Raw genomic sequence first — 111697 nt, 5'->3', positions numbered from 1 at the left:
AAGTCCACCCTGCTCGCCAGCATGCAGGGCTACAACCCGGCCACGGCCATTGAGTTTGGCCGCAAGGTGCTGTTCTCCAACGTCCGCCCCAGCTTCTCGGAGCTGGAAGGGCATGTGAAGGGCAAGAAGTAGACGCCGCGGATGCAGTAGCCGCGCTACAACGCCCCCATTGCCATGGCAGAAAAGAAGCTCCAGCCCATCATCATCAAGCGCGTCAAGAAAGGCGGGCACGCGGTGCATGGGGGCGCCTGGAAGATCGCTTATGCCGACTTTGTGACGGCGATGATGGCGTTCTTCCTGCTGATGTGGCTGCTCGGCTCCACGGCCAAAGGGGAGCTGCAGGGCATTGCGGCGTATTTCGCGTCGCCGCTCAAAGTGGCGATGACCGGTGGCGACGGCGCGGGCAATAGCTCCAGCGTTATCCCCGGTGGCGGCAACGATTTGTCCAAGGTGCATGGCCAGGTGCGCCGCTCCGATGTGGAAGAAGCCAAGCAGCGCCGCATGAGCATCGATGCCGCGCGGGCGGAACGCGCCAAGCAGGACCAGGAGCGTCTCAAGGCCCTGGAGGCCAAGATTGATGCGCTGATCACGGAAAACCCGCGCCTGAACGAGTACAAGTCGCAGATCCGCATCGACATCACGCCCGACGGGCTGCAGATCCAGATCATTGACGACCAAAACCGCCCCATGTTCGACAGCGGCAGCGCGTTGGTAAAACCCTACATGCGCGATATCCTGCGCGAAATTGGCGCGGCCCTCGGCGGCGTTGAAAACCGCATCAGCCTGGCTGGCCACACCGACGCCGTGCCCTATGGCAACAGCGAAAAGGGGTACAGCAACTGGGAGCTGTCGGCAGACCGGGCCAACGCCTCGCGCCGAGAGCTGGTCTCTGCCGGCATGCCAGACGCTAAACTGGGCCGCGTGGTGGGCTTGGCCGCCAGTGATCTGCTGGACCCCAAGAACCCACGCTCCCCCTCCAACCGGCGCATCACCATCACGGTGTTGACCCGGGAGGCCGAAGAACGGCTCATGGGCAAAGGGATTCCCGAAATCACGTCCACAGAACTGTTGACTGAAAAGCGGGAAAATCCCCCCCCAAGCAGGTAACAGTTACGACTTGTCACCAAACCTGCCGCCCATGACAATGCTTACAGTAAATCTCGACTGAAAGGGTCCCAAGTGACCACAGCCCTTCGTTTTTTGATCGTTGACGACTTCTCCACCATGCGACGCATCGTTCGCAACCTGCTCAAGGAGAGCGGGTTTGCAGACGCTGACGAGGCCGAGGATGGTGTCGCCGCACTCAACAAGCTGCGCAACAGCAAGTTTGATTTTGTGGTGACCGACATCAACATGCCCAACATGAACGGCTTCCAGCTGCTGGCCGAGATCAAGAAGGACGACAAGCTCAAGCACCTGCCCGTCCTGATGGTGACCGCCGAAGCGCGCAAGGAAGACATCGTTGCGGCCGCTCAGGGCGGTGCTGCGGGTTACATCGTCAAACCCTTCACCAAGGCAACTCTGGAAGAGAAAGTGACCTTGATTCTGAAGAAGATGGGGCTATGACACCATGGACGACACACCGGACAACAGCCAGCCGGCCGCCGAAGCCGATGTTCACAACAAGATTGGCCTGCTGACCCGCCAGCTTCACGATTCACTGAATGAACTGGGGTATGCCGACAAGCTGCGCGGCTCCATGGGCGAACTGCCCGACGCCCAGAGCCGACTGTCGTACATCGCCCGGCTGACGGGCGAGGCGGCCGAGAAGGTGCTCAACCGCGTGGAGCAAGCCAAGGCGCAGCACGACTACATTGCAGCGGAAACACGCAGGGTCGTCAATTCGCTGGTCGCCGACCCGGTGGCTGCCGTGGCCAAGGGCGAGATCTTCAACTTCCTGACCGACGTGGAGCGTGTGACCAAAGAGGCCGACACACACCTCACGGAAATCATGATGGCCCAGGATTTTCACGACCTCACCGGCCAGGTGATTGCGCGCGTGGTGAATCTGGCAGCCACCATTGAAGAGCAACTGGTGCAACTGCTCATCCAGACGGCCCCGCCCAACGCCCAGGTACCCGCCGAGCCCGCCCGCCCGGCCCACCTGCAAGGCCCGGTGGTGGACCCGGACAACACGCCCGACGTGGTCACCGACCAGTCCCAGGTGGACGATCTGCTGGCCAGTCTGGGCTTCTGACACGCTGTTTTCAGCCCAATGTGCTTCAAGCGCTAGTGCAATATGCCCTAGCCGCTATCATTTTTGAAAATGCTGATGACCATCGGCCGTAGCGGGCAGACGCCCGCCAGCGACTGAAAACACCCCGGGCCTCACCGAAAAGAGGGGGCGGCAGCCCCCTTATCCACCTTTAGATTTCCAGGTCGCTCACGACAATGGCATGACCCCAGCCGTCATGCCATCATGGAATCCAGCCAAGAAAAAAGCCTCCCCGCGTCAGAGCGCAAGCTGCAAAAAGCGCGCGAAGACGGCCAAGGGGCACGCTCGCGCGACCTGTCGCACTTGGCCATTCTGGGCGCGGGCGCCGCATGCATGCTGCTGCTGGCCCCACAGCTGATGGACCGCATGCAGTGGGCCATGAGCCAGCAGCTGGCGTTCAATGCGGCCACGGTGATGGCGCCGGGCACCATGCTGTCGCGGCTGCAGGACATGGTCATCGTGGGCGTGATCGCCAGCACGGTGTTCGCCACGCTGACCAGCGCGGCGGCCCTGATCAGCGCCATCGGAGCGGGCGGCTGGATCCTCAGCGCCAAGCCCATCACCCCCCAGTTCAGCCGCCTCAACCCGATCTCGGGGCTGGCCAACCTGTTTTCCAAGCAGCAGATGGCCAACGTGGCCAAGATGGTGCTGATGACGGCCATCCTGACCTATGTGGCCTGGAAGTTCCTGGGCAACAGCATCGAAACCGTCGCCATGCTGGTGCTGCAGCCCTCGCCCATGGCCCTTCGCCAGATTGCCGACTGGCTGACTTCGGGCATGAGCCTGTTGTTGCTGGTCGTGTTTCTGGCCGCTTTAGTGGACGTGCCTTTGCAGGCGTTCTTCTTCAAAGAGCGGCTGAAGATGTCGCACGAGGAAGTCAAGCAGGAGCACAAGGAGTCGGACGGCAACCCCCACATCAAGGGCCGCATCCGCCAGAAGCAGCGCGAAATCGCCGACCGCGCCAGCGTGAGCGCCGTGCCCAAGGCCGATTTTGTGGTGATGAACCCGACCCACTATGCGGTGGCCCTCAAGTACGACGAGAAGACCATGAGTGCGCCCCAGGTGATCTCGCGCGGCACCGACCTCATCGCCATGAAGATCCGCGACGTGGCCCGGGAGCACAACGTGCCCGTGCTGCAGTCGCCCATGCTGGCCCGCGCGCTGTATGCCCATGCCGAGCTGGACCAGGCCATCCCCGCCACGCTCTACACCGCCGTGGCCCAGGTGCTGGCGTATGTGTACCGCCTCAAGGCCGCGCTGCGTGGCGAAGGCCGCATGCCCGACAGCCTGGTGGAGCCATTTGTGCCGCCTGAACTCGATCCGCTGAACCGCACCACGGTGCAAGGTGCTGCCGTATGAACACCTCCGTAAAGTCTTTGCAGCAATGGGCGGGCACCAACGCCAGCGCCTTGCAGGGCCTGTCGGCCCCCCTGCTGGTGGTGGCGATTCTGGCGTTGATGGTGCTGCCCATCCCGCCGTGGCTGCTGGATGCCTTCTTCACGCTCAACATCGCCGTTGCGCTGATGGTGATGATGGTTGCGGCCTACATGCTGCGCCCCCTGGACTTCGCAGCCTTCCCTTCGGTGCTGCTGCTGACCACCCTGATGCGCCTGTCGCTGAACGTGGCCTCCACACGCGTGGTGCTGCTGGAAGGCCACCAGGGCCCGGGCGCAGCCGGTGCGGTGATCGAGGCCTTCGGCCACTTCCTGATTGGCGGCAACTTCGCAGTCGGTCTGATCGTGTTTGCCATCCTCGTGGTGATCAACTTCGTGGTGATCACCAAGGGGGCCGAGCGCATTGCCGAAGTGTCGGCCCGCTTCACCCTGGACGCCATGCCCGGCAAACAGATGGCGGTGGATGCCGACCTGAACGCCGGCCTGATCGACGAGAAGGAAGCCAAGCGCCGCCGCGCCGAAGTGGCGGAAGAAGCCAACTTCTTCGGTTCCATGGACGGTGCCTCCAAGTTCGTGCGCGGCGACGCCGTCGCGGGCATTCTGATTCTGCTCATCAACATCATTGGCGGCTTTACGATTGGCGTGCTGCAGCACGACCTGTCGGCCAAGCAGGCGGCCGACAGCTACATCCTGCTGGCCATTGGTGATGCGCTGGTGGCGCAGATTCCCGGCCTGCTGATCTCGGTGGCCGCCGCCATGGTGATCTCCCGCGTGGGCAAGGACCACGACATGGGCCGCCAGATCGTGCAGCAGCTGTTCATGTCGCCCCGCGTGCTGGGTGTCACAGCCGGCATCCTGATCCTGCTGGGCCTGATTCCTGGCATGCCACATGTGGTGTTCCTGACCATGGGCGGCCTGCTGGGATATGGCGCCTGGATGATGTACGAGCGCCAGAAGGTACCGCCCGTCGTCGAGGCCCCACCGCCACCGGTCACCGACGGCGAAGCCACCTGGGACGACCTGCAGCCCGTGGACCTGCTGGGCCTGGAGCTGGGCTACCGCCTGATCAGTCTGGTGGACAAGAGCCGCCAGGGCGACCTGCTCACCCGCATCAAGGGCGTGCGCCGCAAGTTTGCGCAGGAAGTGGGCTTCCTCCCCCCTGCCGTGCATGTGCGCGACAACCTCGAACTCAAGCCCAGCGGCTACCGCATCACGCTGCGCGGCGTGGTGGTGGGCGAAGGCGAAGCCTTCCCCGGCATGTTCCTGGCCATCAACCCAGGCGGCATCACCACCCCACTGATCGGCACAGCCACCACCGACCCCGCCTTTGGCCTGCCAGCACACTGGATCGACGATCGGCAGAAGGAAGCCGCACAAATGGCGGGTTTTACCGTCGTTGATTCCGAAACCGTGATGGCCACCCATTTGTCACACTTGATGCAAGTGCAAGCCGCCAAGCTCCTCAGCCGCACCGAAACGCAGCAGTTGGTGGAGCACGTGGCCAAGCTGGCCCCCAAGCTCATCGAAGAAGTGGTCCCGAAAATGGTCTCCATCGCAACGTTCCAGAAGGTCCTCCAGCTGCTGCTGGAAGAGTCTGTGCACATCCGCGATATCCGCACCATCATCGAGACGCTGGCCGAGCACGCCGGTGCGGTCTCCGACCCCGTCGAGCTGGCCCGCCGCGTGCGCATTGCGCTCTCGCCTGCCATCGTCCAGCAGATCTACGGCCCCACCCGCGAGCTCAACGTCATCGCCATCGAACCCGGCCTGGAGCGCCTTTTGGTGCAGGCCCTGGGCAACACGGCAGGCCCTGCGCTCGACCCCGGTGTGGCCGACATCCTCACACAGAAGGCCGCCGAAGTGGCCCTCAAGCAGGAAGAGATGGGCCTGCCCGCCTGCCTGCTGGTTCCCGACCAGATCCGCAATGCCATCTCCCGTCTGGTGCGCCGCGTGGCGCCCCGCCTGCAGGTGCTGGCACACAGTGAAATTCCAGAGACCCACACCATCCGTATTGGGCCGATCCTTAAAGGTGCATCAGCATGAACATCAAACGCTTTACCGCCCCCACCTCCCGGGAGGCTCTGGCCAAGGCGCGCATGGCCTTTGGCGACGGCACGCTGATCCTGTCCAACCGCCCCACGGCCAACGGCGTGGAAGTGGTGGCCACGGCCGAGGACACGCTGTCGGCCTTGGATGGTGGTGCCCCCGCCTCTTCGTCCAATGCGCCCCTGCTGGCGCCCGGCACCCCGCGCAGCACCGCACAGCGCGCCAGCCAGCAGGCGGCAGCGTCGGGCCTGGGCCGCAACCCGGTCGAGGAAGACACCGAACAGCTGGCCATGAGCACGCTGTCGTTCCAGGACTATGTGCGCGAGCGTATGCTACGCCGCCGCCACGAGGCCCTGAACGGCCCGTCGGAACCCCAGACGCTGTCTGAACGCAGCCGCGACCAGGAACCCGAACGCGAGCGCATGTCCGCCCCCTCCGTGGCGCGCCACAACCCGCTGCGCACCATCCCGATGGACATCCCGCCCGAGCCACCGCGCCGCCGGCAGGAGGTTCCCAGCGCTCATCTGATCCAGTCGAACAACCAGAGCGTGATGAACGAACTGCATGCGATGAAGGAACTGATTGAGGACCGCTTCAACACGCTGGCCTGGTTGGGGCAGGCGCGCCAGAACCCGATCCAGTCCAACCTGATGCTCAAGATGATCCGTGCTGGTTACTCCCCCTCGCTGGCCCGTGCTGTGCTCGAACGCATGCCCGAGGATCTGTCGGCGGGCGAATCGGTACGGTGGCTGATGGAGGTGCTGGAGCGCAACCTCAAGACCGACCAGACCGATCCCCCCCTGTATGAACAGGGCGGCATCTTCGCCATGGTGGGCTCTACCGGCGTGGGCAAAACCACCACCACGGCCAAGCTGGCAGCGATGTGTGCACGCATCCACGGCCCCGGCAGCGTGGGCCTGATCACACTCGACACCTACCGTGTGGGTGCCCACGAGCAGCTGCGCACCTATGGCCGCATGCTGGGCATCGTGGCGCATCTGGCACACGACCGTGCCGCGCTGCAAGACCTGCTGGGCCTGCTCAGCGGCAAGAAGATGGTGCTCATCGACACCACCGGCGTGGCCCCCCGCGACCCGCGCAAGCGCGACATGCTGGACGTGCTGGACCTGCCCCATGTCAACCGCCTGCTGGTGCTCAACGCCGGTTGCCATGGCGACACGCTGGATGATGTGCTCACCGCTTTCAAGACCGACGGCTCGCAGCAAGCCATCCTGTCCAAGGTGGACGAAGCCGTGAAGCTGGGCCCCGCGATTGACGCGCTGATCCGCCACCAGATGGTGCTGCGCGGCGTGACCAACGGCCAGCGGGTGCCCGAGGACTGGGAGCGTGCCAACGCCCACCAGCTCATCAGCGCATCCATGCGGTCGCCCGCCAAGTCGGCCTTCGACCCCAAGGCGACGGACCTGAACTTCTTTTTCTCGCACTCTCCCGACACCGTGACGGAGGGGGGGCTGGTCGATGCTTGATCTGGGTTTTCATCAGGCGGCCAGCCTGCACAGCCTCACCCCGCAGGCCGAGCTGCGGCTGCTGGCCGTCGCCAGCCAGGGCAACACGGCGAATGGCCTCGAAACGCTGTGGCAAATCTGCGCCAGCCTGCAGCGGCTGGGCTACCCGGTGGTGGTGCTCGACGGTACAGCGCAGGAGTCCGACGACAGCCCCGGGCTGCTGCACCTGCTGCAACACGCGACATGGAATGACGGTGCCAGCCTGAACCTGGGCGCCACGGCGTCTTCGCTCGCCGTGATTCCGGCGGCCAAGGGGCTGCAGCACCTGAGCCGCAAGGCCGGTGACACCGCCCGATCACCCATGGAAAGCCTGTTGCCCTACTTCAGGACCTACGGCCTGATGGTGATTCACGCACCGGCGTCCACACTGGGGCCCCTGCTCACCCACACGGCCACGGTGCCGCTGGTGGTCATGGGCAGCGGCGCAGCGGGGGTGATGACGAGCTACAAAAGCCTCAAGCAGATCGCGCTGCACACGGGCTTGCCCTGTATGGTGGCTGCCTTGCTGCACAGCAACACGGCCTCCGAACGCCGCAAGGCCCAGTCCCAGTTGATGACCCTGCAGGCCTGCGCCGAACGCCATCTGGGCGGCCCCATTCGCACCACCACCATTGCCACGCAGAACCCCCAGGATCTTCAGCGTCTGGCCTTGCAACTGCTGGAAAATGCGGGCACCATGAACGGAGCGCTGGCTGCGCTGACACCCAGCAACTTGACAGGCATGCCTGCGCATTTTGTCCGGAGCCACTGACCAGAGCCTGTGATGCATCTCTACGTACCCACGTTGACCCGCACTGCCCCCAACGGTCTGGCCAGTCGCCAGCCCCGCGAGGCGGATGAAGTTCGGGCGATGGCACCCCCAAGCGGCTCCAGAACAAGATCGCATACCCGCCCTACCAGTGCATAACACCCTCTCTATGTACACCGCCAAAGGCCAGCTTGATCGCGATGCCATGATCCGCCAGCATGTACCGCTGGTGCGGAGGATTGCGCACCACATGATCGCCAAGCTGCCTCCCAATGTCGAACTGGATGACTTGATCCAGGTCGGCATGATGGGGCTGGCCGAAGCCCTGTCGCGCTACGAAGTGGCACAGGGCGTGCAGTTTGAAACCTTTGCCACCCAGCGCATCCGGGGCGCCATGCTCGACGAGCTGCGTGAGGGTGACTGGATGAGCCGCAGCTCGCGCAAGAGCCAGAAAGACATCGAGCACGCCGTGCACCGGCTGGAACAAAAGCTGGGCCGCAGCCCGCTGGAGTCTGAAATAGCCGGCGAAATGGGCATGAGCCTGGCGGACTACCAGAACCTGCTGGGCAAGGTGCGCGGTACCCAGCTGGTGTACCTGGAAGACATGACGCATGGCAACGACGACGAGGACGGGTTTCTGGACCGCCACGTCGCCGACAGCGCGGCCGACCCGGTGGAATTGCTGCGCGATCAGCGGCTCAAGACATCACTGGTCAACGCCATCAAGACCCTGCCGGAGCGCGAGCAGCACATCATGGGCATGTACTACGAACATGACATGAACCTCAAGGAAATTGCAGCCGTGCTGGGTGTGACCGAGTCTCGGGTGTGCCAGTTGCACAGCCAGTCGATTGCCCGCCTGCGTGCCAAGATGCGCGCACACTGAGCCCGCGCGTCAGGCCACGAGCCGGGCAACACAAGGCATTGCGGGGCCAACAGTTTGGATGGCTGCGCGGGCGGGCACCTCTTGCACCCCGGCCCGACCCTCCCTCAGAAAAGTCTTTGGTGCTCAGCCCGCAGAGCGGTAAATGCGCGCCACGCCTGGCGCAGCTCCGCGCGCGCCCAGGCCATCCCCGTAGGTAGAAGCTGCATTGGACGGAGGCAACAAGCCCGCGGCCTGGCGGTCGGTGACGGCGGCCAACCGGGCCAGGCTGTCACGGTGCAAAGTCAGCATGGTGCGGATGGCATCCGCACGCTTCTGCAGCGAAGCCGGTAGCGGCATGCCACGCGCGGCGGCTTGTTCGAGCGCACGCGAAAAGTCGGCCGCTGCATCGCGCAAGGCCGTACTGTGTTTTTCCAGGGAGGTAGGATCTGCCGCGAGAAGTGCGGCGGAGACTTGTTCGATCCGCTGTTCAACAGCTGAGAGAGATTCTTCCAGAGTCATGGCGCATTGTGCGACGGATTGCGCCCTCTAACAAAACGCCGATCAGCCCCGCGAGCGGGACAGGATCTCCTGGGCGTTGGACAACAATTTGTCGGCAATGGCTTCCGCGTCGACCGAAAATTCACCCTTCTCGATGGCAGCGCGCACAGCCTTGACCTTCCCTGCGTCAAAATCTGCCGTGCTGCGGGTGGTAGGGCTGAGCGCACGGGCTGCGGTGGACACAGTGACGGGCACACCGGCGGATGACGCAACCAGTGCGTCTTTCGTGGCTCCTTCCGCAGCGCTGGCGGGAGCCTTGGCTTGCTTGGCAAGCCCCGTCGGCGGCAACCCGCCCGGCAGTTCCGGTGTTTGACCTATCTTCATCGCTCTCTCCACCACCCCGTTGGATGTGGGGCATCAGTAGCAATGTTTTCGACCCATTTGGCCCGGACTTTAGCCATTTATTACCGGTGCGTCATCACAGAGTGACGTCCACCGTCCCAGAATCGTTCACAGTTCCGCTCACGATACGCCCATTCTCCATGCGTACGCGCACAGTCTGTCCAGCCGAGCCCGCCGTCAACGCCTGTCCCGCCGAGCTGACTGCATAGCCGGGCCCCTGGGCCACCACCTTGACCTGCGCACCCGCCTTGAACAGCAGCGGGGCCCGCACCATGGCCTGGCGCACCGCCTGACCCGCCACGAGCTGGCGAGCGGCGGTCTGACCCACCCAGAGATCGGGGTTGGCCAGAACGGGGGAGGCATCGGCCGCCCAATCCACCTCGGCCTCGGTGGCGTCGTTGGCAGTCAATACTGCGCCCGGCGCCACATTGTTCGTCAGCACCCAGGCGGGCCCAAACGCTTTGATGGTGACGGGTAAAAACACATTCCATGCGGTCGCGCCTTCCACACAGCGCAGCCCCAGGCGTGTACGGCCCCACAGGCGGGCACCCACAGGGAGATAAGGTTCAACGCGCGCGCAGGGCGCCAGCCGCAGGCGCGAATCCAGTGAGCCAACACTCACTTCCATGCGCAGCGGCAGTGCGGAGGACTGGTTGCGAGCCAAAGCATCGTCCAGCCAGCGCTGGGTGAGCGGGCCCAGGTCTGCCGCAGGGTCCGCCGCCGACTGGGCATGAGCGACACCGGCAGTACCCAGCAGAACCCCGGCCACACTCCCAAGCAAGCACAGCATGCGCAGCACAGCGCGGGCACGGGCCACCAGGGGCGAACGGGTCGCGCCGCGCAGTACAGCGCCGTGGCGGGCATGCATCAAAAGGGAATGGGTGGACATGGGGGCCTCCTTGGACATCGACGGGCCAGACTGCCCGCGCACAGTGCGCAGAGGAAGGCAGAGGCCATCTCACCCCTAGAACTATAGGCACGCGCCTTGAACGCAAAACCCGGAACTGCGCATCCATTTGCCACTTCTTCGCGCTTTAGAAAAAAGGCGCGGTTTCCATAATCAAGCAACGCCAAAAAGGCCCCTCGGGCTGGCGACTTTGCAACCGACGGTGTGAGGCACACATGCTTGACAAGATGACCAACCAGCTGAATTTTCACGGCAACGCCCTGGTGCTGCGCGGTGAACGCCAGCGCGCCATCGCCAGCAATATCGCCAACGCCGACACGCCGGGCTATGTGGCTCGGGACTTCAAGTTTGGCGATGCGCTGCGCGAGGCCACGGGCGTGACATCTTCGGCCACCGGCACGCCCGGCGCGGCCATCACGCGGCTGGCCACCAGCGGCTCGTACGGAACCGCGGGCACCACCGATCCGCACCACATTCCGCTGCCCACCGTGAATTCCAGCACCAGCATCGACCGGCAAGGCGCTCTCGGCTACGCCGTGCAGACGCAGCCCAGCCTGGACAACAACTCGGTGGACCTGGACCGCGAGCGCGCCAACTTCGTGGACAACGCCGTGCGCTACGAAGCCACGCTGCGGTTCATCAACGGCAACGCCAAAACCATGCTCAGCGCCATTCAGGGCCAATAACCACGCAGCCCAGCAGCGCAGAAAGCGAGCCACCCTATGTCCATGTTCTCGATCTTCAATGTGTCCGGCAGCGCCATCAGCGCGCAGTCGCAGCGGCTCAACGTGGTGGCCAGCAACCTGGCCAACGTGGATGCAGTGGCCGGTCCCGACGGTCAGGCCTACAAGGCACGCCAGGTGGTGTTCCAGACAGCGCCGATGGGCGCCGACAGCTCTGCGGGCGTCAAGGTCAGCGGCATCAGCGAAAGCAATGTGCCGGGCCGCCGCGTGCACGATCCCAGCCACCCCTCGGCGGACGCCGAGGGCTACGTGACCCACTCCAACGTCAATGCCGTGGAGGAGATGGTCAACATGATCTCCGCCTCGCGCTCGTACCAGAACAACGTCGAGGTCATGAACACGGCCAAGTCGCTGCTCCTCAAGACCCTGCAGATGGGCCAGTAATTCCCGGGAGACCCCACCATGATTCTCAGTGCCACCAACGCCGTCACGACCACCACAGACGCGTCCACCAAAGCCAACGCGGCCAGCGACCCGTCGGCCGCGCAGGACCGCTTCCTGAAGCTGCTGGTGGCGCAGTTGAACAACCAGGACCCGATGAACCCCCTGGACAACGCCCAGATGACTTCGCAGATCGCGCAGATCAATACGGTGACCGGCATCCAGCAACTGAACCAGACCATGCAGAGCATGGCGTCGCAGTTCAACTCGCTGCAAGTCATGCAGGGCACGGCCCTGGTGGGCCGCAGTGTGCTGACCGAAGGCTCCAGCCTCGCGGTGGCGGACAAGACGGGCAAGGGCGGCTTCGAGCTGGGCTCGGCGGCCACCAACGTGAAGATCGAGGTCACGACTGCAGGCGGCCAGGTGGTGGACACCATCGATCTGGGCGCCAAGGCCGCAGGCCGCCATGCCTTTGACTGGGATGCCAGCAAGTACACCGGCTCCACCGATGCACTGCAGTTCCGCGTGACGGCCGTCAACGGCTCCACCAAGCTGGACTCCACCCCGTTGAGCCTGTCCAAAGTCACCGCCGCAGGTGCCGAAGACGGACAGCTAGTGCTGAGCCTGTCCAACGGCAAAACCATCAACTACAGCCAGATCAAGGCCTTGGTGTAACACCAGCCCGCTTCGTATCGCGTCAACAGGAGAACACCATGAGTTTTCAGCAAGGCCTGTCCGGCCTGAACGCCGCCAGCAAGAACCTCGATGTCATCGGGCACAACATTGCCAACTCCAACACCGTCGGGTTCAAGGCCTCGCGGGCCGAGTTTGCCGAGATGGTGGCTTCCGCCATTGGCTCTGCGGGCGGCTCCAACGCAGGTATCGGCGTGGAAGTGGCGGCCGTAGCGCAGCAGTTCACGCAGGGCAACCTGACCATCACCGGCAACAGCCTGGACGTGGCCATCAACGGCAACGGGTTCTTCACCCTCACGCTGCCCGACGGCACCGCCGCCTACACCCGCTCCGGCAACTTCAAGCTGGACAAGGAAGGCAACATGATCACCAACGACAACGCCAAGGTGATGGGCTTCCCGGTGGACCCGGTCACGGGCCTGCGCACGGGCACCGACCCCATTCCCATGGTGTTCCCGACGGCTGAGCCGATCCCCGCCAAGCAGACCACCAAGATCACGGCGGCCTTCAACCTGGACGCCCGCGCCACCGACGCGGCTGGCGACCCCACGGCCACGCCCCCCATCCCGGCCACGCCACGCGCCACGTATGGCACCTCGATCAACGTGTTCGACAGCCAAGGTGTGGCCAAGCCAGTGAGCCTGTACTTCCAGAAGACCGCCACCGACAACACCTGGGACGTGTACGACGCGCTGGACGACCCCACGGCCGTTCCGCCCGTGGTGGCCACGCCCATCGGCCAGATCACGTTTGACAACAACGGCGCCATCACCGGCCCGGTGGCCACACCACCCGCCACCGGCTTTTCGCTGCCGCTCACCGTCAACCCCACGCCGCCCAACCCCAACAACCTGCCTGCGTACACCGTGGAAGTGAGCCTGGACAAAGTGACCCAGTTCGGCACCAAGTTCGCGGTGTCCAACCTGAGCCAGGACGGCTACACCTCGGGCGAGCTGACCGGCATCAACATCGAGAACAACGGGATGATCATGACCCGTTACTCGAACGGCGTGACGCGTGCCGAGGGCCAGCTCGCACTGTCCAGCTTCCGCAACACGCAGGGCCTGGCCTCGGTGGGCAGCAACAACTGGGTGGCCACGTTCGAGTCGGGCCAGCCCGTGGTCGGCACGGCCACCGACGGCAGCTTTGGTTCGCTGCGCTCGGGCGCCCTGGAGGACTCCAACGTGGACCTCACCGCCGAGCTGGTGAACATGATGACCGCCCAGCGCGCCTACCAGGCCAACGCACAGACCATCAAGACGCAAGACCAGGTGATGTCCACCCTGGTCAACCTGCGCTGATCGACTGAGCCCCTACTGAACCTGTACAGGACCCCGGAGAGCCCTCATGGACCGCATCATCTACACCTCGATGACAGGCGCCAACGCCGCTGCCCACCGGCAGGCGGTGCTGTCCAACAACCTCGCCAATGTGTCCACCGGCGGGTTCCGCGCCGAGATGTCCACCTTCCGCTCGGTGCCGCTGCAGGGCGACGGCGCCAAGACGCGCGTGTTTGCGCTGGAGGCCACCTCGGGCTACGTCAATACCCCCGGCCCCGTGCAGCGCACCGGCCGCAATCTCGACGCGATGGCCGCAGGCAACGCCTGGTTTGCCGTGCAGGGCCTGGATGGCACCGAGGCCTACACCCGCGCCGGCAGCTTTGAAGTGTCGGCCACGGGCCAGCTGCTCACCCCCACCGGACTGCCTGTGCTGTCGGATGGCGGCGCGCCCATCGACGTGCCGCCCGGAGCCGATGTGTCGCTCGGGTCGGACGGCACCGTGACCTCCAAGATTCCGGGCCAGCCCGCCCAGGCCATTGGCCGCCTCAAGCTGGCCACGCCCACGCCCGAAGATCCGCTCAAACGCGGCGACGACGGGCTGTTCCGCACCACCTCGGGCGACCCCATGCCCAACGACGCCAACGCCCGCATGCTGTCGGGCGCGCTGGAGGGATCGAACGTGAACCCGGTCGAATGCATGGTTGGAATGATCGCTGCATCACGCCAGTTCGAGCAGCAGATGAAGCTGCTGCAGACCGCCGAAACCAACGACAAGACCGCCAGCCAGTTGCTGAGCATGAACGGCTGATGCCGCTGCCCCACCCTGCACGCACCCGCCAAAAGGAAGCACCATGATCAACTCCCTCTGGATCGCCAAGACCGGCATGTCTGCCCAGCAGACCCAGCTCGACGTCATCTCGCACAACCTGGCCAACGTCTCCACCACCGGCTACAAGCGCAACAACGCGGTGTTCGAAGACCTGATCTACCAAAACCTGCGCCAGGTGGGCGCCAACACCACCGAGCAGAACCAGCTGCCCACCGGCCTGCACCTGGGCCTGGGCGTGCGCACGGTGGCAACCAGCCGCAACTTCATGCAGGGCAGCCTTCAGGAGTCCAAGAACAACCTGGATGTCGCCATCAACGGCAACGGCTTCTTTGAAGTGACCATGCCCGATGGCACCGCGGGCTACACCCGCGATGGCTCGTTCCAGGTCGATGCCCAGGGCCGCATGGTCACATCCAGCGGGCTGCCCGTGGTCAATGGCATCACCATTCCGGCCAACGCCACCAGCATCACCATCAGCGCCGAAGGTGCCGTGGCAGTCACGGTGCCGGGCAACACACAGCCGCAGACCGTGGGCAACCTGGCCATGGCCAGCTTCATCAACCCGGCCGGCCTGGAGCCCATCGGGCAGAACCTTTTCAAGGAATCCGCTGCGTCGGGCCAGCCCCAGCAAGGCACCCCCGGCACGAACGGCCTGGGCATCATCAAGCAGGGCTTTCTGGAAGCCTCCAACGTCAACGTGGTGGAAGAGCTGGTCACCATGATCCAGACCCAACGCGCCTACGAGATGAATTCCAAGGCCATCCAGACCTCGGACCAGATGCTGGCCAAGCTGGCCCAGCTGTGACCTCCCTTGTGACCTCTCTTTCGCCCGCGCTTTCGCCCAGGACCTTCGCCATGCGCACTTTCACACGCTCCCTTCGCCTGCTGCAGGCACTTGGCTCGCTGCGCGCGGGCGTTCCCGCCCTGGGCGCAGCACTGCTGTGCGCTGGTTGCGCCACCCTGTCGCCACCCCCTCCGGTGGACATCCTGCCCACCACCCCGCCCCCGCTGGCCGCTGCACCGCGCACCCCGCCCCCGGTGACGGGCGGACTGTTCCACAACGCCAGCTACCGCCCCGCGTTTGAAGACCGGCGCGCGCGCCTGGTGGGCGACAACGTGACCATCCAGATCGTGGAGAACGTGACGGCCAGCCAGAAGTCGTCGTCCACGGTGGATCGCACCTCCGAAGTCTCGGCTGGCGTGACGGCCCTGCCCTTCACCAGCAAGACCTTCACCGACAAGCTAGGCGTGGGCGCCAATTCGGGCAATGCGTTCTCCGGCAAGGGCGGCACCGAAAGCGCCAACACCTTCACCGGCTCCATCACCGCCACGGTGGTGGATGTGTTGCCCAACGGCCATCTGGTCATCACCGGCGAAAAGCAGATCGGCGTGAACCAGAACGTGGATGTGCTGCGCTTTTCGGGCACGGTGGACCCCCGCGCGCTACAACCCGGCAGCATCGTGAACTCGACCCAGGTGGCCAACGTGCGCGTCGAATCGCGCGGACGCGGCGCACAGAACGAAGCCCAGGCCATGGGCTGGATGGGCCGGTTCTTCAACACCGTCACGCCGTTCTGACCAGCCCGGGCGCCCTGAGTGCGCCATCACGCCCAGTACGCCCCTCCCCCTCCTCCCGGTATCTGGCGGGAGGTTGGGTGCTGCTCTATTCACTACGAATTTGATAGCTATTGGCGCATATTGCACTGGCGCCTCCGGCCGTTTTTGCTCAAAAATGGCCCGCCAGACCGCTCACAGGCCGCGTCTGCGCACCCTTTGCCAACGCGGCTTCAGACCCAGCCAATAAGCCGGTGAACCCGCTTCTTTTTGGGTTTTAGTTCTGGCCATGGCCCACCACAATGGATGCCATGAAAGCCTCGTCCCACTCCCCCCTGACCCGCACGGCGCGCGCGCTGTGGCTGCTGCTGGCCCTGGCGGCCGCAGGTCTGGCAACGCCTGCACAGGCCTTGCGCATCAAGGAAGTGGCGGCGGTGCAGGGCGTGCGTAGCAACCAGCTGACGGGCTACGGCCTGGTCGTGGGGCTGGACGGCACGGGCGACCAGACCACGCAGATGCCCTACACCACGCAGGCCATGTCCAACTACCTGCAGCAGATGGGCATCAGCCTGCCCCCCGGCACGGCGTCGCAGCTGCAGCTCAAGAACGTGGCGGCGGTGATCGTCACGGCGCAGTTGCCCGCCTTTGCCCAGCCAGGCCAGCAAATCGACGTGAACGTTTCGTCCATGGGCAACGCCAAGTCGCTCAAGGGCGGCACACTCATCGTCACACCGCTGCGCGGCGCTGACGGCGAAATTTATGCGCTGGCCCAAGGCAACATGGTGGTGGGCGGTGCAGGTGCATCGGCCGGCGGCAGCAAGGTGCAGATCAACCACCTGAGCGCAGGCCGCATTCCGCTGGGCGCGCAGGTGGAACGGGCCGTGCCCACCCCCCTGAACGAAGGCGACACCATCAACCTGGGCCTGAATGCCTCGGACTTCCAGACCGCCCGCCGCGTGGCGCAGGTGATCAACGCCAAGCTAGGCAACGGCCTGGCCACCGCGCTGGACGGCCGCACGGTGCAGGTGCGCGCGCCCATCGACCCCGGCGCCCGCGTCGGCTTCATTGCCGACCTGGAAGAGCTGCCGCTCGAAACCTCCACCCCCTCGGCCAAGGTCGTCATCAATGCCCGCACGGGCTCGGTGGTGCTCAACCAGGCGGTCACGCTGGGGCCATGCGCCATCGCCCACGGCAACCTGTCGATCACCATCAGCAGCACACCTGTCATCAGCCAGCCCAACCCGCTCTCGCAAGGGCAGACGGTGGTCACGCAAAAGAGCGACATCACCATCAACCAGGAGCCGGGCAACGTGATCCAGATGCCTGCGTCGCCACAGCTGGCCGACGTGGTCAAGGCCCTCAACACGCTGGGCGCCACGCCCGGAGACCTGCTGGCCATCCTGCAGGCCATCAAGGCCGCCGGCGCGCTCAACGCCGAGCTGGAGGTGATCTGACATGGCCCGCCCTGCTGCCGCTGCGCGCGCCATCCACCGGGAGCGACCATGGCCCTGACCCTGCCCTCGTCCAGCACCACCAGCCCGTCGAACGCACTGGCCGTCGATATCCGCTCGCTCAACTCCCTCAAGTACGAAGCGGGCACCGCCAACAGCGCACAGGTCACGCGCGAGGCGGCCAAGCAGTTTGAATCGCTGTTCATGCGCGAACTCATCAAGAGCATGCGCGACGCCACGATGAAGTCCGGCCTCATGGAAGGCGAGCAGGCCAACCTGGGCCAGGACATGCTGGACCAGCAGCTATCGGTCAACATGTCGGGCCTGCAGGGCGGTCTATCAGAAGCCATCGCCCGCCAGCTTTCGCGCCAGATGGGCGGTGCAGACACCAACTTCTCGGTGCCGTCCACGCTCAGCCTGCCGCAGGCACAGAACCGGTCGGCGGCTTCCGCCACCACTTCGTCCGTCGATACCACCCTGCCAGTGCCCAAGGGCCGGGAAGGCTTTGTGCAGCACCTCAGCGGCACCGCCGAGCGCGTGGCGCAGGAAAGCGGCATTCCCGCCAGCTTCATGCTGGGCCAGGCAGGGCATGAAACCGGCTGGGGCAAGAGCGAGATCAAGACTGCCAACGGCGGCAACTCGTTCAACCTGTTCGGCATCAAAGCCGGCAAGGGCTGGACCGGCAAGGTGGCCGAGATCACGACCACCGAATACATCAACGGCACTCCGCGCAAGGTGGTGGCCAAGTTCCGCGCGTATGACTCGTACGAGGACTCGTTCCGCGACTACGCCAAGCTCATCACCGACAACCCGCGCTACGAAAAAGCCCAGGCCACCGCCAAGACGGGTTCTGCCGTGGCCTATGCGGCCGAGCTGCAAAAGGCCGGATACGCCACCGACCCCGAGTACGCCAAGAAGCTCAGCGGCGCCATCAACAGCGCGCTGCGTGTACAGCGCGCCCAGGCGTGATGGACGAGAAGAACCGAGGTAAGCCATGAGTCTGCTCAACGTCGGCGCCCGCGCCCTGCTGGCCAACCAGGTGGCCTTGCAGACGGCAGGCCACAACATTGCCAACGTCAATACACCCGGCTATTCGCGCCAGACCGTGGTGCTGCAAACCGTCCAGGGCCAGTTCACGGGTGGCGGCTACATCGGCCAGGGCGTGGATGTGCAGACCATTCTGCGCAACCAGAGCGAGCTGCTCACGCGCCAGTCGGCCGCCGCTGGATCGACCCAGGCTGCGGACGCCATCCGCGCGCAGCGCCTGAGCCAGTTGCAGGAAGTATTCAGCGGCGGCACCCAGGGCCTGGGCGCCGCCATCAACGACATGATGAACGCGTTCTCGGACGTGGTCAGCAGCCCCAATGACATCACGGCTCGTACCGTTGTGCTCACGCGGCTGGACGAAACGGCCGCACGCATGCGCACCGCCAGCGACCGGATCAACGAGATCGAATACACCGTCAAGGAACAGCTGCAGAGCAGCGTGACCGCCATCAACAGCCTGGCAACGCAGATGGCGGCGATCAATGAGCAGATTGCCCGTGCCACCGGCAACGGCCAGAGCCCCAACGACTTGCTGGACCAGCGCGACCAGATCATCCGCGACATCAACCAGTATGTGCAGACCACCCAGATCCCGGCGGATGACGGCACCGTGGGCCTGTTCGTGGCGGGCAGCCAGCCCCTGGTGCTGGGCAGCACGGCCACCAGCCTGTCGATCGATGATGCAACGACCTTCCCGGGCAGCGGACAGTCCAAGCTGTTTTTCAACCGCCCTGGAGCCACGCCCATCGAGCTGGATGAGAACGTGCTGGGCGGTGGCAGTGTCTCGGGCCTGCTGCGCTTTCAGAACACGGACCTGAGCGAAGGGCGCAATCTGCTGGGCCGCATGGCGCTGGCCATCGGCATGACGATGAACGACCAGCAGAACCTGGGCCTGACGCTGGACGGTGTGCCAGGCAAGGACCTGTTCGCCTTGCCCACCAGCATGCCGGGCTATACCAACGGCGCAGGCGTGGGCACGGTGTCGTTCACTGGTCCCACGCAGTTTGAAGCCTCAGACTACGAGATCCGCTATACCACCGGCACGGCCGGCCAGGTGGTGCGCCTGTCCGACGGCAAATCGACCCCGTTCACCGACGCCGCCAACCTGGCCACGCTGCAGATCGACGGGCTTAACTTCAACCTGACCACGCCCGGCAACCCCGGCGAGCGCATGCTGTTCAAGCCGTTCAGCACGGCTGCCAACAACATCCAGGCGCTGGTGTATTCGCCGCGCGACCTGGCAGCAGCCAACCCCATCAACGCAGCCATGGGCACGGCCAACGGCGGCACCATGCAGTTGGGCAGCCTCAAGGCTACGGGGAACCCTGCGCTGATTCTTCCCCCAGTTACCGGAGTCCAACTAAGCTTTGCAGCGGGGCCACCGGTAACGTATACCGTCAATGGCTCCTCCAATCCGCCGTCAGGTACCTCGGGGTTACCTTATGTGTCCGGCCAAGCTATCTCCATTGATGGCTGGGAAATCACCCTGCAAGGCACACCAAAGTCTGGCGATACGGTCACTGTAGGCAACGCCACAGACCCGCAATACGGCGACTTTTACACCCGAGACGCCGGTAACGCCAAAGCCCTCATGGGTCTGCGCGACGTGAAAATGTTTGATGAGTCCACCCTCTCCGACGGGTACGCTGGCGCTATTGCCCAAGTGGGCACGCGCACCCAGAGCGCCAAGTTTGCAGAACAGCTGTCCTCCACCATCGCCGCCAACCTGGAGCGCGACCGCACGGCGGTCTCGGGCGTGAATCTGGACGAAGAGGCCGCGAAGCTGATCCAATACCAGCAAGCCTACCAGGCCTCGGCCAAGATGATCCAGATTGCGCAGAACATTTTTGATTCGCTGATCCAGGGCCTGGGCCGATGAACGGAGCCCCTAGCGTGAGGAGTTCGACATGAGCACAAACATCTACCGCGTCGGCACGGCCAACATGTATGACAACGCGCTGCGCAACCTGGGCGCGCGCCAGACCAGCCTCACCACGCTGCAGGAAAACCTGACCTCGGGCAAACGCGTGGTGCGCGCCAGTGACGACCCGGTGTCGGCCGCGCAGGCCGAACGAGCGCTCAACCGCCTGTCGCGCATCCAGACCGAGCAGCGCGCACTGGAAACCCAGCGCAATGCGATTGCGCAGGCCGAATCGTCGCTGGGCGATGCGGTGGGCCTAGTACAGAACTTCCGCGAGCTGGTGGTGAACGCAGGCAGCGCCACCCTCACCCCCAACGACCGCGCCACCATTGCCAACCAGCTGCAGGGCCTGCGTGAGCAACTGGTGGAAGTGGCCAATCGCAAGGACACCAACGGCATCCCGCTGCTGGGCGCGCTGGGCAGTGCCCTGGCACCGTTCCTGGGCCCGCTGAGCAGCAGCCCCGACTACGTTTTTGCCGGCTTGCCGGGCCAGACCTCCAGCAATGGCGTCACCATCCCCGGCACCGTGGACGGCGACGCCGCCTTCATGTTCGACCCCAACCGCGATGGCGTGTACACCGCCAGTGTCAGCGCCATCCCCAACGCCCGCCAGCTCACCACTACCCCCGTCACGCCTGTGGACAAGAGTCTGATCACTGGTGACAACTACGCCATCACCTTCAGCGCGGTGGGTCCGGGCGCCACGACCGGCACCAGCACCGCCACCTACACGCTGACCAACACTACAACTGGCATCTCGTCCCCAGCGGTCACAGTGCCAGACTACCCCACCGACAAGCCGGTCACTATTTCCGTCACCGGCATTCCGGGGCTGACCTTCGACATCAAGGGCAACCCCGACAACGGCGACATCGTCACGCTGCAACCCAGCCCCAGCATGTTCAGCACGCTGGACAGCGCCATCAACGGCATCCGCAGCGCACCCAACAGCAACGCAGCGATCCAGGCCGTGGGGCAAGCGCTGGCAAACATGGATGTCGGTCTGGAGCGGCTACACAACATCCGCGGGTTTGCCGGCGAGCTGCTCAACCGCGCAGACCGCATCACCGGCGACCAGGACAAGCGCTCCATCCAGCTGGAAGGTGACCGTTCGCGGGCAGAGGATCTCGATATGATCAAGGGCATTTCCGACTTCCAGAACCAGCAGGTGGGATATGAGGCTGCACTCAAGTCCTATGCGCAGGTTCAGAAGTTGTCGCTGTTCAACTTTATTGGCTAGCAGCCTGCGCGGCAGGGGTGTTCGGGCGTGGCGTCCGGCGCACCCGGTGCCTCCAGGCGGCAGCACCGGCTGGTGTACGCGGCGACTCCCATCCCGCGCGTGTCGGCTGGCCCCGTTTTTTGCCTGAGAGCACATGGTCCAATCCGTACTAGGTAGCCTGATCCTGGGCTACCGCCCTCTGTGGAACCGAGCCCGCAAACTCGCAGGCATCCAGCTGTACGCCCACAACGAGGCCTCGGCCACCGTCGATGGCGGCCATCTGCTGCGAACGCTGCAGGAGCTGTGGTCGGCCAGCTCGCCGCCGCTGCTGATCTCGGCACAGACCCGCCAGCTGCTGTGCGACCTGCTCGAAAACGCCCCGCGTGCTGCGCCATGGATCGAGGTGCGCGGCGAGTGGCTGTCGGACTCGGCCATCTATGACCGCGTGAAGGCCGCGCACCAGCGAGGTCTGCGCCTGGTGTGGCGTGGCGACATGGACAAGTTGCCCGAACCCGAGATAGCCCGCTGCTTTGACAACAGCCTGCTGACACTGCGCCCCGAAGACGCCGTGGCTGCATTGCAGACCACACCGCCCCGCCCGGGCAGCGCCGCAGCCGCTGCGCCCCCACCGGCGGCCAAGCGCGCACCCAGCCCGGTGCTGGCTGGCCAGATGTACGAAAACATCGCCAGCCGGGCCCTCATGGAACACTGCCTGGACCACGGCAACGCGATGGCCCTGGCCGGCTGGCCGACCGAGGACGTGCTCTACAGCCTGCGCCACCACCCGCAGCAGCCGTCACACGCAGTGATCTTCAAGCTCATGAAGGCCATCGACGACGAGCAGTCGCTGGAGACGTTCGAAGACATCATGGGCGAGGACCCGCTGCTCGCCTACCGCTTCATGGTGTACACCAACTCGGCCGCCCTGGGCCTGCGCACGGGTATCGATTCGCTGCGCCGGGGCCTGGTGATGATGGGCTACAGCTCCATCAAGCGCTGGCTGTCCGATCAGCAGCCCCATGCCAGCACCGAGGCCAACATGCAGCCCGTGCGCGAAGCCATGGTGATGCGCGCCCAGCTCACGGCACGGCTGCTGGATGCAGGAATCGAGAACGACCTGCGCCGCGAGATCTACCTGTGCGGTCTGCTCTCCCAGCTCGACGAGCTGCTGGGCGAGCCCCTCGGCACCATCCTCAAGCGCCTGCCCCTGTCCGAACGCATCTACGACGCCACCGTGCTGCGCACCGGCCCCTACACCGGCGGCCTGCAGATGGCCTGTGCGCTGGAGACCGACGATGCCAGCGCCATTCGCCAGCTGTGCGAGACCTTCGAGATGGACCTCGAAGAGGTCAATCGCGCGCTGCTGCGGGTGTTGTCTGATCTGGAAGTGGAAAGAAAATAAGCCCTGCCGAGCGTCTGCGCTTGTCCTCCCCAAAGGCTGCCTCCCATTGACCCAGTGAGGCGCCTGCTTCGCCCGACGGGGCAGCGCTCAGCGACTCACCGGGCCTGCTCGTCGCGCACCCGCGCAAAGGTCTTCCAGAACGCCGCCTCCTGCGTCGTCGCGAAGTTGATACGCATGAGGGTGCTGGGTTTGCGCTCCGCATGGAACAGCGCACCGGGCGCCAGCAGGTAGCCTTCGTCCAGCATGCGCTGGGACAGCGCATCGGTATCCACTCCCGTCTCCACCCAGCCAAACAGGCCCACCGGCTCGGCCGCAAAGGTGCAACCCGCCCCCAGGGCGAGCTTCACGCTGCGCGCGCGTGCGGCATCCAGCCGGGTGCGGATGCGTTCGGCGTGGCGGCGCAGCTGGCCCTGCTCGATGCACAAGGCCAGGGCTTTTTCCAGCAGCGCGGGTGTGGTCAACGTGGCCAGCAGCTTGGTGTCGAGCAACTGCTCCACCAGCGCGGGCGGCGCGGCCATGAAGCCGATGCGCCAGTTGGGCGCGAGGATCTTGGCAAAGCCGCTCACGTAGATGGTGCGCTGCAGGCCATCCAGCGCCGTGAGGCGGGTGGCGTGCTCGGGCGCAATATGGCTGTAGGTGTCGTCTTCCACCACATGGAAGTTGTGCTGGTTGGCCAGCTGCAGCACACGGTGGGCGCTGCCCGGCGTGAGGCAATAGCCTGTGGGGTTGTGGAACACGCTCACGCTCACGTAGAGCTTGGGCTTGTGCACCTCGCAGTAACGCGCCATCACCTCCAGGTCCGGGCCATCGGCGCGGCGCGGCACGGGCAGGATGTGCATGCCAAGCGCCGCCAGGCGCGCAAACTCCACCGCCCAGCCGGGCTCCTCCACCATCACCGGGTCGCCTGGGCGCAGCAGGGTGCGGCTCACGATGTCGAGCGCATGGGTGGCCCCCACGGTGGTGATGATGTTCTCGGGCACCGTGTGCACGTTGAGCGTGGACAGTTTCTTGGCCAGCACACGCCGCAGGCCTGCATCGCCCAGCGGCTCGCCGTATTGCAGAGAGAAGTCCTGCAGGGCCCGTGAGTTGGTGACCTTGCGCACGGCCGCAGGCATGAAGGTGGACTCCAGCCAGTCAGGCGGAAAGACCCCCATGCCGGGCTGGGGCTTGTCGCTGATCTTGTGGAACATGCCCCGGATCAGCGCCGTGGCGTTGACGGGCGACACGCCCGGGCCCGCGCGCCCCGCCGCACGCGCCGCAAACCAGTGCGCCGTGCTCCAGTTGGCGGCCGCACTCTCCAGTCCGGGGTCCACGGGGCGGGCGTCTTCGTCGTCGGCAGCATGGGCCGCGCGGCCACTTTCGCGCACAAAAAATCCCCGGTTCTTGCGCGCCTCCACCAGCCCCTGCGCCAACAGCTGGTCATAAGCCGCCACCACGGTAGACGGGCTCACCCCGTTTTGCTGCGCGCACTGGCGCACCGACGGCAGGCGCGCGCCGGGCGCCAGCAGGCGGTTGCGGATTCGCTCCGAGATCCGGGCCGACAACTGCTCGGTGAGCGACTGGGTGGAGGATTTCATCAGCATGGCAAGGCCCCGGGTGGTGTACTGTCTTCGCAACCAATACAGATTCAATACTGCGCTGAATGACTGTACTGGTCATGTATTGGTTTGCAAGATTACATTGAACCCACACATCCGACAAGAACCCCTCTGCAATTCCCCATGAGCGTCGCCGAACTCACCGCCCTGCTGCTGTTTTGCACCGCCATGAGCTTTTCGCCGGGGCCCAACACCACCCTGTCCACTGCGCTCGCGGCCAACCTGGGCCTCAAACGCGCGCTGCGCTTCTGCCTCGCCGTCCCAGCGGGCTGGACGCTGCTCATGCTGGGCAGCGGCCTGGGCCTGGGAGCCCTGATCACCGGCGTGCCAGCCTTGCGCTGGGCTGTGACGTTGCTGGGCGTGGCCTACATGCTGTGGCTGGCTTTCAAGCTCAGCCGCGCCGGCCAGATGACGGCCATCGACACCTCGCGCCTGAACGTGACCTTCTGGCAGGGTGTGGGCCTGCAGTTCGTCAACATCAAGGCCTGGATGCTGGCCCTCACACTCAGCGCAGGCTGGGTGGTCAACGCCGCCGGGCAGCCTGCCTCCAACCCCGGGGAGCGCCTGGCCATCATCTGCGGCGTGATGATGGTGTTTGCCTTCACCAGCAACTTTGTCTATGCGCTGGTGGGCTCGCTGCTGCGCCAGTGGCTGGCGCAGGGCACCCGGCTGCTGTGGTTCAACCGCACGCTGGCACTCGTGCTGGTGCTGACGGCGTACTGGATGCTCACCCTATGAACCGCACACAGGAAAAAGAAGCCCTGCTCTGGGGCCTGGTCGGCGTCACGCTGTTCGCGGCCACCTTGCCCATGACGCGGCTGGCCGTGGGCTCCACCGATGCGCCCCAGTTGTCCCCCTGGTTCGTCACGTTCGGGCGTGCCGCCGTGGCGGGGCTGCTGTCCATCGGCTACCTGCTGTGGCAACGCGCACAGGGGCGCCTGAACCTGCCGGTGCGCGCCGAGTGGCCGCTGCTGGGCATCACAGCGTTCGGCGTGATCGTGGGCTTCCCGTTGTTTCTGGCGCTGGCGCTGCGCCACGTGCCCAGCACCCATGGCGCGGTGGTCACCGCGCTGCTACCACTGTCCACCGCCCTGCTGGGTGCGCTGTGGTACCGGCAGCGGCCATCGGCAGGCTTCTGGGCCTGCGCGGTGCTGGGCAGCGGGCTGGTGCTGGGCTTCATGGTGTGGCGTGCGGGCGGCCTGTACCTGGGCGCGGCCAACGTCTACCTGCTGATTGCCATGACCACCGGCGCCCTGGGCTACATCGGGGGGGCCCGCCTCACGCCCCGGCTGGGGGCCGAGCAGGTCATCTGCTGGGTGCTGCTGTGTAGCCTGCCACTCACGCTGCCCGTAGCCTGGTGGTTTGCGCCCGCCATGCCCTCCAGCATTGGCGCGATGAGCTGGGCGGGCTTCCTGTACGTGGCGCTGTTCTCGATGTGGATCGGCTTCTTTGCGTGGTACCGCGCACTGGCGCTGGGGGCCGTGCGGGTCAGCCAGATCCAGCTCATCCAGCCCTTTTTGAGCCTGCTGTTTGCCGTGCCGCTGCTGGGTGAACACCTTGATACCGTCACCCTGGTGTTTGCCGTGGCCGTGATCGCCACCGTCTTCATGGGCAAACGGATGCCCATTCAACAACAAGGAGCCCCCGCATGAGTGCCATCACCCCAGAACAACGACTGCAACAGTTGGGTCTGGTGCTGCCCACCGTGTCCGCCCCGCGCGGCAACTTCGATGCCTATGTGCTGGACGGCCACACGCTGTACCTGTCGGGCAAGGGATCGCCCCTGCGCAACGACATGGCGGTGGTACCCAAGGTGGGCCGCGAGATCAGCACGGACGAGGCTCGCCAGCACGCCCGCGACGTAGGCCTGCACCTGATTGCCACGATGCAGGCAGCCCTCGGAGACTTGTCGCGCGTGCGCCGCGTGGTCAAGCTGCTGGGCATGGTGAATGCGGTGCCCGACTTCATGCAGCACACCGAGGTCATCAACGGCTGCTCCGACCTGCTGGTGGAGGTGTTTGGTGATGTGGGGCGGCACGCGCGCTCGGCCGTGGGTGTCGGCTCTCTGCCGCGCGGCTTCGCGGTCGAGATCGAGGCCGTGGTGTCGATCAAGGACTGAAACCATGCATTTGCAGAACATTCCCTTTGCCACCACCGACTGGGCCAGCATTCCGCGCGAAGAAAAAAGCGCCGAAGCAGGCCAGGCCTTCTGGCGCACCCAGACATTTGGCGAGGTGCGCGTGCGCATGGTCGAGTACACACCAGGCTATGTGTCCGACCACTGGTGCACCAAAGGCCATGTGCTGCTGTGCCTGAGCGGCGAGCTGCACACCGAGCTGGCCGACGGCCGGCAGTACACCCTGACACCGGGTATGAGCTACCAGGTGGCGGACAATGCAGAACCTCACCGGTCCACCTCCCCACAGGGCGCCACCCTGTTCATCGTGGACTAAGAGCCTGTTCAAAGTCTTTTTGGAGATCGCATTGAAGTGCAATCGGGATGAGTGGATGCTTCGGATGCGCCGCATGGGCCCATGCCCATGCAAGCAACCGGGGCGTCCAATCGCCCGATTTCACTCCAACCCTGCGGGCAAGCATCTTGCCGGGCGGTCTGCGGCGTTGCGGCGCTTGCCAATAGCACAGGCTATTGGCAGCGCACCGCGCCTTGCATCCCATCCCGGCAAGGGACTTGTGCGACTCCAAAAAGACTTTGAACAGGCTCTAAGAAGATGTGAACGCACCCGCCAGGGTTGCTGCCCCCCATTTTTTGACAACAACTTTGCAACCGTAGCGGCCCAGGCGGCCACCCGCAGGAGACGAGAGTGAAACTGAACGACCTTCCCACCACCAGCACGTGGACCCTGGCACGCCGTGCCGAGCGCATGAACCCCTCAGTCATCCGCGAAATCCTGAAGGTCACCGAAAAGCCCGGCATCATCAGCCTGGCGGGCGGCCTGCCGTCGCCCAAGACCTTCCCGGTCTCCGCGTTTGCCGCCGCGTCCGCTGCGGTGCTGGCCAATGACGGCCCCGGCGCCCTGCAATATGCCGCCAGCGAAGGCTACGGCCCGCTGCGCCAGGCGATTGCCGACTTCCTGCCCTGGGACGTGAATCCCGACCAGATCCTGATCACCACCGGCTCGCAGCAGGCGCTGGACCTGATCGCCAAGATCCTCATCGACGAAAACAGCCGCGTGCTGGTGGAAACCCCCACCTACCTGGGCGCGCTGCAGGCCTTCACGCCCATGGAGCCCAACGTGGTGTCCGTGGCCAGCGACGACCAGGGCGTGCTGATGGACGACCTGCGCGCCAAGGTGGGCACGGGTGCGGACAAGGCACGTTTCCTGTACGTGCTGCCCAACTTCCAGAACCCCACGGGCCGCACCATGAGCGACGCACGACGCGCCGAGCTGGTGGCCGCCGCCGCCGAGCTGAACCTGCCCCTGGTGGAAGACAACCCCTACGGCGACCTGTGGTTTGACGCCCCGCCGCCCGCCCCGCTCACGGCCCGCAACCCCGAGGGCTGCATCTACATGGGCTCGTTCTCCAAGGTGCTGGCCCCCGGCCTGCGCCTGGGCTACATCGTGGCGCCCAAGGCCGTGTACCCCAAGCTGCTGCAAGCCAAGCAGGCGGCCGACCTGCACACCCCCGGCTACAACCAGCGCCTGGTGGCCGAGGTGATGAAGGACGGCTTCCTGGACCGCCACGTGCCCACCATCCGCGCGCTGTACAAGCAGCAGTGCGAGGCCATGCTGGCTGCGCTCGAAAAGGAAATGCAAGGCCTGGGCGTGCACTGGAACCGCCCCGACGGCGGCATGTTCCTGTGGGTGCGCCTGCCCGAAGGCATGAGCGCCATCGAGCTGCTGCCCAAGGCCGTGGAGCGCAATGTGGCCTTTGTGCCAGGGGCGGCCTTCTATGCCGACAACGCCGACCACCGCACCCTGCGCCTGTCGTTCGTGACCTCCACCGTGGAGCAGATCGCCACCGGCATCGCCGCCCTGGCTGCGGCGATCCGCGAGAGCAAGGGCTGATTCACCATGCTGAGGCTCTGGGGGCGCCTGTCGTCCATCAACGTGCGCAAGGTCGTGTGGGCCGTGCAGGAGCTGGGCCTGCCCTCGGTGCAGCGCACCGACGCGGGCGGCCAGTTCGGCATCGTGCGCGAGGCACGCTACCTGGGCCTCAACCCCAACGGCCTGGTGCCGCTGATTGAGGACGAAGACACGGGCGTCACGCTGTGGGAGTCCAACGCCATCGTGCGCTATCTGTGCGCCCGGCATTCGCTGGGCAACCTGTACCCCGAAGACCTGCCCACGCGCTTTGTGGCCGAACAGTGGATGGACTGGCAACAGACCACGCTGAACCCCGCAGGGCGTGATGCGTTCCTCCAGTGGATTCGCACCCCCGCAGCACAGCGCAACGAGGCGCTCATCGCCGCATCGGTCGCACTGACCGAGCCGCTGATGGCGTTGCTCGATGCCCACCTGGCGCGCCAGCCCTTCATGGCGGGTGAACGGTTCACCATGGCCGACATCCCGGTGGGCTGCGAGATCCACCGCTGGTGGGGCCTGCCGCAAGATCGCCCTGCACACCCCCACCTGGAGCGGTGGTACAACACGGTCAGCACCCGCCCCGGCGCCCGGGGCGTGTTGGATCAGCCTCTCGCGTGAGCCTCTCCATGCACCAGCGCTCCTTCAAGCAGATCGACGTGTTCAGCGACCGCCCCGGCTACGGCAACCCCGTGGCCGTGGTGCTGGATGCCGACGGCCTGAGCGACAGTGACATGCGCCGCTTTGCGGCCTGGACCAACCTGTCGGAAACCACCTTTCTGATGCCGCCCACCGACGCCGGGCGCGCGGCCGGGGCCGACTACCGCCTGCGCATCTTCAGCCCCAATGGCGAGCTGCCTTTTGCGGGCCATCCCACACTGGGCACCTGCCACGCCTGGCTGCAGGCAGGCCACCGCCCGCAGCAGGACGGCATGGTGATCCAGGAATGTGCGCTGGGCCTGGTCCGCATCGCACTGAGCGGCGACACCCTGGCGTTTGCCGCCCCCCCGCTCAAGCGCAGCGCCCCCAGCCCCGCGCTGGTGCCGCTGATTGCGAGCGCCCTGGGCCTGCGCCCGCAGCAGATTCTGGGTGCGCAGATGCTGGACAACGGCCCCGTGTGGCTGGGCCTGCTGCTCGACAGCGCCGACACGGTGCTGGGCCTGCACCCCGACCACGCCCGCCTGAAGGACCTGGGCCAGGACGTGGGCGTGATCCATGTGGGCCCTGCCGCCAGCAACACCGCCCAGCCCGGCGTGGTGGTGCGCGCGTTTGCCGCCCCCATGGGCAACCCTGAAGACCCGGTGACGGGCACCCTCAACGCGAGCCTGGCCGAATGGCTGATTGCCGATGGCCTCGCCCCCCGCAGCTACCTGGTGGCCCAGGGCGAATGCCTGGGCCGCGCGGGCCGCGTACACATCCGCCAGGACGATGACCACCAGCTGTGGGTGGGCGGCCGCGCGGTCACCTGCATTGAAGGCACGGTGCTGCTATGACCCCGCACCGCCCTGCCCCGCACCCCAGCGGCTGATTGCCCCCTCGGCCCCGCCAGGGCGCCGAGCCACAACCACCTGTTTGCACACCGGGCCACACCCCGGTGAGCCCCCGGCGTGCCCGGCCCACCCCGCTTTACTGCCCGCTTGATTGACCAAGGACCTGACCACCATGCACCAACGCCCCTTCCAGCAAGTCGATGTATTCACCGCCACGCCCTACCGAGGCAACCCCCTGGCCGTGGTGCTGGACGGTTCCGGCCTCAGCACCGAAGCCATGCAGGACTTCACCAACTGGACCAACCTGTCCGAAGCCACCTTCCTGCTGCCCCCCACCCCGGAAGGGCGCGCCGCCGGTGCCGACTACCGCGTGCGCATCTTCTGCCCCGGGCGCGAACTGCCTTTTGCAGGCCACCCCACGCTGGGCAGCTGCCACGCTTGGCTCCAAGCCGGCGGACGGCCCCAGGTCGCGGGCCAGGTGGTGCAGGAATGTGGCGTGGGCCTGGTCACGCTGCGCCAGGACGGCGAGCGCCTGGCCTTCGCCGCGCCGCCCCTCATCCAAAGCGGCCCGCTGGCCGAAGATGACGTGGCGCTGATTGCCCGGGGCCTGGGCGTGGCGCGCAGCGACATCCTGCACCACGCCTGGTGCGACAACGGCCCCAACTGGCGGGGTGTGATGCTGCGCAGCAGCGAGCAGGTGCTGGCGCTGAAGCCTGACGCCAGCATCCTTGGCCAGCTGGACGTGGGCGTGGTCGGCCCGCGTGGCAAGGTGGGTGTCATTGGCAGCACCGACGCCGAGGGCATCGCCTTTGAAGTGCGCGCCTTCTTCCCCGGCAACAACGGCCTGGCCGAAGACCCCGTGACCGGCAGCCTGAACGCAGCGCTGGCGCAATGGCTCATCGGCGCCGGGCTGGCCCCCGCCCAATATGTGGCCACCCAAGGCACCTGCCTGGGGCGCGCCGGGCGGGTGTACGTGCAACAGGACGGCGACACCATCTGGGTCGGCGGCAACTCGGTCACCTGCATGACCGGTGAGGTGCTGCTGTGACCGCCACCTCCACCCAGCAACCCGCCTGCGTGGACCACCTGGTCGTGCTGGCGGCCGACCTGGCCAGTGGTGTGGCCTGGTGCCAACGCACGCTGGGCATCACCCCCACGGCGGGCGGCGAACACCCGCTGATGGGCACGCACAACCGCATCTTCAACGTCTCCAGCCCGGCGCATCGGCGCGCCTACCTGGAGATCATTGCTATCAACCCAGGAGCGCCCAAGGCAATATCCACTATCGCAAGACGCTGGTTTGACATGGATGACGCCAATCTGCAGGCCCAGGTGGCACAACACGGCCCCCAGCTCATCCACTGGGTGGCGAGCGTGCCCGACGTGGCGGCCGCGTGCACCGCGCTGTCGGCGCTGGACATGGATCGCGGCGCCGTCATCACCGCCAGCCGCCCCACGCCCCATGGCCTGCTGCAGTGGCAGATCACCGTGCGGGACGACGGCCTGCGCCTGATGGACGGCTGCCTGCCCACGCTCATTCAGTGGGGCGCGGTGCACCCCTGCGACAGCCTGCCTGCCAGCGGCGTGCAGCTGGAACAACTCGCGCTGCAGCACCCGCAGGTCTCCACGCTGCAGGCGGCATGTGACGCCATCGGTGTCGGCCCCCAGGTCGCCGTCGCCGCAGGCAACGCGCCTGGCCTCACGGCACACCTCTCCACGCCGCTGGGCCCCGTCACCCTGTGGTCCTCTACCGAAAAGAAAGCCGCCGCATGAACACCCGCCTCGACCCCACCGCCCTGCTGCCCACCCTGGCCGACATCGAAGCCGCTGCCGAGGTGGTGTACCGCGACTTCGCCGCCACGCCCCAGTACCGCTGGGGCCTGCTCAGCCAGCGCCTGGGCACCGACTGCTGGCTCAAGCACGAGAACCACACGCCCGTGGGCGCGTTCAAGATCCGGGGCGGCCTGACCTACTTCGACCAGCTCGCCCAGCGCGGCGCGCTGCCCTCTGAGGTCATCAGCGCCACACGCGGCAACCACGGCCAAAGCATGGGCTGGGCCGCGCGCCGCCACGGCGTGGCCTGCACCATCGTCGTGCCGCGCGGCAACTCAGTGGAGAAGAACGCTGCCATGCGCGCGCTGGGCGTCACGCTCATCGAACACGGCGACGACTTTCAGGAAGCGCGCGAACACGCCATTCAATTGGCGGCACAGCGCGGCGCCCACATGGTGCCCAGCTTCCACCCCGACCTGCTGCGCGGCGTGAGCACCTACTGGTGGGAGTTCCTGCGCGCCGTGCCGCAGCTCGATGTGGTGTACGTGCCCATCGGCCAGGGCTCGGGCGCGTGCTCGGCCATCGCCGCCAAGCTGGCGCTGCAGCACCCCGTGCGCGTGGTCGGCGTGGTCAGCAGCCACGCCACCACCTATGCCGATTCGCTGGCCGCTGGCCATGTGGTCGAAGCACCGGTGACCACCCAGCTCGCCGACGGCATGGCCTGCCGCGTGGCCGACGCCGAGGCCCTGGCCGTGATGGCGCCCCACATCGACCACATCGTGCAGGTGAGCGACGCCGAGGTGGCCGCTGCCATGCGCGCCTTGTTCACCGACACGCACAACGTGGCCGAAGGCGCAGGTGCGGCGGCACTGGCGGCAGCGCTGCAGGAACGCGACCAGCTACAGGGTTTGCACGTGGGCCTGGCGTTGACGGGCGGCAACGTGGATGCGCCCATGTTCGGCAACGTTCTGGCGGACTGAAGCCCTCGCGGATTCAACCGAAAAAGCTACACATTTAATAGCATCGGTCGCTTTTGCGACAAGCGCCTGCAGCGGGTTCTGATCACAATCCGCCGCATGGGAACCCTCTACCTCGTGCGCCACGGCCAGGCCTCGTTTGGCGCGGAAGACTACGACCAGCTCAGCGCGCTGGGCCGCCAGCAGGCGGTGCGACTGGGCGAACACTGGCGCGCACGCGGCTTGGGGTTTGACGCCGTCATCACCGGCACGCTGCGCCGCCACACACAGACGCTGGAAGGCATTGCCGAGGGCCTGCAGACCACGCCCGATGCGCTGCAGTTGCCAGGCCTCAACGAATACGACAGCCACGCACTGATCGCCGCCATCCACCCCCAACCCCTGGGCCCGGCCGACACGCCCGAGCGCTACCGCGCGCACTTCCGCATCTTGTGCGACGCGCTGGCGCAGTGGATGGCAGGCGTCATCAGCCCCCAGGGCATGCCCAGCTGGAACGAATTTTCAGCCGGCGTGCGCAGCGCACTGGACCATGTGCGCCACCACCACGCAGGCCAGAACGTGCTGCTGGTGAGCAGCGGCGGCCCCATCTCCACCGCCGTGGGCGAGGTGCTGGGCACGGCGCCCGAGGTGACGATTGCGCTGAACATGCGCATCCGCAACAGCGCAGTGACGGAGTTCTCCATCTCGCCCAAGCGGCTGATGCTGCAGACTTTCAACACGCTGCCGCACCTCAATGAGCTTGAGCATGCGCAGTGGGTCACGCACGCCTAAGCACCGAGATTTCGGCTTTTTGAGCCTTTCAGACTGCTTGCGCTAGTGGATCATGCGCCGACAGCTATCAATAACATAGCAAATCGATTCAACCCAGGTCAGGCCCGCTCGCCAGGGTAGATAGCGGCAGCGCCTGCAGCTCCTGCAGCAGCGCCACCAGTTGCCGCGCTGCAGCGTCCACCACCGCTTGTCCCTTGTCGGCCGCGGCTGCGGCCGCGTCACCCACGGCGCCCGCCGGGTGGTAGTCCTGCATCTGCCAGCCCAGCTTGGCGCTTTTGCCGTTGCCCAGGATGGCGTAGCGCTCCGACCGGTCCTGCGAGGTGGAACGGAAATTTTTCGCGTGCTCCATCCGCACCGTGGCGGGCGCCAGGTGCAACATCATCGATGTCTCGATCTCGCCCGCATGGATGCCAAAGCGGTGCTCCTGGGCGCTGAACTGGCCCGCCACCGCGTCGGGCAGCGGCAGGCTGAACCAGCTGGCGCTGTAGACAAGGAGGTCGCAGCGCGTGCGCAGCTCGCGCGCCACGATGTCCATCACGCTCACCTGGCCGCCGTGGCCGTTGAACAGCAGCAGCTTTTGGATGCCCGCGCGGGCTACGCACTCGCCGATCTCGGTCCACAGCGCAATCACCGTGGCGGGCGACAAGGTGAGCGTGCCCGGAAAGCGGATGTGCTCCGGGCTCAGGCCCACATTCTGTGGCGGCAAAAAGAGTACGGGCAAGTCGGCGGGCAGCTGCGGCAGCGCGGCATCGATCACCCCCTGCAGCAGCGTCGCATCCACCGACAGCGGCAGGTGCGGCCCATGCTGCTCGATGGCCGCCACGGGCAGCACAGCCACCACCTGTTCAGCCTGCCCGCTGGCCTTTAGCGCCGCGAAATCACGGGTGGACAAGTCGGCCCAGAAGCGGGAAGGCAAGGGAGTCAATGCGGCAGAAGTCATGTGTGCATGGTAGCGGCGCTGTCGACGCCTGGGAAACGGCCAGCGCCGCCGCTAACATGCCACCATGACCCAAGACCTTTTCCGCCAAGACGCCTACCTGCGCGAATGCAGCGCCCACATCACCGCAGTCACCGATGCTGGCATCGTGCTGGACCAGACCGTGTTCTACCCCCTGGGCGGCGGCCAAGCCGGCGACAGCGGCGTGCTGATGCTGGCAGACGGTACGCAGATCACCATTGCCGACACCCGCAAGGGCAGAGACGCCGAAGGCAACCCCACCAGCGACATCGTCCACATCCCAGCCCCAGCGCAGGAAGACCGCGTGGCGCAATTCAAGCCCGGTACGGCTGTCACAGCTCGCATCGACTGGGAGCGCCGCCACCGCATGATGCGGCTGCACACCACCAGCCACCTGCTGTGCCACGTGGTGCCGCAGCTGGTCAACGGCTGCTCGATCACGCCCGACTACGCGCGGCTGGACTTTGCGATGACAGACCCGCTGGACAAGGAGCAACTGACGGCCGCCATCGCCACCCTGGTGGCCGCTGCGCACCCACTCACCGTGGCTTCGATCAGCGACGAAGAACTGGACGCCAACCCCGCCCTGGTCAAGAGCATGAGCGTGCAGCCGCCCCGGGGCACGGGGCGCATCCGCACCATCCGCATCGGGGGCGAAGGCGGCGCGCCGCTGATCGACCTGCAGCCCTGTGGGGGCACTCATGTGGCCAATACGTCGGAGATCGGCGGGATCGTGGTGACCAAAATCGAGAAAAAGAGTGCAACGACCCGGCGGGTGGTACTAGGCTTTGCCCAGTGATAAGCGCCCGGCCCCACTGTCAACAATCTTGAGCCACCGCAGCCCCCGGTTGCATTGGCTTACGCAGGCAGGCGGACAACGGGGACAATAGCGCCCGCGCGCAGCAGCCGCCCGGCATCCGGGTAGCGATGACCGGGCCTCCCCCGGGGCTGCGGCGCCTACCCTTGTCTGCCGCCATGCCGATCTCCCTGCGCTCCGTCTCGTTTGCCACCCTGCGCCAGCACCGCTGGTTCCGCCCCGCCGTTCGCGCGCTGGCGGGCTTGATCGCTCTTTGGCTGGTCACTTGGCTCGCCATCCCGCCGCTGGTCAAGGGCCCGCTGGAGCGCATTGCGTCCGAGCAACTGGGCCGCGCCGTGACCATTGGCGGCATCGACTTTCAGCCCTGGAGCCTCGAATTTGCGCTGCGTGACGTGGCCGTGGCGGGTGCCAATGGGGCGCCCCCGCAGCTGACCATTGGCCGCATCTATGCCGATGGCGAGCTTCAATCGCTGTTTCGCCTGGCGCCCGTGGTGGACGCCTTCACCATCGACAACCCGGTGCTGCGCATCACCCACCTGGGCGACGGCCGCTACGACGTGGACGACATCATCGCCAAGGTCACCGCGCCCAAGAACGACCCCGAGCCCGACCAAGGCCCCGCGCGCCTGGCGCTGTACAACCTGGCGCTCACTGGCGGCAGCATCGACTTCATCGACAACACCATCAGCGAGACCCACGAGGTGCGCGCGCTGACGCTGAAAGTGCCGTTCATCAGCACCCTGCCCTCGCAGCGCGAGGTGAAGGTGGAGCCCCACCTGGCCTTCACGCTGGACGGCAGCCGGTTTGACTCGTCCGCCGAGGGCACGCCGTTTGCGCAGACCGGCAAAGCCGACGCACAGATCCGGCTGGATGGGCTGAACCTTGCGTCCTACCTGGGCTACCTGCCGGCCAACCTGCCCGTGAAGGTGCAAGGCGCCACGCTGGATGCAGATGTGAAGGTGGCCTTTGAGCAGCACCCGCGCATGGCCGTGAAGCTGAGCGGCACCGTGCAAGCCAGCGGTGTGCGCATGGCCGACCGCCAAGGGGCCGACCTGCTGAGCTACGAGCGCCTGAAGATCGACATGGCCGATGTGCGCCCGCTGGAGCAGATCGTGCGCCTGCAGCATGTGGAGCTGACGGCGCCGGTGGTCACGGCCACGCGCGATGCGGCGGGCCAGATCAACCTGGCACAACTGGCGGCGCCTGCACAGCCTGCAACGCCCGCCAAGGACAAGACCACCGCATCTGCAGTGCCCGCATCTGCCGACGCTGCATCTGCTCCACTGGCCAGCGCCAGCACAGCCTCCGCCTCTGTGGGTGAAGGCAAAGGCAAAGCCAAGGCCAAAACAGCCGCCCCCGCCTGGGTGGTCGAAGTCGCCACGGCCGCCGTGCGCGGCGGCACCCTGCGCTGGGCCGACGCCACCACGCGCCCCGCCGCGGCCCTGCAGGCCACCGAATTTGCGCTGGAGGCCGCCGACATCGCCCTGCCCTTTGCCAAAGACAACGCCAAGCCCTTCACCTTCAAGGGCGGGCTCAACCTGCAGGGCAGCACGCTCAGCTTCACCGGCGAAGCCACGGACCAGAAGGCCCAGGTCAACACCACCCTGAACGCCCTGGCCCTGCAACTGGCCGCGCCCTACTTGGCCCAGGCGCTGGAGCCCACGGTGACCGGCCAGCTCAGCGGTGATGTGGGTGTGACCTGGCAAGCCCCCACGGGCGCAGCCGCACAGGCAGGTGCCACGGGTGTCACCCTCAAGGCGGGCCCCCTGGCGCTGGAGCAACTGGCCGTCAAGCAAGGCAAGACCACCTTGGCCAGCCTGGGCAAGCTGGAGATTGCGGGCGCCGAAGTGCCCCTGGACGCACGCACCGCCACGCTGGAGCGCCTGGCCATCACCCAGCCGCAACTGGCGGTGGAGCGCGGTGCAGATGGCCGCTGGATGTTTGAACGCTGGCTGAAATCGGAGAAGGCCGCCCCCGCCGCACAAGGCAGCGCCACCGCAGCCGCTGACCCAGCACCCGCCAGCAACGCCGCGCCCTGGAAGCTGCGCGTAGCCGATTTCTCGCTGCAGGGCGGCACGGTCACCCTGGCCGACAACGCCCAGCCGCGCCCGGTGGCGCTGGACGTGACCGCCCTGGGCATCACCGCCCGCAACCTGGCCAGCGACGGCAGCAAGCCCGAGGCCTTCACACTCACGGCCCGCGCCGCCGCGCCGGGCAAGGGCAGCAACAAGGCCGCGCCCGGCACGATCGACTACCAGGGCACGCTGGCCCTGCAACCCCTGACCACCCAGGGCAAGCTGGACGCCACCCGCCTGCCGGTGCACGCACTGGACGGCTACCTGGCCAGCCAGCTGTCGGTGGAGCTGCTGCGCGCCGACGTGGGCTACCGGGGCCAGGTGGCGCTGGCGCAGACGGACAAGGGAGTCAGCCTGCGCCTGAGCGGCGATGCGGTGGTCGAAGACCTGCGGGCCAACAGCACGGCCGCCTTCACCCCCAAGACCGAGGCCCAGGTGGGTGAAGAACTGCTGGCCTGGAAGAGCCTGAACCTGCGCGGCCTGGCCGTGGCCACCGCCCCCGGCACCGCGCCGCGCGTGGAGGTGAAGGAAACCAGCCTGGTTGACTTCTTTGCTCGCATCACAATCAACGAGGCCGGCCGCATCAACCTGAGCGACATTGCCAAAACCCCGGCCGAGGCCCAAGCGGCCAACGCAGCCAGCGCTGCTGCCAGCACAGCGGGACCCACCGCACCAGCTCCCGCCACAACCGCATCGGCTGCGCCAGCTGCCCCCCCCACGGCCGCCGTGGCCCAGGCCGACCCGCTGGCTCCCGTGGTCGTGTTTGGCCCGGTGAGCCTGGTCAACGGCAAGGTGCTGTTCTCGGACTTTTTCATCAAGCCCAACTACTCGGCCGACCTGTCGGAGCTGACCGGCAAGCTCAGCGCGTTCTCGTCCGAAGCGCCCGGCGGTGATCCCGCGCTGGCCGACCTGGAGCTGCGCGGCCGCGCCGAGGGCTCGGCGTCGCTGGAAGTCACCGGCAAGCTCAACCCGCTGGCCAAACCGCTGGCGCTCGACATCGTGGGCAAGGTGCGCGATCTGGAGCTGCCCCCGCTCACGCCGTATTCCGTCAAGTACGCGGGCCACGGCATCGAGCGCGGCAAGCTCAGCATGGACGTGAACTACAAGGTGCTGCCCAGTGGCCAGCTCACCGCCAGCAACCGGCTGGTGCTGAACCAGCTGACCTTTGGCGAACCCGTGGAGGGCGCGCCCAACAGCCTGCCCGTGAAGCTGGCCGTGGCCCTGCTGGCCGACCGCCAGGGCGTGATCGACCTGGACCTGCCCATCAGCGGCTCACTCAACGACCCGCAGTTCCGCATCGGCCCGGTGATCTTCAAGATCATCGTCAACCTCATCGGCAAGGCGCTGACCTCGCCCTTCAGCCTGCTGGCCAGCGCCTTTGGTGGTGGCGAGGAGATGAACCATGTGCCCTTTGCCCCCGGCAGCGCCACCCTCACGCCCGAGGCGCAGCAGAGCCTGGACAAGGTGGCGAAGGCCCTGGCCGACCGCCCCGCGCTCAAGATCACCGTGACCGGCACGGCCAGCCTGCCGGACGAACGCGAAGGCCTGCAGCGCGAGCACCTGCAGCAGCTGGTGCTGGCCGAAAAACGCCGCGCCAACCCGGCGGACACCGCCCCGGTGTCCGCCGCCGAGTACCCTGCCCTGCTCAAGGAGGTGTACCGCCGCGCTGACATCCCCAAGCCGCGCAATCTGGTCGGCCTGGCCAAGGACCTCACGGTGCCCGAGATGGAAGCCCTGCTGCTGGCCCACCAACCTGCCACCGAGGCCATGGCCGCCGAGCTGGCCACGCAGCGCGGCCAGGCGATCCGCGCGTACCTGGTGGCGCAAAAGCTGCCGGTGGAACGGCTGTTCGTGGCCGCGCCCAAATCGGGCAAGCAGCCCGAAAAGTGGACCCCGCGTGCGGATTTGAGCCTGGCGACACAATAAGCGGCTGGCTGGCGGGAGGTTCTGGGCGAATCTCCCACCAGCCAGTCCCATCGCCCCGCAGGCAGAGCGCAGGGCGCCGGAACCAATCCCGCCCCGCCCGCTCCCACACTGCACCATGCCTTCACGCCTGTTCCGCCGCCTTGCAGCCACTCTCTTTTTTATAGCTGCCAGCGCTTTATGGACTAGCGCTATCGCCCAATTGGGCACCAAAACAACCGGCCAGGGCACCAGCGTGGTCACCACGCCCTATGTGCGGGCCGAGTTGCTGGCCCATGCGCCCCAGGGCGTGGCACCCGGCCAGCCGCTGTGGCTGGGCCTGCAAATCACCCACCAGCCAGAGTGGCACACCTACTGGAAGAACCCCGGCGACTCCGGCCTGCCCACCGACTTGGCCTGGACGCTGCCCGCCGGGCTGGACGCGGGCGAGATCGCCTGGCCCCTGCCCAAGAAGATCCCTATCGGCACGCTGGCCAACTATGGCTACGAAGGCACGGTGCTGCTGCCCGTGCCCGTGACGGTGGCCAGCACCTTCGCCCCCGGCCCGCTGGCCAAGGACGCCACCATCAAACTGCGCGCCTCGTGGCTGGTGTGCCGCAAGGAGTGCATTCCTGAAGAGGGCGAGTTCACGCTGCAACTGCCCATCCAGAGCACCACGGCGCTCAACGGCGCGGCTTTCGAGGCCGCAGCCAAGGCCCAACCCCAGCCCGTGCTGGCGGGCACCAACGGCGTCGTTCCCGACAGCCAAGCGCAGATTGCGGACGACAATGTGCTCAACGTCAGCGTGCAGGGCCTGCCCGTGGCGCTGCGCGGCAAGACGCTGGACCTGTTCCCCGAAACTGCCGAGGTCATCGACAACGCCGCGCAGTGGAAGCAGGCCTGGAACGGTAGCGTGTGGACCGCGCAGATCCCCCTGTCGGCCCAGCGCAGCGCCAGCCCCAGCCTGATGCCCGTGGTGCTGGCCGAGCAGGCGGCCCCAGGCCATGGCACCGGCCCCGACGCCCGCACCGGCTACCGCGCCGAACTGAAGGTGCTGGGCACCTGGCCGCAGGGCGCGTCAGTCGCTGCGGTGTCACCCGCCCTGGAAGCCGCACTCAAGGCGAATGCAGCGCAGGCAGGCGGCGCGGCAACGTCGGCCGCAGGCTCTGGCGCTTCGTCCCTCACCCTCACAGCCGCGTTGCTGGGCGCCTTGCTTGGCGGGCTCATCCTCAACCTGATGCCCTGCGTGTTCCCGGTGCTGGCGATCAAGGTGGTGGGCTTCACCCAGCATGCGCAGGACCGGCGCGCGCACCGCATCAGCGGAATCGCCTACACGGCAGGCGTGGTGCTGTCGTTCATTGCCCTCGGCGCGCTCATGCTGGGCCTGCGTGCGGCGGGCGAGGCCGTGGGCTGGGGCTTTCAGCTCCAGTCGCCCGCCGTGGTTGCATCGCTGGCGGCGCTGTTCACGCTGATCGCGCTCAACCTGGCAGGCGTGTTCGAGTTCGGGCATTTCCTGCCGTCCTCCGTGGCCAGCCTGCAGGCGCGCCACCCGGTGGCCGACAGTTTTCTGACCGGCGTGCTGGCCGTGGCCGTGGCGTCGCCATGCACGGCGCCGTTCATGGGTGCATCCATGGGGCTGACGGCCACGCTGCCCGCTCCCCAGGCGCTCGCCGTGTTTGCGGCGCTGGGGCTGGGACTGGCGCTGCCGTATCTGGCGGCCAGCTTTGTGCCCGCCGTGGCGCGCGCCCTGCCCCGCCCCGGGGCGTGGATGGACACCTTCCGCAAGCTCATGGCCTTCCCCATGCTGGCCACGGTGGTCTGGCTGGTGTGGGTGCTGGGCCAGCAAAGCGGCATCGATGGCGCGGGTGCGCTGCTGATCCTGCTGGTGGGGCTGTCGCTGGTGGTGTGGGCCCTGTCGCTGGCAGGCCGTGCGCGGGTGTGGATGGCCAGCGTGTCCATCGCGGCGATGGCCTTGCTGGTCTGGTCTTTTGCGCCGCACATCACCAACGTACCCACCACGCAAAGCGCTACCCAGGCGTCGTCGGCCACCGGCTGGCAGCCCTGGGCCCCCGGCGCGGCCGAGCAGATCGTGGCCGGTGGCCGCCCCGTGTTTGTAGACTTCACTGCCGCCTGGTGCGTGACCTGCCAGTACAACAAGAAGACCACCCTGGCCCACGCCGATGTGCTGGCCGACTTGCAGACCAAGAACGTCGCCCTGCTGCGCGCAGACTGGACGCGCCGCGACCCTGCCATCACTGCCGCCCTGGCATCGCTGGGCCGCAACGGCGTGCCTGTGTACGTGTTCTACCGCCCTGGCAAACCGCCGGTGGTGCTGACCGAGGTGCTCAGCGTGGACGAGGTGCGCGCCACCATTGCCCAGCTGTAGCCCTCCCTGCTTTCGGCCACCCGCCAACCCTTCAGGAGACCCCGCCATGAAGCTGCTTCGCCGTACGTTGATCGCCACCGCTGCCCTCGTCGCCCTGGGCGCCCAGGCAGCCGCCACCGTGGGCCAGCCCGCGCCCGACTTCACGCTCAAGGACACGTCGGGCAAGACCGTGCGCCTGTCGGACTTCAAGGGCAAACACGTGGTGCTGGAATGGACCAACCCCGGCTGCCCCTTTGTGCGCAAGCACTACGACAGCGGCAACATGCCCGCCACTCAAAAAGACGCCACGAGTAAGGGCGTGGTGTGGCTGTCCATCAACTCCACCGAAAAAGCCAGCAGCGACTACCTGGAGCCCGCCAAGCTCGCAGCCTGGAAGACCGAGCGCAAGGCCGCCCCTACTGCCGTGCTGATGGACGAGGAAGGCACCGTGGGCAAGAGCTACGGGGCGCGCACCACGCCGCACCTGTACATCGTCAACCCGCAGGGCCAGCTCATCTACGCGGGCGGCATCGACAGCATCCCCTCAGCCCGCCCGGCCGACATCGAGAAGGCCACCAACTATGTGAAGGTGGGGCTGGCCGAGGCGCTGGCAGGCAAGCCGATCTCAGCGGCGACGACGGCGCCGTATGGGTGCAGCATCAAGTACAAGTCACCGGCCTGACCTGCCGCTGGGAACCCGAGGGCATGCGTACACTGTTTGCATGCTCCACACCCCCGACACCATCAGCACCCTGCGCCACCTGCTCACCGCCTGCCGCACCATCGCGGTGGTGGGCCTCTCGCCGCAGTGGCACCGCCCTAGCTACTTCGCCGCCAAGTACATGCAGGCGCACGGCTACCGCATCGTGCCCGTCAACCCGCTGGTGGCGCGTGAGGGCGGGCAGATCCTGGGCGAGACGGCCTACGCCAGCGTGACCGAGGCGGCTGCCGCGCTGGCAGCGCAGGGCCAGAAGATCGACATGGTGGACTGCTTTCGCAAGAGTGAGGACATCCCGCCGCTGGCCGACGAGGCCGTCGCCATCGGCGCACAGTGCCTGTGGCTTCAGCTGGGCGTTTTCAACGAGGCCGCAGGCCTGCGCGCCGAGGCCGCCGGGCTGCAGGTGATCCAGAACCGCTGCGTGAAGATCGAACATGCCCGGCTGTTTGGTGGCCTGGGCTGGATGGGCGTGAACACGCGCGTGATCAGCGCCAAGCGCCTGCGGCAGCTGCCTTACTAGCAAATTAATAGCTGCCAGCGCATATTGCACTAGCACTTGCGGCCTATTTCATTCAAATTCCTTCACCCAACCCCCTGCGCAGCACTGCGGGCTGCGCCACCGCCATGACAGAGCCCACATCCAACGGTGCCGACCGCCACTTCGGCTTTGGCACCCGCGCCATCCACGCCGGTGCCCAGCCCGACCCCGTGACCGGCGCCCGCGCCACGCCCATCCACCAGACGACCAGCTTTGTGTTCGACAACGCCGAGCACGCGAGCAGCCTGTTCAACCTGCAGACCTTTGGCAACGTCTACAGCCGCATCAGCAACCCCACGGTGGCTGTCTTCGAGGAGCGCATCGCCAGCCTGGAGAACGGCCGCGCCGCGCTCGCCTGCGCCAGTGGCATGGCCGCGCAGATGGCAGCGCTGCTGGCCATTTTGAAAACCGGTGATCACATCGTGGCGGCCAGCACGCTCTACGGCGGCACCGTGGGGCAGCTGGGCGTGGGCTTCAGCCGTCTGGGCATCGAGACCACGTTTGTGGACCCGGCCGACCCCGAGAACTTTGTGCGCGCCATGCGCCCCAACACCCGCGCCGTGTACGGCGAGACCATCGGCAACCCGCTGGTCAACGTGCTCGACATCGCGGCCGTGGCCGAGGTGGCGCATGCGCACGGCGTGCCGCTCGTCATCGACAACACGGTGGCCAGCCCGTACCTGTGCAACCCGCTCGCCCTGGGCGCCGACATCGTGGTGCACAGCGCCACCAAGTACATCGGCGGCCACGGTACGACCATGGGTGGTGTGGTGGTGGAAGGCGGCAAGTTCCCGTGGGACAACGGCAAATTCCCCGAGATGGTGGAGCCCAGCCGCGCCTACCACGGCGTGAAGTTCTACGAGACCTTTGGCGACTTCGGCTACACCATGAAGGCGCGCATGGAGGTCAACCGCACCTTCGGCGGCGTGCTGTCGCCCATGAACGCGTGGCAGCTGCTGCAGGGCGCCGAGACGCTGCACCTGCGCATGCGCGAGCACTGCCGCAATGCGCTGGCCGTGGCGAAGTTTCTGCAAAGTCACCCGCAGGTGGCGTGGGTCAACTATCCGGGTCTGGCGGACTCGCCGTACTACGACCTGGCGCAAAAGCAGTTCCGCGCGGTGGACGGCACACCGGGCGCCTCGGGCATCCTCACGTTTGGCGTGAAGGGAGGCGCAGCAGCGGGTGAGAAGTTCATCGACGCCTGCGAGTTTTTAAGCCACCTCGCCAACATCGGCGACGCGAAGACGCTGGTAATTCACCCTGCATCGACCACGCACCGGCAGCTCAATGAAGAAGAGCTGGCCCGCGCGGGGGTGAGCGCGGACATGGTGCGGCTGTCGGTAGGCATTGAAGACCTGGATGACATCCTGTGGGACGTCGACCAGGCGCTGGGGCGCACCTGAAAGGCAACCCAGCGATGAACCTGATCCTGGAAGATTGCCCGCAGGTTCCTTACTACACCAATATGCGATGGGTGCTGGATGCATTGGGGCTCAACGCCAACGAATTCGACTGGTTTGTGAGCGATATCGAGCATACGGCTGGTGATGCCTTTCGCACGGAGGACCATTGGATATCTGGTGCAGATCTAGAGCGAGCCCTTCGCTACAACGACATTCAATTTATCTGGGCCGTTTTCAGCGCAGTCTCCAAGGGCAGCTCTCGACCGCCCATCCACGCTTCCCCGTATGCAGATGGCAATGCATCTTTTTGGACCAATCCGCCTGTACGTCCCCAACTCAGTGGCGCGAGCTTTGAGATCGTGTGCTGGGATAGCAGCGCAACCATCTTGATAGAACTTCCAGAAGCGGCTGCGCGACGGTTTTGCCAAAGGTTCCCAGGCGCTAAGGCGCTAGACAACGCGCGCAGCTAGTCAATCCATCAGCGGGCTACCGGCGCCCCCAGCCGCTGCGACAAGCTCCGCGCCGCCTCCCGCAGATGCTGCGCCGCCGGGCTCGCAGGCCCCGTCTGCAGCGTCGCGCTGGGGCCGATCACGGCGATGCACAGCACCAGCTGCCCGAACCCGTCGAACACCGGCGTTGCCAGCGCGCTAATGCCGGGCAGGAGCTGGTCGGTCACTTCGCTGATCTGGTGCTGGCGCACGGCCTCCAGCTCGGCCGCAAACGCGGGCTCGTCCAGCGCGCCCGCAAACCCTTCGGCCGCCAATGCGGCGGCAGCGCGCTCGCGCGGGCCGAAGGCTGCGAACACCTTGCCCGTGGCCGTGTGCCGCACCGAGGCCGTGGTGCCGTGGCGCATGGCCACGTACACGGCAGTGGGGCCTTCTTCCACCCGGATGATGGTGGGGCCGTTGTCGCCCCAAACCGAGGCCGACACGGTGTAGCCGATGCGCTGGGCCAGCGCGGGCAGCTCGGCAATGGCCAGACGCACCGGGTCTACCTGCTGCAGGCTGATCAGGCCCAGCTGCATGGCCAAGGGGCCCAGGCCGTAGTGGCCGCTCACGGCGTCTTGCTCAATGAGGCCCAGCTTGCCAAAGCTCACCAGGTAGGGATGGGCCTTGGCGGCTGTCATGTCCGCTGCGCGGGCCAGGTCCTTGAGCGCCATGCGCCGACCGGTGCGCGCCAGCACCTTCAGCAGCTGGCCACCCACCTCCACGCTCTGGATGCCGCGCGGGCTGCGGGGCGTGTCTTCGTCGTCGGCGGGGGGCAGATCGGGAGTCGTGGTGGGCATGGGGCGATTGTCCACGCAGTGCAGCATCCACACGTCCTTCGGGTTTACACCTAAACAAATGCGTTAGACATAAACAAATTTCTTGCCTAACATCAACACATTCCGTTTAGATAAACGCATTCACCATTAACAAATCACCACCATGAGCACCGTCAAAACCTTTGCCTCCGCCGCCGATCTCGAAGTGAAGAAGGTGAGCTTCGACAAGCTCTCCGACCACGCCTATGCCTACACGGCCGAGGGCGACCCCAACACCGGCATCATCATTGGCGAAGACGCGGTGATGGTCATCGACACCCAGGCCACGCCCGTGATGGCGCAGGACGTGATCCGCCGCATCCGCGAGGTGACGGACAAGCCCATCAAGTACGTCTTGCTCTCGCACTACCACGCAGTACGGGTGCTCGGTGCCAGCGCATACGGTGCCGAGCACATCATTGCCAGCGAAGACACGCGCGACCTGATCGTGGAGCGTGGCCAGTTCGACAAGGACAGCGAGATCGGCCGCTTTCCGCGCCTGTTCCAGAACGTGGAGAGCGTGCCGGACGGCCTGACCTGGCCCACGATGACCTTCAACAAGAAGATGACCCTGTGGCTGGGCAAGCTGGAGGTGCAGATCCTGCAATTGGGCCGGGGCCACACCAAGGGCGACACGGTGGCCTGGCTGCCGCAGGAAAAGATCCTGTTCAGCGGCGACCTGGTGGAGTTCGACGCCACGCCGTATGCGGGCGATGCGTACTTCCAGGACTGGCCGCAGACGCTGGACAACATCGCGGCGCTGAAGCCCGAGAAGCTGGTGCCCGGGCGCGGCGCCGCGCTGCAGACGCCCGAGCAGGTGCAGGAGGGCCTGGCAGGCACACGCGCCTTCATCAGCGACCTGTACGAGAGCGTGAAGGCCAGTGCGGCCAAAGGCGAAGACCTGCGCAAGGTGTACGAGGCCACGTTTGCCCAACTGCAGCCCAAGTACGGCCACTGGGTGATCTTCAACCACTGCATGCCGTTTGACGTGACCCGGGCCTACGACGAGGCCACGCAATACCCCGACCCACGCATCTGGACCGCTGAACGCGACATTCAAATGTGGAAAGCCCTGGAAGGCTAGGCCGCTGAGGTCGGAGGAGACACAACAATGAACCCCAGAGACATCCCCCCGGAGGCCTTCCACGCCAGCGGCGCCGAGGTGCAGGCCCTCGATTTTGGTTATGTACGCTCGCCCGACCAGGACCGCGCCACGCCCGCACAGCACCCCATCGTGGTCATTGGCGCGGGCCCCGTGGGCCTGTCGCTCGCCATCGACCTGGCCCAGCGCGGGCAGCGTGTGGTGGTGCTGGACAACGACCACAAACTCTCCATCGGCTCGCGCGCCATCTGCTTTGCCAAGCGCACGCTGGAGATCTGGGACCGCCTGGGTGTGGGCCAGCGCATGGTGGACAAGGGCGTGTCGTGGAACCTGGGCAAGGTGTTCCTCAAAGACGAGCAGCTGTACGAATTCAACCTGCTGCCCGAAGAGGGCCACGAGCGCCCCGCCTTCATCAACCTGCAGCAGTACTACGCCGAGGCCTACCTGGTGGAGCGTGCGCTGCAGTTGCCGGGCATCGACATCCGCTGGCACAACAAGGTGACGGCCGTGCAAAGCCGCGCGGACGGCGCACTGCTGAGCATCGACACGCCCGAGGGCGCCTACCAGATCGACGCGCAATGGCTGGTGGCCTGCGACGGCGCACGCTCGCCCACGCGGCAGATGCTGGGGCTGGAGAGCAAGGGGCGCATTTTTCAGGACCGCTTTTTGATCGCCGACGTGAAGCTGGCGGATGAGGCGAACTTCCCCACAGAGCGCTGGTTCTGGTTCGACCCACCCTTTCACCCGGGCCAGAGCGTGCTGCTGCACCGCCAGCCCGACAACGTGTGGCGCATCGACTTCCAGCTGGGCTGGGACGCCGACCCCGAAGAAGAAAAGAAGCCCGAGAACATCATCCCGCGCGTGCAGGCGCTGCTGGGTGCGGAGGCGCAGTTCGAGCTGGACTGGGCCAGCGTGTACACCTTTGCCTGCCTGCGCATGGACCAGTTCGTGCACGGCCGCGTCATCTTCGCGGGCGACAGCGCTCACGGTGTGTCGCCCTTTGGCGCACGGGGCGCCAACAGCGGCGTGCAAGACGCGGAGAACCTGGCCTGGAAGCTGGACTGGGTGCTCCAAGGTCGCGCGAGCCCCACGCTGGTGAATACGTACGGCCCAGAGCGCGAATACGCCGCCGACGAGAACCTGTGCAACTCCACCCGCGCCACCGACTTCATCACGCCCAAGAGCGAGGTGAGCCGTCTGTTCCGCGACGCAGCGCTGCACCTGGCGCGTGAACATGCGTTTGCACGGCGCATCGTCAATAGCGGTCGCCTGTCGGTGCCTGCCACGCTGCGCCAGTCGCCACTGAACACGCCGGATACCGACACCTTCGTGAGCACGCAAGTGCCCGGCGCCGTGCTGCTGGATGCGCCGTTGATGAAACAGGGCCAGCCCACCTGGCTGCTGCGCGAGCTGGGGCCGGACTTCACGCTGCTGGTGTTTGGCCCGGCCCCTGCTTGGGCCCGTGACCTGCCCGGTGTGAAGGTGCTGCAGATCGGCATCGACGTGATCGACCACCAGGCGCTGGCCGCCCAGCGGCTGGATGCGCTGCCGCGCACCGTGTACCTGGTGCGGCCCGACCAGCATGTGTGCGCACGCTGGCGCACGCCCACCGAAGCAGCGGTGCGCAGCGCACTGGCGCGTGCAACGGTCGCGGCCGCCTGACGAGGATGACGACAAGGAACATGCCCATGCTCAACACCCAACCGAACCTGCAGGCCTGCGACGACTTTTATGAAGCGCTGATTGCGGCGCACCAGGGCCTGTCCACGCCCGAGAGCCACGCCATGAACGCACGCCTGGTGCTGCTGCTGGCCAACCACATCGGCGAGCAGGCCACGCTGCAGCACGCGCTGCAACTGGCGCGCGGCAGTGCCGTGCCCACGGCCGACCGGCGCACCACCCCGGCCATCACGCCCGTGGTGCCTACCCACGCGGTGGCGGCCTAGCCCGCACCTTTTCACCTGGCACAGACGGTGCGGGGTCCGACCCGCCTTGAACCTTGACCACCACGGAGACAACACCACCATGCAGCGCAAACACTTCCTCGCCACCCTCGCGGGCCTGGCCCTGGCCACCACCCTGCCCCTGGCCCACGCCCAGGATTCCAAGCCGCTCGAATGGGTGGTGGGCTACGCCGCAGGCGGCGGCTCGGACATCGTGGCGCGCACCATTGCCGAGTCAATGTCGGCCACGCTGGGCCGCACCATCATCATCAACAACAAGCCCGGCGCAGGCACCAACATTGCCGCCGAGTACAGCGCGCGCCACAAGGACTACGGCAACCTGATGTTCTCGGCCGACTTCGCCACGCTGGCAGCCAACCCGTTCTTGTTCAGCAAGCTGAGCTACAACGCCGAAAAGGACTTCCAGCCCGTGGGCCTGCTGGTGCGCTTTCCGATGTTCCTGGTGGTGTCCAACAGCGTGCCGGCCAAGAACCTCAAGGAGTTCATGGCCTGGGCCAAGGGCATGCCCGATGGGGTGAACTGGGCGTCCGCCGGCCCCGGCAGCCCGCACCACCTGGTGGGCGAGCTGTTCCGCGAGCAGAGCGGACTCAAGCTCACGCACGTGCCGTATCGCGGTGCGGCCCCGGCCATCCAGGATGTGATCGGCGGCCAGGTGTCCGCGATGTGGATCGACAGCGCGACGGTGTACCCGTTCCTCGCGGGCAACAAGGTGCGCGCCATTGGTGTCGCCAGCCCGCAGCGCGTGGCGACCATGCCCGATGTGCCCACGATTTCCGAACAAGGCTTGCAGGGGTTTGAAGGCTTTGCGTGGCAAGGCCTGGTGGTGCCCACCGGCGCACCCGCCGACGTGGTGGCCAGCTTCAGCAAGGCGCTGCAGACGGCCCTGGCCGACATGCGCACCAAGGCGCGCCTGCAGGCCCTGGGTGTGGAGCCCATGCCCGGCACCGCGGCCCAGATGGGCAGCTTTGCGCGCGCCGAGCGGGAGAAGTGGGGGCGCGTCATCACCAAGGTGGGAGTCAAGCTGGACTAAGCCCCTGCGCCGCCTTCGGCCCTGCCCCCCACAGGACGCGGGCCGAATACGGGGCTCAGCGGCTGCGCGCCAGCCTTCGCTTGCGGTGCAAGGCGGGTGCGAGCCACAGCAGCTGCACCGTCACATAGCCCAGCACCGCCAGCAGCAGGCCCAGGGTGGGCAGGCCGATCAGCAACGGCGTGCCCAGCGCCTGCATCCAGGTGCCTAGGGCCTGCACCGTGAACTCCCCGCCCGGCGCCACGCTGCTCCAGGCGGGCAGCGTCTGCACGCCGGGCATCACCAGCGCTCCGAGGTAGAAGGCCATCACATACAGCGGCACGGTGGTGAGCGGGTTGGTATAGAAGGTGGCCACGCCCCCGGCCACCACGTTGCCGCGCAGCCAGGCGCACACCAGCAGCGTGCCCGGGATCTGCAGCGGCCCGGGGATCAGGCCGCAGAACATGCCGGCCGCCACCCCGCGCGCCAGCGGCTGGCGCTGAAAGCGGAACAGCGCGCGCTGCTCCAGCCAGGGCTGGAACTGCGCCAGCCAGCTGCGGTCCAGCAGCTGCCGGGCCCGGGGCTCCAGGGCCCGCAGCCAGCGGCGCAGGCGACACAGCGGCTGCATCATGCGACGAACGCTACTGCGGTGCCAGCGCCCCACAAGGTGGTCAGGCCCACCAGCAGGCGCACGTCGCGCGGCTCATTCTCCGCACGGTAGGCCATCGCGGTGGCCCCCACCAGGCCCAACAACATGCACAGCATCACCGATTCGATCAGATCCATGGCTCGGGTCTCCCGGTTCGGCAGCGATCAGGCCTTGGGGGGCAGTGCGGGTGGGGCGCCCTTGGCCGCCTCGCCCGAATTGCGCAGCGACAGGAAGATCGACCCGGCGATCAGCGTGGCCGTGACCAGCAACGCATAGCCAATCGGAATCTTCACAAAGTCGATGAGCAACATCTTGCCGCCGATGAAGACCAGGACCAGCGCCAGACCATAGGCCAGCAGGTGGAAGCGGTCGGCCAGGTCAGCCAGCAGGAAGTACAGCGCACGCAGGCCCAGGATGGCAAAGATGTTGGCTGTGAGCACGATGAACGGGTCGCTGGTGATGGCGAAGATGGCCGGGATGCTATCCACCGCAAAGATGATGTCGGTCGTGCCGATCAGGATCAGCACCACGAACAAGGGCGTGTAGTGCTTGACGCCGTTGATCATGGTGGAGAGCTTTTCACCATCGAACTGGTCGGTGATGCGGATGCGCTTTTTCAGGAACTTGAGCACCGGGTTGGTGGCAATGTCAGGCTCCTGCCCGGCGGCAAACCACATCTTCACGCCCGTGACGACCAGGAACGCACCGAACACATACAGCAGCCAGTGGAAGGTGGCCAGCAGCCAGGCGCCTGCCAGGATCAGCAGCGTGCGCAGCACAATGGCGCCGATGATGCCGATGATGAGCGCGCGCTTCTGGTACTGCGGCGGCACGGCAAAGTAGCTGAAGAGCATCAGGAAGACGAAGATGTTGTCAACCGACAGGCTCTTCTCCACCAGGTAGCCGGTGATGAACTGCATGGACACCGTGTTGGCGACCTCGCGGCCCTGGCTGCTGTCCAGGTACCACCACAGAATGGCCACGAACACAAAGGCCAGCGAGAACCACAGCAGGCTCCAGCGCGCGGCCTCGCCCATGGTGACCTTGTGCGCGCCCTGGCGCTCCATGACCAGCAGGTCCACGCCAATGGCGATGACCACGAAGACGGCAAATCCCGCCCACATCCACCACGTTCCGATTGTTTCCATCGAGTTTCTCCAAAGATGCCCTCACACGCCCAGACCAGCCGGGCGCCCAAGCCCCGCACTGTAGGGGCCGGTGTACTTCTTTAAAACCTGTGATCACAGTAGTATTGGTTCGGTTTTTACGAACCAAACACCTTCCCTCGACTTCTCCCCTCGAAAAACCCCATGAGCCAGAGCTTCAACTACCGCCATCTTTTTTACTTCTGGGTGGTGGCCAAGGAGGGCGGCATTGCCCGCGCCGCCGAGCGGCTGGACATGGCCGTGCAGACCATCAGCGCCCAGGTGCGCGAGCTGGAGAAGTCGCTGGGCGTGAGCCTGCTGCGCACCGAGGGCCGCAACCTGGTGCTGACCGACGCGGGCGTGGCCGCGCTGCACGAGGCCGACCACATCTTTGCGCTGGGCGAGCTGCTGCCAGTGCGCGTGCGCGAGGCCGCAACAGGCCAGACGCTGCGGCTGAACCTGGGCATCTCCGACGGCATTGCCAAGCTGGCCGTGCACCGGCTGCTGACGCCCGTGCTGGACGAGCCCCACCTGCGCCTGCTGTGCCACGAGGGCGAGTTCCAGCCCCTCTTGGGCGAGCTGGCGCTGCACAAGCTGGACGCCGTGCTGGCCGACCGCGCCGCGCCGCCCAACCCGGCCTTGCGCACCACCAGCCAGCTGCTGGGCAGCAGCGCCATCGCCTGGTATGCGCCCCCGCTGTGGGCCGAGGCGGCGGCCAACAACTTTCCGCACAGCCTGGCCGTGGTGCCCGTGCTGCTGCCCACCGACCACGCCGCCATGCGCGCGCGCATCGACCACTGGCTGGAGCGCGAACGCATCCGCCCGCACATTGCCGGGGAGTTTGAAGACAGCGCGCTGCTGAGCACCTTTGCCGCCACCGGCATGGGCGTGATGCCCGCACCGGTCTCGCTGGGCGAGCACCTGGCCCAGACCCACGGGCTGGTGCAGGTGGGCACCGCGCCCGACGTGCAGGAGCAGTTCCACCTGATCTACAGCGCGCGCAAGGTGATGCACCCGCTGCTCACGCGGCTGCTGGAGGCGGGACAGGGTGGATCGCTACTGAATTGATAGCTACCCGCGCATATTCATCTGGCGCTTGGGGTCAAAAATACTAAAACTTCAGCGCTGCGGCATGTCCTTCACCGAATACCCCAGGCTCACCGTCGCATCGTCGGGGATGGCGGGCATGGACGCATTCCACGCCTCCCACGCGGCGCGCATGGCCCGCAGGCGGTCGGGCTCCACGGGCGCGCGGTTGGCGCGCTCGCGTTCGTCGTCGGCCAAGTTGAACAGGTAGTCGTTGCCGTCTACGCGCAGGTACTTCCACACGCCCTGGCGCATGGCGCGCTGGCCCCGGTGGTTCATGCGCCAGAACAGCGGGGGCTCGTCGTGCAGGCTGGCATCGCGCAGCAGCGGCATCAGCGAGCGGCCGTCCAGCGGGTAGTCCGCATGTGCGGCGGCGCCTGCGGCGTCGAGCATGGTGGCCGACCAGTCCATGGTCATGCAGGTCTGCGCGCTCACGCCGCCCGGCGCAATCACCGCAGGCCAGTGGGCGATCCAGGGCACGCGGATGCCGCCTTCGGTCAGGTCCATCTTGCCGCCCACCAGCGGCCAGTTGTCCGAGAAGCGCTCGCCGCCGTTGTCGCTGGTGAACACCACCAGCGTGTCGCGCGCCAGGCCCTTTGCCTCCAGCAGCGCCATGATGCGGCCAATGCCCTCGTCCATGTGGTGGATCATGCGGCGGTAAGTCTCGATGTTGCCGCCGTGCAGGTGGAACAGGTTCGTCTTCACCTCCTGCGCCAGCGCCTCGTCGTCGCGGGTCTCCCAGGGCCAGTGGGGCGCGGTGTAGTGCAGGCTCAGGAAGAACGGCGTGCCGGCCTGTGCGCCCGGCGCCATGCGCTGCACATAGTCGAGCGCGTGGTCGGTGATGAGGTCGGTGAGGTAGCCGTCCTGCTGTTTTTCCTCCTCGCCCAGGTACAGGTCGTGCTGGCCGCCCGAGCTGCAGTGCGTGAAGTAATCCACCCCGCCCGACATGGGGCCGAAGAATTCTTCATAGCCCGAGCGCAGCGGCCCGAACGCGGGCGGGTAGCCCAGGTGCCACTTGCCCATCAGCGCCGTGCGGTAGCCCGCTGCACGCAGCAGCGAGGGTAGCGTGGGGTGTTCGGGCGGCAGGCCCAAGGTGGTGCTGCCCCGGCTTTTGCTGTTGATAGGCTCCTCGGCCGCGCCGCGCAGGCGGTACTGGTAACGCGCCGTCATCAGCGCAAAGCGCGTGGGCGAGCAGACGGGCGAATTGGAATAGCCCTGCGTGAGCTTGAGGCCGTTGGCCGCGAGTTGATCGAGCACCGGCGACACGGGGCCAAACGCTGCGTCGCGCCCGCCGTAACAGCCCAGGTCGGCATAGCCGAGGTCGTCGGCAACGATGAAGATGATGTTGGGGCGGGGGTGCGTGTTCATCTTTGAGATCCAATGTGACTAAACATGGGCTGCGACCTGCGCAACTGGCACGGCCCACGCGAGGGGCGGCTAGCAAGGGCCGCCCCGCAGCGAGGCCGCCGTCCCCCTTGAGGGGGAAGCGGCGCAGCCGCTCAGGGGGTGCTTCCTATCAAGGCTTGAAGCCCGAACGCTGTACGACTGGCGCCCATTGCGCACGATAGGCATTGAGCATGGCTTCGGTCTGCGCCATGGTCGCCACCACGGGCTCCATCTTGGCGGTTGCGAACTTGCGCTGGGTGTCGGGGTCTTTCATCACCTCATGGATCAGGCTGGCCAGTCGCTCGGCCTGCGCCTTGGGCATGCTCATCGGGGCAAAGAAGGTGTTCCAGCCAGTGGCGGCCAGGTCCATGCCGGCTTCCTTGAACGTAGGAATCTGGGGCGCCAGCGCGCTGCGCTTGGCGCTCGACACGGCCAGGATGCGGATCTTGCCCGCCTCGTGCTGGGGCAGCAGGGTGTCAAACGTATCGAACGCTACGGGCACCTGGCCGCCCAGCAAGTCATTGAGCAGCGGCGCCGAGCCCCGGTAGCCCACCACCTCGGCGCGCACCTTGGCGGCGTCGCCCACCATCAGGCCAAAAAAGTGCGGCAGGCTGCCCGTGGCGGGCACGCCGAAGTTGGCCTTGTCCGGGTTGGCCTTGAGCCAGGCCATCAGGTGCGGCAGCTCCTTGACCGGCACGGCGCTGCCCACGGCCACGCCGAATTCGTAGCTGTTCACGTGGCTCACAGGGCGGAAGTCGCGCTCGGGGTCATAGCCCGCGTCAGGGAACACCAGCGGCGCCACCAGCATCACGGCAGGGTTGGCCAGCAGCAGCGTGGGCTGGTTGGCGGGCGCGGCTTTGACAGCCTGGGCTGACAGGCGGCCGCCCGCGCCGGTCTTGTTCTCCACGATGACAGGCGTGCCAAGCTTGGCGCCCAGCTTGTCGGCCACGATGCGGGCCACGCGGTCGGTCGCGCCGCCGGGGGCGTAGCCCACCACGATGCGCAGCGGGGTGTCCTGCGCCTGGGCCAGGGTGGCGCACAGGGCGAGCGCGGCGGTCAGCACAAAAGCAAGGGGTTTGCGCATGGTCGAAATCTCCAGGGGGCGATGGCAGGGCCCGCACAGCCGCGCGGGGGGGTGGATGGCCGGACTGTATTGGCCACACAATCAATTGATCTAATCAATCATTGCCCGGAAATACCCTGATGCCTGCGCCAGCACCGGCCCCCCATCCGCCCGCCGCGCCCGGCGACCGGCTGACCCACCCGCAAGCCGCCAACGACCTGCTGATGTACCGCCTCAACCGCCTGATCGCGGTGGCGGGCAGCCTCGTGGTGCGGCTGTGCGAAGGCGGCTACGGCATCACCCGCCGCGAGTGGGGGCTGATGATGATGCTGGCGCAGCACCCCGGCATGCCCCCGGCCGAGCTGGCCCAGCGCCTGGGGCTGGACCGGGCCCGCACCTCGCGCGCCATCACCTCGCTGCTGACCAAGAAGCTCATCACCCGCGACGCCATGCCCGGCGACCGGCGCCAGGCCCGGCTGTCGCTCACGGCGACGGGCCAGGCCGTGCACGACGAGCTGTTTCCGCAGGTCAAGGCGCTCAACCAGGAGCTGCTGGCCGGGCTGGGTGCCGAGGCGGTAGCTGGGCTAGACCAGGCCCTGGCCGACATGCAGCGGCGTGCCGAAGCGCTGGTCGCCACCCGCACCGACGTGCCGCGCACCTACCGGCTGCGCGGTGGACGGCATGTGGATTGAGGGGGTTTGCAGGATGGAGTTGCCCCAAAACGGGGAACCGGCGATATCCTCAAACCCGCCCTGAGCCACCCGCCCACGGCACGCATGCGCTCCCCTTGTCCCACAACGACCCACGCACACCCAACGCCATCCTTCATGTCCCAGCACTCGACCTCTTTGTGGAGCCCCCTGCGCCAACCCGCGTTCCGGGGCCTGTGGATTTGTGGCGGCATCTTTTTTGTGGGCAGCGGCATGCAGACCATGGCGGCGGCCTGGCTCATGGTGGAGCTCACCGGGTCGTCCTTTCTGGCCGCGCTGGTGCAGACGGCTGTGTTCATGCCCATGTTCTTGCTGGCTCTGCCCGCCGGGGTGCTGGCCGACACCACCGACCGGCGGCGGCTGATCTCGGGGGCGCTGCTGGCGCAGGCGGGGGCCAGTGCGCTGCTCACACTGCTGGTGCTGGGCGGCTGGGGCGGGTCGGCCTCGGTGCTGTTTCTGGTGTTTGTGTGTGGCTGCTGCACGGCGGTGCTGACACCCGCGTGGAACTCCTCGGTCATCGACCCCGTGCCGCGCGACGAGTGGCCCCAGGCCATCACCGCCGTGAGCATTGCCTACAACGCGGCGCGCGCTGTGGGCCCCACGCTGGCGGGGCTGGTGTTTGCACAGCTGGGCGCGGGTTGGGTGTTTGCCATCACCGTCACCACCACGCTGGTGATGTGGGAGTCCATCCGCCGCTGGCCGCCCAAGGCGCACCCACCTTCCAAGCTGCCCGCCGAGCGCCTGTGGGGCGGCACCCTGAGCGGTCTGCGTTTTGCCTGGCACTCTCGCATGATCCTGGCGCAACTGGTGCGCGTGATGGCCTTTAGCGCCGCGGGCTCGGCCCTGTGGGCGCTGCTGCCGGTAATTGCACAGCGCCTGGGCACGGGAGCGCCGGGTTTCGGTTTGCTGATGGGCTGCCTGGGTACGGGCGCCGTGGGCGTGGGCCTGGTGCTGGGGCGGCTGCGTGCACGCTTTGGCATGGAGGTCATCGTGGGTGTGGGCGGCGTCGTGTTTGGCATCGCCATGCTGGTGGCAGCACTCACCCACATTACCTGGGTGGTCTACATCGCCATGCTGTTTGCAGGCGCGGCCTGGATGTCGGCCATGTCCACCTTCAACACCGCCACCCAGGCCAGCGCGCCGCAGTGGGTGCGCTCGCGCGCCGTGGCCATGCACATGGTGGCGGCGCTGGGTGCGTTTGCGATGGGCTCGGCCTTCTGGGGCGCGGCGTCGGACATCCTGGGCCTCACGCCCACACTCTGCGTCGCCGCCGCATTGATGGGCGTCGGCCTGCTGCTGGCCCGCCCCATGCCGCTGCGCATGGGTGCGCTGCACGAGGTGACCCAGGCCACGCCGTGGGACGAACTTTTCATCGAGGCCGAGCCGCTGCCGGAGGCGGGCCCGGTTGCGGTGGAAGTGGGCTACCGCATTGCCCCCGGCACCGACGCCGCCTTCCTCGACACCATCAGCCGCATGAAGGCCCCACGCCGCCGCGACGGCGCCACCTTCTGGCGTGTGTACAAGGACCTGGGCGAACCCTCGCGCTATGTGGAGCGCTTCATCGTCGAGTCCTGGGCCGACTACCTGCACCAGCGCGCCCGCGCGACCATGGCCGACCAGGCGCTGGAGACGGAAGTACGGGCGTTCTTGGCGCCGGGCGAAGTGGTGCGGATGTCGCACTACATCGCGGAGCGGTAGGCACCCTTGAGCCGACCCACCGTGGTTCCGGCTTGATGCGCGTCAATTTCCGCAGCTGGATCGGGTACCGACATCGGCGGTCGGCCTGCGACAATCGCAGGATGACCTTCGCCCCCCTTGCCAACGACACCTTCCTGCGTGCCTGCCGCCGCCAGGCCACCGACTACACGCCCCTGTGGCTCATGCGCCAGGCGGGGCGCTATCTGCCGGAGTACAAGGCCACGCGTGCCCAGGCGGGCAGCTTCATGGGCCTGGCCACCAATGTCCAGTACGCCACCGAAGTGACCTTGCAGCCGCTGGAGCGTTTTCCGCTCGACGCGGCCATCCTGTTCAGCGACATCCTCACCGTGCCCGACGCCATGGGCCTGGGCCTGTCGTTTGCCGAGGGGGAAGGCCCGCGCTTTGCCAAGGTGGTGCGCGACGAAGCCGCCGTGGCCGGGCTGGCCGTGCCCGACATGGACAAGCTGCGCTACGTGTTCGATGCGGTCACCAGCATCCGCAAGGCGCTCAACGGCCGCGTGCCGCTCATCGGCTTCTCGGGCAGCCCCTGGACGCTGGCCTGCTACATGGTCGAAGGCAAGGGATCGGACGACTACCGCCTCGTCAAGACGCTGATGTACAGCCGCCCCGACCTGATGCACCGCATCCTGGCCGTGAATGCCGACAGCGTGGCCGCCTACCTCAACGCCCAGATCGACGCGGGCGCCCAGGCCGTGATGATTTTTGACAGTTGGGGCGGCGTGTTGGCCGATGGCGCTTTCCAGGAATTCAGCCTGGCCTACACCAAGCGTGTGCTTGCCCAGCTCAAACGCACCGGCGTGGATGGCACCGACGTGCCGCGCATCGTCTTCACCAAGGGCGGCGGCATCTGGCTCGAAGACATGAAGGACATCGACTGCGAGGTGCTGGGCCTGGACTGGACGGCCAACCTGGGCAAGGCGCGCGCCATCGTCGGCGGGCAGGTGGGCGGCCCCGGCAAGGCACTGCAGGGCAACATCGACCCCAATGTGCTCTTTGCGCCGCCTGCGCAGATCGTCACCCAAGTGCATGCCGTGCTCGACAGCTTTGGCAAGCCCCACACCGACCGCAGCACCACCGGCCCCACGCACATCTTCAACCTGGGCCACGGCATCAGCCAGTTCACCCCGCCCGAGCATGTGGCGGCGCTGGTGGAGGCGGTGCATAGCCACTCGCGCGCGCAGCGCCAGGGCTGATCGCCCGGGCGAGTGCTCCAGACCGCGCGGCGCACCCGGCAGGGACCAGGTGATGGCAATGGAACATCCCGCACCGCCGCCAGCGGAGCCACCCACCGGCCCGCAGGCGCTGCCCGCCTCGGCCCTGCAAGCCCCACCCGGCGCGCTCGCGGACTGCGTGCGCGCCTTTTTCTGGCGCGACCTCGGCCGCCAGCCGCCCCACACCCCGGCGGACACGCGCGTGCCGCCCAGCCCCTACCCCGGCATCATCTGGCTCACGCGGGGCACGGCCCAGCTTGTGGAGTGTGCAGGTACGGCCACGGCAGCGGCCCTACCGGCCATCACGCTGTCGGGCGCACACCGCCATCCTTACCACTCGATCTCTTCCCGCGATGGCGATTCGTTCTGCCTGGCTTTCCAGCCCGGCGCGCTGGGGCTGCTGACAGGGCAGGACCTGGCGCCGCTGACCGACCGCATCACGGACGCGGTGACCTGGCTGCCCGAGGAGTGGCACCCCTTCCTGGCGGCCGTCCACACGGCGCCCGACCATGGCGCGCGCCAGGCGCTGTGCGTGGACTTTCTGGCCCCGCGCTGGGCGGCAGTGGCCGACCGGCACGCCGCCTGGCTGCAGGTTCTGCACCAGGCATGGCGGCGCGGCGCACGCCAGGCCCTGGCCTCCACGCTGGACTGGACGCCCCGGCACCTGCAGCGCCGCACCCGGCAACTGGCGGGCCTGCGGCCTGGCGAGATAGAACGCATGCTGCGTGCCGAACATGCACTGCTGGCCATGCGCGACGGCAACGCCGGGGCCCTTGATGCCGCTCTGCGCCACGGCTACGCCGACCAGGCGCATTTCAGCCGCGAGGCGCGTGCATTGTTCGAGAGGCCCCCTGCCGCACTCAAGGCCCACACCCAGCGGCCGGGCGACGATGCGGACTGGCTGCTGCGGCGCAGTTAAACCACCCGCCGTTTACCGCTGGATCACCCGGGGCCGCTTGATCTTGGCCTGCAACTGCAGGATGCCGTAGAGCAGCGCCTCGGCTGTGGGCGGGCAGCCGGGCACATACACATCCACCGGCACGATGCGGTCGCAACCCCGCACCACCGAGTAGCTGTAGTGGTAGTAGCCACCGCCGTTGGCGCACGAGCCCATGGAGATCACATAGCGCGGCTCGGGCATCTGGTCGTAGACCTTGCGGATAGCGGGCGCCATCTTGTTGGTGAGGGTGCCCGCCACGATCATCAGGTCGCTGTGGCGCGGGCTGGAGCGCGGGATGATGCCGAAGCGGTCCAGGTCGTAGCGCGCCATGGCGGCATGCATCATCTCGACCGCGCAGCACGCCAGGCCGAAGGTCATGAACCACAGGCTGTCCGTGCGCGCCGCTTGCACCACCTCGTCCAGCCGGGCCAGCACAAAACCGTCGCGCTCCATGGTGGGCGCCTCTGCCATGGGGGAAGAAGAGTAAGTAGCCATGGCGGCATCGTCGCCACAAGCCGCTGCGCCGTCTTGAAGCAAAGCGACATGGAGCGCTGTGACACCCGGGACGCCAGAGACTCCGGGCCCTGCGACAATCCCCGGGCATTTCGTCGCAGATCCAGGCGCCTCGCCAGCGCACTTATGCACAAAAATGGAGCATCCTCACGCCCGGCATGACAGCAGACTGCAACTTGCCAAAAAACCTTGCCAACGCACTAAGTCGTTGATTCATAAGGATTTAAATCCCCTGCTTTTTTGACAGGCAATCCAGCCAAAGCACGATTTGACAAGGACTTGCGGGGCAAACCCAAGGGATATCAACAAAGTTATCCACAGGAATTCTGGATTTCTTACAAATACCCTGTCAAATCAACCACTTGCAGCCCAAACCGAAGAAATGCATGAACATCTGATGACGGCACTAGCACAAAAAGGGGGCTGCCTGTCCTCTTGACGAACCCATGCTGTCCGACTTATGCACACAAAACGTGATGCAGCGCAACATCGAGACGCCGAATGGGCTTAGCACAAAAATCGAAGCTAAATTTCTTCAGATGATTGATTCATAAGGATTTTTTTGGAGTGCCGCATTTCCGGGCAATCTGTTCGCAGCCAGTATTCATGCGGCTTGGGCGGGGGTCCAGGCGGGATGTCAACAAAGTTATCCACAGAAATCCGGGATTACTCACACACCCTCGACAAATCAAGCACTTAGCCGCCAAAGCTCCAGATCACATCCACAACGCGCACTAAGCTCGCCAGCCACCCCATAGCCCGTGTCTATGCCCACCCACATCGTCCACGTTGCCCTGCAAACGCCCTCGCACAGCGGGGTCGGCGACCTGCTGAGCTACGCCAGTGAGCGCCCGCTCTCACCCGGAACGCTAGTGCGTGTGCCCCTGGGCACGCGCGAGGTGCTGGGCGTGGTGTGGGATGCCGACGAGGCCCCTGGCGAGCTGCCCGATGGCGCCACCCTGCGCCCCATCGCCGGCGTGCTGGAGGGTGTGGCGCCCCTGGATGCGCCGTGGCGCCGACTGGTGGGGTTTGCGGCGCGCTACTACCAGCGGGCCTTGGGCGAAGTGGCGCTGGCCGCCCTGCCCCCCCAGTTGCGCGACCTGCGCCCCGAGCAGTTGGCGCGGCGGCTGCGGCGCCCGGCCAAGGGCGCTGGAGACGCCTCAGGCACTATTGAAAACATAGCACTCACCGCAGAGCAGGAAAGCGCCAGGGCCCGAATTTCTGCAGAAAAAGGACCCTTCCTGCTGTTTGGCAGCACGGGCAGCGGCAAGACCGAGGTGTATCTGCGCTGCGTGCAGGAGATGCTGGAGGCCGACCCCACCGCCCAAGCGCTGGTGATGGTGCCCGAGATCAACCTCACGCCCCAGCTGGAGGAGCGGTTTGCAGGCCGCTTTGCGCCGCGCTTCGGCCCCTGCGCCGTGGTGTCGCTTCACAGCGGCATGACGAACCCGCAACGCCTGGCCAGCTGGCTGGCCGCCCATGGCGGCAGCGCACGCATCGTGCTGGGCACGCGCATGGCGGTGTTCGCCAGCCTGCCGGGATTGAAACTCATCGTGGTCGATGAAGAGCACGACCCCAGCTACAAGCAGCAAGAAGGTGCGCGCTACTCGGCCCGCGACCTGGCCATCTGGCGCGGACGCGAGCAGGGCGCGAAGGTGATCCTGGGCTCGGCCACCCCGTCGCTGGAAAGCTGGCACGCCAGCCGCCCGCCCACGGCCGAGGACCCCGAGGGCGGCCGCTACGTGCGCCTGCACATGCCCAGCCGCATCGGCGCCGGAGCCCTGGCCCGTGTGCGCCGGGTGGACATGAACCAGCAGCCCCGCCGCACCGTGTTCAGCGCGCCGCTGCTGCAGGCCATCACCGAACGCGTGGCGCGCGGCGAGCAGAGCATGATCCTGCTGAACCGCCGGGGCTACGCGCCCGTGCTGCACTGCGTGGACTGCGGCTGGAAGAGCGACTGCCCACACTGCAGCGCGCACCAGGTGTTCCACAAGACCGACCGCACCCTGCGTTGCCACCACTGCGGCTACACGGTGCGCGTGCCGTTTCACTGCCCGACCTGCGGCAGCCCCGACATCCACCCCATGGGCAAGGGCACCGAGCAGCTGGAGGAGCAGCTGGGCACCCTGCTGCGGGAGGTGCTGCGGCCCGACCGCACGCCCGCCCGCATCGCCCGCATCGACGCCGACACCACCAAGGCCAAGGGCGCGCTGGAGGCCCAACTGGCGCAGGTGCATTCGGGCGAGGTGGATGTGCTGGTGGGCACGCAGATGATTGCCAAGGGGCACGACTTTCGGCGCATCACGCTGGTGGCTGCGGTGCAGCCCGATGGCGCACTCTTCAGCAGCGACTTCCGCGCCGCCGAGCGGCTGTTTGCGCTGCTGATGCAGGCTGCAGGCCGCGCCGGGCGCGACGCTGCCTACATGGCCGCCCAAGCGGTGCACGGCACGCAGCCCGAAATGTGGGTGCAGAGCTTTCACCCCCAGCACGCCGTGTTCGAGGCGCTGCGCAAGCACGACTACGAGACCTTCGCCGCCCAGCAGCTCAAGGAGCGCGAAGAGGCGGCCATGCCCCCGTTCTCGTACCAGGCGCTGGTGCGGGCCGATGCGCGCACGCAGGAGGTGGCGCAGGGCTTTCTGACCGCGGCCACCGCCGCCGCCCACGCCGCGCAGTTGCCCGGTTTGCCCGACGGCACGGTGATCCTGTTCCCGCCCGTGCCGCTCACGATCCAGCGCGTTGCCAATGTGGAGCGCGCCCAGATGCTGATGGAGAGCAGCAGCCGCGCCACCCTGCAGCGCTTTCTGGCCGCATGGCAGCCGATATTGCAAGCCACGCGCAGCCAGCCGGAGCACAAGGGGTTGATCCGCTGGCTGGTGGACGTGGACCCACTAGCCATCTAAGTCCGCCCGGCAGGCCCACACAGCGGCCTCAATACAAAGCAACGGGGGCTGCGCTTTTCAACGCAGCCCCCGTCTCGTCAGAGCGTGGTTCGCCGGTTACAGCGCGCCGTCACCCAGCACGATGCCTTCACGGCGGGGGTCCACCCCGCCTTCCAGCCGGGTCTGGCCGTTGCGGTTGACCCGCATGATGGTGGACACGCCGCTCGACTGCGCGGCGTTGTTCACCGTGTGGCCCTTGGCCTTGAGGCCGTCGATCAGCCCGGTGAGGTCCAGCGCCGTGTTGGCGCCGTCCACGTTGGTGGTGGGGCTGTTGGTGGCGCCAAAGTTCACCAGCGACGTGGCTTGCTGGGCATCGAGGTTCCAGTCCACCGCGCCGACCACGGTCTTGAGCACGTACTGGATGATGGTGCCGCCGCCGGGCGAGCCCGTGGCCATCACGAAATCACCCGGCTCCGTGCCCTTGAACACCAGCGTGGGCGCCATGGTGCTGCGGGGGCGCTTGCCGGGCGCCACGCGGTTGGCAATGGGCACACCGGCGCCGTCAGCCGGCTGGGCCGAGAAGTCGGTGAGCTGGTTGGTCAGCAGAAAGCCGCCCACCATGTGGAACGAGCCCATGCTGGACTCGACCGTGGAGGTCATCGACACCACGTTGCCGTAGGCATCCACGATGGAGAAGTGCGTCGTGCCGCGCTCCACCGTCTTGTCCACGCCCAGAGGCACATCGCCCAGCGCCCCTGCCGACGCCGTTCCCAGCGACTTGCCGTCCGGCTGGATCAGCGCCGCGCGCTGCTTGAGGTAGGCCTTGTCCAGCATGGTGGACACGCCCTTGCCGGGCAGCGGGATGAAGTCGGTGTCGGCCACGTACTTGTCGCGGTCGGCATAGGCCAGGCGCTCTGCCTCGGACACCAGGTGCACGCCCATGACGCTGGGTACGCCGCCTTCGTTGGTGGGGTTGGTGGGGCCGTATTTGGAAAGGTCGAAGTTCTCCAGAATGCCCAGCGCCTGCGCAATGGCGATACCGCCCGATGACGGTGGCGACATGGTGCAGACGTAGTAGCTTGCGCGGTAGGTGGTGCACACCGGTTCGCGCTTCTTGGCCTGGTAGTTCTTGAGGTCGTTCACCGTCATCAGGCTGGGGGTGATGGGCGTCTTGGCCGCATCGTCGCCCACCGCCTGGGCCGCCTTGGCCACGATGGCTTCGGCCAGGGGGCCAGAGTACAAGGCGTTGGCGCCGCCGCTGGCCAGCGTGCGCAGCGTCTGTGCATACGGCAGGTTGGTCGTCACGGTGCCGGTGGCCTTGGGTGTGCCGTCGGCATTGAAGAAGGCGGCGACCGCATTCGCGTCCAGCGCCAGGCTGGCGGCGTTGCCCTTGATGGCGTCGCCCATGCGGCCCGGAATGCGGTAGCCGTTGGTGGCCAGCTGAATGCCTTCGTCGAACAGCTTGTCCCACCCCAGCTTGCCGTGTTCCTTGTGGGCCATGTCCAGCATGCGCATCACGCCGGGCACGCCAATGGAGCGGCCGCTGCGCCGGGCGCTGGGCACGGGTGCGGGGGACGAGGCGTCGCCCTGGTCCTGGCGCACCAGGTAGTAGCCATTGGCGGCAGCAGGGGCGGTCTCGCGGCCGTCGTATGCCACAACCTTCTTGGTGTTGGCGTCGTAATACATCATGAAGGCGCTGCCCGCCAGCGTGCTGGACTGCGGCTCCACCAGGCCCAGCACGGCCTGCACGGCCACGGCAGCGTCCACCGCCGTGCCGCCGGCTTTGAGCACGTCACAGCCGGCCTTGGTGGCCAGCGGGGTGTTGGCCACCACCATATATTTGCTCGATTGCTTGGCCTTGTAGCCCAGGCGGTAGCCCGATGCCGCCTCGGGCGCGGCCGGGTCGCCCGCCACGCCAGAGCCCACCACCACGGCCGATCCGGAGCTGGACACCACCGAGCAGCTCTGGGCATTGTTGTCCACGGCCAGGTCGTTGTCCGAGCCGCTGCCGCAACCCGACAGCACCAGCGCAACGGCCACGGGCGTGAGTGCCCACAGCGCGATATTCCTCTTCCTCATAGTGAATCTCCTGTTGTTGTCCGTTCGTGGGCATGGATTGACCACGCCACATCGTCGGCGCAAAAGGCATGCCATGTCGAATGTTTTTTCGTATCGTTTTCTCAAGGCAGCCATCTCAGGAAGGCAACGACAGGCAGGCCAAAGCGGCGGCACGGCAGCGGGATGGTCACGTTGGCTGGGCGACTCCCACGCGCGATCCCCGCATGAAACTGGGAGCAAATCCGGCGGTAGCGCTAGTGCATCATGCGCTGGCAGCTATCATTTTTGAGAGTCCGAGCCCCCACCCTGGCTTTGAGCCCGCACCTACACTGCCCCGTACCGCAGCAGGAGACCCCATGACCCCCGAACAATTTGCAGACGAACTGGCCCGCGAGGGCTTCGAGCCCGCCGTCACCGTGACCCGCGAGGCCGGCGGCATGCTGGGCGACCACACGCACCCGTTCGAGGCCAAGGCGCTGATCCTGTCGGGCGATATCCGCATCGCCACGGCTACGTCAGAACGTGTGTACCAGGCGGGCGATGTCTTTCACCTGGCGGCCGAAGAGCCGCACTCGGAGTTCTACGGAATGCTGGGCGTGCAGTACCTGGTGGGACGCAAGACGCCGGCAGCGGCCTGAGCCCACCGCACCGCAGCGGCCTGGCGGCTCAGGTCAGCAGCGCGACGGCGGCAGAGAAGCTCAAGAACGCCAGCGCGGTGGACACCAAAATGATGCGCGCCACACGCCCGTTGTTGGCGCCAAACTTCTCGGCCAGCAGCGACACGTTGCTGGCGCTGGGCAAGGCTGCGAGCAGCACCATCACCGTGAGTGCAAACGGCGTGAGCGGCACCCCCAGTGCCATGGCCGCGGTGCCTGCACCCCACACCAGCAACGGGTGCGCCAGCAGCTTGGCCAGCGCCACCGGCACGTAGTCGCGCGCGGGCACCTGTTCGTGCTGGTTCATCTGCGAACGGGCCAGCACCGCGCCGATGGTGAACAGCGCGACGGGCGAGGCCGCATCGGCCAGCATGGCGATGGTCTTGTCCACCGGGCCGGGCAGCTTGAACTGCAGCGCCGACGCCAGCGCCCCCAACGCAATCGACCAGGGCATGGGGTTGGTGGCCATGCCCCTGAAGGCGTTCTTCAGCGCCACGCCCACACCGTGGGTGCCCGCACCATCCAGGCGCGAGAGCGCGATGCACAGCGAGCTGGTGATGACCATGTCCACCACGATGGTGACGATGGCCGGGCCCGCGCTCTGCGCGCCCAGGAGGGCCACCAGCAGCGGCACGCCCATGAAGCCGGTGTTGGGGAAGGCCGCAACGAGCGCCCCAAAGGCGGCATCGTTCCAGCCGATGCGCGCGTTGCGCGTGAGCGCCACCGTGGCCCCCACCATCACGAGCGCACACAGCACATAGACGCCCGCCACGGCTGGGTCCAGCAGTTGCCCGATGGGCGTGCTGGCGCCAAAGCGGTACAGCATGCAGGGCAGCGCAAAGTACAGCACGAAGGCGTTGAGCCCCGGAATGGCCGGCTGCGGCAGCACGCCGCGCCGCGCGGCAAGGTAGCCGCAGAGCACGAGCGCGAAGAAGGGAAAGGTGATGAGCAGGACGGACAGCACGGCCCGATTGTGCTTGTTGCGCCTGCAGCCAGGGCCTGCAGCCCACTAGGTGGTCAGCGCAAAGTCAGGTGGGTGGGCTCGCGGGTGGCGAGCGCAGGCACCCGCTTTTTGTTATTGCTTGCGCTGGATGATGAGGTTGCGCTTGGCATCCTCGGGGTAGGCAAAGGTGATGGCACCGTTCTTGACCATGCCCATGACCAGCATGTTGCGCGTGATCGCGTCCTTGTCCTGCGCGCTGAAGGGCTTGTCGTAGGTGGTGACCACGCCGTAGTAGGTCTTCATCTTGCCCTCCAGCGACTCCTTGATGGCCTTGCCGTTCAGGTTGCCGTCGCGGATGCCGAGGAAGGAATACATCAGCAGATAGGTGGCGTCGTAGGCGTTGGCTGCTGCCATGGGCACGGCCACCTTGCCTTGGTACTTGCGGGTGTAGCTCGACAGGAACGATGCCCGGCGCTCGTTGCTGGGCTCGGCGATGAAGGTCTGCACCATAAGCGCGCCCTCGGCCGCGTCCTTGGCGCCTTCGAGGAAAAACGGGAAGGACAGCGGCCACGGCCCCACCTGCGGCACCTTCCAGCCAATGGCCTTCTTGCCGTTGGCAATGGTGGCGTTCTCCGGCCCCACGGTGTAGCTGTAGACCACGTTGGCACCCGCGTTGCGCGCCGCAGTCAGCTCGGCCGTCAGGTCCTTCACCCCCAGATCAAAGCGCGCCACATGCACAGGCTTGAGGTTCTTGGCTGCCAGCGCGGCTACCACGTCGTTGTAGCCGCCTTCGCCATAGCCGGTCTTGTCGGCAAAGATGGCGACCTTGTCCCAGCCGCGTTTGACGATGTCGTCCACCAGGAAGGGCGCTTGGATCGCGTCGCGCGCCTGCACGCGGAAGATGTAGCTGTCGGGCGCGGGGTATTTGGCCGTGACGGCCGTGCCCGTGGCGCAGGGCACGATGAGCGGGCTTTTGGCGTCCTGGAACAGATCGATGGCCTTGAGCGCCACGCCGGTGTTGCAAAAGCCGATGGTGGCGACAACCTTCTCGGCCAGCAGCTCCTGCGACACCTTGCGGCCCTGGTCGGGGTCGGCCCTGTCGTCCTTGACGACCAGCTCCAGCGGGCGGCCCAGGTAACCGCCCACGGCATTGATCTCATCCACCGCCAGCTTGATGCCATTGAGCATGGGCACGCCAAAGTCGGCCGACGGCCCGGTGAAAGGCCCTACCACGCCGATGCGCGCGGGGGCGTTACCCCCCGCCTGCGCATGCGCCGCCCGTGGCAGCAGCGCCGCGCCCGCCAGCACGCCGGCAACCGCCAGGGCGGCGCATGCGGCCCAAGCAGGCAGGGGCAACCGACCGTGGACCGCCCGGGGCGTAGCGGCGGTCAAAGCGATGGAAGGCGGGGTCACAGGGTTCATGGCGGTGCTCGGTTCACAACACTCCCCTCCCGGTGGGGGAGGGACTCGCCAACCAGTATCAAATTGTGAAAACAAAGCCCCTAGCGGGGTTTCCCGGAGCACTGGGCCTGCCCCATGGGCTGCGGGGCGCTCCTGTCAGCCGACCGTCAGGCACCGGTCGCGCGTGGGCGACCAGGGCATGCCGGGGGGTACGCCGGTATCATTGCGCCCTTGCGCTGCACGTCCCCTCGGCGTGCACCCCACGCCCGTGGCGCCCACCGCCCCGCGCCTGTCCGGTTCCCCCTTCGCCTCTTTCTGCACGTTCCTTCTTCTCCATGTCTGCCGGTCTCAATCTCGCCCAGCTCCAGGCCGTTCACTACACCGACGGGGCCTGCCTCGTCCTGGCAGGGGCTGGCTCGGGCAAGACGCGGGTGATCACCATGAAGATCGCCCACATGATCGAAAAAGGGATGGACCCCAAGCGCATTGCGGCCATCACCTTCACGAACAAGGCCGCGTCCGAAATGCGCGAGCGCGCCGGGCACCTGATTGGCAAACGGGCCAAGGACGTGCTGATCTGCACCTTCCACGCGCTGGGCGTGCGCATGGTGCGCGAGGACGGCCATGTGCTGGGCCTCAAGCCCCAGTTCAGCATCCTCGACGCTGACGACGTCACGGGCATCCTGAAGGAAGCCTCGGGCGGCACCACCGACATGGCCACGGCGCGCCAGTGGCAGTGGGTGATCAGCAAGTGGAAGAACATGGGCCTGACCTCCGAACAGGCCCTGGCCCAGGCGGCGGACGACAACGAACGCATCATCGCCACGCTGATGGCGCGCTATGAAGAACGCCTGGCGGCCTACCAGAGCGTGGACTTTGACGACCTGATCGGCATGCCGCTGCGCCTGCTGCGCGACTTCCCCGAAGTGCGCGCCAAGTGGCAGGCCGCGCTGGGCCATGTTCTGGTGGACGAATACCAGGACACCAACGCCACGCAGTACGAGCTGCTCAAGCTGCTGGTGGGCGAAAAGGGACACTTCACGGCCGTGGGCGACGATGACCAGTCCATCTACGGCTGGCGTGGCGCCACGCTGGACAACCTCAAGAAACTGCCGGTGGACTACCCCCACCTCAAGGTCATCAAGCTGGAGCAGAACTACCGCTCCACCAGCGCCATCCTGCGCGCCGCCAACAACGTGATCGGCCCCAACCCCAAGCTGTTCCCCAAAACGCTGTTCAGCGAACTGGGCGAAGGCGAGCCGGTGCGGGTGGTGGATGCCGACAACGAGGAGCACGAAGCCGAGCGCGCCGTAGCCCGCATCCAGAGCCTGCGCGCCGCCAGCAACCCACCGCCGGACTGGAAGAGCTTCGCCATCCTGTACCGCGCCAACCACCAGGCCAAGCCGTTTGAAAAGGCGCTGCGCAAGGCCAACATTCCGTACAAGGTCTCGGGCGGCACCAGCTTTTTTGACCGGGCGGAAATCAAGGACCTGTGCGCCTGGTTCCGTCTGTGGATCAACAACGACGACGACCCGGCGTTTCTGCGCGCCATCACCACACCCAAGCGCGGCATTGGCCACACCACGCTCGCAGCGCTGGGCGCGTTTGCCACGCAGCACAAGCAGAGCATGTTCGGTGCGCTGTTCAACGGCATGCTACCGGCCGCCGTGCCCAAGCGCGCCATGGACGGTCTGCATGAGTTTGGCCGCTACATCAACTACCTGGAGTACAGCGCCCGCCGCACCGTCGGCGCCGAAGACGCCCGCGCCTTTCTGAATGAATGGCTCAAGGAAATCGGCTACGAGCAGCACCTGTACGACAACGAAGACAGCGAGAAGGTGGCCGCCGCCCGCTGGAGCAACGTGATGGAGTTCTGTGACTGGATGGCCCAGCGTGCGGGCGGGCAGATTGACGACACCGCGGGCGCTGTGGTGGCCAAGGAGACCAAGAGCTTGCTGGAAGTTTCGCAGACCATTGCGCTGCTCTCCACCATCAGCGAGCGCGAGCAGGAGCAGGACATGGTCACGCTCTCCACCCTGCACGCCAGTAAGGGGCTGGAGTGGCCGCATGTGGTGCTGGTGGGTGTGACCGAGGGCATGCTGCCCTTCAAGCTGGACGACGACGAAGGCCGCCAGCAGAAGGTGACCGACGACGTGCTGCAGCGCCTGCAGGAGGAGCGCCGCCTGATGTATGTGGGCATCACCCGCGCCCAGCGTACCCTGGCCGTGAGCTGGACCAAGCGCCGCAAGAAGGGCCGCGAAATGGTGGCCGCACAGCCCAGCCGCTTCATCGCCGAAATGGGCCTGGACAAGACCACCGCCCGCGAAGACCCGCGCGAAAAGCTCAAGGCCCTGCGCGCCGAGTTTGCAGCCAAGGCACAGGCCACCACGGCGGCCAACGCCGCTGCGGCCGCCAACCCGGCGCCCACCGCCTGAGAGCGCACACGCACCATGGCAAAACACCCCAGCACGTATCCCCATCCATGCTCGACCCTGCCTCGTGGCCGCGGCGCCTGGAGCATTGCTGCGCTTTTGATAGCTATCAGCGCTTGTCCTACAAGCGCCATCGGCCAAAAAGGCCCACAATCCACGGCGGCATGCCCAGCGGCGGCAGAGATGGACCACCAACACCTGCAGGGCCAGTGGCGCGCCGAGCTGCAGGCCCCTGCGCCGGGAGACAAGCCCACCACGGCCACGCTGCAACTGGGCCCGCACCCCGAGCTGGCACAGAGCGTGCGTGGCACCGTGGTGCGCGGCGGCACCACGGCCCAGGTCAGTGGTGACGTCGATGGCGGCGACCTGACCCTGGAAGAATCGATCAACGGCACCAACATCAGCGCCACCTGGTCTGGCCAGGTGGTCGATGGAAGTTGCGGCAAGGAAATACGCGGAACATGGAACAACGCCCACCCCACCCCCACCACGCCGTCGGCACCGTTTGTGCTGCGCAAACAGGCGGCCTGGCAATGAGCGCCATAACGCACGTGCCCGCTGCGCCCCATCGGCACCGCTCTCTGGCCCTGCTGCTGGCGGTCGCCCTGGCCCCGGCCGGCGCGGCACTGGCGCAATCAGCCCCAGCCGCAGCCACCGGCGCCGCAACAGGGACCGACGCAGCCTTGCGCCGCTGCACCGCTCTGTCCAGCGACAACCAGGCGCGCCTGGCCTGCTTTGATGCCTGGGCGGCCGAGCAGGCGCAGGCGGCTCCTGCGGGTGGGCAGGCGTGGCAAGCCCCCGCGGCATCAGCCAACGCCAGCGGAGTAACGTCTTCGTCGGCCGTGCCACCACCGGTGGACGCCACGCTGCCCGCCACGCGCATCATCGACGTGGCGCGCACTGAAGGCTGCCGCGACCCACAGTACAGCGACCTCTCCCGCTTCTGGGAGCTGGAGACGGGCACCGACTGCGGCACGTTCAGCTTCCGCGGCTACCGCCCGATCACGGTGTCGGTGGTGGCATCGAGCAGCGTGAACCGCCAGCCCACGTCGGATGCCGACGGCAACTCGGCCACCGACTCCACGCCGTACCGCCGCACTGAAAACCGCATCCAGCTGTCCGTGCGTACCAAGATCGCCCAGGGCATGCTGACCCAGGGCCACCCCACGCTCAAGGATTCGCTGTGGTTTGGCTACACACAGCAGTCGTACTGGCAGCTGTTCACGCCCGAGATCTCGCGCCCCTTCCGCGCCACCGACCACGAGCCCGAGCTGATGTACGTGTACCCCACCACGGCGCAGCTGCCGTTTGGCTGGAAGTGGCGCTACAGCGGCATCGGCCTGGTGCACCAGTCCAACGGCCAGAGCAAACCCCTGTCGCGCAGCTGGAACCGCGCGTACCTGATGACCGGCATCGAGTTGGACAACCGCTTCAGCGTGAACGCCCGTATCTGGAAGCGCATCCCCGAAAGCGCGGGCAGCGACGACAACCCGGGCATCAGCGACTACATCGGCCGGGGCGAGCTGTCGCTGCTGTGGAACGTGAACAAGGACAACACCCTGGGCGCCACCGTGCGCCACACGCTGGCCAGCAGCGACCGGGGCTCGGTGCGCGTGGAGTGGCTACAGGCCCTGGGCACCGGCCTGTTTGGCAGCAAGAGCAACCTGCGCCTGCACACCTCGCTGTTCAGCGGCTATGGCGACAGCATGATCGACTACAACCGCAAGCGCACTGTGTTCAGCGTGGGGTTGAGTCTGGTGGATTTTTAGCAGCGACACCCCCCTGAGGCGCTGCGCGCCTTCCCCCCGCTCTCACATCGCTACGCGATGTGGGCAGGGGGACGCAGCCCTCGCTGCGGGGCGGCCCTTGCTTGGCTGCCCGCGCCTGGGGCCGTGCCAGTTGCATACGCCTTGGAGGAGACACCGACTAGCAGTAGCCCAAGGCGGGGCAAAGGCGCTCACAACTCGTTACGACATCGTTCTCAAGTTTCTCTGGATGGCGCCGACACGCGGCCACAATGGCACGCGCACAAAAACCGGCGTGGCCCCGTGCGAGAGGCGTTCAAAAGAGCCCTTTTCCCACCGTTTAACCTGCCATTGCCCGCAGCGTGCACCCTCGAAAATGCGCCCAGAGAGGAACACACCATGGACATGCAATACCAGCTCAAGGCAGGCAGCTATTACCTGTATGACATGCGCGAGGCGCCCAGTGCCGTCACGGGGGAACGCCGGTTCAAGCTCAAGACGGACACCGTGGCCATTGCGTTCGATGCGCACACGGGAGAGGTGCACCAGCATGGCAGCCCCACGCGCATCCAGTCGTGGGCCAACAACACTCGCCGTCGGCTCCGCGCAGCCGGAGCGCAAGATATTGCGAATGACATCGTGGTGGTGTCGGGTCCGCTGCCCGTGGATGAACTGAACAAATGCCTGTGGGTGCGCGGTTACGTGCGCCGCATGTTTTCGCGTCTGGCCACCTTGCCCCACGGCAAGCTGCAACGGCCAGCCGAGCCGTTTCGCAAGGCGGCCTGAACCGCATTTGCCGCAACCACCTTTCCCCTCTAAGGGCCGCGCACAGCGGCCCTTTTTCATGGGGCTCGCCGTCAGGCTTCGGCGTCTTCCGCCAGATCACCCTCCACCCCTTCCAGCACCTCCGCATGCTTCACGATGGTGACAGGCACGGGGCTGGCATGCGCCACCTCTTGCGACACCGACCCCAGGAGTGCGCTGGTGATGGCGCCCTGCCCCTTGGCGCCAATGATGACCATGTCACAGCCCGAGCGCTCGATCATGTCCACCAGGGTGTGCGCCACATCGCCCACACCCACATCAGTCTCGTAGGCCACCCCGGCGGCATCGAGCAACGCCCGGGCGGATGCCATGAGGTGCTCACCCGCCTCCAGGCTGGCGGCGGCGATCAGGTCGGGGTCGCGAGTGGTCACCAGTTCGTACAGCGTGGCGGGCTCCTGCACATTGGCCAGCACCATCGTGGCCTGGAGCCCTTGGCGCACCAGTGCGAGTGCATGGTGCACGCCATCCAGGGAGAGTTCAGAGCCGTCCACGGCGATGAGGATCTTGAGCATGCGGTTCTCCTTGTGTATGCGTGAAGACCAGTGTAGCGACGCTATCGGCCAGCGCCACCCCAAAAGCCTGTTCAAAGCCTTGCGCCAGGTCAGCAGGGCCTCATTCGGCCCGTCTGGGACAATGCACACCATCATGCTGCAGTTCGAACTTCTCAAAACCGACCCCACCAGCCACGCACGCCGTGGCCAGCTCACGCTCAACCATGGCGTGGTGCAGACCCCCATCTTCATGCCCGTGGGCACCTATGGCACCGTCAAGGGCGTGATGCCGCGCAGCCTGCACGACATGGGCGCGCAGATCATCCTGGGCAACACCTTCCACCTGTGGATGCGCCCGGGCCTCGACGTGATGCAGAGCTTTGGCGGCCTGCACGGGTTTGAAAAGTGGGACAAGCCCATCCTCACCGACTCCGGCGGCTTCCAGGTCTGGAGCCTGGGTGCCATGCGCAAGATCACCGAAGAAGGGGTGACCTTTGCCAGCCCCGTCAATGGCGACAAGCTTTTCATGTCGCCCGAGGTGAGCATGCAGATCCAGACCACGCTCAACTCCGATATCGTGATGCAGCTCGACGAGTGCACGCCCTACGAGACCAAGGGCCACAAGACCACCGAGGCCGAAGCGCGCAAAAGCATGGAAATGAGCCTGCGCTGGGCCAAGCGCAGTCAGGACGAGTTTCACCGCCTGAACAATCCCAACGCGCTGTTTGGCATCGTGCAGGGCGGCATGTACAAGAACCTGCGCCAGGAGTCGCTGGAGCGCCTCGTCGAGATGGACTTCCCAGGCTACGCTGTGGGCGGCGTGAGCGTGGGCGAACCCAAGGACGAGATGCTGGACATCATGGCCCACACGCCCCACCGCCTGCCCGCACACAAGCCCCGCTACCTGATGGGCGTGGGCACGCCCGAGGACCTGGTGCAGGGCGTGGCCGACGGCGTAGACATGTTCGACTGTGTGATGCCCACCCGCAACGCGCGCAACGGCACGATGTTCACGCGATTTGGCGACCTGAAGATCCGCAACGCCCGCCACAAGGCGGACCATAAGCCGATGGACACCAGCTGCACCTGCTACGCCTGCGCGGGCAGCTCAGGCGTTTCGTGGGACGACGGCGGGCGCGAAGGCTTCAGTCGTGCCTACCTGCACCACCTGGACCGCTGCGGCGAAATGCTGGGCCCCATGCTGACCACCGTGCACAACCTGCACTACTACCTGAACCTGATGCGCGAGGTGCGCGAGTCGCTGGAGGCCGGCACCTTTGCCCAGTTCCGCGCGCAGTTCAAGGCCGACCGGGCGCGCGGCGTGTGAGCTGCGGAGATGCCTCCCGCCAGAATGCTATTTTTTACATAGCACCTCAGGCATGATCCACTAGCGCATCGGGACCAAATCATTCCAAAACTCCTGCGTCACCTGCTGCACTGGCCCCTGCGGGCCCTCACGGGCCTGGGCAGCGGCCTGCTGGCGCTGCTGATCCTGTTCGAGGAATGGGGCTGGGAGCCTCTGCAGCGCCTGCTGGCGCGCATCGGCCGCTGGCCGGGGCTGCGCTGGATCGAGGGCTGGGTGCGCTCCCTGCCTCCCTGGGCGGCGGTGGCCCTGTTTGCGCTGCCCACTGCAATGCTGCTGCCGATCAAGCTGCTGGCGCTCTGGGCCATCGGGCGCGGGCATGTGGTGCTGGGCATGCTGGTCATCGTGCTGGCCAAGGTGGTCGGCACTGCGGTGGTGGCGCGACTGTTCACTCTTACGCAGCCTGCGCTCATGCAACTGCGCTGGTTTGCCTGGGCGCATGCGCACTGGCTACAGATCAAGCACGCGGTGCTCGAACGCGCCCGCGCGTCGTGGGCCTGGCGCGTGGCGCGCGTCGTTCAAAGGCAATGGCGGCTGCGCTGGCGCAGGCGCTGATCACGCGGTCCGGTCCGTGTCACCGCAACGCACCCGAGGGACTGCTGCAAAATCCGCCCCATGTCCGCACGCCCAACCGCATCAGCACCGCCCCTGAACGAAGCGCTGGAGCTGGCTTTCAACCTGGCTCCCGTAGGTATGTGTGTGACCCGAGACCGCTGCATCGAGATCTGCAACGACGCCTTTGCCCGCATCTTTGGCTACGAGCAGGCCGAGCTGCTGGGCCAGCCGCTGGCGCCGCTTTACCCGTCGCTGGATGAGTTCACCCACACGGGCAACCTGGGCCTGCCCGCCATGATGGACACCGGCAGCTACAGCGACGAGCGTGTCATGCGCCGCCGAGACGGCACGCTGTTCTGGTGCCATGTGGTGGGCCGGGCGCTGGACCGTGCCCACCCGTTTGCGCGGGCGGTATGGATGTTTGAGGACATCTCGCACCGCCGCGTGGTCAGCACCCCACTCACGGTGCGCGAGCGCGAGGTGGCCCAGCACATCGTGACCGGCGCCACCAGCAAACAGATTGCACGCCACCTGAACATCAGCCACCGCACGGTGGAGGCCCACCGGGGGCGGCTGATGCGCAAGCTGGGCGCCACCAGCACCGGCGAATTGGTGGCCCTGCTGCTGGGCATGCCCTGACACCGGGGACAATCGGGGGCCATACGCCCCCGCCCACGCCCCTGCACGCCCCCTCGCACGCATCCGCTGCCCACATGCCGCCCGCCCTGCCCCGCTTTTTTGCCCCTGCCCGGACCGTCCCACCGCCCGTGGCCTGGGCAGGCCTGGCGCTGCTGATCTTTGCCGCCTGCCTGGTGGGCATCTTTGCGCGGCCCATCGGCTTTTTGTCGGCGTTCTGGCCTGCCAATGCACTGCTGCTGGGGCTGCTGGTGCGCTACCCGCATCTGGCGCGGCCGCCCGCCTGGGTGGCGGCCGCAGTGGGCTATGTGGCGGCCGACCTGGTCACCGGCAGTGCCTGGGGCATGGCCCTTTGGCTCAATGCCGCCAACCTGCTGGGCGCCACCGCCGGTTGGCTGGTGCTGCGGGGGCTGGACGAGCGCATCCTGCGGCTGCAGCGCACGGTGGCGGCGCTGTATCTGCTGCTGGCAGCACTGGCGGCCAGCGCGGTGGGTGCGCTGGCAGGCTGTGGCGCGGCACCGGTGTATTTCGACTCTCCGTGGACGGACCTGCTGTCGCTGTGGTTCAGCACCGAGCTGATGAACTACATGCTCATCGTGCCCGTGGTGCTGGCTGCGCCGCGCGCGGCAGACCCGCCCTCGCATACCCAGGACACCCCCCTGTTCTGGCGCGTCGCACCCGTCAGTTCGCTGGTGCTGGCCGAGGGCATCCGCACACTCATCGGCGGGCCCGGCATGCTGGCTTTTGTCGTGCCCGGGTTGCTGTGGTGTGCGCTGAGCTACAGCGCCTTCACCTCCAGCCTGCTGTCGCTGGTGGTGTGCCTGTGGACCATGGCGGGTGTGGCCACGGGTGTGCTCAATTTCACGCCGGCCCATGCGGGCGATGTGTTCTCGCTGCGCGTGGGCGTCACGCTGCTGGCCCTGGGGCCCCTGGCCGTGGCCTGCGCCAGCGCAGCACGCGCCGAGGCCCTGCGGCGCCTGCACCATGCCGTGCGCCACGACGACCTGACAGGCGTGCTGGCCCGCCGCGCACTGCTCAAACAGGGCGATCGCCTGCTGGAGCGCTACCAGCGTGAATCCACCGGGCTGGCGGTGATGATGGTGGACGTGGACCACTTCAAGCAGGTCAACGACCAGCACGGACACGGCGCGGGCGACCGGCTGCTGGTCAGCATTGCGCAGACCATGGCGCGCGCACTGCGCGCCGACGACGTGCTGGGCCGCATGGGGGGCGAGGAGTTTGCCGCCGTGCTGCCCGGCGTGTCCCCCACCGAGGCCCAGGCCATTGCCGAACGGGTGCGCAGCGCCGTGGAACGGCAGGCGCTGGATGCGACACAGGGCGGCCCCCAGCGGGCCACCGTCAGCATTGGCCTGGTGCACAGCGCCACCCTGGGCGCAGATGCCGACATGGACACCCTGCTACTGGCCGCCGACACGGCCCTGTACCGCGCGAAGGCCGAGGGGCGCAACCGGGTGATGGTGGGCTAGGCCAAGCCCCGCATTGGCCGCGCCGCGGCCTGCCTCACTCCTGCGCCAGTTTCACACCCGCCCCGGTGCCGCAGGCATGGCAGAACCGTGCAAACGCGCTCTTGCGGGTGTTGCAGTGGCCGCAGTGGTCGAACAGGCCGATGCCGCAGTGCGGGCAAAAGTCGATCTTCTCGTTCTTCAGGTCCACGGGCCGCTCGCAGCCGGGGCACACGCTTTTGGCCAGCCGGGCCAGGGCCACGTCATAGCTCAGCTCCTTGCGGCGCTCCTGGTCGGGCAGGGCCTCGGCCAGCTTCTGGCGCTCCAGGTAGCGGTTGAGCGCCTGGATGGCGTAGCGCCCCACCACGGCCGTCACGGCAATGCCCACCACGTAGCGCACGTAGCCGCCATAGCTGGGCAGGTAGGGCACCAGCTCCACAAAGAAGGCAAACAGCGCAAAGAAGATGAAGCCCCACACAAACGGCCAGTAGGTGCTCTTGCGCTTCTTGACGAACAGCCAGCCGGCGGCGGCCAGCAGCGGCAGCGTGAGGGCCAGGCGGTACAGGAACACGCGCAGCTCGACCTTGCGGCGCTCGGCGGCGAGCTTCACATAGCCGTCAGACTCCATCTGGTTGAGCTGCTCCTGCCGGGCGGCTGCCGCCTGCCGGGCATCGAGTGCGGCCTGCTGCTGCGTCTCCACCGCCTGCTGGGCCTTGCGCTCCACCAGCTTGAGGGCGTCGAGCGCCTGGGTGCGCGCGATCACCTCGGGGTCCTGGTCGGCGCGCTGGGTGGCGCTGCGCGTGGACAGCCAGTTGTTGAAGCTCTCCCGCTCGGCCTGCACCTCGCTGCGCACCTTGCTGCGCTGCAGCTGGGCCTGCTCCAGCGCAGTCTGCGCGTCCTGCTCGGCCTGGCGCGCCGTTTTGACTTCGGCACGCAGCTTGTCGGCTGCGGTTTTGTCCAGAAAGTCGTCCACCCGCAGCGGGGTTTCGACCTTGGGCAGGTCGCCCACGATGGTGCCGCCCAGCCCGATGAGGAAGCTGGCAAACACCAGCGCCACCAGCCACAGGCCACGGCGGAACCATTTCTCGGACAGTCTCAGGGACTTGCTCATGTTCTTCTCCTCAGTGGCGCTGTGCGCCGGGTTGGGTGCGCGCGGTAGCGCACCGGCAAATGCTCTTCTTTTTATAGCTGCCAGCGCATATATTGATTGCGCCTGCTGGCATTTTGATTCAATTTTTGATCGCCAGCACCACCGGTGCGGCTGCCAGCTGGGTGCGCTGCATCCAGGCCAGCACCGAGTCAACGGTCACGGTCTCGATGCGGTCCGAGAACCGCTTTTCGTTCGGATGGTCGTCAAACGCAATGTTGGCCGACCCGACCCGCCCGCCCATGCGCGTGAGCGGCCCCAGCCTGAGCGTGGTGGGTTCGTAGCCCTTGAACTGCAGCCAGGCCTGCGCCTGGTCGCGCGAGCGCACGGTGGCGGGCTCCATGGCCATAGCGAGGGTCTCCAGCGCCCACTGGTTGGACTGCTGGTATTTGCGGCCCCACGCGTAGCTGACCATGCTGTAGGGCAGGTGCTGCAGCGTCTTGGTGCGGCCCTTGTCCTGCAGCACGGCCAGCAGGCGCTGCTGCACCTCGGGCGTGGGCACGGCATACACGGCCTCGTAGCGCCAGAGGTCGTCCAGAAAGAACTCGCCCAGGCCCTGGCGGTACAGGTGGCCCACGGCCGTGCCACATTCGTTGAGCTTGTGCGCCACGCGCCACGGGCCTTCGGTCGTCTTGTAGGCCCAGCCAAAGTGTGAGTAGCGCAGGCCGTATTTGGAGAGGTCCTGTCCCGCGCGGGCCAGGGCCACCACCTGCACGCCCGACTTGGCGTGCTCGGCATCGAGCGCGGCGGAGGTCTGCTCGGCCAGCTTCATGCCGCGCTCGATCACCTGCGGCGGAACGGGCTTGCGCGATTCGCAGGAGCGGCCAGCGTGTGCCGGCGTGGCGGCCAGCAGCGCGGCCCCTGCGAAGAACACCATGCCCACCACCGCAGGGATGCGCTGCGCGGGGTCGCGGCCAAGGTTCAGGGCCTTCATCATCGCGCTGCTCCTCACAGGCGCTCGTTGTGAAGCAGCGCACGGCCGATGGCATTGGGTACGAAGGCAATCGCCTCACCCGCTGCCGACAGGATCACACCCGTACCGATCACGCTGCAGGTGACCACTGTGCCCACCGCGTAGGCCGAGCCCGCCACACCGCGGCCGACCACCTCCACACTGACCTGCGCGCCGTCCGAGGCGCGCTCCAGCAAATACACCGTGCCCACGGCCGAGGCCTCCACCGCCCGCACCGTCAGCACCGCGCCGCCCACCGACAGCGCCGTCGGCACCGTCACCACCGCACCGGCGGCCGCCGAGGCCACCGACGCCGTGCCCACCACCGAGGCCACCGGCAACATCGACAGCGCGGCAGAAGCCTCGCTCTGCGCCCGGGCCGGTGCAGCGGCCACCAGGGCCGCACACACCACACCGGCCGCCAGCAGGGCGCGGGGCAGGCGCGCCGCAGAGCCCCACGAAGAAAACACGGTATTCATCATCATTCACTCCTCAGGGTACGGCCCGCCCACACACCCCAGGTGCGGGACAGACCGGGTCGAAAGACCAGAAAGAACCAGAAAGAAACTCGTCCAGAAGGGTGGCGGGTTGCCACCTGTGCCCACCGGGTGCGATCAGTTCGCGCTGCTGTTCTGGGCGGCAACTTGGGCCGCTTCGCGGCGGCCTTGCAGGCGGGCTTCGAGCAGGTCGGCCTCGTGGCGGTCGCGCAGCATCTTGGCGAGCGTAAAGGCGGTGGTGATGAGGTACAGCCAGCTCACGCCCAGAAACGCCTTGTAGGTCACGTTGATGTCCATGCTCAGCAGGCCCCAGCCCGTCAGGCCCATGGCCACCGCAAAGCCTCCCCACACCACCAGCTTCCACATGGGGGTATCGCCACCGCCACGGCGCGAGGCGCTTTCGTTGTCCCGCACAAACTTGGCCAACACAAACGCGGCCGAGAGACAGAACACGTAGCCCATCACCATAAACGCCTGCTCCAGTTGCTCGCCGGGCAACCATGCCAAGCCCACGGCGCAAAGAAAAACCGCGATGCCGAACGAGACCCACACCTGCAGCTGCCAGGCCTTGGTGTCACGCTGAACAACGATGGGAGAAGAAGACATTGCTGTGGTGCCCGAAGGGCGTTGGTTGAACACGGAACGAATGGTGCCCAGACGTAACTTGCGTGTCTGCATTGAACCGTAACAGTGGCCACTCGCAGGCCATCCGGTATCGTTTTGCGATACTTTTTCTCAGAAAATAGGGAGCAAGCCGTTGTTCAGGCCCTACGCTCCCCTCGCCATGCACCTGCGCGACAGAGGCTGCAGGCACGGCCACAGAGAATGGCGGCCTCTTCGGGCAAGGCAACTTCCGCCTGCCCCCGGACCTTGCACTTTTGACGGACGGAGCCCCCACCATGACCAAACCTTTTGACCTCGTCGTCCACGGCGCCACCGGCTTCACTGGCCGCCTGGTGGTCGAGTACCTGCTTCAACGCTACCCCGCCGGCAGCGGCCTGCGCTGGGCCATGGGAGGCCGCAATGCCGACAAACTCGCCGCCGTGCGCGACGAGGTGGGCGCCCCGGCCGACACACCGCTGGTCGTGACCGACACCAGCAACCCCGCCAGCCTGCAGGCGCTGATGGACGCCACGCGTCTGGTGCTGACCACCGTGGGCCCGTACCAGCTGTATGGCAACGAACTGGTGGCCGCCTGCGCCAAGGCCGGGGTGGACTATGTGGACCTGTGCGGTGAGCCCGCCTGGATGCGCCAAATGATCGACGCGCACGAAGCCGCCGCCAAAGCCAGTGGCGCGCGCATCGTGTTCTCGTGCGGGTTTGACTCCATTCCGTTCGACCTGGGCGTGTTCCTGCTGCAAAAGGAATTCCGCCACCGCTTCGGCCACCCGGCGCCCCGCGTGCGCGGCCGGGTACGCAAGATGAAGGGCACCTTCTCGGGCGGCACCGCCGCGAGCCTCAAGGCCACCATGGCCGCAGCCGCCACCCAGCCCGGCGTGCTGGACCTGTTGAAGAACCCGTTCTCGCTCACGCCCGGCTTCGAGGGGCCACGCCAGCCGTCGGGCAACAAGCCCATGGTGGACGAAGCATTGGGCGAAGGCGTGTGGGTGGCACCGTTCGTGATGGCCGCCATCAACACGCGCAACGTACACCGCTCCAACTTCCTGCTGCAGCACGCTTACGGCACCGATTTTGTCTACGACGAAATGCTCATCACCGGCCCTGGCGAAAAGGGCGAGGCCATCGCCAATGCGGTGGCGGGCGACAAGTCGCTGGGTTCGGACAAAGGCCCCAAGCCGGGCGAAGGCCCTTCGCGCGAGGAACGCGAGAACGGCTTTTACGATGTGCTGTTTTTGGGCACCGACGACGCAGGCCACACCCTGCGCGTGGGCGTGAAGGGCGACCGCGACCCGGGCTATGGGTCCACCTCCAAGATGATCACCGAAGCAGCGGTGTGCCTGCTGCAGGATGCTTCCGAGACATCTGGCGGTATCTGGACCACAGCGCCCGCGCTGGGTGATAGGCTGATCGCGCGGCTGCAGGCCAATGCGGGGCTGAGCTTCGCAGTCGAGCCAGCGTAACGCCTTCGGAATTTCTCCATGGTCTGGTCTGTTTTCGTTCCACTCTGGTCCTGAAACGTCCGGCCACCGGGCCGCTCCATCCCCGAGAATGCAGGGCATGAACACTGCCCTGCGCCCCCGCGACCTCGCCCTGGCCCTGCTCGTCATCGTGGTCTGGGGCCTCAACTTTGCTGTCATCAAGGTGGGCGTGGCCGGAGTGCCGCCCCTGCTGCTGGGCGCGCTGCGCTACCTGCTCGCAGCCTTCCCCGCACTGCTGTTCGTCAAGCCTCCCAAGGTGCCCCTGCGGCTGTACCTGCTGTACGGCATGACCATGGCCGTGGGCCAGTTTGCGCTGCTGTTCACCGCCATCCACATCGGCATGCCGTCGGGCCTGGCCTCGCTGGTGCTGCAGTCGCAGTCGTTCTTCACCTTGCTGCTGGCGGCGTGGTGGCTGCGCGAAAAATGGCATGGCAACCAGGTGGCAGGCCTGGCGCTGGCGGGCTGCGGGCTGGCGCTGATCGGCAGCGCGCATGGCGCCTCCATGCCCCTGGCAGGCTTTGCGCTGACCGTGGCGGCAGCCGCCATGTGGGGCTGCGGCAATATCGTCACGCGTGCCGTGGGGCGGTATGGGCCGATGAACCAGTTTGCCTTCATCGTCTGGTCCAGCGTAGTGGCGCCGCTGCCTTTTGTGGCGCTGTCGCTGTGGCTGGACGGGCCCGCCACGGTGTGGACGGCCGTGCAGCACCTGTCCTTCCAATCGATGGCCGCCGTGGCCTATATCGCGTGGATTTCGACGCTGCTGGGCTTCGGGCTGTGGACCTACCTCATGTCGCGCTACCCCGTGAATCGCGTGGCGCCCTTCACGCTGCTGGTGCCCGTGGTGGGCCTGACCGCGGGCTGGGTGGCGTTTGGCGAGCAGTTGCTGCCCGTGCACTTTGCGGGCGCCGGGCTCTTGATGGCGGGGCTGGTGGTCAACGTGTTTGGCGGCCCGGCCTGGGCGGCCATGATGGGGCGGCTGCGCGGCGCGCAGTGACCAGTGACCGAATAGAGGCAGACGGCTACACCGCCAGTGGCAGCTCGGTGGTCGACAGCACGTTGCGCAGCACCATGAACGAGCGCACCTGACGCACCCCCGGCAGGTAGAGCAGCTGCTCGGCGTGCAAGCGGTTGAAGCTGTCGTTGTCGCGCGTGCGCACCAGCATGAAGTAGTCGAACTCGCCGGTGACCACATGGCATTCCATGCAGCCCGACACCTTGGCCGCTGCCTTTTCAAACTCGGCAAACGACTCGGGCGTGGAGCGGTCCAGCACCACGCCAATCATCACCAGCATGCCCGCCCCCACGGCCTGGGGGTTGAGCAGCGCCACCACCTTGTCGATGAGCCCCAGGCGCCGCAGGCGCTCCACGCGGCGCAGACAGGCGGGCGGGCTCAGATGCACCTTGTCGGCCAGCGCGACATTGGACAGCGACGCATCACGCTGCAGCTGCCGCAGGATGGCTTTGTCGGTACGGTCCAGTTCGGCAGAGACATCGGCCTGTGGTGCATTCTTGGCACGAACTTTTGTTGCGTACATAAACAATTTGAAGAAATATTTTCTGCTTGCATTCTCTTTCAGAAAACTTAAACGCCGAAATTTTGACAATTTTTGCAACCACTTGATGCGCGTGTTTTTCTACGATGAAGGCACTGCAAGCCCCCCGCTTGCGACTCCTCTTCACCGACCGGAACACCGCCATGAACCTGCAGAAATTTGCCCGCCACCCGCTCACCTTCGGCCCCTCGCCCATCACGCCCCTCAACCGCCTGTCGGCCCACCTGGGCGGCAAGGTGCACCTGTACGCCAAGCGCGAGGACTGCAACAGCGGCCTGGCATTCGGCGGCAACAAGACGCGCAAGCTGGAGTACCTGATCCCCGAAGCCATCGCAGGCGGCTACGACACGCTGGTCTCCATCGGCGGCATCCAGTCCAACCAGACGCGCCAGGTCGCCGCCGTGGCAGCGCACCTGGGCATGAAATGCGTGCTGGTGCAGGAGAACTGGGTCAACTACTCCGACGCGGTGTACGACCGCGTGGGCAACATCGAGATGAGCCGCATCATGGGCGCCGACGTGAGGCTGGACGCTGCGGGCTTCGACATCGGCATCCGCCCCAGCTGGGAGCAGGCCATGGAAGACGTGAAGAAGGCGGGCGGCAAGCCCTTCCCCATTCCAGCCGGTTGCTCCGAGCACCCCTACGGCGGCCTGGGCTTCGTGGGCTTTGCCGAGGAAGTGCGCCAGCAGGAGAAGGAGCTGGGCTTTCAGTTTGACTACATCGTCGTGTGCTCGGTCACGGGCAGCACGCAGGCGGGCATGGTGGTGGGCTTTGCCGCCGACGGTCGGGCGCGCAAGGTGATCGGCATCGACGCATCAGCCAAGCCCGAGAAGACGCACGCGCAGATCCTGCGCATCGCGCAAAACACCGCACAGCTGGTGGAGCTGGGCCAGGAGATCACGGCCGAGGATGTGGTGCTGGACACGCGCTACGGCGGCCCCGAGTACGGCCTGCCCAACGAAGGCACACTGGAAGCCATCCGCCTGTGCGCGCGCCAGGAGGGCATGCTCACCGACCCGGTGTACGAAGGCAAGTCCATGCACGGGATGATCGACAGGGTGCGCAACGGCGAATTCCCCGAAGGCTCCCGCGTGCTGTATGCGCACCTGGGAGGGGTGCCGGCGTTGAACGCCTACAGCTTTCTTTTTCGCAACGGCTGATCAACCCAGCTCCACAGCCCAAGAGGAACAGGAACGCCTGGCGCGGCTGGCCAGGCTCTCACTGATCTGAAACGCCCCGCACAGGGACTGGCAGCTCATGCCGCGAGCAGCTTTTGCACCCGCTCGCGCAGCAGCGTGGGCTGCACCTCGGTCGGCGCGACGGCAGAGCCCACATTCAGCCCCACGCGGCTGTAGAAGCCCCGGCGGAACGGCCGCACCATGGCGCCGCCCTTTTCAATACGACTGAAGTACGAGCCCCACAGGTTGGTCAGCGCCATGGGGATCACCGGGGCCTCGACACCCTCGGCCTTCGCCCGTTCGATGATCTTCATGATGCCGCCCTTGAACTCCTGCAGCTGTCCGTCCTTGGTGATGCCCCCTTCGGGGAAGATGGCGAGCAGATCGCCTTCGCGCAGCACCTGTGCAGCACGGTCGAAAGCCGCTTCATAGGTCTTCGGGTCTTCCTTGTAGGGCGCAATCGGGATGGCCTTGGCCAGGCGGAACAGCCAGCCCAGCACCGGCACGCGGAAGATGCGGTGGTCCATCACGAAGTAGATGGGGCGCGGGCTGGCGGCCATGAGCAGCACGGCATCCACAAAGCTCACGTGGTTGCAGGCCAGGATGGAGGGGCCGGTGGACGGCAGGTTTTCATCGCCCTGCACCTTGAAGCGGTACACGAACCGGGAAGACACCCACGCGATGAAGCGCAGCAGGTACTCGGGCACCAACATGAAGATGTAGAACGCCACCACGGCGTTGGCCAGGCCGGTGAACAGGAAGATCTGCGGCACCGTGAAGCCCGCGCCCAGCAAGGCGCCGGCGATGAGCGAGCTGCCGATCATGAACAGCGCGTTCAGGATGTTGTTGGCCGCGATGATGCGCGCGCGGTGCGTGGGCTGGCTGCGCATCTGGATCAGCGCGTACATGGGCACGCTGTACAGGCCCGCAAACAGGCTGAGCAGCGCCAGGTCCAGCATCACGCGCCAGTGCGCGCCCTGGGCCATGAAGGCGGCCAGGCCCATGATCTCGGAAGGCGGCAGGCTGCGCGATGCAAAGTACAGGTCGATGGAAAAGACGCTCATGCCGATGGCGCCCAGTGGCACCAGGCCGATCTCGACGTGTCGGCGCGACAGCACCTCGCACAGCAGCGAGCCCACACCAATGCCGATGGAGAACACCACCAGCAGCAGCGACGCCACCTGCTCGTTGCCATGCAGCACGTTCTTGGCCAGGCTGGGGAACTGGCTCAGAAACACCGCGCCAAAGAACCACATCCAGCTGATGCCCAGCAGCGAGCGGAACACCACGATGTTCTCGTGCGCCAGCTTGAGGTTGCGCCAGGTTTCGGTGAAGGGATTCCAGTTGATGGTGAGCCCCGGGTCGGTGGCCGGCACCGAGGGAATGAACTGCGCCACCGCGCGCCCGACCAGTGCAGCCACCACACAGGCCACGGCCACGGTGGTGTGGCCGATGCCGGGCAATGCCACCAGCAAACCACCGGCCACATTGCCCAGCAAGATGGCCACAAACGTGCCCATCTCGACCATGCCGTTGCCGCCCGTCAGCTCACGCTCGTTGAGCACCTGGGGCATGTAGGCAAACTTGACCGGGCCAAACAGCGTGGAGTGCACGCCCATCAAGAAGGTGCACAGCAGCAGGATGGGGATGTTGCCCCCGATGAAACCCACGGCCGCCACCAGCATGATGGCGATCTCCAGGTTCTTCACGAAGCGGATCATCTTCGTCTTGTCGTACTTGTCGGTGAGCTGGCCGGACGTGGCCGAGAACAGCAGGAACGGCAGGATGAACAGCGCGCCAATCACCAGCCCCGCCATCGCGGGCGGCAGCCAGTCCACACTGAGCTGGTAAGTCACCATCACCGTGAAGGCGAACTTGAAGAGGTTGTCGTTGGCCGCGCCGGAGAACTGCGTCCAGAAAAAGGGGGCAAACCGCCGCTGGCGCAGCAGGGCAAACTGGTTCGGGTCCTCGTGCGTGGGTGCGGGGGCCACGCTGGTGGAGGCGGTGTCGGGGCTCATGCGTTTCTCCTCGTTTCCGATGGGTTGGCTTGTTGGAATTTTCCGGACCTGCGCTTCATGCGCCGGATCTGCGGGCGACACCCACGGCGTGGGCGCCATTCTGCCCGGACGGCATGACCCGCGGCATCACCGCCGCGTCACTGTGGCGCAAAGCCACCAGCGACCCCAATGCCGTCATCACGGGCCAGGCGGCGCCCGCCGCCAGCACATGCTTGAGGCTGTGGCCCGACACCCATCCGCCTGTGGCCTCGAACACCGAATGGTCTGCCGCCTCCAGCAGCTTGGCCAGGGCGTACAGCACCACCACCACGCCCAGGTGCAGCGCCAGTCCGCCAACGCGGCGTGGCAGGCACGCCAGCGCCAGCACCACCAGCAGGCCACCCAGTTGCACCACGGCCCACGGCAGCAGGTTGCCGGTGTGCACCCAGGCCCACACGGCCAGTGGCCCCGCCAGCAGCACCGCACCTGCAGCGGCCACGCCCGCCCGCGCGCTCACCCGGCTGGCCGCCGCCAGCCCAAGCAGCCCCGCAAAAGGCAGCACCATGCCCAGGCGGTCCCACAGCAGGCCCGCGTCCTGCGGCTGCCAGTGGTACAGAGCAGAGCCTGCGGCGGTGCACAGCAGCCCGCCAAAGAACAGGGCAGCCAGCGCACGGGAGATGGCGTCCAGCGCGGCCGACGGCACGCGGCGCAGCACCCACCAACCCCATGCACCTGCCAAGGCAAAGGCCAAGTTGCTCAACACATCCAACGCGCAGGGAATGCCCCACAGCGTGCGCAGGTCGGCAAAGTCATGCTGGTGCGCACTGGCGGGCAGCACGGGGCCGAACAACGCCAGGGCGAGCAGCGCAGCCGCGCCCAGCAACAGGCCGGTTTCGGCACCCGACAGTCGCGACAGCGTTGCCAGGCCGCGCGCACGAGGGGGAGTCACAGGAGAAGAAGACATCACACACACCGTAGAAAGTGAACGATGCCGCGCAGTGTGGGTAGCGGCGCCATCGGTGGCCTCAAAAAGTCGCGCAAGGGGCTACCCACGCACCTTCGGGTATTGATAATCGATACCCAGGAGCCCCCTCACCATGAGCACGACCGCCGACCTCGTCACCGCCCTGAAAAAGGAACTCAAGACCGCGCAGATGACCTACGCCGATCTGGCGCAGGCGCTGGGCATGGCCGAGTCCAGCGTCAAGCGCATGCTGGCCAGGGGCGACATGCCGCTATCGCGCATCGACGCCATCTGCCGCGCACTGGCGCTGGACTTTGCCGATCTGGCAAGGCGCGTGGCCGACGAGCAGCCCTTGCTGAAAGAGCTGACCCACGAGCAGGAAAAGGCCGTGGTGGCCGACAAGAAGCTGCTGCTGATGGCGATCTGTGTGCTGAGCCAGTGGACGCTGGAGCAGGTGACGGGCTACTACCGCCTGACCGAGGCCGAGGGCATCAAGTACCTGGCGCAGCTGGACCGCATCGGCATCATCGAGCTGCGGCCGCTCAACCGCTACCGCCTCAAGCTGGCCAAGACCTTCCGCTGGCGCCCGCATGGGCCCGTGATGAACTACTTCCGGGACCACGCGCTGCTGGACTACTTTGCAGGCGGCTTTGATGGCCCGGGCGAAGGCGTGCTGCTGGTGCACGGCAACATCAGCCGCAGCCTGGCGCCCGCGTTCATGGAGCGCATGCAGCGCGTGGCGCAGGACTTTGCCCAGCAGCACCTGGCCGACCAGAAGCTGCCCGACCGCGAGCGCGAGGGCTACACCCTGCTGCTGGCGATGCGCAGCTGGGAGTTCGAGGCGTTTGCAAGCATGCGGCGGTAAGCCTCCCGCCGATTTCGCGGGCCCCTGCAAGCGGCAGCAGTCGCTGCAAGCCAACTCCTGCCCTTGGTTAAGCGCAGCGGCCGCCTCACAGGTGCAGGAACTGGCCGCAGCGCCATGAATCAGCCTCCATTTACTATCTTTTTGATAGCTATCAACGCATGAAATACCTGCGCTTGATGCTAAAAACGCCTCAAAACCCCTGCTTGCGCCTGCCAAGAGGTGGCTTGACGCCATAAACAGAAATAACTATTCTTTAAATTGCATATTCAATCAATTTAAGAATAGTCAAATGAAAACCACCCGCCAGCAGCAAGACGCCACGCGCCGCCAGATCGTGGCCAGCGCGGTGGACCTCATGACCCGCCAGGGCTTTGACGGCACAACGATGAAAGACATCGCACGCGCCGCCGGCATTGGCGACGCCACGATCTACAAATACTTCCCCACCAAGGACCGCATCGTTCTGGGCTACCTGGACGATGTGGCCCACCAGGCGCTGGCCGACACGCTGCAGACACCGGGCTTTGCGGGTTACGGCCTGCAAGAAAAGCTGCAGCGCCTGACCGATGCCGTGCTGGAGCGCCTGCTGGCCGACCGCGAGTTTGTGGCCCAGGTGCGCGGCCTGGCCCGGCGCTCGCCGCTGTCGATGCTGGCCGAGCCGCTGGCAGCACGCCAAAGCCTGCGCGAGGCGGTGGCGAGCTTTCTGGAGGCGGCCGAGGCCAGCGGCGAGATCGAGCCCTGCGACTTCAAGGGCCTGGCAGGTAGCCTCTACACCGACTACCTCGCAGGCGTGGTGACGTACTGGCTGGCCGACACCTCCGACGAATTTGCCGACACCACGCAGCTGGTGGACCTGTCGCTGGGCGTGCTGGTGCAGGCGCTGCGCGGTGGGCTTGTCAACCGCGTGCTGCAACTGGGCGGCTTTGTGCTGCGCAGCCAGATGGCCCGCATGGTGCAACACGGCAGCGGCCTGATGGGCATGCTGCACATGGCCCAGCAGGCCATGGCCAGCGCGCCCGCAGCAAGGGCATCGCAACCCCCTGCCGGTAGGGCCGCGGCCGAAGACCTCGCCCCGAAAACTGCGCAGCCTGCGCGTGCACCCCGCAAACCCCGGGCGGCCGCCGGCCCCACGGAGGCCCCCACCGCCCCCCGCCCCGCCACGCCCCGCAAAAGAAAGAGCGCACCATGAACGCGCCCCCTACACCGGCCGCCCCCACCACCGCGCACGCTACCCAGGTGCCATCCGGCACGGCCATCCACGCCACGCTGCCGGGGGCCGATTTTTTTGATGCCTACGAGGTGGCCGACCGGCACCCCGCGCGCTCGGCCCTGCAGTCGTGGCTGGATGTGGCGGCCCGCACCCCGGCATGGACGCGCGCCCTCATGTTCGTACGCAACAAGGCCGTGCGCCTGGTGGGCCTGAAGGACCTGGGCCAGCTGGACGACGGCCACCCGCCCGCGAGTGGCCGATCCCTGCGCGACGCGCGCAGTTACCGCGTGGGCGACCGTGTCGGCATCTTCCGCATCCGGCACCTGAGCGACACCGAGGTGGTGATGGGCCAGGACGACAAGCACCTGGACGTGCAGGTGTCCATCTGCAAACAGCCCGCCGCCCCCGGCACCGCGCCCCGCGTGGTGCTGAGCACCGTGGTGCACATCCACAACACGCTGGGCCATGCGTACATGGCGGTGATCACGCCGATCCACCGCGTGATTGCACGCTGCACGGCGCAGCGCCTGGCAGACCATGGCCCAAACTGACGCAAACGCACCCCGCACCGGCAAGCTGGCGCGCAGCGCCATCACGGGGCTCGCGGCCGCGCGCATCGGCATGGCGGAGCTGGGACACCGCACGCGCAAGCGCTCGGCCCAGGCACAGGCCGAGCACGAGGCCGCGCTGGGCCGCATTTTGTTTGGCGCGCTGGGACAGCTGCGGGGCTCGGCGCTCAAGGTGTCGCAGTTGCTCAGCATGCACCCGGGCCTGCTGCCCGACGGCGTGCGCAGCGAACTGGCACGCGCCCACCACCAGGCCCCGCCGCTCAACCGCGCGCTGGTGGGACGCGTGTTCCGCCAGGCCTTCGGACAAGAGCCCGAGGCGCTGTTCGAGCAGTTCGAGCCCACCGCGTTTGCCGCCGCCAGCCTGGGACAGGTGCACCGCGCGCAACTTGCTGGCCACGGCACGGTGGCCGTGAAGGTGCAATACCCCGGCATTGCCGCCACCATTGCCAGCGACATGCAGCTGATGCGCGCCGCGCTGCGCGCACTGGCCCACACCGACATGCCGCTGCCCACCGATGCCGTGCTGGACAGCGTGATGACCGAGATCGAGGCCACCCTGCTGCGCGAGGTGGACTACCTGCAGGAGGCCGAACAGCTGCAATGGTTTGCCCAGCATGCCGCGCAGCCGGGCGTGGTGATGGCGCAGCCCATCCTCTCGCACACGCGCGGCCAGGTGCTCACGCAGCAGTTTGTGCCCGGGCTGCCGTTGCAAGCCTGGCTGGCCACACAGCCACCGCAGGCACTGCGCGACCAGGCCGGGCAGCACCTGTGGGACTGGTTCATGCACTGCATCTTTGTGCTGGGGCAGGTACATGCCGACCCGCACCCGGGCAACTTTCTGTTCGCGCCCGATGGCACGGTGGGTGTGCTGGACTTTGGCTGCACGCGCGCCCTGCCCAGCGCATTCCGTGCGCAGGTGGTGCAGGCATGGTCTGCCCTGCTGCGCGCCCCTACCGACCCCACGCGCAACGCACAGGTGCTGCAGGCCTACCAGGCGCTGGGGCTCTTGCGCAAGGACTTGACCGTGCAGGCCTACACCACTGAACTCGCCCCCGCGCTGGCCGAGATGCAGGCCTGGCAGATCGAGCCCTTCACCCAGCCGGTGTTTGACTTTGGCACCAAAACACCGCCGCCCATCACCCCCAGCCAGCACCAGCGCGTGCTGGGCCAGCACCTCGCCCAGATCCCCGGCGAGATGCCCGCGTTCGAACGCATGTGGATGGGGCTGATGCACCTGCTGACGCGGCTGGGTGCCCGGGTGCACACCCGCGCCCACAAGGCGCTGGCCGTTCACCCATGACAAACACCGCGAACACCGCGTTGACCCTGGCGGCAGCCGGGCTGGCCCTGGTGGGTGTGGCGCACTCGGTGCTGGGAGAGCTTCTACTGTTTCGCAGGCTGCGTACGCAGGGCCGCCAGACGGCGGGGCGCGCGGAGGTTGGCACGGCGCAGCAGTTGCTGCACGCCCCGCACCTGCGCATTCTGTGGGGCACCTGGCATGTGGCCTCGGTACTGTGCTGGGCACTGAGCGCCCTGCTCTGGCGCCTGGGTACCGCACCTTGGGACGCGGCCCTGGGCGCCTGGGCCGCCGACGCCGTGGGCATTGCCACCCTGGCCAGTGGCATGCTCGTGTTCTTTGCCACGCATGGCAGACACCCGGCGTGGTGCGCGTTGCTGGTGATTGCGACGCTGGTGTGGTGGCGCTGAAGCAAGCCATCGCGGGCGGATGGATGGGAGACGCCGACGCCGGATGCCTGAGCAGGCGTGACAAAAATCACACGGCAACCGTTTGCCTCCGAAGTCGGCAACACAACTTCACAAAGCTTCGCAATGGGACTACACCGGCTTGACGCAGCGTGCGCACCATGAAGTCTCCGGTTCCGCAAGGAATCACATCTGAGGAGAACCTTATGGCCCGCAAAGCACTTGCCGCTGTGTCCATCGCCCTGCTGTCGCTGGGCGCCGCGAGCGCGGCGCAGGCGCAGACCAGCGCCACCGTTGTCATCCAGGCAGGTACGCCTGTCTACCAGCAACCCGCCCCAGTGCGCGTGCAGTACCAGGCGCCGCCCCCACCCCGCTACGAGGTGGCGCCGCACCCGCGCCGCGGCATGGTGTGGGTGCCCGGCCACTGGGAATGGCGTGGCCACCGCCATGTGTGGATGCAGGGCTACTGGGTGAAGGCCCGCCCCGGCTACCACTACCGCGAGCCCCGCTGGGTGGAACACGGCGGCCGCTGGAACATGCAGCCCGGCGGCTGGGACCGTGATGGCGATGGCATCCCCAACCGCCGCGACCGGGACCGTGACGGAGACGGCGTGCCCAACCGCTACGACCAGCGCCCGGACAACCCCTACCGCCGCTGATCCACCCCGGTGGGACCGCTGCGCGCGCCGACAGGCAATGGGCAGTCCGACTGACAGACGCGCCACCACCCACCGGCCACGATGAGGCCACAGACGCAACACCCGGCCCGACGCAGGCAGTGCCTGCGGTCGGCCAGACACGACAAGGAGTTCACCATGACCCACGCCACTTTCTTGCGCAACACCTTCACTGCAGCGGCCCTGTCCGTGACAGCGCTGACGGCGCTGACGGCGCTGACAGGGGCCATCACACCGGCCCAGGCCGCCACGCAAGCCACTGTGATCGTGCAGTCGGGCCCACAGCAGGGCATCGTCATCCCGGCACCCCCGCCACCCCGCCGCGAAGCCGTTCCGCACGCCCGCAAGGGACAGGTGTGGGTGCCTGGCTACTGGGACTGGCGGGGTCACCGCCACGTGTGGGTGGCAGGCCACTTTGAAAAGGTGCGGCCAGGCTACCGCTATCGCACCCCCCAGTGGGAGCAGCGCGACGGGCGCTGGGAGCTGCACCGGGGCGGCTGGGACCGCGATGGCGACGGCATTGCCAACCGCAATGACCGCGACCGTGACGGCGACGGCGTGCCCAACCGCCGCGACCACCAGCCGGACAACCCGCGCCGCAACTGATCGTTGATCGACGCTCCGCTGGCTAGCCAGGGCGCCAGGCCCTGTGCCTTTATGGCAGGTGCAACACCGCCTGCCCCAGCCCGGGAAAGTCGGCCACCACCTCAGCCCCCGGCGCCACCAGCACGGTGCCGGTGCATGACCCGGTGGTGACCCAGTGCCCCGCGCGCAGTCCACCCAGGCTGCGCGCGCCTTCGTTGGCCAGCCACACCAGCATGCGCAGCGGGTCGCCCGCCGGGTTGCCCCAGGTGGCATGTTGCACGGCCACGGCCCCGTTCACCGACAAAGTCACCGCTTGCGCCAGGGGCTGTGCGGTGGCCACTTCGTCGGTGCCAGTCCCCACAATCAGCGCTCCGTGGCATGCCTGGTCGGCCAGGCGGCTCCACTCGCCCTGCTGCGCCCAGGCAGCAAAGCGCGTGTCGCACACCTCGATGGCGGCCCGCACCGACGCCACGGCGGTCAGCACTTCGGCGGCGCTGTAGGGGGTGGCGCGGGCGGGCAGGTCGGCCCCCAGTTCGTAGACCCATTCCGCCTCCACCCCCATCACGGCAAAACCAGATGCAGCCAGCAACACGGGCTCGCCCGCTGCAGCCACCCACACCGAATCGCGGGTGAGTGCAGCGCGTGCCGGTTGCGCCTGGGGCGACGCAGCCCCGACCTTCCAGCCAGCGATGTGCCCGCGTGCACGCACCACCGCGTCTTGCACGGCATAGGCCTCGGTGGCATCGCGCGGGCGCAGCCCTGCGGGAAAGTCCAACGGGCGGGGCGTGCGCCCTTCCCGGGCCTGGGTGATGACGGCGGCGCTGGCGGCAGGGTCCAAAGCGGTGGGGGACATGGCAAAAACTCTCCGTGGTGCAAGGGGTCGGCGGGATTATCGGCACCTTCCCCCATCGGCCCCGCCCCGCTGCATCAGCAACGATTGCGCCCCATTAGCCACCGGAGTTGATCCGGCGCACAGGCTTGCCCCCTAGAATCGGCCTCGCAGGAGAGCACGGCAGGCACAGGCCACCGCTGCACCGAAGGCGCAAACTCCCATACACGCTCAGGTCCCGTACTGCACCATTCATCAAAGCCGTCTGGAGAGCCGCCTCGCGCAACGCGAAGCGCACCGAAGGAGCAAGCCGCAGCCCGGGTGGGTGGCGGTGAATCTCTCAGGTACCAAGGACAGGGGGAGCGGCAGCTAGGGCATTCATGCGCCAGCTGCACGCTATTGAATTCATAGCTGCCAGCGCATATTGTTCTAGCGCCAGAGCCCAGAAAGGCTTTGAAAATCATGCGCGTGATCGTTTTGGGCGCCGGCTTGCTCGGCGTGACTTCGGCTTATTTCCTCTCGCAACTCGGTCACGAGGTGACCGTCATCGACCGCCAGGGCACGCCCGGCGCCGAAACCAGCTTTGCCAACGGCGGCCAGATTTCGGTGAGCCATGCCGAGCCCTGGGCCAACCCCAGTGCGCCGCTCAAGGTGCTGCAATGGCTGGGCAAGGAAGATGCGCCCCTGCTCTTCCGCTTGCGCGCCGACATGCGCCAGTGGCTGTGGGGCCTGTCCTTCCTGCGCAACTGCACGCCCGCACGCACGCGCCACAACATCGAGCAGATCGTGCGCCTGGGCACCTACAGCCGCGACACGCTGCAGCAGCTGCGCGCGGCCACTGGCCTCCAGTACGACCAGCGCACGCAGGGCATCCTGCACTTCTATACCAACCAAAAGGAGTTTGACGGCGCGCTGGCCCCGGCCGAGCAGATGCGTGCGCTGGGCTGCGAGCGCCAGGTGATCAGTGCTGACGAGGCCGTGCGCATCGAGCCTGCCCTGGCCCACATCCGCCCGCAGCTGGCGGGCGCCACCTTCACGGCCGAAGATGAATCCGGCGACGCCAACCAGTTCACGCGCGAGCTGGCCAAGCTGTGCGAGGCGGCGGGCGTGCAGTTCCGCATGGGCCACCACATCACTGCGCTGCGCGAGGTGGGTGGCCGCATTGACCATGTGGAAGTGACCAATGCCGAAGGCCGCTTCGAGCGCGTGCGCGGCGATGCGTTTGTGCTGGCCATGGGCTCGTTCAGCCCGCTGCTGGCGCAGCCGCTGGGCATCCCGCTGCCCATCTACCCGGCCAAAGGCTACTCGGTGACCATGCCGGTCAAGGACGCGGCCAAGGCGCACCAGGTGAGCCTGACGGACGACGAGTTCAAGCTCGTGTTCTCGCGCTACACCAGCGAGCGGGGCGACCGCCTGCGCATTGCGGGCACGGCGGAATTGAATGGCTATGACCGCCACTTGAACCAGGTGCGCTGCGAGGCCATCGTGCGGCGAGTGGAGCAGCTCTTCCCCGACGCGGGCGACACCACCCAGGCGCAGTTCTGGAGCGGCCTGCGCCCCGCCACGCCCAGCAACGTGCCGCTGATCGGCAAGACCAAAGTGGGCAATTTGTTCCTCAACACCGGCCACGGCACGCTGGGCTGGACGCACGCCTGCGGCTCGGGCAAGGCGCTGGCCGACATCGTGAGTGGCCGCGTGCCCGAGGTGGAGTTTGCGTTCCAGGGGCTGCAAGGGCGCGCAGCCGGGGCGGCGCTGGTGCCGTCGCGCACAGCGGCCTGAGGCAGCGCGCGGTTGCAGGCGGTTGCAGCGAGGCCACGCTGCAACCGGTGCGAAAAGCTGCGCCTACTTGGCCGCGCCTGTGGCGTGCGCCACAAACTGCGCCACGGCCAACATGTCCTTTTCGCTCATGCGTTCGGCATAAGACGGCATCACGCCGATGCCTGCCTTGAGCGCGCGCAACACGCGGCCCGCGTCGGGTTTCAGCTCATCCAGCACCGGGCCGACCTGGCCCTCGGCACCGGCAGCCTGCAGCGTGTGGCACACGGCACAGGCGGGCTGGATCTTGGTGAACAGTTCCTTGCCGCGCGCCAGTTCGGCGGGATCGGCGGCCGCAGCCGACGTACAGGCGCCAGCGGCCCACAGCGCCGCTGCAAGGCGGCGCGCTCCGTTGCTCCCACCCATCTCAGGCCACGGTCACGGTGACAGCGTGGTCGCGCCAGCTGGCGTTGTTGTAGCCACCCAGGTTTTCCTCGCGCTGCTCGGCCTGCACATTGCCCGCCGTGTCGGTGGCGCGGCTGGCCAGCACATGGGTGCCCGCCTCCAGCCGCACGGGCAGTGCAAACTGCCGCCAGGCAAAAGGGCCCAGGTCCGGGCCGATGAGCTTGGCCGCCTGCCAGGTCTTGCCGCCGTCGGCCGACACCTCCACGCCCTTGATGCCGCGCGTGCCGCCAAAGGCCACGCCATGCACCTGCACCTGGCCGGGCTTGAGGGGGCCCTTGTCGGTCAAGGGGCCGTTGATCCAGGACTTCACGCCCATCTCCCACACCGAAGGCTGGTCAGGGCTGGCCTTGGAGCCGGGTGGTGACATGCGGTAGCCGTGCGACATGATGCGCGCCTGCGACTGCGCGCTGCCGAAGGCCACGCGCTTGACGTACTTGATGTTGTTCACGCCCTGATAGCCGGGCACCACCAGCCGCAGCGGGCCGCCATGCGCCAGTGACAGCGGCTCGCCATTCATCTCCCAGGCCAGCAGCGCATCGTCCATCGCCTTCACGGGCACCGAGCGCTCCACCAGCACCGACAGCGGGTCCACCCCCTCGGGCAGCTTCTCGCCGCCCGTACCGGTCAGGTAGGCCGCGCCGTCGGCCAGCCCGCCCAGGGCCGCCACCACGTTGCGCAGCGGCACGCCACTCCAGACCACGCAGCCCGCGGCGCCTACCGACCAGGGCGTGCCGCTGGGCTTGCTGGGGAAAAAGCCCCGGCCGTTGCCCGAGCACTGCAACACGGTGGCCACGGTTTCCACGCCCAGCGTCTTGAGCTCGGCCAGGGTCAGGCTGCGCGGGCTTTTGACCCCTTCGATGGACACCGTCCACGCGTCGCGGTTGTCCAGGATGGCCGCGTCAGGCGCGGGCAGGTTGTTGCGCACGTACAGCTGGTTGGACGGCGTGATGACGCTGGTGCCAAACGCGGAGCGCCGCGTTTCCAGGGTGCTGCTGCTGTGCACGATCAGCGCATCCGGCGACTTCCACCCTGCATAGGCAGGCAGCGGCTTGGCTGCGGGGGCGGCGGCCTGCTGGGCGCGCGCACTGCCCGTCCATCCGGCCAGGCCCAGCGCGCTCAAGGCGGCAGCACTTCCGACCAGCATGTGGCGGCGCGGCAGGGTCATCGAATCTTTCATGCGAACGTCTCCAAAGAGTGGGGTGAAAAAAACCTTTCGCCCCCGATTCCCCTCGCAAGCGCAGGGCATCGGGCCAGCCCGCATTCTGTGCGGCAGCCCCTTGCATCGCACGTGCGGCATCGTTAGCAGAAGTAACAAAAACAAAACATCGGAAACATTCGTACGCAGGTGCGGAGGCCGTGGGCATATTCGCGCTTTGTTGTAGGGGAGAGGAAAAGCGCTATGAACATCATCAGAAAACGATCCTGGCGACCACTCGGGCTGCTCCTGCTCTGGGGGCTGGGTTGCAGCACCGCGCTGGCCCAGTTGACGGCGATCGTGGTCGTGGAGCCCACGGCCCGCAAGGCCGCGCACTCCATCCTGCGCACCTCGGCCGAGTCGGGCTTGTCGAAGGCGGCGGGCCAGCCTGTGGCGCTGACCACCAGCGACGACCTGGCCGACGTAATGCGCGCCACCCGCAGCGCGGGCTATGACATCTTCATTGCGCCGGCGCAAGTGGCGGCATCTGCACTGCAACGCGGCTACGAACTGGTGGGCGCCACGCACAAATCGGACAAGTACCTGCTGGTCGGGCTACAGCCCATCGCCGCCGTGCCCGCCATGAAAGGCCGGCGGCTGTACCTGCCCCAGCAGGACTCGGTCTACACCTACATGGCGCGCGGCATGCTGAACGAAGCGGGGCTGTCGTTCCAGGATCTGCGGGCCGTGCAGTACGAAAAATTCCCCCAGGCGGGCCTCACTGCCCTGACCCTGGGCACGGCCGATGCCACCGTGGTGCGCGAGGACGACTGGGCCGAATGGTCGGCGGCGCACCCCGGCATCGCGCGGGTGCTGGCCACGTCGCAGCCTGTGCCGGGCGGGTTCTCCATCGTGGTCAAGAAAGACCTGCCAGCGGATGCACGCAGCAAGCTGGCCCAGTGGTTCAGCACATCGTCCTCGGCCAGCGGCCTGCCGCTGGTCTCCGTGCGCCCGGAGGCGGTGGAATACCGCCGCGTGGCCGAGCTGGGGCTGTTCACCCCCACCAGCCTGCCTGGGGTGAACCGCATCACCGCGCGCGAAGCGCAGACCCTGCTGGCACAAGGCGCCACGCTGGTGGACACGCGCACCGAGAAGGAATTCAAGACCAAGCGCATCCGTGGCGCCGTGTTCGCTGCGTATGTGGAAAAGAGCCTCAAGGACGTGGCCTTCAATGCCGCGCAGGATGACTTCCAGGCGCTGGACAAGCTTCAGGGCCTGGACAGAGCCAAGCCGGTGATTTTTGCGTGCAACGGCGCCGAGTGCTGGAAGTCCTACAAGGCCGCCAAGGTGGCCACCACCAAGGGATTCCAGTCGGTGTACTGGCTGCGCGGAGGGCTGCCAGAATGGGACGAAACCGGCTTGCCAACAGAAGGTGGTTAGCAGCCTGCGCGGGGCCTCCGGGCCCCTGTCCTTACAATGGGTTGCTTATCAACACCCAAGGGCGCGCAAGGCGCCCTTTGTATGGAAATAGCAATACTGTTCGCCCTCATCTTCCTCAACGGCCTGTTTGCCATGTCAGAGATCGCTCTGGTCACGGCCCGCAAGGTGCGGTTGCAAAAGCTGATTGATGAGGGCGATAGCGGTGCCGCCGCTGCCGTGAAGCTGGGCGAAGACCCCACGCGTTTTCTCTCCACCATCCAGATCGGCATCACGTCGATCGGCGTGCTGAACGGTATCGTGGGCGAGGCCGCCCTGGCCGCGCCGCTGGCATCGTGGCTGGAGCGCCTGGGCGTGCCGCTGCCCTACGGCGGCTACGCGGCCACCGGGCTGGTGGTGGTGCTGATCACGTACTTCTCCATCGTGGTGGGCGAGCTGGTGCCCAAGCGCATCGGCCAGTCGTACCCCGAAACCTTTGCGCGCCTGGTGGCGCGGCCCATCAACTTTCTGGCACTGGCCACCAAGCCGTTTGTGCTGCTGCTGTCCACGTCCACGCGCACCCTGCTGCGCTTGCTGGGCGTGAAGGAAACCAGCGGCAGCCCGGTGACCGAAGAAGAGATCCACGCCATGCTGGTCGAAGGCACTACGGCCGGTGTGATCGAGTCGCACGAGCACACGATGGTGCGCAACGTGTTCCGCCTGGACGACCGCCAGATCGGCTCGCTGATGGTGCCGCGCGGTGATGTGGTGTGCCTGGACATCGATGCTCCGTTTGAAGAAAACCTGAAGTGCATCGAAGAGTCCGACCACGCACGCTTCCCGGTGGTGCGCGGTGGCATGGACAACATCCTGGGCGTGATCAATGCGCGCCAATGGCTGTCCCGCACGCTGCGCGACAAGGCGCGCGGCGGCCTGGCCGACCAGCCGCTGCAGACGGCGCTGTATGTGCCCGAGACCATCACGGGCATGGAGCTGCTGGACAACTTCCGCCTGTCCGACGTGCACATGGCGTTTGTGATCGACGAATACGGCGAGGTGCAGGGCATCGTCACGCTGCAGGACCTGATCGAAGCCATCACTGGCGAGTTCCAGCCGCGCGACCCCGAGACCTCGTGGGCGCTGCAGCGCGAGGACGGCAGCTGGCTGCTGGATGGCCACATCCCCGTGCCCGAGCTGAAAGACCGCCTGAACCTGGACGCCGTGCCCGAAGAAGAACGCGGCCGCTACCACACGCTCAGCGGCATGATCATGCTGCTGACCGGGCGCCTGCCCAAGGTGACCGACACGGTGCAGTGGGAGGACTGGAAGCTCGAAGTGGTGGACATGGATGGCAAGACCATCGACAAGATCCTGGCCACGCGGCTGACGCCCGAGGAAAAAGCCGAGTCCGACGAGAACGGCGCGGGCTGACCGAACCCGCCGGGGGGACTGCTTGCCGGCAAGCCCCCTCTTTCCTCTTCTACATCAGGACGGTGAGGGCTCGCCGTCCACAAACACCGTCAACACACCGGTGTAGCCGTACAGATGGTGGTGGGCAATCTCCCCCCCCGCAAAGAACCCCGCCAGGGGCACATCGCCCAGCGCGTGGCGCACGATCTGCAGCTCGGCGCTGGGCCCGCCAAAATGCGGGCCTCCCCGGCCCGAGCAGCTCACATAAATCGCGCCGCAAATGCGCCGCCCGATGGGCGGTTGCGCGCCAGCGGGTGTTGCGGCTCCCAGTGCGGTATCAAGGCCGCCGGGGGCATCGGACGACAGCATCGGCGCGGGCTCCAGCTCCTCGGGCGATAGCTCCTCGCGGATTTCGGCGCAGATGCGCATGAGGTCGGCACGCGCAGCCGCCACGTTGCGCTGGCAGAACGCCAGATGCATGCCCGGCTCCACATGGTCGGCCAGCGCCACGCCCCGGCGAGAACCGTCCAGCCCCAGGATATGGCGCACGCGCGTGTCGGCGCCAAAGTGGCCCGTGCGGCGCTGTCCCTGCGGTTGTTCACCGGCGTTGACCAGCCCTGCCAGCGTGGCGCGCACCTTGCGCAGCGCGGGCTGCGGATCGCCCCCGTCGAGCGAGACCTGCAGCGTGTCGAGCAGTACATCGAGCGCGGGCTCGCCGTCGAGCGCGAGCACCACGTTGTCCTGCGCGGCCGTGATGGTGTGCAGCGCGCCCACGGGCTGGCAGCCCTGCGTGACGCGCGAAACCACCGACACGCCCGGGCCAAACGCCACGCCCGAGAGGCCGCCGTCAAACACCCCGCTGGCACCGCCTTGCCCGGCGATGTTGCCGTCGCCGCCCACGGCAAACTGCACGCTGGCCGTGCGGCTGGCGCTCAGGCCGCCAAACAGATAGCCGGTATCGGTCCGCGCAGCCATCTCGGCCAGCAGTTCGGTCAGGTCCGGCGTGTGGCCGTCGGCATGCACCAGCGCAGTGTGGGCCACAAAGCCCGTGCCGGCGTGCGGCGCATGGGCAGGCAGCGGCGCCACGCCCGAGAACACGCGGTACTGGTCGGCCGGCACATCCAGCAGCATGACCGAGAGCGCGGGCTCATCAAAGTATTCGGCATTGTTGGCCGACACGCCCACACCCACGGTGCCGCTCCAGTCGGTCACTTCCGGCAGCTCGCCGCTCAGGTAGTCGAGCAGCGCCTGGGCTTCGTTGGCGTAGTGGTCGGTGATGTAGAGCAGGCCCAGGGTGGGGGCTGACGCGTAGTCGGGCAGCGCCATCTGGGCGCGCAGCTGCGCCAGCACCAGCGCAGCGGCCATGCGCCACTGGGGGTGGGTGGCGTGGCCGGTGGGAAAGAGTTTCATGGTGAGGGTCTCCGTGCCAGGGCGGGAGGTAGGCCAACGTGGGGCCGCCTGCGTGCTGCCGCACCCGCCCGCGTTGGCGTCAGCCCGCTCGCTTGCGGGCAGCCGGGCTGCGGGTGCTGCTGGCCTTCTTGGCGGCGGGCTTCGTGGTGGTTTTGCGGGCTGCGGGGTTCTTGGCCGCAGCAGTTTTCTTTGCGGCGCCTGCGGATGATGCCGCCGCGCGCTTGGCGCCGCCCTGCATGGTCTGCATGCCCTTGGCGGCAAACTGGCTGGCCATGCCGGTGGCCGTCTTGAGGGCTTCCTTGGCAAGGCCGGTGGCCATGTTCTTGGTGGTGTCGATGGCGGTCTGCTTAGCCGCGTCCTTCATGGCGTTGGCCGCGATCTGCTGGAACTGGCTCGTGAGCGCACCCCACCACTGCATCGGGTCCACCACGGCGGGCTCGGCCGCAGCCGCAGTCTTGCCCTTGGCTTTGGGCTTGGCTTGTGCAGCGGGTGCGGGCTCGGCCTCGGTCTCGTCCGGGGTTTCCTCTTCAGCGGCGGCGCGGCCTGTGACGCGGGCCGCCGCGCCAGCCACGGCCTCGGCGGCGCCGCTCACGGTGTCGGCGGCTTTCTGCACGCCACTCATCACTGTGTCGGCGGTCTTGAGCTTGAAGGCGTTGGCCACATCGCCCATGCTGAAGTTCATGCCCTTGAGCGTGGCCAGGGTCATCTTCTGCACCTCCAGCGCCTGGATGGTGGCGGCCAGCGCGCGCGAGTTCTGCTCCAGCCAGAACTGCACGGCCTTCAGCTCTTCGATGCGCTTTTCCAGCTCTTCCACGCTGATGGTGGGGGCCACCCAGTTGGACAGGTTGGGCAACTGCGGAATGCTGCTGGACGCCCCCTTGGCCAGGCTTTGCAGAAAGTCAAAACCGGGGACGAATTTGCCGAAACCGAAGTTGTTGGATGTGTCGCTCATGGCCGCTCCGCGAGAGGTGGGTCGTTGGAACCTGCTCCAGGTTCTTGAGGAGGCACAGCTTACTCCAATGCGTTGCGCCCGCGAAGGCGCTGCGGCCGCGAGGATCTCAGTGTTTGTGCCCATCCATCATGCTGCCCGCCGTGGCGCCGCCGGGCGCGGAGGTGCCCACGGGCACCGTCAGGTTCAGCTTGCTTTCCACGCCCTTGGCGTCCTGGAACACCAGGGTGAGCGGCACCGTGCTGTCCTTGGCCAGCGGCGCCTTCAGGTCCAGCAGCATGACGTGGTAGCCGCCGGGCTTGAGCTCCACCGTCTTGCCTGCCGGCAGGTCCAGCGCGGGCACGGCGCGCATCTTCATGATGTCGCCTTCCATCTTCATCTCGTGCACTTCGGCCAGGCCGGCCGCGGGCGATTCGGCGCGCACCAGGCGCGCCCCGTCCTTGGCCGTGAGGCGCATGAACGCGCCCGTGGCCTTCTGGCCCTGCACGCTGGCACGCGCCCAGGCGCCTTCGACCTTGACGGCTGCGGTCTGTGCCCATGCAGGGGCGCTGAGCAGTGCAGCAACGATGGCGGCGGTGTGAAGCAGTGTTTTCATGGTGAATGTCTTTCGGTTGGCTCAAAGAAAAGAGGGATAGAGGGGGATGAGGGGCTGGGCCCGACTGTCAATGATTGTGGGCAGCCGCGCCACCGCTGGGCAGAATCTCCAGCGCTGCCGCAGGGGACTTCAGGTCTGACAGCTTCTGGCCCGCCTGGGGCACATCCACCCAGTCGTTACGGCCTTCGGCGCAGACCTGGCGCACGGGCCAGTACAGGGTACCTGCTTGCTCGGGGGCAGTGGCGACCAGCACGAACTCGTCGTAGTGGGCGCTCTGCAGCATGTCGTCTGCGGTCTTGGCTGTCCAGGTCACGCGCACCACGTCTTCGGTGATGCTGCGGCCATGGCTGGTATACGGCTGGGCCAGCTTGTCGCGCTGCACGTCGAGCGTCCAGCCCGGCTTGGGCATGGGGCGCGCGCCGCGCATGCCTGCGGGGATGTCCACCACCACCTGCCGCGTGGGCGACGCGCCGCAGCCGTGGCCCACCTTGAACGCGGCCTTGTAGCTGGCGCCGGCAGGGGCTACCTGGTATTCGAGCACCACATGGGCCGATGCAGTGCCAAACAGGGCGGCAGCGCCAGTCAAACATGCGGCAGCAGCTATCTTTTTCATAGTATTTAACGACATGGGGCGTATTCCTTTCAGAGGGAGACCTTCAACTCAGCCATGTAGCTGCGCTGTGGGTAGGGGTGGAAGTTCCAGAACTGGTAGTTGTTCAGGTTGTCGATGCCCACGGCGGCGCTGACCGCTTTGGTGATCTGGTAGCGCACGCGCACATCGGTGGTGAAGTAGCGGCTCGCGCCCTGGTAGGCAAAACCGTTGGGGTCGCTGTTGTCGAGCGTGCTGTATTGCTTGCCGCTGTAGCGCGCGCCCAGGGTGTACGACCATTTGTCGTCGGGCCGGTAGGTGGCCACGGCGGTGGCACGCCACTCGGGGATGCGTGGCTGCCATTTACCGACGCTGGCCGGGAACTTGTCGTTGCGCGTGATCTTGGAATCCGTCCAGGTCAAGCTGCTGCCCAGCTCCAGCCCGCGCACGAAGACGTTGGCGGCCTGGTACGACAGCTCGATGCCCTTGGTATGGATGGCGTCCACGTTCTGCACATTGGTCACGTTGGGCGTGACGAGCACATTGGTCTGCGAGTACAGCGCGTCCTTGGTGCGCTCAAAAAACGCCGTGAGGCGCAGCAAACCGTTACCCAGGTCCCGCTCGGCCGTCAGCTCGGTGGTCCAGCTCTTTTCGGGGCGCAGGTTGGGGTCGTTGTTGATGAGCGTGCCGCTGCCGCTGATGCCGCCCTGGTACAGCTCAGACACCGTGGGCATGCGTACGGCGCGGCCTGTCGATGCCTTGAGCACCCAGAGGTCGCTGGCCTGGTAGGCCACGGCCGCCTTGGGCGAGACGTAGGTCTCGTTGCGCTCGGGGTGGCTCACCGTGGTGGTGGCGTTACCCGTCTGGCCGTTGCTGGCACTCCAGCGCTCGGCGCGGGCACCCAGCACGGCCTTCCACTTTGGCGCGATCTTCCAGGTATCTTGCGCCCACAGGCCCAGCAGTTGCGTGTCGCCATTGAAGGCCTGGTTGCGGGCACCTGCGGCACCGTTGATCCAGTTGGTCGTGGTGTTCTCCACGGTGCGCAGCTGGTAGCTGTCGCGCTGCAGGCCAAAGTCCACGATGTGTGCGCCCAACACCCCATCAGGCCGCCAGGTGCCCTTGGCGGCCAGGGTGTTCCAGCCCGTGCCCTTGCTGTTGACAATGCGCCCTGCCCCGCCGTTCAGCGCCGCGGGCAGTGCCACGGTGGCGGCGCGCAGGGTGTCGGTCTGGTAGTCGTACAGGCTGGCGGCTACCTCCCAGTCAAACACGCCTTGCGTGCGGCTCTTGACCGACAGGCCGTGCATGAAATGCGTGAGGTCTTCGTTGGAGACGTTGAAGTCGGTGAGCGTGAGCGCGAACGAGCGGCCGTTGATGTTGACCGTGCCGCTGTACACCGCATTGCCATTGGCGTCGCGCAGGTAGCTGGTGGGCCGACCTTCGGACTCGTTGTGCCACCAGCCCAAGGTGTAGGCGGCCCGCACCGTGGGCGAGAAGTCGTAAGCGATCTTGGCCTTGATGTGGTCTTGCTGCGTGTGGTACTGCGTGGCGGTGCCCAGCAGATACCAGGGCTGGTTGCTGCGGTTGTTGTCCAGTACGGCGCCCGTCACGGGTGTGCCCGCACTGCCCACGGTGCCGGCGGACACGAGACGCGTGGGGAAGGTGAGCGGCTGGCCTTCGCTGTCGGTCTTGTTGAAGTTCAGGAACCAGGACCAGTCGCCGTTTTTGTTGCCCACCGAGGCGCTGACCAGCTTGCCCCCGTAGGTGCCGCTGGTGTTGTACAGGTCAAACGGCTGGTGCTGGGTGCTGACCTGCCCGTGCGCCTCAAACTTCGTCGGCATGCGCGTGACGTAGTCCACCACCGCGCCCACCGAGTTGCCCGCGTACGCTGCGGAGAATGGACCGTAGAGCACGTCCACGCGCTCGACTTCTTCGGGCGTGACCAGCATCCAGCGCGGCGCGTTGGTGGGGCCGTTGCCCAGGTAGTTGCTCAGCAAGATGCCATCGGCAAACACCATGGACCGCGCCGGGTTGCCCGTGCCCGATGCGCGGGTGGACAGCACGGCGTGGTTGTAGTCGCCGATGTAGCGCTTGCGCACCAGCAGGCTGGGCAGGTACTTGAGGGCGTCTTCGCTGTCGGTGGCGTTGATCGAATGCTCAATCTGCTCGCGCGTCACGCCCTCGATGGTGGTGGGGATCTGCGTGGGCAGCGAGGTGGGCTGGCCACCGCTGATGGTGACCACGCCCAGCTCCTTGACCGGGGCATGGCTGGTAGTGCTGGTGCCATTGCTGTCAGCGGTCTGGGCGAATGCGGAGGAAGCCCTGGCATACGTGATGCCCAGGACGATGGGAAAGGCACTGGCCACGGCCAGCGCCATGCGGCTTTTGCGCATGGAAACTCCTGAAAATCAAGCCAAATAGGCCGAAAGCGCAGGTGAATCATGCGCAAGCAGCTATCAAATTAATAGCGATTTCAGGAGAGCAATGGGGGCCCGCGCGGCGGCAGCGGCGCGGCGGTGCGCGCTGCAATGTGCGCGGCAGGGATGGGGCGCAGGGCATGCGCCAGGGGGTGAACCACAGGCAGCGGAGCCTGGGATGCGGGAGGGGGAGCGCCCACATGCGCACACAACGGGCAGTCCAGCGTGTGGCTGGACAGTTCCTTGGCGCCGTCGTCGGTCTTGACCAGCACCTTGATGGCGCCCGAGCCCGAGCAAATCAGCTCCATGGCCTGCGGATGCACCAGCGGCGACGCCACCGCCACGCCGATCGACAACACAAACCACGCCAGCACCAGGCGGGCGAGCCAGCGAAGGCTGCGAAGGGTTTGCAGGGACGGCAAGGACATGGAGGCGCCATTGTAGGTGCGCAGCTCACGCCGACCGGCGCGCGGGTCATCTGCGTGACCGCTTGGCGCCACCCACCGACCTAGGATGTGCACCTGCCCACACCACGAACAAGGAGACACCCCATGCTCACACTCTGCGGCTTTTCGGCCAGCAACTACTACAACAAGGTCAAGCTGGCCCTGCTCGAAAAGGGCCTGCCGTTCACCGAAGAACTGGCCTGGGTGGGCGAGACCGACCGCAGCGCCAGCCCGCTGGGCAAGGTGCCCTACCTGCGCACGCCGCAGGGACCGCTGTGTGAGTCCGCCGTGATGGCCGACTACATCGAAGCCGCCCACCCCGAGCACCCGCTGATCCCGGCCGACCCCTACCAGGCCGCCAAGGTGCGCGAGCTGATCACCTTTCTGGAACTGCACCTGGAGCTGGTCGCACGCAACCTGTATCCGCAGGCGTTCTTTGGCGGCACTGTGAGCGACACCGCCAAGGAAAAGGTGGGCACACAGCTGCAGAAGAACATTGCCGCCTTCGGCCAGCTGGCCAAGTTCAGCCCCTACGTGGGCGGCGACACCTTCACCATGGCCGACTGCGCGGCCATCGTGCACTTGCCGCTGGTCAGCTCCGCCACCAAGATCATCTACGGCAAGGACTACCTGGCCGATCTTCCCGTGCGCGACTACCTGGCCCGCATGGCCGAGCGCCCCCATGTGCAGCGCGTGAACGCGGACCGCAAGACCAACACCGCCGAAATGCTGGCGCGCCCGCCCAAGCGCTGAGCCCGCCCCGCAGCGGTGTCACCCGGGCAGTGACACCGCGCGCCATCCCTTGACCTTGGTCAACCCACCGCGCCGCACACAGGCGCACCATGCAGGTATCCGATCACCCCGAGGAGACCCCGCATGGACAAGACCCAAGCCGCCCCATTTCGCCAGCAGTTGCTGACCCAGCAGTCCGAGTTGCTGGCCCAGCTGGCCGCACAGCGCGGCGGCGTCATCGGGCGCGCCGAAGTGGCCGCTGAACACTTTGGGCAACCGGAAGACCCACGCGCCCAGGTGGCCACCGAGCGCGAACTGGAATTTGCCCTGGGCGAACGCGAAACTGCGCACCTGGCGGCTGTCGAAGCCGCCCTCGCCCGCGTCGAAGCGGGCACCTATGGCGAGTGCACAGACTGCGGCGCCCACATCACCGCCGCCCGCCTGCATGCCCAACCCGAGGCAGCGCGCTGCGTGCATTGCCAAGAAAAGGCGGAGCAACACCCGCGTGCTGCGTGAGCAGGTTCGCCCGCTCCGCCCCTCTTCCTTCCCGTTTTGTCATCACTTCAAGAAAGCCGATTCATGAGCACTTTTCACGCCGTTGTCTGGATGGACCAATCCGAAGCCCATGTGGTGATGTTCGACCGCGAACACGCCGAAGCCCAGCGCATCAAGTCCCGCAGCCACCACAAGCACCAGGGCAAGGCCGAGGACCTCGCACCGTTTTTTGCCGAAGTGGCCCAGGCCCTGACCCACACCCGCGAGGTGCTGCTGGCCGGCCCGGGCCTGGTGCGCAACCAGTTCCGCGACTGGGCCGCCAAACACCATGCGGCCGTGGCCGGTGTGGTGGTGGACTCGGTGGCCGCCGACCATCCGACAGACGCCCAACTGGTGGCCATGGCGCGCCAGTACTTCAAGAAGTTTGACAACATGGCCGCCGATCCGTCGGTCGCCTGACCGACGGATCGGCCCCCCACGGCGTGGCCCCTGGCTGCTATCCTCTGCGGGATGCGCAGCCTCTTTCACCTCGCCTTTCACGTCACCGACCTGGACGCGGCCCGCCGCTTTTACGGCGGCGTGCTGGGCTGCCAGGAAGGCCGAAGCACCGACACCTGGGTGGACTTCGATTTTTTTGGCCACCAGATCTCGTTGCACCTGGGCACACCGTTTGCCAGCGCCCGCACCGGGCATGTGGGGGACCACCTGGTCCCCATGCCGCACTTCGGCGCCATTTTGGAACTGCCCGACTGGCATGCACTGGCCGCGCGGTTGAAGGCCGCCGGCACCGCCTTCGTGCTGGAGCCGCAAGTGCGCTTTGAAGGCCAGCCCGGCGAGCAGTGGACGATGTTCTTCCACGACCCCAGCGGCAATCCGATCGAGATCAAGGGCTTTCGCTCGCTGGACGCGGTGTACGCCACATGAGCTACACCTTCGCCTCAGCCACCATCCTGCTCCTGCTGATCACCGATCCGCTGGGCAACATCCCCATCTTTGCCAACGCCCTGCGGGGCGTGGCGCCCGAGCGCCGGGCGCGGGTGATCCTGCGGGAGGTGCTGATTGCGTTTGCACTGCTGCTGGTGTTCCTGTTCTTCGGGGCGGAGTTCCTGCGGGTCATGAATTTGAGCGACCTGTCGTTGCAGATTGCCGGTGCCGTGGTGTTGTTTCTGATCGCACTGCGCATGATCTTTCCGTCGGCAGATGGTCCGCAGACGGAGCTGCCGGGCGAGCCGCTGATCGTGCCGCTCGCCATCCCTGCGCTGGCAGGCCCTTCGGCACTGGCCACCGTCATGCTGCTGGTGGCCCAGGCGCCGGAACGCCGCTGGGAATGGGTGGGCGCGCTGTGCGTCACCATGGCCGTGTGTGCCGTGGTGCTCTTGCTGGCCGAACGCATCCAGCGCCTGGTGGGCGAACGCGTGGTGATGGCGTTTGAACGCCTGATGGGCCTGATCCTGGTCGCGATCTCGGTAGAGATGCTGATCCGAGGGATCAAGCAGCTGGCGCACCAGTTGTAGCGTAGCCGTCGGCAGTCGGCAGTCGGCAGTCGGACATCCTGGCCGTGCTCCGACCCCGGTGGGCTTGGCGCCGCGCCTGCGACGCCTCGCACCACCGCGTGGCTCCTCCGCCTCAGCGGCGCTGCAGGATCGGCATGCTCCCCAAGGCAAACACCGAGTTGGGCACATTGACCCGCGCCATCAGCGGACGGGGCTTGGGCGCCAGGGGCAGCTTGGTCCGGGCAGCGGGGGCCTTTTCCTCCACCACCGTGCCCTGCTTCAGGGCCTGGTCCACCAGGTCCTGCAGCGTCACCGACTGCAGGTATTCCATCACGCGGGAGTTGAAGCTGGTCCACAGCTCGCCCGTCATGGATTTGACCTGCGCAGCCTGGCCGGCGCCCAGGTTCTGCAGCTCGTCGTTCTTGAGGTTTTCTACGGCCAGGATGATTTCGGCCACCGATACCTGTTCGGCCTGCCGCGCCAGCGTGTAACCGCCGCCCGGGCCGCGGGTGCTGTCCACGAGACCGGCACGGCGCAGCGCGCTGAACAGCTGCTCCAGGTACGAAAGGGAAATGCCCTGCCGCGCGCTGATGGTGGACAAGGGCACGGGCCGCAGCTTCTGGCGCAGGGCCAGGTCGGTCATGGCGGATACCGCCAGCTGTCCTCGGGTCGTGATACGCATCGTTGCTACTCCTTGTGAACACAGGCAGCTCCAGGCCGCAGCGCAGATCGCCACGGAAGCTGCCAAACGTCAATGTAGAGAGTTTCATACTTCGCGTATATTCGTTTTATCGTGTTTTTCTATTCGGTTTTTTCGAAGTTTTGAGACCACCATGAATTTCAAGCACTTGCGTTACTTCTGGACGGTGGCCAAGGCAGGCGGGGTGATGCGGGCGGGTGAGCAGCTGAACACCACGCCGCAAACACTGTCCGGCCAGATCAAGCAGCTGGAAGAATGGCTGGGCCACGACCTTTTCCGCAAGCGGGGGCGCGGCCTGGAGCTGACCAGCGAGGGCCGCGTTGCGCTGGGCTATGCCGAGCAGATCTTTGCGCTGGGGGACGAGCTGGAAAAATCCATCCGGCTGGCGCGCGGGCAGGAGAAGCCGCTGGAGTTCCGGGTGGGCGTGGCCGACTCAATTGCCAAATCAGTGGCCTATCACCTGCTGGAGCCTGCGCTGGGCATGCCGCAGCGTGTGCACATGACCTGCCACGAAGGCAAGTTTCCCGAACTGATTGCGCAGTTGAGCCTGCACCGGCTGGACCTGGTGCTGGCCGACGAGCCGGTGTCCAACAAGATTGGCGTCAAGGCCTTCAACCACCCACTGGGCACCAGCGGCATGAGTTTTCTGTGCGCCCCCACCTTGCGGGCGCAGCTGGAGGGGCCCTTCCCACAGTGCCTGCACGGCGCGCCCATGCTCATTCAGGGCCCCATGTCGTCCGTGCGCCAGCAGCTCGACCATTGGCTGAACAAGCACCAACTGCAGCCCCGCCTGGTCGGTGAGTTCGACGACAGTGCGTTAATGAATGCATTTGGACGTGAGGGCCGGGGCATCTTCACCTCCCCCTCCGTACTGGACGAGGAGACCACGGCCCAGTTTGGCGTGGAAGTCATCGGGCGCTCCTCCGAACTGGTGGAGGAGTTCTTTGCCATCTCCGTCGAAAGGCGCATCACCCACCCTTGTGTGGTGGCCATCACCAAAGCCGCGAAGGCGGATCTTTTTGCCCATTGAGCCCGTCGGAAACGTCGCGGTAGTCGGGCACCTCCACGGCAGTC

110 protein-coding genes and 1 riboswitch (1 of these 111 running past the window's edge) are annotated in these 111697 nt (G+C 66.7%); of the genes, 77 read left to right on the top strand and 33 right to left on the bottom strand.

Annotation, left to right across the window (positions count from 1 at the left end; all coding sequences use genetic code 11):
• The 9 genes from motA to ACODSM_RS06890 all read left to right on the top strand — a co-directional run.
• A protein-coding gene (gene motA / locus ACODSM_RS06930) for a flagellar motor stator protein MotA (RefSeq protein WP_110961870.1) crosses the window boundary here: on the top strand, positions 1–132 show its final stretch. The gene continues 729 nt to the left of window position 1, outside the view; only the last 132 of its 861 coding nucleotides appear in the window; its start codon lies off the left edge, out of view; the stop codon is at positions 130–132.
• A gap of 42 nt (positions 133–174) precedes the next feature.
• Complete coding sequence (gene motB / locus ACODSM_RS06925) at positions 175–1107, top strand: flagellar motor protein MotB (protein WP_488804764.1); 933 nt, start codon at positions 175–177, stop codon at positions 1105–1107.
• A gap of 72 nt (positions 1108–1179) precedes the next feature.
• A complete protein-coding gene (gene cheY / locus ACODSM_RS06920) occupies positions 1180–1566 on the top strand; it encodes a chemotaxis response regulator CheY (RefSeq protein ID WP_010466076.1) in 387 nt (128 codons plus the stop codon).
• Positions 1567–1570: 4 nt separating this feature from the next.
• A complete protein-coding gene (locus tag ACODSM_RS06915) occupies positions 1571–2197 on the top strand; it encodes a protein phosphatase CheZ (RefSeq protein WP_488804763.1) in 627 nt (208 codons plus the stop codon).
• 222 nt (positions 2198–2419) lie between these two features.
• Entirely contained in the window at positions 2420–3574 is a 1155-nt protein-coding gene (locus tag ACODSM_RS06910; protein WP_110961868.1) for an EscU/YscU/HrcU family type III secretion system export apparatus switch protein, read from the top strand.
• Entirely contained in the window at positions 3571–5652 is a 2082-nt protein-coding gene (gene flhA, locus ACODSM_RS06905; protein ID WP_015015824.1) for a flagellar biosynthesis protein FlhA, read from the top strand. The genes ACODSM_RS06910 and flhA overlap by 4 nt, the downstream gene beginning before the upstream one ends.
• Positions 5649–7142: a flagellar biosynthesis GTPase FlhF gene (gene flhF, locus ACODSM_RS06900; protein ID WP_488804762.1), complete on the top strand. Its 1494-nt coding sequence runs from the start codon at positions 5649–5651 to the stop codon at positions 7140–7142. The genes flhA and flhF overlap by 4 nt, the downstream gene beginning before the upstream one ends.
• Positions 7135–7932: a hypothetical protein gene (locus ACODSM_RS06895; RefSeq protein ID WP_488804761.1), complete on the top strand. Its 798-nt coding sequence runs from the start codon at positions 7135–7137 to the stop codon at positions 7930–7932. The genes flhF and ACODSM_RS06895 overlap by 8 nt, the downstream gene beginning before the upstream one ends.
• A gap of 166 nt (positions 7933–8098) precedes the next feature.
• Positions 8099–8815, top strand: a complete 717-nt coding sequence (locus ACODSM_RS06890; RefSeq protein WP_015015827.1) for an RNA polymerase sigma factor FliA — start codon at positions 8099–8101, stop codon at positions 8813–8815.
• A gap of 123 nt (positions 8816–8938) precedes the next feature.
• On the opposite strand, the gene ACODSM_RS06885 is transcribed toward ACODSM_RS06890, so the two are convergent.
• The 3 genes from ACODSM_RS06885 to flgA form a co-directional block, all read right to left on the bottom strand.
• Entirely contained in the window at positions 8939–9313 is a 375-nt protein-coding gene (locus tag ACODSM_RS06885; protein WP_295943293.1) for a hypothetical protein, read from the bottom strand.
• 42 nt (positions 9314–9355) lie between these two features.
• Positions 9356–9676, bottom strand: a complete 321-nt coding sequence (flgM, locus tag ACODSM_RS06880; protein WP_015015829.1) for a flagellar biosynthesis anti-sigma factor FlgM — start codon at positions 9674–9676, stop codon at positions 9356–9358.
• A 94-nt stretch (positions 9677–9770) separates the two neighbouring features.
• Positions 9771–10583 (bottom strand): flagellar basal body P-ring formation chaperone FlgA, encoded by an 813-nt coding sequence (gene flgA / locus ACODSM_RS06875; RefSeq protein WP_015015830.1) that lies wholly within the window; start codon positions 10581–10583, stop codon positions 9771–9773.
• 233 nt (positions 10584–10816) lie between these two features.
• On the opposite strand from flgA, the gene flgB reads away from it, so the two are divergent.
• From flgB to ACODSM_RS06815, 12 genes are all read left to right on the top strand, one after another.
• Entirely contained in the window at positions 10817–11287 is a 471-nt protein-coding gene (gene flgB, locus ACODSM_RS06870) for a flagellar basal body rod protein FlgB (protein WP_015015831.1), read from the top strand.
• 36 nt (positions 11288–11323) lie between these two features.
• Positions 11324–11728, top strand: a complete 405-nt coding sequence (gene flgC, locus ACODSM_RS06865; protein WP_015015832.1) for a flagellar basal body rod protein FlgC — start codon at positions 11324–11326, stop codon at positions 11726–11728.
• An 18-nt stretch (positions 11729–11746) separates the two neighbouring features.
• Positions 11747–12400 (top strand): flagellar hook assembly protein FlgD, encoded by a 654-nt coding sequence (locus ACODSM_RS06860; RefSeq protein WP_209820602.1) that lies wholly within the window; start codon positions 11747–11749, stop codon positions 12398–12400.
• A 38-nt stretch (positions 12401–12438) separates the two neighbouring features.
• Entirely contained in the window at positions 12439–13719 is a 1281-nt protein-coding gene (gene flgE / locus ACODSM_RS06855) for a flagellar hook protein FlgE (RefSeq protein ID WP_116748071.1), read from the top strand.
• A 46-nt stretch (positions 13720–13765) separates the two neighbouring features.
• Entirely contained in the window at positions 13766–14506 is a 741-nt protein-coding gene (gene flgF, locus ACODSM_RS06850) for a flagellar basal-body rod protein FlgF (RefSeq protein WP_015015835.1), read from the top strand.
• A gap of 43 nt (positions 14507–14549) precedes the next feature.
• Entirely contained in the window at positions 14550–15332 is a 783-nt protein-coding gene (flgG, locus tag ACODSM_RS06845; RefSeq protein ID WP_488804760.1) for a flagellar basal-body rod protein FlgG, read from the top strand.
• Positions 15333–15382: 50 nt separating this feature from the next.
• Positions 15383–16105 (top strand): flagellar basal body L-ring protein FlgH, encoded by a 723-nt coding sequence (locus ACODSM_RS06840; protein WP_488804759.1) that lies wholly within the window; start codon positions 15383–15385, stop codon positions 16103–16105.
• A 287-nt stretch (positions 16106–16392) separates the two neighbouring features.
• Positions 16393–17535: a flagellar basal body P-ring protein FlgI gene (locus ACODSM_RS06835; RefSeq protein ID WP_309828689.1), complete on the top strand. Its 1143-nt coding sequence runs from the start codon at positions 16393–16395 to the stop codon at positions 17533–17535.
• Positions 17536–17583: 48 nt separating this feature from the next.
• A complete protein-coding gene (gene flgJ, locus ACODSM_RS06830) occupies positions 17584–18501 on the top strand; it encodes a flagellar assembly peptidoglycan hydrolase FlgJ (protein ID WP_110961858.1) in 918 nt (305 codons plus the stop codon).
• Positions 18502–18526: 25 nt separating this feature from the next.
• On the top strand, positions 18527–20458 hold the full coding sequence (gene flgK / locus ACODSM_RS06825) for a flagellar hook-associated protein FlgK (protein ID WP_488804758.1): 1932 nt from the start codon (positions 18527–18529) through the stop codon (positions 20456–20458).
• Between the two features lie 28 nt (positions 20459–20486).
• Entirely contained in the window at positions 20487–21740 is a 1254-nt protein-coding gene (gene flgL / locus ACODSM_RS06820; protein ID WP_488804757.1) for a flagellar hook-associated protein FlgL, read from the top strand.
• Between the two features lie 133 nt (positions 21741–21873).
• Positions 21874–23121 carry an HDOD domain-containing protein gene (locus ACODSM_RS06815; RefSeq protein WP_488804756.1) on the top strand — a complete coding sequence of 416 codons (1248 nt, stop codon included), beginning with the start codon at positions 21874–21876 and terminating at the stop codon, positions 23119–23121.
• A 95-nt stretch (positions 23122–23216) separates the two neighbouring features.
• Here ACODSM_RS06815 and ACODSM_RS06810 read toward each other — a convergent pair whose 3' ends face one another.
• Entirely contained in the window at positions 23217–24704 is a 1488-nt protein-coding gene (locus ACODSM_RS06810) for an aminotransferase-like domain-containing protein (protein ID WP_476018219.1), read from the bottom strand.
• Positions 24705–24842: 138 nt separating this feature from the next.
• Between ACODSM_RS06810 and ACODSM_RS06805 the strand changes: the two genes are divergently transcribed.
• The 11 genes from ACODSM_RS06805 (at position 24843) to ACODSM_RS06755 (ending at position 33773) form a co-directional block, all read left to right on the top strand.
• Positions 24843–25457 (top strand): LysE family translocator, encoded by a 615-nt coding sequence (locus ACODSM_RS06805; RefSeq protein WP_015015844.1) that lies wholly within the window; start codon positions 24843–24845, stop codon positions 25455–25457.
• A complete protein-coding gene (locus ACODSM_RS06800; protein WP_488804755.1) occupies positions 25454–26371 on the top strand; it encodes a DMT family transporter in 918 nt (305 codons plus the stop codon). The genes ACODSM_RS06805 and ACODSM_RS06800 overlap by 4 nt, the downstream gene beginning before the upstream one ends.
• Positions 26368–26838: a RidA family protein gene (locus ACODSM_RS06795; protein WP_209820593.1), complete on the top strand. Its 471-nt coding sequence runs from the start codon at positions 26368–26370 to the stop codon at positions 26836–26838. Before ACODSM_RS06800 ends, ACODSM_RS06795 begins: the two co-directional genes overlap by 4 nt.
• A 4-nt stretch (positions 26839–26842) precedes the next feature.
• Positions 26843–27172: a DHCW motif cupin fold protein gene (locus ACODSM_RS06790; RefSeq protein WP_110961850.1), complete on the top strand. Its 330-nt coding sequence runs from the start codon at positions 26843–26845 to the stop codon at positions 27170–27172.
• 369 nt (positions 27173–27541) lie between these two features.
• Positions 27542–28747 (top strand): aminotransferase-like domain-containing protein, encoded by a 1206-nt coding sequence (locus ACODSM_RS06785; protein WP_488804754.1) that lies wholly within the window; start codon positions 27542–27544, stop codon positions 28745–28747.
• A 6-nt stretch (positions 28748–28753) separates the two neighbouring features.
• Positions 28754–29383: a glutathione S-transferase gene (locus tag ACODSM_RS06780; RefSeq protein WP_488804753.1), complete on the top strand. Its 630-nt coding sequence runs from the start codon at positions 28754–28756 to the stop codon at positions 29381–29383.
• An 8-nt stretch (positions 29384–29391) separates the two neighbouring features.
• The gene (locus tag ACODSM_RS06775; RefSeq protein WP_488804752.1) at positions 29392–30255 is read left to right on the top strand and encodes a PhzF family phenazine biosynthesis protein; all 864 of its coding nucleotides are present in this window, start codon (positions 29392–29394) and stop codon (positions 30253–30255) included.
• A 169-nt stretch (positions 30256–30424) separates the two neighbouring features.
• Positions 30425–31300 carry a PhzF family phenazine biosynthesis protein gene (locus tag ACODSM_RS06770; RefSeq protein ID WP_209820590.1) on the top strand — a complete coding sequence of 292 codons (876 nt, stop codon included), beginning with the start codon at positions 30425–30427 and terminating at the stop codon, positions 31298–31300.
• Positions 31297–32025 carry a VOC family protein gene (locus ACODSM_RS06765; RefSeq protein WP_488804751.1) on the top strand — a complete coding sequence of 243 codons (729 nt, stop codon included), beginning with the start codon at positions 31297–31299 and terminating at the stop codon, positions 32023–32025. Before ACODSM_RS06770 ends, ACODSM_RS06765 begins: the two co-directional genes overlap by 4 nt.
• Positions 32022–33005 carry a threonine dehydratase gene (locus tag ACODSM_RS06760; protein ID WP_488804750.1) on the top strand — a complete coding sequence of 328 codons (984 nt, stop codon included), beginning with the start codon at positions 32022–32024 and terminating at the stop codon, positions 33003–33005. The genes ACODSM_RS06765 and ACODSM_RS06760 overlap by 4 nt, the downstream gene beginning before the upstream one ends.
• Before the next feature lie 96 nt (positions 33006–33101).
• Entirely contained in the window at positions 33102–33773 is a 672-nt protein-coding gene (locus tag ACODSM_RS06755; RefSeq protein ID WP_488804749.1) for a histidine phosphatase family protein, read from the top strand.
• Positions 33774–33861: 88 nt separating this feature from the next.
• On the opposite strand, the gene ACODSM_RS06750 is transcribed toward ACODSM_RS06755, so the two are convergent.
• Positions 33862–34713 (bottom strand): creatininase family protein, encoded by an 852-nt coding sequence (locus ACODSM_RS06750; RefSeq protein ID WP_488804748.1) that lies wholly within the window; start codon positions 34711–34713, stop codon positions 33862–33864.
• A 64-nt stretch (positions 34714–34777) separates the two neighbouring features.
• Between ACODSM_RS06750 and ACODSM_RS06745 the strand changes: the two genes are divergently transcribed.
• From ACODSM_RS06745 to ACODSM_RS06715, 7 genes are all read left to right on the top strand, one after another.
• Positions 34778–35530 (top strand): alanyl-tRNA editing protein, encoded by a 753-nt coding sequence (locus ACODSM_RS06745; RefSeq protein WP_488804747.1) that lies wholly within the window; start codon positions 34778–34780, stop codon positions 35528–35530.
• A 176-nt stretch (positions 35531–35706) separates the two neighbouring features.
• Positions 35707–39549, top strand: a complete 3843-nt coding sequence (locus ACODSM_RS06740) for a DUF748 domain-containing protein (RefSeq protein WP_488804746.1) — start codon at positions 35707–35709, stop codon at positions 39547–39549.
• 115 nt (positions 39550–39664) lie between these two features.
• Positions 39665–41911 (top strand): protein-disulfide reductase DsbD family protein, encoded by a 2247-nt coding sequence (locus ACODSM_RS06735; protein ID WP_488804745.1) that lies wholly within the window; start codon positions 39665–39667, stop codon positions 41909–41911.
• 46 nt (positions 41912–41957) lie between these two features.
• Positions 41958–42572 carry a thioredoxin family protein gene (locus ACODSM_RS06730; protein WP_488804744.1) on the top strand — a complete coding sequence of 205 codons (615 nt, stop codon included), beginning with the start codon at positions 41958–41960 and terminating at the stop codon, positions 42570–42572.
• 40 nt (positions 42573–42612) lie between these two features.
• Complete coding sequence (locus tag ACODSM_RS06725) at positions 42613–43128, top strand: CoA-binding protein (protein WP_056065594.1); 516 nt, start codon at positions 42613–42615, stop codon at positions 43126–43128.
• Positions 43129–43232: 104 nt separating this feature from the next.
• Positions 43233–44549 (top strand): O-acetylhomoserine aminocarboxypropyltransferase/cysteine synthase family protein, encoded by a 1317-nt coding sequence (locus ACODSM_RS06720; protein ID WP_488804743.1) that lies wholly within the window; start codon positions 43233–43235, stop codon positions 44547–44549.
• A gap of 14 nt (positions 44550–44563) precedes the next feature.
• A complete protein-coding gene (locus ACODSM_RS06715) occupies positions 44564–45019 on the top strand; it encodes a hypothetical protein (protein WP_488804742.1) in 456 nt (151 codons plus the stop codon).
• 8 nt (positions 45020–45027) lie between these two features.
• Here ACODSM_RS06715 and ACODSM_RS06710 read toward each other — a convergent pair whose 3' ends face one another.
• Entirely contained in the window at positions 45028–45834 is an 807-nt protein-coding gene (locus tag ACODSM_RS06710) for an IclR family transcriptional regulator (protein WP_291444162.1), read from the bottom strand.
• Positions 45835–45976: 142 nt separating this feature from the next.
• Here ACODSM_RS06710 and ACODSM_RS06705 point away from each other — a divergent pair, with 142 nt between their 5' ends.
• From ACODSM_RS06705 to ACODSM_RS06690, 4 genes are all read left to right on the top strand, one after another.
• Entirely contained in the window at positions 45977–46936 is a 960-nt protein-coding gene (locus ACODSM_RS06705; RefSeq protein ID WP_488804741.1) for an MBL fold metallo-hydrolase, read from the top strand.
• Between the two features lie 27 nt (positions 46937–46963).
• Positions 46964–48616, top strand: coding sequence for an FAD-dependent oxidoreductase (locus ACODSM_RS06700; RefSeq protein WP_488804740.1), 1653 nt, complete (start codon positions 46964–46966; stop codon positions 48614–48616).
• Positions 48617–48642: 26 nt separating this feature from the next.
• The gene (locus ACODSM_RS06695) at positions 48643–48900 is read left to right on the top strand and encodes a DUF2783 domain-containing protein (protein ID WP_274111369.1); all 258 of its coding nucleotides are present in this window, start codon (positions 48643–48645) and stop codon (positions 48898–48900) included.
• Between the two features lie 79 nt (positions 48901–48979).
• Positions 48980–49948, top strand: coding sequence for a Bug family tripartite tricarboxylate transporter substrate binding protein (locus tag ACODSM_RS06690; RefSeq protein ID WP_488804739.1), 969 nt, complete (start codon positions 48980–48982; stop codon positions 49946–49948).
• A gap of 55 nt (positions 49949–50003) precedes the next feature.
• On the opposite strand, the gene ACODSM_RS06685 is transcribed toward ACODSM_RS06690, so the two are convergent.
• From ACODSM_RS06685 to ACODSM_RS06675, 3 genes are read right to left on the bottom strand one after another with little or no spacing between them, the layout of a single operon-like run.
• Entirely contained in the window at positions 50004–50555 is a 552-nt protein-coding gene (locus ACODSM_RS06685) for a DUF2062 domain-containing protein (protein ID WP_488804738.1), read from the bottom strand.
• Positions 50552–50710 (bottom strand): hypothetical protein, encoded by a 159-nt coding sequence (locus tag ACODSM_RS06680; RefSeq protein WP_167514376.1) that lies wholly within the window; start codon positions 50708–50710, stop codon positions 50552–50554. The genes ACODSM_RS06685 and ACODSM_RS06680 overlap by 4 nt, the downstream gene beginning before the upstream one ends.
• A gap of 27 nt (positions 50711–50737) precedes the next feature.
• Complete coding sequence (locus ACODSM_RS06675; protein WP_060987433.1) at positions 50738–51721, bottom strand: TerC family protein; 984 nt, start codon at positions 51719–51721, stop codon at positions 50738–50740.
• A 162-nt stretch (positions 51722–51883) separates the two neighbouring features.
• On the opposite strand from ACODSM_RS06675, the gene ACODSM_RS06670 reads away from it, so the two are divergent.
• Positions 51884–52786, top strand: a complete 903-nt coding sequence (locus ACODSM_RS06670) for a LysR family transcriptional regulator (RefSeq protein ID WP_488804737.1) — start codon at positions 51884–51886, stop codon at positions 52784–52786.
• 51 nt (positions 52787–52837) lie between these two features.
• On the opposite strand, the gene ACODSM_RS06665 is transcribed toward ACODSM_RS06670, so the two are convergent.
• Both ACODSM_RS06665 and ACODSM_RS06660 read right to left on the bottom strand, forming a co-directional pair.
• Positions 52838–54172: a sulfatase family protein gene (locus tag ACODSM_RS06665; protein ID WP_488804736.1), complete on the bottom strand. Its 1335-nt coding sequence runs from the start codon at positions 54170–54172 to the stop codon at positions 52838–52840.
• A 148-nt stretch (positions 54173–54320) separates the two neighbouring features.
• Entirely contained in the window at positions 54321–55274 is a 954-nt protein-coding gene (locus ACODSM_RS06660; protein ID WP_488804735.1) for a Bug family tripartite tricarboxylate transporter substrate binding protein, read from the bottom strand.
• A 119-nt stretch (positions 55275–55393) separates the two neighbouring features.
• Between ACODSM_RS06660 and ACODSM_RS06655 the strand changes: the two genes are divergently transcribed.
• The 4 genes from ACODSM_RS06655 to ACODSM_RS06640 all read left to right on the top strand — a co-directional run bounded on the left by ACODSM_RS06655 (position 55394) and on the right by ACODSM_RS06640 (position 59812).
• A complete protein-coding gene (locus tag ACODSM_RS06655; protein WP_488804734.1) occupies positions 55394–55945 on the top strand; it encodes a MarR family winged helix-turn-helix transcriptional regulator in 552 nt (183 codons plus the stop codon).
• Between the two features lie 135 nt (positions 55946–56080).
• Entirely contained in the window at positions 56081–57661 is a 1581-nt protein-coding gene (locus tag ACODSM_RS06650) for an MFS transporter (RefSeq protein ID WP_476018192.1), read from the top strand.
• Between the two features lie 101 nt (positions 57662–57762).
• Entirely contained in the window at positions 57763–58875 is a 1113-nt protein-coding gene (gene hemE / locus ACODSM_RS06645; RefSeq protein ID WP_422847887.1) for a uroporphyrinogen decarboxylase, read from the top strand.
• Between the two features lie 52 nt (positions 58876–58927).
• Positions 58928–59812: a helix-turn-helix domain-containing protein gene (locus ACODSM_RS06640; protein WP_476018191.1), complete on the top strand. Its 885-nt coding sequence runs from the start codon at positions 58928–58930 to the stop codon at positions 59810–59812.
• A gap of 12 nt (positions 59813–59824) precedes the next feature.
• Here the strand turns inward: ACODSM_RS06640 and ACODSM_RS06635 are convergent, their stop codons facing one another.
• Positions 59825–60286 carry a NuoB/complex I 20 kDa subunit family protein gene (locus ACODSM_RS06635; RefSeq protein ID WP_370220959.1) on the bottom strand — a complete coding sequence of 154 codons (462 nt, stop codon included), beginning with the start codon at positions 60284–60286 and terminating at the stop codon, positions 59825–59827.
• Positions 60287–61113: 827 nt separating this feature from the next.
• Here ACODSM_RS06635 and priA point away from each other — a divergent pair.
• Positions 61114–63246, top strand: coding sequence for a replication restart helicase PriA (priA, locus tag ACODSM_RS06630; protein ID WP_488804790.1), 2133 nt, complete (start codon positions 61114–61116; stop codon positions 63244–63246).
• A 96-nt stretch (positions 63247–63342) separates the two neighbouring features.
• Here the strand turns inward: priA and ACODSM_RS06625 are convergent, their stop codons facing one another.
• A complete protein-coding gene (locus tag ACODSM_RS06625) occupies positions 63343–65304 on the bottom strand; it encodes a gamma-glutamyltransferase family protein (RefSeq protein WP_488804733.1) in 1962 nt (653 codons plus the stop codon).
• 335 nt (positions 65305–65639) lie between these two features.
• Between ACODSM_RS06625 and ACODSM_RS06620 the strand changes: the two genes are divergently transcribed.
• Positions 65640–65921, top strand: coding sequence for a cupin domain-containing protein (locus ACODSM_RS06620; RefSeq protein WP_108625916.1), 282 nt, complete (start codon positions 65640–65642; stop codon positions 65919–65921).
• Between the two features lie 28 nt (positions 65922–65949).
• Here the strand turns inward: ACODSM_RS06620 and ACODSM_RS06615 are convergent, their stop codons facing one another.
• Both ACODSM_RS06615 and ACODSM_RS06610 read right to left on the bottom strand, forming a co-directional pair.
• A complete protein-coding gene (locus tag ACODSM_RS06615) occupies positions 65950–66903 on the bottom strand; it encodes an AEC family transporter (protein ID WP_488804732.1) in 954 nt (317 codons plus the stop codon).
• A 111-nt stretch (positions 66904–67014) separates the two neighbouring features.
• Complete coding sequence (locus ACODSM_RS06610) at positions 67015–68304, bottom strand: ABC transporter substrate-binding protein (RefSeq protein WP_488804731.1); 1290 nt, start codon at positions 68302–68304, stop codon at positions 67015–67017.
• Between the two features lie 314 nt (positions 68305–68618).
• On the opposite strand from ACODSM_RS06610, the gene ACODSM_RS06605 reads away from it, so the two are divergent.
• The 4 genes from ACODSM_RS06605 (at position 68619) to ACODSM_RS06590 (ending at position 73246) form a co-directional block, all read left to right on the top strand.
• Positions 68619–70718, top strand: coding sequence for an ATP-dependent helicase (locus tag ACODSM_RS06605; protein ID WP_110961829.1), 2100 nt, complete (start codon positions 68619–68621; stop codon positions 70716–70718).
• Between the two features lie 180 nt (positions 70719–70898).
• On the top strand, positions 70899–71252 hold the full coding sequence (locus tag ACODSM_RS06600; protein ID WP_488804730.1) for a hypothetical protein: 354 nt from the start codon (positions 70899–70901) through the stop codon (positions 71250–71252).
• On the top strand, positions 71249–72484 hold the full coding sequence (locus ACODSM_RS06595; protein WP_015015967.1) for a phospholipase A: 1236 nt from the start codon (positions 71249–71251) through the stop codon (positions 72482–72484). The genes ACODSM_RS06600 and ACODSM_RS06595 overlap by 4 nt, the downstream gene beginning before the upstream one ends.
• A 375-nt stretch (positions 72485–72859) precedes the next feature.
• A complete protein-coding gene (locus tag ACODSM_RS06590; protein ID WP_488804729.1) occupies positions 72860–73246 on the top strand; it encodes a hypothetical protein in 387 nt (128 codons plus the stop codon).
• A gap of 71 nt (positions 73247–73317) precedes the next feature.
• On the opposite strand, the gene ACODSM_RS06585 is transcribed toward ACODSM_RS06590, so the two are convergent.
• Positions 73318–73797 (bottom strand): universal stress protein, encoded by a 480-nt coding sequence (locus ACODSM_RS06585; protein ID WP_488804728.1) that lies wholly within the window; start codon positions 73795–73797, stop codon positions 73318–73320.
• Positions 73798–73930: 133 nt separating this feature from the next.
• Between ACODSM_RS06585 and tgt the strand changes: the two genes are divergently transcribed.
• The 4 genes from tgt to ACODSM_RS06565 all read left to right on the top strand — a co-directional run bounded on the left by tgt (position 73931) and on the right by ACODSM_RS06565 (position 77817).
• Positions 73931–75103, top strand: a complete 1173-nt coding sequence (gene tgt / locus ACODSM_RS06580; RefSeq protein ID WP_488804789.1) for a tRNA guanosine(34) transglycosylase Tgt — start codon at positions 73931–73933, stop codon at positions 75101–75103.
• Positions 75104–75355: 252 nt separating this feature from the next.
• On the top strand, positions 75356–75694 hold the full coding sequence (locus tag ACODSM_RS06575) for a hypothetical protein (RefSeq protein ID WP_488804727.1): 339 nt from the start codon (positions 75356–75358) through the stop codon (positions 75692–75694).
• Between the two features lie 60 nt (positions 75695–75754).
• Positions 75755–76333, top strand: a complete 579-nt coding sequence (locus ACODSM_RS06570) for a LuxR C-terminal-related transcriptional regulator (protein WP_488804726.1) — start codon at positions 75755–75757, stop codon at positions 76331–76333.
• 74 nt (positions 76334–76407) lie between these two features.
• Positions 76408–77817: a GGDEF domain-containing protein gene (locus tag ACODSM_RS06565; RefSeq protein WP_488804725.1), complete on the top strand. Its 1410-nt coding sequence runs from the start codon at positions 76408–76410 to the stop codon at positions 77815–77817.
• A gap of 34 nt (positions 77818–77851) precedes the next feature.
• Here ACODSM_RS06565 and ACODSM_RS06560 read toward each other — a convergent pair whose 3' ends face one another.
• The 4 genes from ACODSM_RS06560 to ACODSM_RS06545 form a co-directional block, all read right to left on the bottom strand.
• Positions 77852–78904, bottom strand: coding sequence for a zinc ribbon domain-containing protein (locus tag ACODSM_RS06560; RefSeq protein ID WP_108627145.1), 1053 nt, complete (start codon positions 78902–78904; stop codon positions 77852–77854).
• 118 nt (positions 78905–79022) lie between these two features.
• Positions 79023–79874, bottom strand: a complete 852-nt coding sequence (locus tag ACODSM_RS06555) for a DUF2145 domain-containing protein (RefSeq protein ID WP_488804788.1) — start codon at positions 79872–79874, stop codon at positions 79023–79025.
• 14 nt (positions 79875–79888) lie between these two features.
• Positions 79889–80374, bottom strand: coding sequence for a hypothetical protein (locus ACODSM_RS06550; RefSeq protein WP_488804724.1), 486 nt, complete (start codon positions 80372–80374; stop codon positions 79889–79891).
• Between the two features lie 132 nt (positions 80375–80506).
• Complete coding sequence (locus ACODSM_RS06545) at positions 80507–80995, bottom strand: YiaA/YiaB family inner membrane protein (RefSeq protein WP_476018180.1); 489 nt, start codon at positions 80993–80995, stop codon at positions 80507–80509.
• A 293-nt stretch (positions 80996–81288) separates the two neighbouring features.
• Between ACODSM_RS06545 and ACODSM_RS06540 the strand changes: the two genes are divergently transcribed.
• Both ACODSM_RS06540 and ACODSM_RS06535 read left to right on the top strand, forming a co-directional pair.
• Entirely contained in the window at positions 81289–82470 is a 1182-nt protein-coding gene (locus ACODSM_RS06540) for a saccharopine dehydrogenase family protein (protein WP_488804723.1), read from the top strand.
• Positions 82471–82579: 109 nt separating this feature from the next.
• The gene (locus tag ACODSM_RS06535) at positions 82580–83482 is read left to right on the top strand and encodes an EamA family transporter (RefSeq protein ID WP_488804787.1); all 903 of its coding nucleotides are present in this window, start codon (positions 82580–82582) and stop codon (positions 83480–83482) included.
• Between the two features lie 25 nt (positions 83483–83507).
• On the opposite strand, the gene ACODSM_RS06530 is transcribed toward ACODSM_RS06535, so the two are convergent.
• Complete coding sequence (locus tag ACODSM_RS06530) at positions 83508–84023, bottom strand: Lrp/AsnC family transcriptional regulator (RefSeq protein WP_488804722.1); 516 nt, start codon at positions 84021–84023, stop codon at positions 83508–83510.
• A 161-nt stretch (positions 84024–84184) separates the two neighbouring features.
• Between ACODSM_RS06530 and ACODSM_RS06525 the strand changes: the two genes are divergently transcribed.
• Positions 84185–85201 (top strand): 1-aminocyclopropane-1-carboxylate deaminase, encoded by a 1017-nt coding sequence (locus ACODSM_RS06525; protein ID WP_488804721.1) that lies wholly within the window; start codon positions 84185–84187, stop codon positions 85199–85201.
• A gap of 95 nt (positions 85202–85296) precedes the next feature.
• Here the strand turns inward: ACODSM_RS06525 and ACODSM_RS06520 are convergent, their stop codons facing one another.
• Positions 85297–87237: an MFS transporter gene (locus tag ACODSM_RS06520; protein ID WP_488804720.1), complete on the bottom strand. Its 1941-nt coding sequence runs from the start codon at positions 87235–87237 to the stop codon at positions 85297–85299.
• 55 nt (positions 87238–87292) lie between these two features.
• Positions 87293–88180, bottom strand: coding sequence for a hypothetical protein (locus ACODSM_RS06515; RefSeq protein ID WP_488804719.1), 888 nt, complete (start codon positions 88178–88180; stop codon positions 87293–87295).
• Positions 88181–88313: 133 nt separating this feature from the next.
• Here ACODSM_RS06515 and ACODSM_RS06510 point away from each other — a divergent pair, with 133 nt between their 5' ends.
• From ACODSM_RS06510 to ACODSM_RS06480, 7 genes are all read left to right on the top strand, one after another.
• Entirely contained in the window at positions 88314–89045 is a 732-nt protein-coding gene (locus ACODSM_RS06510) for a helix-turn-helix domain-containing protein (RefSeq protein WP_488804718.1), read from the top strand.
• Positions 89046–89334: 289 nt separating this feature from the next.
• A complete protein-coding gene (locus ACODSM_RS06505) occupies positions 89335–90234 on the top strand; it encodes a TetR/AcrR family transcriptional regulator (RefSeq protein ID WP_488804717.1) in 900 nt (299 codons plus the stop codon).
• Positions 90231–90806 carry a DUF2867 domain-containing protein gene (locus ACODSM_RS06500; protein WP_488804716.1) on the top strand — a complete coding sequence of 192 codons (576 nt, stop codon included), beginning with the start codon at positions 90231–90233 and terminating at the stop codon, positions 90804–90806. Before ACODSM_RS06505 ends, ACODSM_RS06500 begins: the two co-directional genes overlap by 4 nt.
• Positions 90793–92124: an ABC1 kinase family protein gene (locus ACODSM_RS06495; protein ID WP_488804715.1), complete on the top strand. Its 1332-nt coding sequence runs from the start codon at positions 90793–90795 to the stop codon at positions 92122–92124. The genes ACODSM_RS06500 and ACODSM_RS06495 overlap by 14 nt, the downstream gene beginning before the upstream one ends.
• Positions 92121–92531, top strand: a complete 411-nt coding sequence (locus ACODSM_RS06490) for a hypothetical protein (protein WP_488804714.1) — start codon at positions 92121–92123, stop codon at positions 92529–92531. Before ACODSM_RS06495 ends, ACODSM_RS06490 begins: the two co-directional genes overlap by 4 nt.
• Positions 92532–92734: 203 nt before the next feature.
• Entirely contained in the window at positions 92735–93187 is a 453-nt protein-coding gene (locus tag ACODSM_RS06485) for a YXWGXW repeat-containing protein (RefSeq protein WP_015015990.1), read from the top strand.
• A gap of 156 nt (positions 93188–93343) precedes the next feature.
• Positions 93344–93811 (top strand): YXWGXW repeat-containing protein, encoded by a 468-nt coding sequence (locus ACODSM_RS06480; RefSeq protein ID WP_488804713.1) that lies wholly within the window; start codon positions 93344–93346, stop codon positions 93809–93811.
• Between the two features lie 49 nt (positions 93812–93860).
• On the opposite strand, the gene ACODSM_RS06475 is transcribed toward ACODSM_RS06480, so the two are convergent.
• The gene (locus ACODSM_RS06475) at positions 93861–94643 is read right to left on the bottom strand and encodes a 2-keto-4-pentenoate hydratase (RefSeq protein WP_488804712.1); all 783 of its coding nucleotides are present in this window, start codon (positions 94641–94643) and stop codon (positions 93861–93863) included.
• 231 nt (positions 94644–94874) lie between these two features.
• Positions 94875–94986: riboswitch (glycine riboswitch) on the top strand.
• A 95-nt stretch (positions 94987–95081) separates the two neighbouring features.
• Between ACODSM_RS06475 and ACODSM_RS06470 the strand changes: the two genes are divergently transcribed.
• Complete coding sequence (locus ACODSM_RS06470) at positions 95082–96398, top strand: D-amino acid dehydrogenase (protein ID WP_488804711.1); 1317 nt, start codon at positions 95082–95084, stop codon at positions 96396–96398.
• 63 nt (positions 96399–96461) lie between these two features.
• Here the strand turns inward: ACODSM_RS06470 and sorU are convergent, their stop codons facing one another.
• Together sorU and sorT are read right to left on the bottom strand one after the other, a co-directional pair.
• Entirely contained in the window at positions 96462–96800 is a 339-nt protein-coding gene (gene sorU / locus ACODSM_RS06465) for a SorU family sulfite dehydrogenase c-type cytochrome subunit (RefSeq protein ID WP_488804710.1), read from the bottom strand.
• 1 nt (position 96801) lies between these two features.
• Positions 96802–98016, bottom strand: a complete 1215-nt coding sequence (gene sorT, locus ACODSM_RS06460) for a SorT family sulfite dehydrogenase catalytic subunit (protein WP_488804709.1) — start codon at positions 98014–98016, stop codon at positions 96802–96804.
• 222 nt (positions 98017–98238) lie between these two features.
• Between sorT and ACODSM_RS06455 the strand changes: the two genes are divergently transcribed.
• Both ACODSM_RS06455 and ACODSM_RS06450 read left to right on the top strand, forming a co-directional pair.
• Positions 98239–99414, top strand: a complete 1176-nt coding sequence (locus ACODSM_RS06455; RefSeq protein ID WP_488804708.1) for a rhodanese-like domain-containing protein — start codon at positions 98239–98241, stop codon at positions 99412–99414.
• Positions 99415–99495: 81 nt separating this feature from the next.
• Positions 99496–100821 (top strand): hemolysin family protein, encoded by a 1326-nt coding sequence (locus tag ACODSM_RS06450; RefSeq protein WP_309828539.1) that lies wholly within the window; start codon positions 99496–99498, stop codon positions 100819–100821.
• A gap of 54 nt (positions 100822–100875) precedes the next feature.
• Here the strand turns inward: ACODSM_RS06450 and ACODSM_RS06445 are convergent, their stop codons facing one another.
• The 6 genes from ACODSM_RS06445 to ACODSM_RS06420 form a co-directional block, all read right to left on the bottom strand.
• Entirely contained in the window at positions 100876–102210 is a 1335-nt protein-coding gene (locus tag ACODSM_RS06445; protein ID WP_488804707.1) for an FIST signal transduction protein, read from the bottom strand.
• Between the two features lie 79 nt (positions 102211–102289).
• Positions 102290–103162, bottom strand: coding sequence for a PhaM family polyhydroxyalkanoate granule multifunctional regulatory protein (locus ACODSM_RS06440; RefSeq protein ID WP_488804706.1), 873 nt, complete (start codon positions 103160–103162; stop codon positions 102290–102292).
• A 106-nt stretch (positions 103163–103268) separates the two neighbouring features.
• Positions 103269–103754 (bottom strand): copper chaperone PCu(A)C, encoded by a 486-nt coding sequence (locus tag ACODSM_RS06435; RefSeq protein ID WP_110961802.1) that lies wholly within the window; start codon positions 103752–103754, stop codon positions 103269–103271.
• A 67-nt stretch (positions 103755–103821) separates the two neighbouring features.
• Positions 103822–104382: a YcnI family copper-binding membrane protein gene (locus tag ACODSM_RS06430; protein WP_488804705.1), complete on the bottom strand. Its 561-nt coding sequence runs from the start codon at positions 104380–104382 to the stop codon at positions 103822–103824.
• A gap of 14 nt (positions 104383–104396) precedes the next feature.
• Entirely contained in the window at positions 104397–106733 is a 2337-nt protein-coding gene (locus ACODSM_RS06425; protein ID WP_488804704.1) for a TonB-dependent receptor, read from the bottom strand.
• Positions 106734–106813: 80 nt separating this feature from the next.
• On the bottom strand, positions 106814–107185 hold the full coding sequence (locus ACODSM_RS06420) for a DUF2946 family protein (protein ID WP_488804703.1): 372 nt from the start codon (positions 107183–107185) through the stop codon (positions 106814–106816).
• Between the two features lie 123 nt (positions 107186–107308).
• Between ACODSM_RS06420 and ACODSM_RS06415 the strand changes: the two genes are divergently transcribed.
• From ACODSM_RS06415 to ACODSM_RS06395, 5 genes are all read left to right on the top strand, one after another.
• On the top strand, positions 107309–107956 hold the full coding sequence (locus ACODSM_RS06415) for a glutathione S-transferase (RefSeq protein ID WP_488804702.1): 648 nt from the start codon (positions 107309–107311) through the stop codon (positions 107954–107956).
• Between the two features lie 123 nt (positions 107957–108079).
• Positions 108080–108451, top strand: coding sequence for a TraR/DksA family transcriptional regulator (locus ACODSM_RS06410; RefSeq protein ID WP_291444269.1), 372 nt, complete (start codon positions 108080–108082; stop codon positions 108449–108451).
• 63 nt (positions 108452–108514) lie between these two features.
• On the top strand, positions 108515–108889 hold the full coding sequence (locus ACODSM_RS06405) for a hypothetical protein (protein ID WP_488804701.1): 375 nt from the start codon (positions 108515–108517) through the stop codon (positions 108887–108889).
• 51 nt (positions 108890–108940) lie between these two features.
• Entirely contained in the window at positions 108941–109354 is a 414-nt protein-coding gene (locus ACODSM_RS06400; protein WP_110961797.1) for a VOC family protein, read from the top strand.
• Positions 109351–109944, top strand: coding sequence for a MarC family protein (locus ACODSM_RS06395; protein ID WP_488804700.1), 594 nt, complete (start codon positions 109351–109353; stop codon positions 109942–109944). Before ACODSM_RS06400 ends, ACODSM_RS06395 begins: the two co-directional genes overlap by 4 nt.
• Positions 109945–110056: 112 nt before the next feature.
• Here ACODSM_RS06395 and ACODSM_RS06390 read toward each other — a convergent pair whose 3' ends face one another.
• Complete coding sequence (locus tag ACODSM_RS06390) at positions 110057–110605, bottom strand: Rrf2 family transcriptional regulator (RefSeq protein WP_295944058.1); 549 nt, start codon at positions 110603–110605, stop codon at positions 110057–110059.
• A 151-nt stretch (positions 110606–110756) separates the two neighbouring features.
• Between ACODSM_RS06390 and nhaR the strand changes: the two genes are divergently transcribed.
• Complete coding sequence (gene nhaR, locus ACODSM_RS06385) at positions 110757–111653, top strand: transcriptional activator NhaR (RefSeq protein WP_488804699.1); 897 nt, start codon at positions 110757–110759, stop codon at positions 111651–111653.
• Positions 111654–111697: the final 44 nt, after the last annotated feature.

This window comes from Acidovorax sp. FG42 (assembly GCF_057809195.1).
This window is presented reverse-complemented; position numbering and strand designations above follow the sequence as displayed.

Excerpts from the sequence above, each read along its gene's own strand:
- motB (WP_488804764.1), top strand. The coding sequence starts at position 175 with ATGGCAGAAAAGAAGCTCCAGCCCATCATCATCAAGCGCGTCAAGAAA.
- ACODSM_RS06915 (WP_488804763.1), top strand. The coding sequence starts at position 1,571 with ATGGACGACACACCGGACAACAGCCAGCCGGCCGCCGAAGCCGATGTT.
- ACODSM_RS06910 (WP_110961868.1), top strand. The coding sequence starts at position 2,420 with ATGGAATCCAGCCAAGAAAAAAGCCTCCCCGCGTCAGAGCGCAAGCTG.
- flhA (WP_015015824.1), top strand. The coding sequence starts at position 3,571 with ATGAACACCTCCGTAAAGTCTTTGCAGCAATGGGCGGGCACCAACGCC.
- flhF (WP_488804762.1), top strand. The coding sequence starts at position 5,649 with ATGAACATCAAACGCTTTACCGCCCCCACCTCCCGGGAGGCTCTGGCC.
- ACODSM_RS06895 (WP_488804761.1), top strand. The coding sequence starts at position 7,135 with ATGCTTGATCTGGGTTTTCATCAGGCGGCCAGCCTGCACAGCCTCACC.
- ACODSM_RS06890 (WP_015015827.1), top strand. The coding sequence starts at position 8,099 with ATGTACACCGCCAAAGGCCAGCTTGATCGCGATGCCATGATCCGCCAG.
- ACODSM_RS06885 (WP_295943293.1), bottom strand. The coding sequence starts at position 9,313 with ATGACTCTGGAAGAATCTCTCTCAGCTGTTGAACAGCGGATCGAACAA.
- flgM (WP_015015829.1), bottom strand. The coding sequence starts at position 9,676 with ATGAAGATAGGTCAAACACCGGAACTGCCGGGCGGGTTGCCGCCGACG.
- flgA (WP_015015830.1), bottom strand. The coding sequence starts at position 10,583 with ATGTCCACCCATTCCCTTTTGATGCATGCCCGCCACGGCGCTGTACTG.
- flgB (WP_015015831.1), top strand. The coding sequence starts at position 10,817 with ATGCTTGACAAGATGACCAACCAGCTGAATTTTCACGGCAACGCCCTG.
- flgC (WP_015015832.1), top strand. The coding sequence starts at position 11,324 with ATGTCCATGTTCTCGATCTTCAATGTGTCCGGCAGCGCCATCAGCGCG.
- ACODSM_RS06860 (WP_209820602.1), top strand. The coding sequence starts at position 11,747 with ATGATTCTCAGTGCCACCAACGCCGTCACGACCACCACAGACGCGTCC.
- flgE (WP_116748071.1), top strand. The coding sequence starts at position 12,439 with ATGAGTTTTCAGCAAGGCCTGTCCGGCCTGAACGCCGCCAGCAAGAAC.
- flgF (WP_015015835.1), top strand. The coding sequence starts at position 13,766 with ATGGACCGCATCATCTACACCTCGATGACAGGCGCCAACGCCGCTGCC.
- flgG (WP_488804760.1), top strand. The coding sequence starts at position 14,550 with ATGATCAACTCCCTCTGGATCGCCAAGACCGGCATGTCTGCCCAGCAG.
- ACODSM_RS06840 (WP_488804759.1), top strand. The coding sequence starts at position 15,383 with ATGCGCACTTTCACACGCTCCCTTCGCCTGCTGCAGGCACTTGGCTCG.
- ACODSM_RS06835 (WP_309828689.1), top strand. The coding sequence starts at position 16,393 with ATGAAAGCCTCGTCCCACTCCCCCCTGACCCGCACGGCGCGCGCGCTG.
- flgJ (WP_110961858.1), top strand. The coding sequence starts at position 17,584 with ATGGCCCTGACCCTGCCCTCGTCCAGCACCACCAGCCCGTCGAACGCA.
- flgK (WP_488804758.1), top strand. The coding sequence starts at position 18,527 with ATGAGTCTGCTCAACGTCGGCGCCCGCGCCCTGCTGGCCAACCAGGTG.
- flgL (WP_488804757.1), top strand. The coding sequence starts at position 20,487 with ATGAGCACAAACATCTACCGCGTCGGCACGGCCAACATGTATGACAAC.
- ACODSM_RS06815 (WP_488804756.1), top strand. The coding sequence starts at position 21,874 with ATGGTCCAATCCGTACTAGGTAGCCTGATCCTGGGCTACCGCCCTCTG.
- ACODSM_RS06810 (WP_476018219.1), bottom strand. The coding sequence starts at position 24,704 with ATGCTGATGAAATCCTCCACCCAGTCGCTCACCGAGCAGTTGTCGGCC.
- ACODSM_RS06805 (WP_015015844.1), top strand. The coding sequence starts at position 24,843 with ATGAGCGTCGCCGAACTCACCGCCCTGCTGCTGTTTTGCACCGCCATG.
- ACODSM_RS06800 (WP_488804755.1), top strand. The coding sequence starts at position 25,454 with ATGAACCGCACACAGGAAAAAGAAGCCCTGCTCTGGGGCCTGGTCGGC.
- ACODSM_RS06795 (WP_209820593.1), top strand. The coding sequence starts at position 26,368 with ATGAGTGCCATCACCCCAGAACAACGACTGCAACAGTTGGGTCTGGTG.
- ACODSM_RS06790 (WP_110961850.1), top strand. The coding sequence starts at position 26,843 with ATGCATTTGCAGAACATTCCCTTTGCCACCACCGACTGGGCCAGCATT.
- ACODSM_RS06780 (WP_488804753.1), top strand. The coding sequence starts at position 28,754 with ATGCTGAGGCTCTGGGGGCGCCTGTCGTCCATCAACGTGCGCAAGGTC.
- ACODSM_RS06775 (WP_488804752.1), top strand. The coding sequence starts at position 29,392 with ATGCACCAGCGCTCCTTCAAGCAGATCGACGTGTTCAGCGACCGCCCC.
- ACODSM_RS06770 (WP_209820590.1), top strand. The coding sequence starts at position 30,425 with ATGCACCAACGCCCCTTCCAGCAAGTCGATGTATTCACCGCCACGCCC.
- ACODSM_RS06760 (WP_488804750.1), top strand. The coding sequence starts at position 32,022 with ATGAACACCCGCCTCGACCCCACCGCCCTGCTGCCCACCCTGGCCGAC.
- ACODSM_RS06755 (WP_488804749.1), top strand. The coding sequence starts at position 33,102 with ATGGGAACCCTCTACCTCGTGCGCCACGGCCAGGCCTCGTTTGGCGCG.
- ACODSM_RS06750 (WP_488804748.1), bottom strand. The coding sequence starts at position 34,713 with ATGACTTCTGCCGCATTGACTCCCTTGCCTTCCCGCTTCTGGGCCGAC.
- ACODSM_RS06745 (WP_488804747.1), top strand. The coding sequence starts at position 34,778 with ATGACCCAAGACCTTTTCCGCCAAGACGCCTACCTGCGCGAATGCAGC.
- ACODSM_RS06740 (WP_488804746.1), top strand. The coding sequence starts at position 35,707 with ATGCCGATCTCCCTGCGCTCCGTCTCGTTTGCCACCCTGCGCCAGCAC.
- ACODSM_RS06735 (WP_488804745.1), top strand. The coding sequence starts at position 39,665 with ATGCCTTCACGCCTGTTCCGCCGCCTTGCAGCCACTCTCTTTTTTATA.
- ACODSM_RS06730 (WP_488804744.1), top strand. The coding sequence starts at position 41,958 with ATGAAGCTGCTTCGCCGTACGTTGATCGCCACCGCTGCCCTCGTCGCC.
- ACODSM_RS06725 (WP_056065594.1), top strand. The coding sequence starts at position 42,613 with ATGCTCCACACCCCCGACACCATCAGCACCCTGCGCCACCTGCTCACC.
- ACODSM_RS06720 (WP_488804743.1), top strand. The coding sequence starts at position 43,233 with ATGACAGAGCCCACATCCAACGGTGCCGACCGCCACTTCGGCTTTGGC.
- ACODSM_RS06715 (WP_488804742.1), top strand. The coding sequence starts at position 44,564 with ATGAACCTGATCCTGGAAGATTGCCCGCAGGTTCCTTACTACACCAAT.
- ACODSM_RS06710 (WP_291444162.1), bottom strand. The coding sequence starts at position 45,834 with ATGCCCACCACGACTCCCGATCTGCCCCCCGCCGACGACGAAGACACG.
- ACODSM_RS06705 (WP_488804741.1), top strand. The coding sequence starts at position 45,977 with ATGAGCACCGTCAAAACCTTTGCCTCCGCCGCCGATCTCGAAGTGAAG.
- ACODSM_RS06700 (WP_488804740.1), top strand. The coding sequence starts at position 46,964 with ATGAACCCCAGAGACATCCCCCCGGAGGCCTTCCACGCCAGCGGCGCC.
- ACODSM_RS06695 (WP_274111369.1), top strand. The coding sequence starts at position 48,643 with ATGCTCAACACCCAACCGAACCTGCAGGCCTGCGACGACTTTTATGAA.
- ACODSM_RS06690 (WP_488804739.1), top strand. The coding sequence starts at position 48,980 with ATGCAGCGCAAACACTTCCTCGCCACCCTCGCGGGCCTGGCCCTGGCC.
- ACODSM_RS06685 (WP_488804738.1), bottom strand. The coding sequence starts at position 50,555 with ATGATGCAGCCGCTGTGTCGCCTGCGCCGCTGGCTGCGGGCCCTGGAG.
- ACODSM_RS06680 (WP_167514376.1), bottom strand. The coding sequence starts at position 50,710 with ATGGATCTGATCGAATCGGTGATGCTGTGCATGTTGTTGGGCCTGGTG.
- ACODSM_RS06675 (WP_060987433.1), bottom strand. The coding sequence starts at position 51,721 with ATGGAAACAATCGGAACGTGGTGGATGTGGGCGGGATTTGCCGTCTTC.
- ACODSM_RS06670 (WP_488804737.1), top strand. The coding sequence starts at position 51,884 with ATGAGCCAGAGCTTCAACTACCGCCATCTTTTTTACTTCTGGGTGGTG.
- ACODSM_RS06665 (WP_488804736.1), bottom strand. The coding sequence starts at position 54,172 with ATGAACACGCACCCCCGCCCCAACATCATCTTCATCGTTGCCGACGAC.
- ACODSM_RS06660 (WP_488804735.1), bottom strand. The coding sequence starts at position 55,274 with ATGCGCAAACCCCTTGCTTTTGTGCTGACCGCCGCGCTCGCCCTGTGC.
- ACODSM_RS06655 (WP_488804734.1), top strand. The coding sequence starts at position 55,394 with ATGCCTGCGCCAGCACCGGCCCCCCATCCGCCCGCCGCGCCCGGCGAC.
- ACODSM_RS06650 (WP_476018192.1), top strand. The coding sequence starts at position 56,081 with ATGTCCCAGCACTCGACCTCTTTGTGGAGCCCCCTGCGCCAACCCGCG.
- hemE (WP_422847887.1), top strand. The coding sequence starts at position 57,763 with ATGACCTTCGCCCCCCTTGCCAACGACACCTTCCTGCGTGCCTGCCGC.
- ACODSM_RS06640 (WP_476018191.1), top strand. The coding sequence starts at position 58,928 with ATGGCAATGGAACATCCCGCACCGCCGCCAGCGGAGCCACCCACCGGC.
- ACODSM_RS06635 (WP_370220959.1), bottom strand. The coding sequence starts at position 60,286 with ATGGAGCGCGACGGTTTTGTGCTGGCCCGGCTGGACGAGGTGGTGCAA.
- priA (WP_488804790.1), top strand. The coding sequence starts at position 61,114 with ATGCCCACCCACATCGTCCACGTTGCCCTGCAAACGCCCTCGCACAGC.
- ACODSM_RS06625 (WP_488804733.1), bottom strand. The coding sequence starts at position 65,304 with ATGAGGAAGAGGAATATCGCGCTGTGGGCACTCACGCCCGTGGCCGTT.
- ACODSM_RS06620 (WP_108625916.1), top strand. The coding sequence starts at position 65,640 with ATGACCCCCGAACAATTTGCAGACGAACTGGCCCGCGAGGGCTTCGAG.
- ACODSM_RS06610 (WP_488804731.1), bottom strand. The coding sequence starts at position 68,304 with ATGAACCCTGTGACCCCGCCTTCCATCGCTTTGACCGCCGCTACGCCC.
- ACODSM_RS06605 (WP_110961829.1), top strand. The coding sequence starts at position 68,619 with ATGTCTGCCGGTCTCAATCTCGCCCAGCTCCAGGCCGTTCACTACACC.
- ACODSM_RS06600 (WP_488804730.1), top strand. The coding sequence starts at position 70,899 with ATGGACCACCAACACCTGCAGGGCCAGTGGCGCGCCGAGCTGCAGGCC.
- ACODSM_RS06595 (WP_015015967.1), top strand. The coding sequence starts at position 71,249 with ATGAGCGCCATAACGCACGTGCCCGCTGCGCCCCATCGGCACCGCTCT.
- ACODSM_RS06590 (WP_488804729.1), top strand. The coding sequence starts at position 72,860 with ATGGACATGCAATACCAGCTCAAGGCAGGCAGCTATTACCTGTATGAC.
- ACODSM_RS06585 (WP_488804728.1), bottom strand. The coding sequence starts at position 73,797 with ATGCTCAAGATCCTCATCGCCGTGGACGGCTCTGAACTCTCCCTGGAT.
- tgt (WP_488804789.1), top strand. The coding sequence starts at position 73,931 with ATGCTGCAGTTCGAACTTCTCAAAACCGACCCCACCAGCCACGCACGC.
- ACODSM_RS06570 (WP_488804726.1), top strand. The coding sequence starts at position 75,755 with ATGTCCGCACGCCCAACCGCATCAGCACCGCCCCTGAACGAAGCGCTG.
- ACODSM_RS06565 (WP_488804725.1), top strand. The coding sequence starts at position 76,408 with ATGCCGCCCGCCCTGCCCCGCTTTTTTGCCCCTGCCCGGACCGTCCCA.
- ACODSM_RS06560 (WP_108627145.1), bottom strand. The coding sequence starts at position 78,904 with ATGAGCAAGTCCCTGAGACTGTCCGAGAAATGGTTCCGCCGTGGCCTG.
- ACODSM_RS06555 (WP_488804788.1), bottom strand. The coding sequence starts at position 79,874 with ATGAAGGCCCTGAACCTTGGCCGCGACCCCGCGCAGCGCATCCCTGCG.
- ACODSM_RS06550 (WP_488804724.1), bottom strand. The coding sequence starts at position 80,374 with ATGATGAATACCGTGTTTTCTTCGTGGGGCTCTGCGGCGCGCCTGCCC.
- ACODSM_RS06545 (WP_476018180.1), bottom strand. The coding sequence starts at position 80,995 with ATGTCTTCTTCTCCCATCGTTGTTCAGCGTGACACCAAGGCCTGGCAG.
- ACODSM_RS06540 (WP_488804723.1), top strand. The coding sequence starts at position 81,289 with ATGACCAAACCTTTTGACCTCGTCGTCCACGGCGCCACCGGCTTCACT.
- ACODSM_RS06530 (WP_488804722.1), bottom strand. The coding sequence starts at position 84,023 with ATGTACGCAACAAAAGTTCGTGCCAAGAATGCACCACAGGCCGATGTC.
- ACODSM_RS06525 (WP_488804721.1), top strand. The coding sequence starts at position 84,185 with ATGAACCTGCAGAAATTTGCCCGCCACCCGCTCACCTTCGGCCCCTCG.
- ACODSM_RS06520 (WP_488804720.1), bottom strand. The coding sequence starts at position 87,237 with ATGAGCCCCGACACCGCCTCCACCAGCGTGGCCCCCGCACCCACGCAC.
- ACODSM_RS06515 (WP_488804719.1), bottom strand. The coding sequence starts at position 88,180 with ATGTCTTCTTCTCCTGTGACTCCCCCTCGTGCGCGCGGCCTGGCAACG.
- ACODSM_RS06510 (WP_488804718.1), top strand. The coding sequence starts at position 88,314 with ATGAGCACGACCGCCGACCTCGTCACCGCCCTGAAAAAGGAACTCAAG.
- ACODSM_RS06505 (WP_488804717.1), top strand. The coding sequence starts at position 89,335 with ATGAAAACCACCCGCCAGCAGCAAGACGCCACGCGCCGCCAGATCGTG.
- ACODSM_RS06500 (WP_488804716.1), top strand. The coding sequence starts at position 90,231 with ATGAACGCGCCCCCTACACCGGCCGCCCCCACCACCGCGCACGCTACC.
- ACODSM_RS06495 (WP_488804715.1), top strand. The coding sequence starts at position 90,793 with ATGGCCCAAACTGACGCAAACGCACCCCGCACCGGCAAGCTGGCGCGC.
- ACODSM_RS06490 (WP_488804714.1), top strand. The coding sequence starts at position 92,121 with ATGACAAACACCGCGAACACCGCGTTGACCCTGGCGGCAGCCGGGCTG.
- ACODSM_RS06485 (WP_015015990.1), top strand. The coding sequence starts at position 92,735 with ATGGCCCGCAAAGCACTTGCCGCTGTGTCCATCGCCCTGCTGTCGCTG.
- ACODSM_RS06480 (WP_488804713.1), top strand. The coding sequence starts at position 93,344 with ATGACCCACGCCACTTTCTTGCGCAACACCTTCACTGCAGCGGCCCTG.
- ACODSM_RS06475 (WP_488804712.1), bottom strand. The coding sequence starts at position 94,643 with ATGTCCCCCACCGCTTTGGACCCTGCCGCCAGCGCCGCCGTCATCACC.
- ACODSM_RS06470 (WP_488804711.1), top strand. The coding sequence starts at position 95,082 with ATGCGCGTGATCGTTTTGGGCGCCGGCTTGCTCGGCGTGACTTCGGCT.
- sorU (WP_488804710.1), bottom strand. The coding sequence starts at position 96,800 with ATGGGTGGGAGCAACGGAGCGCGCCGCCTTGCAGCGGCGCTGTGGGCC.
- sorT (WP_488804709.1), bottom strand. The coding sequence starts at position 98,016 with ATGAAAGATTCGATGACCCTGCCGCGCCGCCACATGCTGGTCGGAAGT.
- ACODSM_RS06455 (WP_488804708.1), top strand. The coding sequence starts at position 98,239 with ATGAACATCATCAGAAAACGATCCTGGCGACCACTCGGGCTGCTCCTG.
- ACODSM_RS06450 (WP_309828539.1), top strand. The coding sequence starts at position 99,496 with ATGGAAATAGCAATACTGTTCGCCCTCATCTTCCTCAACGGCCTGTTT.
- ACODSM_RS06445 (WP_488804707.1), bottom strand. The coding sequence starts at position 102,210 with ATGAAACTCTTTCCCACCGGCCACGCCACCCACCCCCAGTGGCGCATG.
- ACODSM_RS06440 (WP_488804706.1), bottom strand. The coding sequence starts at position 103,162 with ATGAGCGACACATCCAACAACTTCGGTTTCGGCAAATTCGTCCCCGGT.
- ACODSM_RS06435 (WP_110961802.1), bottom strand. The coding sequence starts at position 103,754 with ATGAAAACACTGCTTCACACCGCCGCCATCGTTGCTGCACTGCTCAGC.
- ACODSM_RS06430 (WP_488804705.1), bottom strand. The coding sequence starts at position 104,382 with ATGTCGTTAAATACTATGAAAAAGATAGCTGCTGCCGCATGTTTGACT.
- ACODSM_RS06425 (WP_488804704.1), bottom strand. The coding sequence starts at position 106,733 with ATGCGCAAAAGCCGCATGGCGCTGGCCGTGGCCAGTGCCTTTCCCATC.
- ACODSM_RS06420 (WP_488804703.1), bottom strand. The coding sequence starts at position 107,185 with ATGTCCTTGCCGTCCCTGCAAACCCTTCGCAGCCTTCGCTGGCTCGCC.
- ACODSM_RS06415 (WP_488804702.1), top strand. The coding sequence starts at position 107,309 with ATGCTCACACTCTGCGGCTTTTCGGCCAGCAACTACTACAACAAGGTC.
- ACODSM_RS06410 (WP_291444269.1), top strand. The coding sequence starts at position 108,080 with ATGGACAAGACCCAAGCCGCCCCATTTCGCCAGCAGTTGCTGACCCAG.
- ACODSM_RS06405 (WP_488804701.1), top strand. The coding sequence starts at position 108,515 with ATGAGCACTTTTCACGCCGTTGTCTGGATGGACCAATCCGAAGCCCAT.
- ACODSM_RS06400 (WP_110961797.1), top strand. The coding sequence starts at position 108,941 with ATGCGCAGCCTCTTTCACCTCGCCTTTCACGTCACCGACCTGGACGCG.
- ACODSM_RS06395 (WP_488804700.1), top strand. The coding sequence starts at position 109,351 with ATGAGCTACACCTTCGCCTCAGCCACCATCCTGCTCCTGCTGATCACC.
- ACODSM_RS06390 (WP_295944058.1), bottom strand. The coding sequence starts at position 110,605 with ATGCGTATCACGACCCGAGGACAGCTGGCGGTATCCGCCATGACCGAC.
- nhaR (WP_488804699.1), top strand. The coding sequence starts at position 110,757 with ATGAATTTCAAGCACTTGCGTTACTTCTGGACGGTGGCCAAGGCAGGC.